Origin of the sequence: Sphingomonas sp. SORGH_AS_0438, assembly GCF_031453475.1 — a bacterium.
Classification (GTDB): Bacteria; Pseudomonadota; Alphaproteobacteria; order Sphingomonadales; family Sphingomonadaceae; genus Sphingomonas.
The window spans coordinates 3,455,160-3,567,238 of record NZ_JAVIZS010000001.1; the positions used below are offsets into that span (position 1 = coordinate 3,455,160).

Genomic DNA, 112,079 nt, shown 5'->3' on the forward strand with positions numbered 1-112,079 from the left:
GTCGACATCCCCGCCAGGGGGAGAGGGTCAGAAGCGGTAGCGTGCGCCCAGCGTGAAGCGGCGACCATAGTCGAACACGTCGAGCAGCTGGTTGGAGTAGCGGCCGTGGGTGCTCTGCTTGTTCTTGTTGAGGTTGAGCGCCTCGCCGAACACGCTGAAGTTCTTCGTCACGTCGTAGCTGCTGGTCAGGTCGACCTGGAAGCTCTGGTTGACGAAGGTCGGCTCCGCACCGAACGAACCGGTGTTCTGGTTCTGCCCGAACTGCGCCAGATACTCGTCGCGCCAGTTGAGCGCGGCGCGGATCTGGAAGCCGCTCTTGTCGTAGAAGCCGACGAAGTTCGCCGAATTGGCGAGGCCGGTGACCGCGAAGCCGGTCTGGCTGATGTTCTTGTCGTCATAGGGGCGGTTGGTGCCGACGAAGGTGGCATTGGCCTGGAAGCCGAAGCCGGTGTCGCCGAACACCTGCTGCCACGCCAGCTCGACGCCGCGCACCGTCGCGTCCGGTCCGTTGACCTGCTGCGACACCGCGAAGGAGGCGAGCTGGCCGGTGGTCGGGTCGACCACGCCGTTGATCGCCTGGCGGGATACGCCGCCGACGATGAAGTTGCTGACGTTCTTCAGGAAGAAATTGACCGCCACATAGGAGTTGCGGCGGTAGTACCATTCCGCGCCCAGGTCGAAATTGTCGGCCAGATAGGGCTTCAGCCCGGCATTGCCGCCGCTGGCGTTGAGCGCGCCGATGCGCTGGCCGTTGCCGACGTTCAGCACCGGGTTGAGCAGGTTGAGCGTCGGGCGGGTCAGGGTGCGCGACGCGTCGATGCGCAGGATCAGATTGTTGGTCAGCTCCAGCTTCGCATCCATGCTGGGCAGCAGGTAGGAATAGGAGTTGCGCGCGGTCTGCGGCTGCACCTGCGTATAGTTGGGGATGCTGAGCAGCGTCGGATCGGCGGTGCTCGTCACCAGCCCCAGCGGCAGGCGGCCTTGACCGGCCGAGACCAGGCTGGTCGTCTCGTTGCGGATGCCGGCATTGATCGTCAGCGGCAGGCCGCCGACCTCGGTCTTGAAATTGGCGCTGGCATAGAGCGACCAGGTCCGCTCGCGCACGCGCAGGATGCTGCCCGGATCGACCGCCTCGTCGAACGTGCCGGTGAAGCCGTTGACGTTGCCATAGTTGAAGCCCGGCACCCGCGTGGCCGAGGGATTGCCCTGGCTGGTCAGGAAGTTCTGGTACGCGATCGGATCGAACACGAAGACCGAGGGCGGCAGGCTGCCGTTGAAGCCGGGGATGAAGTTGTTGAGGCTGATCGAGCCCTGGTACAGGTTCGCCGGCAGCGGCGAGATGCCCGACGTGCCGCCCGACGGGCCGCCGTAACCGGCATAGGCCTGCCAGAAATTGTTGACGAAGGTGCTCTGGTTCCGGAAGTTGAACGTGTCCTGATAATATTGGCCGCCGGCCTTCAGCGTCAGGTCGTCCTGCTTCCAGGTGGCGTTGCCGCGGAACTGGACCAGCTCGTCGGTATTATGCTGCGTCTGGTTGACGGTGACGTGCGAGCCGATCAGCGACTGGTCCGCCCAGCGCGAACCATCGCCTGCGGGACCGAAATTGCTGATCGACGGGAACGCCTTGTTGCTGGCGCCGTCCACGGTGAAGCGCAGGACGTTGCCGAGGCGGTTGCCGTACCCGATATCGCCGTTGGCGCTGCCGATCACGTCGCCGGGGTTCAGCCAGCTCTTGGCATAGGCGACATCGCCTTCCAGCGTCAGATTCTCGGTCGCGTCGTACTTGACGTTGAGGCCGGTCTGGTTGGTCTGGAGGATTTGCTTGTTGAGCGCGGCGGTGAAGTCGGTCGGCGTGTTCGCCTGGGTGAAGTCGGTCGCCGTGCCGTTGGCGTCCAGCGTGACGTTGCGCAGGTCGCCCTGGTTGAACCAGACGCCGAACGCGTAATTGTTCTGCGTGATGTTCTGACGCGAAAAGTTGTTGTCGATCGTCAGCATCAGGTCATCGGACGGGTGATATTGCAGCGAGACGCGCGCATCGACGCGCTCGTCCTTCACCCGCTGCTGCTCGGCGCCGTATTGCTGCGGGAACCAGCCGGGCAGGTTCTGGCGGTTGGCGGGATTGGCATAGGCGGCCGATTGCGTGTTGGTGGTCGGCGTGCAGGTGCCGCTGCTGCCCGCGAGCTGGCAGGGGGCATAGTTGCCGCCTGGCCAACCCGACACATAGACGCGGTTGGTGTCGGTATCGCGGCGCGTATAGATCACGTCCGCCAGCACGCCGAAGGTTTCGTCGGCGTTGGTGGTGCTGATCAGCAACCCGCCGGTCGGCACGACGCGGCCGGCGCGATCCTGCACCGAGGCCGAGGCGGTCGCGGCGGCGCGGAAGCCGGGATGGTCGAACGGGTTGGGGAAGGCGATGTTGACCGTCGCGCCGATCGAGCTGGACGCCAGCGACACGTCCGGCGTCTTCAGCACGGACAGCTGCCCGATGAAGTCGACGCCGACGGTGCTGAAGTCGATCTGTCGATTGCCGGTGCCGGTGGCGATGCGCCGGCCGTCATAGAGGGTGGTGTTGAAGTCGCCGCCGAAGCCGCGCACCGTGATGCCGGTCGGCTCGCCGCGCGAACCCGACCGCTGGATCGACACGCCGGGCAGGCGCTGGAGCGAGGCGGCGACGTTCGAATCGGGGAACTTGCCGATATCCTCGGCGGAGATCACGTCGACCACGCCGGAGGATTCGCGCTTCAGGTCGAGGTTGCGCTGGAGCGAGCCGCGCAGGCCGACGACGACGATGTCGGGATCGCCCGCCTCGACCGAATTGCCCTGCGATACGTCCTGCGCGGTGGCGGCGTCCTGCGGGCTGCCGGCCTGGGCGGCGCTGGTCTCGTTGGCGGTGACGGGCACCGCCGGCTGCGGCGCGGCCGTGCCCGGCGCGACATTGTTCTGGAGGTCGGTCTGGGTTTGCGCCTGGGCCGGCATCGCCAGCGCGATCGCCAGCAGGCTGCTGGCCCCGGTCATCAGCCATGCGGCCCGTTTGCCGCCGCGCATCGTGGTCCTGTGGAATGAAGTCGCCATCACCCTCTCCCTACCTTGGTCATGCCCCGCCCGGTCTTGCACCGGTACGAGAGCGGTATCATCAGAGCGTTTTCGTTGACCCGAATCCCATCCGGCCGCGACCGGCTGGCGATTTTGGTATCGCTCCCATGAGTCGGCACTATAGTCCGACAAGTCCGAACGGCAAGGGCTTTGTTGTCGCGGCGAAATCGCCCATGCTGCGCAGCATCCGCACCAGCGGGACAGGGGAGAGGAGAGGGTGTCGATGGAACAATGGGAGCGGCTGGAGACGGAGCGCCATGCCGAACTGACCGTGGCGCGGACGCCGGAGGCGCAGCGGCATTTCGTCCAGCTGGTGCCGAGCGAATTCGCCGCGGCGGCGCTGCACTATCCGATCCTGTTCACCAAGCATCCGGAGACCGGCGCCTTCTTCGCCGGCGCGATCCTGGGGGTGAAGCCGGGCGAGAATCTGTGCACCGGCGCGGACGGGCTGCTGACCGGCTATCGCCCCGCCGACCTGGAGCGACACGGCTTCTTCCTGGTCGAGGGCGAGATCGTGATCCGCCGCGACGATCCGGTCTTCGCCGGTGCGGGCCAGCCGCTGTTCGACGCGGGGGGCGAGGCGACGCCCACCTTCCAGCGCATCCGCCGGGCGCTCGGCCAGTTGCAGGCCGGGCTGCCCGAGACGGAAGCGCTGGTCGCGCGGCTGCTGGCGCTGAAGCTGATCGAGCCGATCGACGTCACGCTCCATTTCGACGATGGCGAGCGGCTGGTGCTCGACGGACTCTACACGGTCAGCCTGGACGCGCTGCACGAGCTGCCGGATGCCGAGGTGCTCGCCCTGTTCCGCGACGGCACGCTGCATCTGGCCTATACCCAGGCGCAGTCGGTCGGCCATCTGCGCACGCTTGCCGCGCGCCGCAACGAGCGGCTGGCGTCCGGGTTCGGCGGATGAGCGCGCCGCTGCCCAGCCTGGATGCGGCCGATTTCCCGGATGCGGAGACGTTCCGCACGCAAGTGATGACGGCCGGGCGACCGGTGGTGTTGCGCGGCGCGGTGGCGGACTGGCCGATGGTCGCGGCGGGGCGCAGCGCGGCCGACCTGTCCGCTTTCCTGCAAAGCCGGGATGCCGGCCGCGCGGCGGAGATGTTCGTCGGCCAGGCCGCGATCGCCGGCCGCTATCATTATGGCGAGGGCGAGGGCGGGTTCAACTTCACGCGCGAGACGCTGCCCTACCGCGCCGCCATCGACCGCATCCTCGCCACCGCCGGGCAGCAAGGGCAGGCGACGCTCTATGTCGGGTCGCTGTCGATCGACCAGTATCTGCCGGGGCTGGTGGCGGACCACCGGCTGGCCCTGATGCCGGCCGGCGTGGCCCCGCGCATCTGGCTGGGCCATGCCGCCTCGGTCGCCTGCCATTACGACCTGTTCGACAATGTCGCCTGCGTGGTGGCCGGGCGGCGGCGCTTCACCCTCTATCCGCCCGATGCGATCGGCGACCTCTATGTCGGCCCGATCGACCATACGCTGGCCGGCCAGCCGATCAGCCTGGCGGACGGCAGCGCCCCCGGCGACCCGCTCTATCCCCGGTTCGACCGTGCGCGCGACCGGGCGATCACGGTCGAACTGGCGGCGGGCGACGCGCTCTATCTGCCCAAGCTCTGGTGGCACCGGGTGGAGGCGCTCGACCCCTATAACCTCCTGGTCAATTTCTGGTGGGACGGCTTCGCCAGTGGCCCCGACCAGCCCCAGGCGGCGATGCTGCTGGCGATGATCGCGCTCGCCGAGCGCCCGCCCGCCGAACGCGCGGCATGGCGCGCCTGGTTCGACCATTATGTCTTCCGCCCCGACGGCCATCCGCTGGCGCACCTTCCAACCGAGCGGCACGGGCTGCTGGGGCCGCTCAAGCCCGCCAATTACGGTCGCATCCGCGCCATGGTCATGCGGTTGCTCCGCGGTTGAGGGCGGCGGAAATTTGCCAGACAAATCCATGAAAACGACCAGACAGGAGAGGCACGCGATGCAAAGGGTCAACCGTTCCAGGCTATGGGCCGCGATGCTGCTGCTAGGGCTCGGCCTGTCGACGCCGGGCGCGGCCCAGGTCGGCACCAACGCGCCGCCGGTGGTCGCCGGTGCGAAGCCGGTGACGATCGAGCGGATCAAGGTCCATGCCCCCAGCATCGAGGGCAGCCTGGAAGGGGATTCGGCGGACCGCGACGTCGTCGTGATCCTGCCGCCCGGCTATGCCGCCGCGCGCCATCGCCGCTATCCCGTCGTCTATGCGCTGCACGGCTATTCGATCGGTGCGGAGCAATGGATGACCGAGATCCATGTCCCCCAGACGGTGGAGGGGGCCTTCGCGCAAGGCATCAAGCCGATGATCCTGGTGCTGCCCGATTCGAAGACGGTGCATAACGGGTCGATGTATTCCCGGTCGGTGACGACCGGCGATTTCGAGACGTTCATCGCCCGCGACCTGGTCCGCTATATCGATGACCATTACCGCACCGTGCCGACGCGCGAGAGCCGGGGCCTCGTCGGCCATTCGATGGGGGGATATGGCACGACGCGGATCGGGATGAAATATCCGGACGTGTTCGGCGCGATCTACATGCTCAGCCCCTGCTGCCTGTCCCCGCGCGAGACCTTCGCCGTCGATCAGGCGGTCGAGGCCAAGCTGCGGGCGCTGCGCTCGCCAGGGGAGGCGGCGACGCTCGGCTGGGGCGAGCGGGCGCAACTGGCCTCCGCCGCCGCCTGGTCGCCCAATCCCAAGCGCGCCGCCGCTCTTTCTCGACCTGCCGGTCAAGGACGGCAAGGTGCAGCCCGACGTGCTGGCGCGCTGGACCGCCAATGCGCCGCTGGCGATGATCGACCAATATGCCGGCAATCTGCGCCGCTATCGGGGCATCGGCCTGGATGTCGGCGACCAGGACGGGCTGAAGGACGATGCGGTGAAGCTGCACGAGGCGCTCGACCGCTATGGCATCGCGCATCGCTTCGCCATCTATCCGGGCACGCACACCAGCAACGTGGCGCTGCGCATCCAGAACCAGGTGCTGCCCTTCTTCAGCGAGACGCTGGTCTTTCCGGGAGAGAAATCGGGCAGATAGTGTGTCCGGCCCCGTGCTCCTGCGAAGGCAGGAGCCCAGGGGTAACGAGAACAACCCCTTATGGGATGCGTGACTCTGGGCTCCTGCCTTCGCAGGAGCGCGGCGGGGAGCTTTGCCAAGGCCCGATTCCCGCCGGGATGGATCAGGACTCGCTCTGCCCCTTTTCACCTTCCGCTATCGCCAGTCCAGCCGGCTGCGATCCCGGTTGTCGGCGGTCGCACCCGGACTGTCCGCCCGCCACAAGCCATCGTCGGTGGCTCGCAGATAGCGATGGGTGGCCAGCGACATCAGCATCGCCCCGCCGCTCAGCGATTCCATCCACTGGAAGCTCTGCGCCGGCCCGTCGGCGCGGGGGGCGAGGCGGGTGGCGCCGTCCGCCGCCACGGTCAGCGCCCTGTCCCCGCGCAGCAACGCCACCCGGCCCAGTCCCAGCCCGACGACGCGGAAGCCTTCCCCCGCGGCCGGCGCGCCGACCGGGCGGAGGCGGACCGTCCGGTCATAGGGGATGGCGGGGCGGCTTTCCGCCAGCGGCTCGGCGATGGTCACGTCCAGCATGTCCGCGACGCCGCCGGTCCGCCCGTCCCGGTTGAACGCGAACAGGCCGTAGCGGACGCCCTGGAAGGTCATCAGCTGATAGGCCATCGTCACCGGCGATCCCAGGTCGGTGAAGTGGCGACCGTCCGTCGACCAGCGATATTGCGCCTTTTCTGAGCGGAAATCGGCCGCGACCTGCAACCATAGATGCGTCGCGGCGATCGGCTGGCGCAGCGGTGCCGCCCGCTGTTCGTCGCGCAGCATCAGCGCCAGGCCGCTTGCGTCGCGCGCCAGTCCCGCCCAGGCATAGGGCCGGTTGAGCAGCGCCAGCCCCGCGACATCGCCCGGCTTCAGCCCCGCGCCGTCGATCTCGACCGTCGCCACCGATACCGGCCCGACCGCACGCTGGGTCAGCATGTTGCGGGCCTGCAGGATATCGCCGGCGGGCAGCGCGGTCAGGCGCAGCGCTCCGGGCCGGGCGGTCAGCGACCAGTGGCGGTCGTCGGGGACATGGTTCCACTGCCAGATCGGTTGCAGCACGGCGGCGTCGAACGAGTCGCTGCGGCGATAGGGCGCGACGATCGGCTGCACCGGCAGCCTGGGCTTCACCCAGGTGCGGGGCGTGCGGCCCAGATTGCCGGGCAGGCCGAACCAGGGCCAGCCATCCTTCCACGTCACCGGCGACAGGGCGGTCAGCCGGCCGACCGAATTGCCCTCGAACATCGACCAGCCCCACCATTCGCCGGCCGGGGTTTGGACGATGCCGCCCTGGTGCAGCGACAGGCCGCCGCGCGCGGCCGGGTTGGGCGGCGTCAGCCGGAAGGGGGGCGTCGTGCCGCCGACCCGGTAGCCTGCCGTCTCGCCGAAATCCTCGTCGCGGCTGATCGTGGGGTTCACCTCCCATGGACCGGTGATCCGGTCGGCGCGCGCGGCGGGCATCCGGAACGGGCCGGACCATTCGGCGCTGGTGATGTAATAGCGGCCATCGATCTTGTAGAGATGCGAGCCTTCGCCCATCCCCGCCCCCTTGGCGATGATGATCCGCTCGCTGCCCGGCACGATGTCGGTCAGGCGCGCGTCCAGCTCGGCCAGATGGATGTCCTGATAGCCCCAGATCACCCAGGCCTTGCCGTCGTCGTCGAACAGCACCGACAGGTCGTGGAAGCTGCGCTTCATCGCCGTGCGCGTCCACGGGCCCTTGGGCGAGCGCGCGGTGAACATCTGCGTCGTCTGGCCATTCACATTGCTGAAAATGTAGAAAATGCCGTCGCGATAGCGGAAGCTGGGCGCCCAGATGCCCTTGCCATAGACATTCTGCCCACCCTCCAGCCGATAGGCGGGGCCGAGGTCGAGCCGGTCCATCGCATAGCTTTCGAAGGTCCAGTTCACCAGGTCGCGCGAATGCAGCACCGGCAGGCCGGGCATGGCGTGCATCGTCGTGCCGGTCAGGTAGAAATCGTCGCCGACCCGGATCAGGTCGGGGTCGGAGAATTCGTCGAAGAACAGCGGGTTAGTGAAGGTGCCGTCGCCATTGTCGGCGGTCCAGCCGATCGGCGCGGGGTCGGTCCGCGCGGTCGCACCGGTCGCGAGGAGGACCAGCGCCAGGGTGGTCCCCACGGCCCGCAGGGCATGTCGCCGCATCATCGTTTCTCTCCCAAAATCAACGGCCTGACTTGTGCGTAGCGAGGTGGGTGGTGCTGGCTACCCGAATCGCGATCGTTGACAGACTTCGGTCTGACAAATACGCGGTAGCGATACCAAGAGCCAGATCATGGCCATTTGGACCCGCCTGGGAGAGAGACATGCCCCGTTCCGGACGCCGCCGCGCCCCCCTGATGCCGCTGGTCGCCGCGTTGCTGGCACAGGCCGCGCTGCCCGGCATGGCCGGGGCCGATCCGCTCGACCCCGGCGGCCGCTGGACCGCCAATGCCCGCGGACAGGCGCCGGTGCCGCCGATGGGCTGGAACAGCTGGAACGCGTTCAACAGCGATATCGACGAGGCCAAGATCCTGGGCTCGGCGCAGACCCTGGTGTCGAGCGGCCTGGCCAAGGCGGGCTATACGCGCGTCAACATCGACGACGGCTGGTGGCTGAAGCGGCGCACGCGCGACGGGCGGCTGGTGATTCGCACCCGCGCAATTCCCCTCCGCCAGGGTGGCGGGCGGGCAGGCCGACGACACCAGCTTCCGCCCGCTGACCGACCGGCTGCACGCCATGGGGCTGAAGGCGGGCATCTATTCGGACATGGGCCGCAACAGTTGCGGCCAGATCTACACCGCCGACTTCAAGAACCAGCCCGAAGGCAGCGTCGCCGAGCGCGAGATCGGTCTCTACGGCCATGTCGACCAGGACATCCGGCTGTTCTTCGAGGAATGGGGCTTCGACCTGATCAAGGTCGACGGGTGCGGCATCCGGGGCCTGCCCGCCGACAGTCCGCGCGTGCGGTCCGGCCTGTACCGCGCCTTCCCGTCGCTGATCGACATGCAGTCGATCGGGCGGACCGATGTCGCGGCGGTGCGCGCGCTCTACACCTCGGTCGCCGATGCGCTGGAGCGCGAGCGGCCGGGCGGCGATTACCTGTTGTCGCTGTGCCTGTGGGGATCGGCCGATGTGCGCGCCTGGGGCAAGGACCTGGGCAATATCTCGCGGACCAGCGACGACATCACGCCGCATTGGGGGCGGATGCTGACCAATTTCGACACGGCGGCGCGGCGCGAACTCTATGCGCATCCCGGTTCGTGGAACGACGCGGACATGCTGTTCGTCGGCCAAGGCGATTTCGACGAAGCCCATCCGACCGAGGCCAGGTCGCATTTCGCGCTCTGGGCGATGATCAATTCGCCGTTGGTGATCGGTTACGACCTGCGCAAGCTGACGCCCGGCCTGCGGGCGATCTTCGGCAACACCGACATCATCGCGCTCAACCAGGACCCGGCCGGCAACCAGGCGGTGATCGCCTATGACAGCGACGATGTGCAGTTCCTGGTCAAGACGCTGGCCGACGGGACCAAGGGCGTGGCCCTGTTCAACCGCAGCGCGGTGCCCGCCACGGTGACGCTGAACGCTGGCCAGCTCAAATTCCGGGACGATGCCGCGATCACGCTGACCGATCTCTGGACCCGGGCGACGACCCGCTTCACCGGCAAGCAGGATTTCACGCTCGCGCCGCACCAGACGCTGATCTTCCGTGCCAGCGGCGCGCGTCGCCTGGCGGACGGGCTGTTCCTGTCGGAGCAGCCGGGGCGGGTCAATCCGGCGGTCGACGGCGTGATCGCGCGTCGCCCCGACCCGACCATCCATCATTCGGTCACCGCCTGGTCGGGCACCCGGGGGGCGGGCGAACATGTGCAATATAGCGGCTGGGGCGGATCGCGCGCCGACCGCGCCGTCTTCGGCCAGGTGCTGCGCGTCGGCGGGACCGATTACGACACCGGCCTGGGCGTGCTGGCGGGGTCGCGGCTGGAAGTGCGCAACACCGGTTTCCGCCGCTTCGCCGCCGAGGTGGGGATGGACGATGCCGCCGCGCAGGCGCGGGGCACGCTGCGCTTCGAAATCTATGGCGACGGCAAGCTGCTCGCCAGCACCGATGGCGTGGCATTCGATCGGGCGGCGCGGCCGCTGACCGCGGACGTGGCGGGGGTGAGGATCATCGAACTGGTGACGCGCGCCACCGGCGGCTCGACCGACGACCCCGCGCCGGCGGTCTGGGCCAATGCCCGGCTGCTGCGCTAGACCATGACGGACCGGTTCGACTTGGCGGCTTGACGATCACAGGGTTCGGGGAACGAACCCCAACGACACGAACGGGAGAGTGGGCGGATGAAGACCGGAACGGGCGCGGCGCTGGCCGCGATGGCGCTGATGACGGCGGGCGCGGCGGTGGCGGGCGAACCGGCGCATTTCACCCGCTTCGCCTATGAGGGCCATGCCCGCGAACAGGTGCAGCCCCGGCCCGGCGACTATCGCAACCCGATCCTGTCCGGCTATTATCCCGATCCCTCGGTGACGCGGGTCGGCGAGGACTATTACCTGGTCAATTCGTCCTTCGCGCATTTCCCGGGCATCCCGGTCTGGCATTCGAAGGATCTGGTGAACTGGACGCAGATCGGCAACGCGATCGACCGGCCCGGCCAGCTCGACTTCGCCGGGCGCGGCGCGTCGGAGGCGGTGTTCGCGCCCGCCATCTCGTGGCACGACGGCACCTTCTACATCGTCAACACCTGCGTGCGGTGCAAAGGCAATTTCATCATCACCGCGCGCAACCCGGCCGGTCCCTGGTCGGACCCGATCTGGCTGCCGTTCGAGGGGATCGACCCGTCGATCTATTGGGAGGGCGACCGCGCCTATATCGTCAACAACCGCGCCCCCGCCGAGCCGCCCCGCTATGAGGGGCATCGCGCGATCTGGATCCAGGAATATGACTGGCGCAAGGGCGAGATGGTCGGCGAGAGCACGCAGCTGGTCAATGGCGGCGTCGACCTGCGCGCCAAGCCGGTGTGGATCGAGGGGCCGCACATCTTCCGGAAGGACGGCTATTACTATCTAACCGCGGCGGAGGGCGGCACCAGCGTCAACCACTCCCAGGTCGTGTTCCGCTCGAAGGAATTGCGCGGGCCCTATCAGCCCTTCGCCGGCAATCCGATCCTGACCCAGCGCGACCTGCCCGCCGACCGGCCGGACCCAATCACCTCCGCCGGCCATGCGCAACTGGTGCAGACGCCCAAGGGGGACTGGTGGGCGACCTTCCTGGCGGTGCGGCCCTATGAGGGCGATTACTATAATATCGGGCGCGAGACCTTCCTGCTGCCGGTGACCTGGCGCGACGGCTGGCCGATCATCCTGCCGCACAAGACCGCCATCCCCTATGCCGCCGCCCGGCCGAACCTGCCCCGGGGCAAGGCGGCGGTGCCGACCAGCGGCGACTTCGCCTATGTCGACGACTTCGCCGGCGACCGGCTCGACATGCGCTGGATCGGGCTGCGCATCCCGGCCAAGCCCTTCGCCCGCGTCGCGGGTGGCGAGCTGATCCTGTCGGGCGGTGCGAAGCTGGGCGACCAGTCGGGCGTGCCCGCCTTTGTCGGGCGGCGGCAGCAGCATGGCCGCGCGACCATGTCGACCACCGTACGCTTCACTCCGACCCAGGATGGCGAGCGGGCCGGACTGGCGGCGATGCAGAGCGACCGCAACTATGCGTTCTTCGGCATCACCCGGATCGCAGGCCGGCCGATGCTGGCGCTGGTGACGCGCGACATGACGGCCGATGGCGGCGAGGAACGGCAGGTCGCCACCGCGCCGCTGACCGGCACCGGCCCGGTGACGCTGACCATCCGCGCCGATGGCGGCACGCTGGCCTTCGACTATGCGGTGGGTGGCCGCACGGCCACGCTGGCCAAGGATGTCGACTCGCGTTTCCTCAGCACCAAGGCGGCGGGCGGCTTTGTCGGCACGGTGGTCGGCCCGTACGTCTGGACGCGCTGAGCGGTACGTCACGCCCCTGCCGGGGCAGGGGCGCGAGGCGGCAGGGGATGGGCTGTGTCGCTTGGCTCCCGAATTCGCAGGCGCACGGCCGAACCCCGTTTCGCGGCCTGGCGCGACCTATAATTGGTGCCCGGTCCGATCGCGCTTGGTCGCCAGATAGCGCGCATTGTGCGGGTTGGGCGGCAGCTTGTGCGGCACGCGTTCGGCGACGGTGATGCCCGCCGCCTCCAGCCCCGCGACCTTGGCGGGGTTGTTGGTCAGCAGCCGCACCGCCCGCTGTCCGAGCAGGTCGAGCATCCGCGCCGCCACGCCGAAATCGCGCGCATCGACCGCGAAGCCCAGCCGGGTGTTGGCGTCCACCGTGTCGAACCCCTGGTCCTGCAACTGATAGGCGCGCAGCTTGTTGACCAGGCCGATCCCGCGCCCCTCCTGCCGCAGATAGAGCAGCATGCCCCAGCCATGCGCCTGGATCGCGCGAATCGCGGCGTGGAGCTGTGGTCCGCAATCGCATTTCAGGCTGCCGAACACATCGCCGGTCAGGCATTCGCTGTGCAGGCGGATCAGGGGCGACCGGCCATCGGGCTGGCCGATCAGCAGCGCGACATGCTCGTCCCCCGAATCGGGCGAGCGGAAGGCGACGATCTCCGCATCCTCCCGCCCCCGCCACCGGCAGGCGCGCGCGGGTGGCGATTCGCAGCGGCGCGGCGCTCTGGTGCGCGGCGATGTCGTCGGCGGTGATCGCCAGCTCGACCGCCGCCTCCACCGGACCGACGAAGAAGGCGGGCAGCAGCCCCGCGATCCGCGCCAGCCGCAGCGCGGCGGCGGCGGCCTCGGGCCGATCCAGCGGGATGGCGCGGAACGGACCTTTCAGCGGCGTCGCCAGGTCGAGCTGCGGATCGGCCAGCGCCACCGCCGCCGCCCGGTCCAGCCAGGGGGCGGCATCGACCAGCACCGGCGCATCGGGATCGGCGGCCGCCAGCTGGTTGGCGAGCTTGAGCGTCGCCGCGCGGCCGGCGGAGATCAGCACCGGCCGCTCGGTGCCGAACGCGCGGACGCTCTCCGCATCCGCCGTCTCCACCGACAGCAGCGTCATGCCGTCCACCGCGATCGGCCAGCCCCGCCGGAGCGAATCGACCGCGCGCGCCGCCGCGCGGGGATCGCTCACCAGGCGAACTCGGTCATGATCGGGATATGGTCCGACGGTTTCAGCCAGCTTCGGCAATCCTCGAACACGGTGTGCGACACGGCCTGGCCCGCGACATCGGCGGTCGCCCATTGATGGTCGAGCCGGCGGCCGCGATCGGACGCCGCCCAATCCTTGGCGCGGTAGCTCCACCAGGTGTGCAGCCGGCCGGGCGCGGGGTGGAAGTGGCGGCCCAGATCGACCCATCGGCCCGCGTCCTGGAGCCGGTTCAGCGCCTCCACCTCGATCGGCGTATGGCTGACCACGCCGAGCAACTGCTTGTGGCTCCACACATCGCTTTCCAGCGGCGCGATGTTGAAGTCGCCGACCAGGATCGTCGGCCCGGTCAGCGTCTCGGACCAGCGGGTCATCCGCTCCAGAAAGTCGAGCTTCTGCCCGAATTTGGGGTTCACCTCGCGATCGGGCACGTCGCCGCCGGCCGGGATATAGACATTCTCCAGCCGCACCCCGTTGGGCAACGCGACGCCGATATGCCGCGCCTCCTGATTCGCCTGCCAGTCGAGTCGGTTGTCCTCGACGATCGGCACCTTGGACAGGATGGCGACGCCGTGATGCATCCGCTGGCCGTGGAGCAGGCGATGGTCATAGCCGAGCGCGGCGAATGCCTCGTGCGGGAAGTCCTGGTCGACGACCTTGGTCTCTTGCAGGCACAATATGTCGGGGGCCGCCTCGCGCAGGAAGCGTTCGACGATGTCGATGCGAAAGCGCACCGAATTGATGTTCCAGGAGGCGATCTTCACGCGGGCGTACCTACCGGCACCGGCGGCCCAAAACAAGAAAGGCCCTCGTTCCGGGGGCATGGAACGAGGGCCGACTCAGCGTTGGTCACGCAGGCGGGATGAGGGTAATCGTCCAGGCAACAGGGGGAAATCCCGGAGCGCCCCGCATCCGCAAGACCGTCTTTAGGACAGCGAACCTGTCGCCCGGATGAATGAAGGGTCCATAATGAAACCATTCACCGCAAAAGGATTATTGTTCCGATAAATCACCGGTTGGTCCGGCGCGGATCGTTCCAGCGAAACGCGTTGGCGGCGACCGGCGCGCCGTACCGCTGATTCGAAAGACGCACGGTGGTGCGGTTGTTCTGGCTGTCGAGCGCGACCCAGCCCTGGAGCGTCAGTCCCGCCGGGGCGGCCGGGTCGCGCGCGAAGACCATCGTGATCCGGCCATATTCGGGATGCTTGGGATCACGCGCCTCGACCGACAGGAGCCGGTCGTCGCCCGGCACCACGCGGGCGAATTGCGACAGGTCGCGGCTGGGATCGAGCAGCACGCCGAGCGGCGAGTTGCGGATCGGCCAGCGCTGCACCTGCCGCACCGAATAGTCGATGAAGGTCAGGGCGCCGCCCTCCGCCACGATCAGCAGCGGCACGCCCTTCTGATATTGGAAGCGGATATTGCCCGGCTGCTTCCAGATCAGCGTACCGGTCAGCACCTTGCCGGCGCGGTCGGTCTGGGTGAAGTCGGCGGTCATTGTGGTGACGCCGCGCAGATAGCGCTGCACCGAGGCCAGGTCGTTCGCCTGGGCGAGCACCGGGGCCGGCGCGACCGCGACCATCATGGCGGCGGCGACCGCGGCGGCGGGGGCGGACAGGGCGGAACGGATCATCGTCATCTCCTTGGCGAAGCGCCATCGCCCCACCGGCTTGAACGGGTCGTGAATCCATTGCGGAGATCGGAGGCGACCCGTGGTCCGCATTCGTCACGTCTTTCCACCCTGGCCTCGGCAGGACCTCTGCAAAAAATGGACGAGCCACGCCCCCCGTCCTCCACCCCGGCGGAGGCCGGGGTCCAGTCACGGATCGCTTCAATCGACTCGCAAGCGTCCCCTAACTGGATCCCGGCCTTCGCCGGGATGGTGCGGTGTCTTGGGTGATGTCGAGGTTTTTGCGAGGCCTTGCAAAGGGCGACTAGCGCAGGGTGCGGGGGCATGGGCGCGTAACGCCGCACCCCCGCATCGGTTCAGATCGCGTGGCCTTCGGCATCGCGCAGTACCTCGCGCCGGCCGACATGGTCGGGGCGGCCGACGATGCCGTCCTTCTCCATCCGCTCGATCAGCCGCGCCGCCGAGTTGTAGCCGATCCGCAACTGGCGCTGCAGCCAGGAGGTCGACGCCTTCTGCGACTCGCAGACCAACTGGATCGCGGCGCGATATTGCTGGTCCTCGGCCGAATCCTCGCCGGTCGGCGCGCCGTCCAGCGCGAAGCTCTCCGCCGGCTCCTCGGTGACCGAGGAGATATAGTCGGGCTGGCCCTGCGAGCGCCAATGGTCGGCGACCAGCCGCACCTCGTCGTCCGAGGTGAAGGGGCCGTGGACGCGCACGATGCCCTTGCCGCCGGGCATGTAGAGCATGTCGCCGCGTCCCAGCAGCTGCTCCGCGCCCTGTTCGCCCAGGATGGTGCGCGAATCGATCTTGCTGGTGACGTGGAAGGAAATGCGCGTCGGCAGGTTCGCCTTGATGACGCCGGTGATGACGTCGACCGAGGGACGCTGCGTCGCCATGATCAGGTGGATGCCGGCGGCGCGCGCCTTCTGCGCCAGCCGCTGGATCAGGAACTCGACCTCCTTGCCGGCGGTCATCATCAGGTCGGCCAGCTCGTCGACGATCACCACGATCTGCGGCAGCACGTCGAACTCCAGCTTCTCCTCCTCATAGACCGGCGCGCCGGTGTCGGGATGATAGCCGGTCTGGACGCGGCGGCCGAGCGGCTGGCCCTTGGCCTTGGCGGCGCGGACCTTCTCGTTGAAGCCCGCCAGGCTGCGCACGCCGACCGAGGACATCTGCCGGTAGCGGTCCTCCATCGTCTCCACCGCCCATTTCAGCGCGCGCACCGCCTTGGCCGGGTCGGTGACGACTGGCGACAATAGGTGCGGGATGTCGTCGTACATGCTGAGTTCCAGCATCTTCGGATCGATCATGATCATCCGGCACTGGCTGGGCGTCAGGCGGTAGAGCAGCGACAGGATCATGCAGTTCAGGCCCACCGACTTGCCCGAGCCGGTGGTGCCCGCGACCAGCAGGTGCGGCATCGGCGCGAGATCGGTGATGACCGGATCGCCGGCGATGTTCTTGCCCAGGATGATCGGCAGCTGCGCGCTCTGGTCCTCGAAGGTCTGGCTGCCGACCAGTTCGTGGAACGACACCGCCTCGCGCTTGGCGTTGGGCAGCTCGATGCCGATGACGTTGCGGCCGGGGATGACCGCGACGCGGGCGGAGATGGCGCTCATGTTGCGGGCGATATCGTCGGCCAGCGCGATGACGCGGCTGGCCTTGATGCCGGGGGCCGGCTCCAGTTCGTACATGGTCACGACCGGGCCGGGCCGCACCTCGATGATGTTGCCCTTCACATGGAAGTCGTCGAGCACCGTCTCCAGCAGCCGGGCATTGCGCTCCAGCGCCGCCTTGTCGATCGCGCCCGTATTGGACGGCGGGGCGGGGATCAGCAGGTCGAGCCCGGGGAGCGTGTAATCGTCGCGCTGCTCCGCGCCCTGCCGCCGCGCCGGGGCGACGACGGGCGCGACCTGGCGGTCGGCGATGACGGGGGCGGGGCGGGGCTCGGTCTCCTCCACGGCGGGCCGGGGCGCGCCCATCCGGCGCGACGGCGGGGCCTGGACCTCGTCCTCCTCGTCCGCATAGCCATCGTCGTCGCCGTCATCCGCATCGTCCAGCGCGGTATCGGTGCCACCGGCGATGCGCAGGCGCGGCCGGCGCAGCCGCCAGCGCCGCTCGCCCCGGTCCAGCTCCAGGCTGCGCGCCCAGATCACCACGCCGATCAGCGCCAGCACCACGCCGACGCCGCGCGCGCCCCAGAGTTCGACCGGCGGATTCTGCGTCAGCCCCAGCAGCGAATGCACCGCCCCCGCAACGCCCAGGCCGACCACCCCGCCCCAGCCGGCCGGCAGCGCCATCACCGCCGAATCGGAGACGAAGGCGAGCGCGCAGGCCATCAGCGCCGCCCCGATCGTCGCGCCGCGCAGCATCCGGCCCCATTGGCCGACCGGCCGGTCGCGCCACAGCCGCGATCCGATGATCGGCCCGACCGGCAGCAGCAGCGCCACCGCCGGCCCGAAGGCGGTCAGCAACAGGTCCGACACCCAGGCGCCCGGATAGCCCAGCAGGTTGATCGGCGCGCCGCCCGAGGCGGTGTTGATCGCCGGATCGCTGGCATGATAGCTCGCCAGCGCCAGCGCCAGCATCGTCGTCGCGGCGAAGACCGCCACCGCGGTGATCAGCGCGCCCGAGCGCACCGCGCCCGCCTTCACCGTCTCCCGCCACAAGACCGGCTGCGCTTGGCTCGCCATCCCAACTACCCCGAAATTTCGCGAAAATCTGCGGGCCGAGTCATCGGCTTTCGCGTTTGTGTCGTCAAGCCGGCCGCCCGTTGGCAGCGGCGGACGACAGGACTAGGACGGACGGATGGAAAACAGCGCGAACCAAGGCTCTTCCCCTGACCGGGCCCCCCGCGACGCGAGCAGCGACGTCATCATCCTGGGCGGCGGCCTGGTCGGTGCGACGCTGGCGCTGGCGCTCGATGCGCACGGCCTGACCGCGACGGTGATCGACCCGGCCGACCCGGCGGTGACACTGGCCCCCGGCTTCGACGGCCGCGCCTCCGCCATCGCCAGCGCCAGCGGGCGGATGCTCGACGCGATCGGCATCGGCGCGACGCTGGCGGGCCAGGGCTGCGCGATCCGCCACATCCGCGTCAGCGACGGGCTGAAGCCTGGCAAGCTCGACTTCATCCCCGATGCCGATGACGGCGCGCTCGGCACCATGTACGAGAACAAGCTGATCCGCCGCGCGCTGTTCGACGCGGCGACGGCGGCGGTCGGCATCGACCTTCGGATGAAGACGCGCGCCGTCTCCACCGAGCGGACGGCGGCGGGCGTCGTCGCGACGCTGGACGACGGCACGACGGTGCGCGCGCCCCTGTTGATCGCGGCGGAGGGGCGCAACTCGCCGACCCGCGCGGCTGCGGGCATCCGCATCGCGCAGTGGCGCTATGATCATAGCGCGATCGTCGGCGCGTTCCATCACGAGCGGAGCCACGAGGATGTGGCCTACGAGATCTTCTATCCGGCCGGCCCGTTCGCGCTGCTGCCGCTGCCCGACGACGCGATCGGCCATCGCTCGGCGATCGTCTGGTCGGTCGCGGCGGAGCATGGGCCGGGGCTGATGAAGCTCTCCGATCGCGGCTTCCTGGCGGAGGCGGAGGCGCGGATGGGCGGCTTCCTGGGCCGGCTGTCGGCACCGTCGCCGCGCGGGGCCTATCCGCTCGGCTTCCACCATGCGGCGACGATCGTCGCGGACCGGCTGGTGCTGGTCGGCGATGCGGCGCACGGCATCCATCCGATCGCCGGGCAGGGGCTCAATCTCGGCCTGCGCGACGTCGCGGCGCTGACCGAGGTGCTGGTCGAGGGCAAGCGGCTGGGCCTGGACCTGAGCGACGCGCAGCTGCTCGCCCGCTATGGCCGGTGGCGCGGGCTCGACACGCTGGCGGTGGCGGGCGCGACCGACATCCTGACCCGCCTGTTCGGCATCCGGGGCGAGACGGCGAGCGCGATCCGCCGCTTCGGCATCTCGGCGGTCGATTCGATCCGCCCGCTCAAGAACCGCTTCATGGCCGAGGCGCGCGGTGAGACGGGGCAATTGCCCAAGCTGTTGCAGGGGCTGACGGTCTGAGGGGTTCGGGAAACGGTATCGCGTAAGATCATGCGTCACCCCAGCGGCGTGGAGAGCACCGCAACATTCAGCAGACCCATCCCGGCGAAGGCCGGGATCCAGTTGGGGGACGGTGGTACATTCCTCGAATCGTCTCCCAACTGGACCCCGGCCTTCGCCGGGGTGGTGACGGAGTGGCATGTGGCGGTCATTTCTTCGCTACGGTCGGATAGCGACCCGGCGCCCGCCCATGCGGTCTTTCGACCGGAGCCTTACGCTTGCACGACCTGACCTTTCACGGTGGCCGGCTGGACGTGGCGGCGCAGCGTTACCCGGATGCGCCGCGCCCATGGATCGACCTGTCGACGGGCCTCAATCCCTTTGCCTGGGATGCGGCATCCGTGCCGATCGACTGGCGCGCCCTGCCAAGCGACGCGGCGCGGCGGGCGTTGGAGACCGCCGCCGCCACCGCCTTCGGCGCGGCGCATCTGCCGGTCGCGGCGGTGCCGGGCAGCGAGGCGGCGCTTCATGCGCTGGCCGGGCTCGACCTGCCGCGCCCCTACACGATCATCGGCCCCGGCTATCGCGGGCATGGCGCGGCGCTGCCCGGCGCGCGCATGGTCGCGGCCGATGCGCTGGAGGCGGCGGCGGCGGCCGGCGGCACGCTGCTGCTCGCCAATCCCAACAATCCCGATGGCCGCCGCCTGCCCCCCGAGCGGCTGCGGTCGGTCGCCACGCGGCTGGCGGCGAAGGGCGGGCTGCTGATCGTCGACGAGGCGTTCGCCGATGCCGTGCCGGGGACCAGCCTGCTGCCGTCCCTGCGCGCCGACGACCCGGTGCTGGTGCTGCGCTCCTTCGGCAAGTTCTACGGGCTGGCGGGGCTGCGGCTCGGCTTCGTGCTGGGGGCGGATCGCTATGTCGCGGCGCTGGCGGCCAGGATGGGAAGCTGGCCCGTCTCCGCCGCCGCGATCGCGATCGGCACCGCCGCCTATCGCGACCGCCACTGGCCGGCCATGACCGTCGCGCGACTGGAGGCGGCCGGCGCGCGGCTCGATGCGCTGTTGCGCCGCCACGATCTGGAGCCGATCGGCGACTGCCCCTTGTTCCGGCTGGTCGAGAGCGACCGGGCGCCCGCGCTGTTCGACCGGCTGGCGCGGGCCGGCATCCTCACTCGCCCCTTTGCCGAGGATGCGCGGCGGCTGCGCTTCGGCCTGCCGGGCGGGGCGGCGGCCTGGGATCGGCTGGCGGCGGTGCTGGCCGATGGCTGAACCGGTCGCGCTCGCCGCGCTGGTGGGGGAGGCGGCGCTCGGCTGGCCGGCCTGGCTCTATGCGCGGATCGGCCATCCGGTCGGCGGCTTCGCCCGGCTGATCCAGGGATGCGAGCGGCGCTGGAACCGGGCGGAACGATCCGAGGCGCGGCGGCGTGCGGGCGGGGTCGCGACCATCGCGCTGGTCGTCGCGACCGGTGCCGGCGGCGGCTGGATCGCGCAGACGCTGGCGTTGCACATGGTCGGCTGGATCGGCGTGGCGCTGCTCGCGGTGCCGGGGCTGGCGCAGCGCAGCCTGGACGATCATGTCCGCCCCGTCGCCGCCGCGCTGGAGGCGGGCGACCTGGCAGCGGCGCGCATCGCGGTGGGCCGGATCGTCGGGCGCGACGTCGCCGCGCTCGACGCGGCCGGCGTCGCCCGCGCCGCGATCGAGAGCCTGGCGGAAAGCTTTTGCGACGGCGTCGCCGCGCCGCTCTTCTGGCTGCTGCTCGGCGGGCTGCCGGGGCTGTGGGCCTATAAGGGCGTCAACACCGCCGACAGCCTGATCGGCCATTACGAGCCGCGCTGGCGGGCGTTCGGCTGGGCGGCGGCGCGGCTGGACGATGTCGCCAATTGGGTGCCGGCGCGGCTGGCGGGGGCGCTGATCGCTCTGTGCGGCGGCGGCGGCTGGCGGACGATGCGACGCGATGCCCGCCGCCACGCCTCGCCCAATGCCGGCTGGACCGAGGCGGCGATGGCGGGGGCGCTCGACCTGCGGCTCGCCGGCCCGGTCGCCTATGACGGCGTGGTGATGGACAAGCCGTGGATCGGCGCCGGCCGTGCCGAACTGACCGCGCGCGACGTGCGGCGGGCCCTGTGGCTCTATCGCCGCGCGTGCGTGGCCTTGTGGATCGTGGCAGGGGGGATCGCATGGCGGCTGTGATGATCCAGGGCACTGGCTCCGATGTCGGCAAGTCGGTGCTGGTCGCGGGCCTGTGCCGCGCGCTCGCCAATCGCGGCCTGCGGGTCCGCCCGTTCAAGCCGCAGAACATGTCGAACAACGCAGCCGTCACCGCGGATGGCGGCGAGATCGGCCGCGCCCAGGCGACGCAGGCGATGGCGGCGCGCGTCGCCCCCAGCGTCGACATGAACCCGGTGCTGCTCAAGCCCCAGGGCGACCGTACCTCGCAACTGGTGGTGCGCGGGCGGGTGCGCGGGATATTGGCGGCGGCACGCTGGCGCGAGGGGCGCGAGGGGCTGCTGGACGAGGTGCTCGCCAGCTATCGCCGGCTGGCGGCCGACAGCGACATCGTCATGGTCGAGGGGGCGGGATCGCCGGCCGAGATCAACCTGCGCGGCGGCGACATCGCCAATATGGGCTTTGCGCGCGCGGCCGGCGTGCCGGTGCTGCTGGTCGGCGATATCGACCGGGGCGGGGTGATCGCGTCGCTGGTCGGCACGCGCGCGGTGATCGACCCGGCGGACGCGGCGATGATCCACGGCTTCCTGGTCAACAAGTTCCGGGGCGACCCGGCGCTGTTCGCGGACGGCTATCGCGCGATCGCGGAGCGGACGGGCTGGCGCGGCTATGGCGTCGTGCCCTGGCTGGCGGAGGCGCACCGCCTGCCGAGCGAGGATGCGGTGGTGCTGCAACGGCCCGGCCCCATGGCCGGCGAGCGGGTGGTGATCGCCTGCCCGATCACCCGGCATATCGCCAATTTCGACGATCTCGATCCGCTGCGGCTGGAGCCGGGCGTGGAACTGGTGATGGTGCCGCCGGGGCGGCCGATCCCGCGCGACGCGGCGCTGATCGTGCTGCCGGGGTCGAAGGCGACGATCGCCGACCTCGCCTTCCTGCGCGAACAGGGTTGGGACATCGATATCCGCGCGCATCACCGCGCGGGTCGGCCGGTGCTGGGGCTCTGCGGCGGATACCAGATGCTGGGGCGGAGCGTCGCCGATCCGCTGGGGTTGGAGGGACCGCCGGGCACCGCATCGGGGCTGGGACTGCTGGCGGTCGATACGGTGCTGGGCGGCGACAAGCGGCTGGCGCAGGTCACGGGCACGGCGCTGGGCGCGGCGTTCACGGGCTATGAGATCCATCTCGGCCGCACCGAGGGGCCGGACGGCGCACGGCCGCTCACCCGAATGGCGGACGGCCGGGCGGAGGGGGCGGTCAGCGCCGACGGGCTGGTCAGCGGCAGCTATGTCCACGGCCTGTTCGGCCTGGCGGCGCAACGCGCGGCGTGGCTGGCGCGGCTGGGCGTGTCGGCGCAGGGGCCGGATCATCGCGCCGCGATCGATGCGGCGCTGGACGCGATCGCCGCGACGCTGGAGCGGCATGTCGATCTCGACGCGCTGGTCGCCCTGTCGCGGACCGCTACGCCGCGATGACCAGCGCGAGGAGCAGCAGCGTCTCGACCGTCTCGATCCCCGCGCCATGCGCGTCGCCGGTGACGCCGCCGATCCGCCGTTTCAGATAGAGCCCCCAGAGCGGGATCAGCAGCGGCGCGGCGAGCAGGCCCGGCCGCACCACCCCGAAGCCGAGCAGCACCAGCCCCCAGCCCACCAGATCGCGCCTGCGCACGCCGGCCGAAATGCCCGCGCCCAGCCCCGGCTTCAACGGCGGCAGCCAGCGCGCCCAGGCCAGCGGCCCGCATCGCGCCGCCACCGGCACCAGGATCAGCGCCGGCCATGCTGTAGGGCCCAGCGCATGGAGCAGCACCAGCTTGGCGAGCAGTTGCAGCTGGATCGCCACGGTGCCGAAGCTGCCGATATGCGGATCGGCCATCACCGCCAGCAATCGCGTCCGATCGCCATGCGCCGCGCCCAGCCCATCGGCCAGGTCGGCCAGCCCGTCGAGATGCAGCGCCCCGGTCAGGCCGGTCCACAGCACGAGCGCCGCGAGCGCGCCCAGCCACGGATCGACCCGCGCGCCCAGCACCGCGCCGCCCGCGACCGCCAGCCCGACCAGCAGCCCCGCGACCGGAAACCAGCGCACCGCCGCCGCCCGTGCCCCCGCATCCGCCGCGACGCGCGGCACCGGCAGTCGCGTGCAGAAGCCGATCGCCAGCCACAGGGGCGTCATCGATCGGGCCGCACAGGCAAGACGCCTGCCCGGTATCGCCTCCTGTCCCACCCCGGCGAAGGCCGGGGTCCAGTTGGGGGACGCTGGCAAGGGGTCACGATCGCTCCGTAACTGGACCCCGGCCTCCGCCGGGGTGGAGGGTCCATAGTGGCGAGGGCCTAATCAAAGGATCGGAGCCAGAGCTATCCCCATGCTGCATCCTCACGCCGCCAGCCCGACGATCCGCGCCATCGGCGGTGCATCCCGCGCCATGCCCGGCCACAGGTCGAGCGACAGTCGCGCCGCATAGGGCAGGTCGAACGCCCAGACCTGGTGCGCGTCGAGGCCGCATCCCACCGCCAGCGCCGCGCGCATCGTGCCGCCATGGGTGACGACCAGCGCCGCGTCCCCCGCCCGGGTCAGATCGGCCAGCGCCGCGCCTACCCGCTGGCACAAGGCGGACCAGCGCTCGCCGCCCGGCGGCGGGCAGGCGTCCGGATCGGCATGGAACCGATCCAGGGCTTCGCGGTCGCAAGCGCCGGGCAGGCGTCCGTCCCAGGCACCGAAATCCAGCTCGCGCCAGCGCGGATCGATCGCGACCGGACGCGCCCCGCCGATCGCGCGGGCGCAGTCGAGGGCGCGCACCAGGTCCGAACTGTACAGCGCGACGTCGCCGACCTCCAGCGCCGCCATCCGGCACGCCGCGATCCCCGCCGCCGTGACGCCCGCATCGGTGCGCCCCAGCAGCCGGCCGGGCTGGTCCGGCGCGCCGTGGCGAAGCAGATGCACGCGCACCGGCCCGCTCATTCGCTCGCGACGCCCGCCTCGGCGAAGGTCGCCATCTCGTTATGCGCGGCGAGCGCGGCGCGGACGATCCCCGCCGCCACCGCCGCGCCGCTGCCCTCGCCCAGCCGAAGGCCGAGCGCCAGCAGCGGCTCCAGCCCCAGATGGCGGAGCAGCCGCTGGTGCCCCGGCTCGGCGGAGACATGACCGGCCAGGCAATGGTCGACGATGCGCGGTTGCCAGCGGGCGAGCGGGGCGAGCGCGGCGCTCGCGATGAAGCCATCGAGCAGCACCGGCACGCGCGCATGGCGCGCCGCCAGCATCGCGCCGGCCATCGCCGCGATCTCGCGCCCGCCCAGCCGGCGCAAACCCTCGAACGCCGAGACGCAGTCGCCCCGGTGCAGGTCGAGCGCCCGGTCGATCAGCGCGCGCTTGGCGGCGAGGGCCTCGCCTACCACGCCGGTGCCCGGACCCGCCCAGTCGCCGGCATTGCCGCCGAAGCTGGCGGCGCAGAGCGCGGCGGCGGGGGTGGAATTGCCGATCCCCATCTCGCCCGGCAGGATCAGGTCCAGTCCCGCCTCCACCGAGGCGGCGCCCAGGTTGAGCGCATCGAGGCATTCGGCCTCGCTCATGGCGACCGTCTCCGCGATGTCGCCGGTCGGGCGGTCGAGGTCGATCGCGACGACGCGCAGCTCCAGCCCGGCGGCACGCGCCAGCGCGTTGATCGCGGCGCCGCCGGCGTCGAAATTGCCGACCATCTGTGCGGTGACTTCCGGCGGGAAGGCGCTGACGCCGCGCGCGGCGATGCCGTGATTGCCCGCGAAGATCGCGACCCGGCCACGGTCCAGCCGGGGCCGGTCATGGCCCTGCCACCCGGCCAGGAACAGCGCGATCTCCTCCAGCCGGCCGAGCGACCCGGCGGGCTTGGTGAGCTGCGCCTGCCGATCCCGCGCGGCGGCGACGGCCCGGTCGTCCGGTCCGGGCAGGTCGGCGAGCGCGGCGGCGAAGGCGGCCGGCGTGTCGAAGCGGATCATGCGACCAGCGCCCCGGCGGGCGGCGTGCGGGCGATGAAATGGCCCTTCACCCCCTCCGGCCAGTCGCGATAGGGCACCTGGCCCGCCGCGCTGTCGGCATAGCGGGCGGCATAGTCGAGGATCGCGCGCGCCGCCGCCTCGTCCGGGGTGAACCGACCCAGGATATAGCCGACCTTGCCCTCCGCCCGCAGATGCACGGTGCAGAACTCCGTACAGGCGAACAGGCAGGGCATGGCGTGGACGGCGACGCCGGCATAGGCGGGGTCCTCGGCCTGGAGCCGGGTCAGTTCCGCGGCCAGCATCGCGCCGCCGCGCCGGCCGGCGCCATCCTCGCGATCGTCCTTCGAGAAGCGGCAGGCGTTGCACGCGATGACGGCGGGGCCGTCGGCGACGGGCAGGATGTCCATCAGAATTCGATTCCTTGCTGCGCCTTGATACCGCCGCGGAACGGATGCTTCACCGCAGTCATCTCGGTGACCAGGTCGGCGGCCTCGATCAGGGCGGGGGGCGCGTTGCGGCCGGTGACGACGACATGTTTCATGGGGGCACGCGCGGTCAGCACCGCCAGCACCTCGTCCAGCGGCAGATAGTCGTAGCGCAGCACGATGTTCAGTTCGTCCGCGACCACCAGCGCGATGTCCGGATCGGCAATCAGCCGGACGACTTCGTCCCAGGCGGTGCGCGCGGTAGCGATGTCGCGGGCGCGGTCCTGCGTGTCCCAGGTGAAGCCCTCGCCCATCGGGCGGAAGCTGACCAGGTCGGGAAAGGCGTCGAAGATCGCGCGCTCGCCGGTCGCCATCGCGCCCTTGACGAACTGGACGATGCCGACCTTCATCCCATGGCCCATGGCGCGCACCGCCATGCCGAAGGCGGCGGTCGACTTGCCCTTGCCGGGGCCGGTATGGACGATCAGCAGGCCCTTCTCGCCGGTGCGGCTCTCCATCATGTCGCGGCGCGCGGCCTGGATGCGCTGCATCTTGGCCCGGTGCAGGTCGTTGCGGGCGGTGTCGTCGGTCATGCCGGTCGGGCCTGCAACAGCCGCTCGGCGCTGCGGCCGAACAAGTCCGCCATCGCCAGCCAGAACACCCCCTGCACCGCCAGCGAGGCGAGGCGGAAGCGCCAGAGCAGGCTGGCCGGGAAGCCGGCGGGGACCTCGTCGATATGCGGCAGCAGCCAGGCCGCCAGCGCGATCAGCAGCGCATAGAGCGCGCCGGCCGCCAGCAACCGGTCGGGCGCGGTCAGCCGCGCGGCGAGCCGCTGCCACAGGATCAGCGACCCGGCGGCGGCGACCAGCGACCAGGCGATCAGCGCGAAACAGGCGGCGGTGCGCAGCCGCACCGTCTCGTGCAGCCCGACCGCCGGCGGATTGGGCGGATAGACCAGGGCCGGCACCAGCCCGATCGCGACGAAGCCGGCGAGACCCAGCAGCAGCGCCAGCCCGCGCGGGCTGGCCCGGCCGACCCGGCCCTGCATCCCGGCGAACAGGATGGCGAACACGCCGCCCAGGGCCGCGCCATAGACCAGCATGGCGGTATAGAGGCCATAGGTCTTCTGGGTCGCGCGGCTGACCAGTTCGACCTCCTCGCCGCCCATATGATGGGCGGAGCGCGCGGCCTCGAAGGCGATGGCGGCGTCGATCGACGGTTCGGCGAACAGCAGCGCGACGGTGGCGGCGACGAACGCCCCGACCAGTCCGGCGAGCATACCCCGCCAGAGGAGAGATGGAGTCATCGAAGACCCTCCCGCTCGAATGTCAGATGGCCGGGGGGCGCCCGGCCGCAGGCGTCAGTGGCAGGGGAAGCCGAGCAGGTGCCGGCCGTCATGCACATATTCGTGCACCATCATCCCCTTGAACAGCGCGAACGCGCCCTGTTCGGTGCTGACGAAATAGAGCAGGACCACCGCCACCAGCGCGGCGAACACCGCCCAGGGGGCGATTTCGGCGAGCGGAATGGGGCGGGGGATGGGACGGGATGCCGGGATGGCGGCGGTGGTGCCGGTCATGGTCACGAAGCTCCTGCCGGGATGGCGCGCCCGGTTTGGGTGAAGGCGCCGGGCGGGGTCTGACTCGCGCCGGGCCCGGGCCCGACGATCACAGTGGCGCGACCGCGCCGGATTCCCACCGGCTTCCCGCCCGGCTCCGATGGCCCATGCTCTGCCGGCTTGCGGCGGGCGCGTCAACCGAGCAGAGGCGGGGGCATCATGTCGATCCGGCTCGTCCTGCTCTGCGCCGCCGCGACCGCCGCGCGCCGTTGCCCCGGCTTTCCCGATCCGGCCGATCCGCTGGATGCGGGCGGCATCGCCAAGGCGCGTGGGTTGCGGCTGGAGGGGCCCCGGCCCGAGCGGGTCGTGACGGCGCCCGATGGCGCGGCGCGGGAGACGGCGGCGCTGCTCGACCTGTCCGCCGAGGCGGTGGATGCGCTGGCGGATCGCGACCATGGCGCGTGGACGGGATGCGGCTTCGACGCGATCGATCCGGAGGCGCTGACCGGCTGGTTCGCCGCGCCCGCCGCCGCGCCGCCGGGGGGCGAGTCGATGGCGGCGGTGGCAGCGCGGGTCAGGCCATGGCTCGCCGGTCTGGAGGGGCGCGTGCTGGCGATCACCCATGCCGCGGTGATCCGCGCCGCGATCGCGGTGGCGCTCGATGTGCCGGTGGCGGCGACGCTGGCGATCGATGTCGCGCCGCTGACCAGCGTCGTCCTGTCGCGCCAGGGCCGCTGGCGCCTGCAAGCGTTGCGCCCGCGATAGTCGCGCGGCGCAACTTCGGGGCTCAGTCCGCCGTCCCCCGCCGCAGCAGATAGCTGTCCATGATCCAGCCATGTCGCGCGCGCAGCTCGGCGCGAAGGGACGGGATGGTGTCGCGCAAGCTGGCGAGCGGCCCGGCGGCGAGCGCTTCCTGCGCCATGCCCAGATAGGCCCCCCACCAGATCCGCACCCCCGCCGGATCGACGGTGCGGAACGCGGCGCCGGCATCGAGCATCACCGCGACCGTATCGACCCCCGCCGGCCATCCGTCCGCGATCAGCCGCCGGCCGGTCGTCACCAGCACCGGTGCGCCAAGGGTGTTGAGCGGGATCGCATGGGCGGCGGTCAGCGCCTGGAGCGCGGTGATGCCAGGCACGACGCGCACCGTCATCCGCATCGCCCCGGCGGTCAGCCGCGCCGCAATGCGCAGGCTGCTGTCGTAGAGCGACGGATCGCCCCAGACGAGCAGCGCCAGCCGCCCGCCGTCCGGCAGATGCTCGGCGATCGCGTGCGCCCAGGCGGCGGCGATCGCATCGTGCCAGTCGTCGACCGCCGCCAGATAGGGGCCGTCGCGGCCGCGCTCCGGCAGGTCGAAGGCGACGATGCGCGCACCGGTCGCCACCGACCCGCACAGCGCCCGGCGCAGGTCGAGCAGCTCGACCGTCTCGGCCCGCTTGGCGGGCAGCAGGATCAGGTCAGCATCGCGCATCGCCGCCTCGCCCGCGCGGGTCAGGTGGTCGGGATTGCCGGTGCCGATGCCGATCAGGCTGAGCGCGATCCGTGGCCCGTCCCCGCTCATGCCTCGGCCCGGATCAGGTGGAAGAAGCTGCCGGTCACCGCGCCGCGCCGCGATCCCGTCTCCGGCACCACCGCCCCTTCGGCATCGGTGACGATGGCGAGTGGCGCATCGGGTTGCGCCTGGATGGTACAATAATGGAATTCATGGCCGGTCAGCACGGTGTCCGCCGGGATCGCGCCGACCGGATGCGCCAGCACCGCGCTGCGATAGCCGAGATGCATCCGCCGCTGCTGGTGGCTGGTGACCAGGCCGAGCAACCCGGCCATGCGATGCGACACCCCGTGCGCGTCGACCAGCGCCTCGCCCAGCGCCATATAGCCCCCGCATTCGCCATGCACCGCGCCGCCGCGCGCGACATGGCGGTGCAGCCCGTCGCGGAACCGGTCGGCGGCGGCGAGACGGCCGGCATGAAGCTCGGGATAGCCGCCGGGCAGCCAGACCATCTCGGCATCCCCGTCCGGCGCTTCGTCGGCGAGCGGCGAGAAGGGCCGGATCTCCGCCCCCGCGCCATGCCAGTCGCGCACCAGATGCGGATAGGTGAAACTGAACGCCGCGTCGCGCGCCAGGGCGATGCGCTGCGCCGGGGGCGGGGCGGCGGTCGCCAGGCCGGTCGGGCGGACGGCGGTGACGGCGGCGGCCTCGCGCAGCGCGGCGAGGTCGACATGCATTCGGATCAGCGCCGCGCACGCATCGATATGCGCGTCCAGCGCCGGATGCTCGGTCGCCTGGACCAGCCCCAGATGGCGTTCGGGCAGGGTCAGGTCGGGCCGGCGCGGCAGGCTGCCGAACACGCGCAGGCCGGCCGCCTCCATGCCCCGGCGCACCAGCCGCTCGTGACGCGGGCTGGCGACGCGGTTCAGGATCACGCCCGCCACCGGCACGGCGGGGTCGAAGCCGGCGAAGCCGAAGGCGGTGGCGGCGGCGGATTGCGCCTGGCCCGACACGTCGATCACCAGCACCACCGGCCAGCCCATCCGCATGGTGATGTCGGCGCTGGCCCCATGCCCGGTCGCGCCGCGCGCGGCGACGCCGTCGAACAGGCCCATCGACCCCTCCGCCAGCGCCAGGGTCGCCTGGTCGTCGACATTGGCCAGCGTGTCGAGCAGCGCGCCCGGCATCGCCCAGCTGTCGAGATTATAGGATTCCCGGCCGCAGGCGATCCGGTGGAAGGCGGGGTCGATATAGTCGGGCCCGCATTTGAACGGCTGCACCGCGACGCCGTCGTCGCGCAGCGCCCGGAGCAGCCCGAGCATCACCGTCGTCTTGCCGGTGCCCGAGGCGGGGGCGGCGATCACCAGGCCGGGACAGGTCATGCCTGCGCCTCCACGCTGCGGAAGCGGCGGTCATAGCCGGCGTCATAGAGGCGGCTGGCGGCGAAGTCGGTCGTGTCCAGCACGCGCCCGACCAGGATCAGCGCGGTCCGCTCCGGCCCGTCCGCCGCCGCCTGTTCGATGGTGGCGAGCGTGGCGCAGACGATCCGCTCCTCCGGCCAGCTTGCCCGCCAGACGATCGCGACCGGGCAATCCGCGCCGTACAGCGGCTGCAGATCGGCGACGACGCCGGCCAGATTGTGGATCGACAGATGGATCGCCAGCGTCGCCCCCGTCGCGGCGAAGGCGGCCAGGGTTTCGGCCGGCGGCATGGCGCTGGCGCGGCCGGGGGTGCGGGTCAGCACCAGGGACTGCGCCACGCCGGGCAGGGTCAGCTCCGCCTCCAGCGCGGCGGCGGCGGCGGCGAAGGCGGGGACGCCGGGGGTGACCGTCACGGGGATGCCGAGTCCACGCAGCGCTCGCAATTGCTCGCCCATCGCCGACCAGATCGACAGGTCGCCCGAATGGAGCCGCGCCACGTCCAGCCCCGCTTCATGCGCGGCGACCATCTCGGCGATGATGGCGTCCAGCGACAAGGGCGCGGTGTTCACGATCCGCGCGCCCGGCGGGCAATGATCGAGCAGGGCGGCGGGCACCAGCGACCCGGCATAGAGGCAGACGGGCGAGGCGGCGATCCGGTCGCGGCCGCGCAAGGTGAGGAGGTCGGGCGCGCCGGGGCCGGCGCCGATGAAATGGACGGTCATGACTGGGTTCTCTGGGCGATGGCGCACGTGGCGGTGCGGTCGGTGGCGATGTGGCGGGGACGGAGCAGGCGCGCGCCCGGCCCGGCGCCGGCGAGCGCGGCGGCCTCGGCGACGCTGCCGGTGCCGCGCCGGGCGAGGCTGATCGCGGAGCGGGTCGGGGTGGCGCGGCCTTCCAGCATCTCGGGCGACAGCGCGAGCAGCGGCAGGCCGAGCGTCGCGGCCAGCGGCGCGAGCGCGGCGCAGCGATCCGCCGGCGCGGCGAGGGCATCGATCCGTCCACCGCCCCAGGCGCCGGCGAGCGCATCGGCATAGGCGGCGGCGGTCGCGGCGGCGCGGCCGCCAAAGCCGGCGACGATCACAGCACCGCGCTCCATTGCACCACCGGATAGCTGGCGCGCCAGCCGCGTCGCGATCCCAGCGGCCGCGCCTCGGCCAGCTCGATCCGCAGCAGCGTGCCGCCGCGCCGCTCGTGCCATTCGGCGAGCAGCATCTCCGACTCCAGCGTCACCGCATGGGCAACGATGCGGGTGCCGGCGGGCATCGCGGTCGCCAGCATCGCGAGCAGTGGCGCGGACAGGCCGCCGCCGACGAACACGGCATCGGGCGGCGGCCGGTCGAACAGGCAGTCGGGGGCGCTGCCGGTGACGATCGCCAGCCGGTCGACGCCCAGCCGCCGCGCATTGTCGGCGGCCCGCGCCGCCCGGACCGGATCGCGCTCGAAGCCGGTGGCGCGGTTGTGCGGGTGCGCCAGCAGCCATTCGATGCCGATCGCGCCCGAGCCGGCGCCGATGTCCCACAGATGCTCGCCCGGCCGGGGCGCGAGCGCGGACAGGGCCAGCGCGCGCATCGGCCGCTTGCTGATCTGCCCGTCATGCGCGAACCAGCCGTCGTCGATCCCGGCGACGCAGGCCAGGGTGTCGCCCGTGCCCGCCACCTCCAGCGCGACCGCGACCGGATGGCGGATATCGCCCGGCAGGGTGTCGGCGGCACCGAAGCGGCGGACGCGCTCGGCCGGGCCGCCCAGTGCCTCCAGCACATGGAGGGTGGAGGCGGCGAAGCCCCGCACGCGCAGATACTCGGCCAGCGCGCCGACCGCCGCCCCGTCGCGCAGCAGCAGGATCGCGCGGACGCCCCGTGCCAGCAGCGGTCGCAACCGGTCGAGCGGCGCGGCGTGCAGCCCCAGGCACTGGCAGCGCTCGATCGGCCAGCCCAGGCGCGCGGCGGCGAGCGCGAAGCTGGAGGGGGCGGGGTGCGCTGTCCATTCGCCCGGGGCCAGCCGCTCGGCGACCAGGCTGCCCGCGCCGAACCAGAAGGGGTCGCCCGAGGCGAGCATCACCACCCGCCGGCCCCGCTCGGCGAGCAGCGGATCGAGGGCGAAGGGCACCGGCCAGGCGATGCGCCGGGCCGCGATCCGGTCCGGCACCAGCGCGAGGTGGCGGGAGGCGCCGATCAGAATCTCCGCCTGTTCCAGCGCGATGCGGCTTGCGTCGCTCAGGCCCGCCGGTCCATCCTCGCCGATCCCGATGATCGTCAGCCACGGACCCGCTTCAACCATGCCGCATCTCCTGATCCTGGGCGGCACGACCGAGGCGAGCGCGCTGGCCACCGCCTGTGCCGCGCGCGGGCTGCCCGCGACGCTCAGCTATGCCGGGCGCACCGCCAATCCGGCCGCGCAAGCCGTGCCGGTACGCATCGGCGGGTTCGGCGGCGCGGCGGGGCTGGCCGAGTGGATGGCGGCGGCGGGCGTCACGCATCTGGTCGACGCCACCCATCCCTTCGCCGCGCAGATCAGCGCCCATGCGGTCGCCGCCGCCGCGCGCATCGGCGTGCCGCTGGTGGCGCTGACCCGCCCGCCCTGGCAGGCGGAGGCCGGCGACCGCTGGCGCCATGTGGCCGACATTCCGGGTGCGGTCGCGGCGCTCGCCGGGCCGGCGGAGCATGTCCTGCTCGCCCTGGGGCGGATGCATGTCGCAGCCTTCGCGACGCAGCCGCAGCATCATTATGTCCTCCGCTTCGTCGATCCCCCGGCCGAACGGCCGGTGCTGCCCGACCATCACCTGGTTGTCGATCGCGGACCCTTCACCGTGGCGGGCGACCGCGCGCTGATCGCGGCGCATGGCATCCAGCGGATCGTCTGCAAGAATGCCGGCGGCTCGGGCGCGCGGGCCAAGCTGGTCGCCGCGCGCGAACTGGGCGTGCCGGTGCTGATGATCGACCGCCCCGTGCTGCCTGAACGCGCGGCCGTGGACAGCGTGGCGGCGGTGTTCGACTGGCTGGCGGATCATGATGCGGATCGGGGCGTGTAGAGCCAGGGGGTGCCCGGTCGTTCGACGATCCGAGTCTGGCTGGAGCCGACGATCACCATCGTCCGCATGTCCGCCATGTCGCCGCTCGCCTGATCCAGCGGCACGATGCGCAATGCCTCGTCCGCCGTGGTCACGGCGCGGGCGAACAGCACCGGCCGATCGTCGCCACAGGTGGCGCGCAGGATGGCCAGGGCCCGGTCGAGACCGTCGGGCCGCGCCCTGGAGCGCGGGTTGTAGAAGGCGATGGCGAAATCCGCCGCCGCCGCCAGCGCCACCCGGCGCGCGACGAGCGACCAGGGTTTCAGATTGTCCGACAGGTTGATCGCGCAGAAATCATGGCCCAGCGGCGCGCCCGCCCGCGCCGCGGCGGCGAGCATCGCGGTGATGCCGGGCAGCACGCGGATGTCGAGCGCGCGCCAGGGGGCGGGGCCGGCCTCCACCGCCTCGAACACCGCCGCCGCCATGGCGAAGACGCCGGGATCGCCCGACGAGACGACGACCACGCGCCCGCCCGCCGCCGCCAGCGCCAGCGCCTGTTCGGCGCGCGCGCGCTCGACCCGGTTGTCGCTGGCATGGAGGGTCAGGCCGGGTCGCGGCGCGACGCGCGCGACATAGGGGATATAGCCGATCACGTCGGTCGCCTGCGCCAGCGCGTCCTGCACCTCGGGCGTGACCAGCGCCTCGCCGCCCGGTCCCAGGCCGGCGATGGCGAGCCGGCCGCTCATGGCCGCCGCCCCCGGCCATGGATCAGCAGGATCGCGAAATAGGGGGCGGTGTCGTCGGCCTCGGCCAGCGGGCGGACGCGCTCGCCCGGCATGGCGGCATATTCGACCAGCCAGGCCTCTCCGGTCCGCCCCGCCGCCGCGACCGCGCGGCGCAGCTTGGGCAGGTGGCGGCCGATCTTCATCACCACCAGCGCGTCGGTGTCGCGGATGCGGCGGGTCAGCTCCGCCTCGGCCAGCGTGGCGGTGGCGACGGTCAGCACGTCGTCACCCCAAGTGATCGGCTGACCGCTGGCGGTCCAGGCCCCCGACATGCCGGTGATCGCCGGCACCACCGCGACCGGCACCTGCGACCGCAGCCGGGCGTGGAGGTGCATGAACGATCCGTAGAAGAAGGGGTCGCCCTCGCAAAGCACCACCACATCCTCGCCGCCCTGCGCCAGCGCGGCGAGATGCGCGGTGCAGCGCGCGTAGAAGGACGACAGCCGGTCGTTGTAATCGGGATGGTCGACCGGAATCTCGGTCGTCACCGGATAGTCCATCGCATATTCGACCGCATCGGCGCGCAGCATGTCGCCGACGATGGTGCGGGCATGGCCGCGCCGCCCGCGTTTCCGGAAATAGGCGATGTGGCGGGTGCCGCGCACCAGCCGGTCGGCGCGGACGCTCATCAGGTCGGCGGCGCCGGGGCCCAGGCCCACGCCATGGATGGTGCCGCAGCTCATTCGGCGCGGCTCGCCAGCGCGTTGACGGCGGCGACGGTGATCGCGCTGCCGCCCAGCCGCCCCCGGACGATCGCGCACGGGACGGGTCGCTCGGCCCAGAGCGCGTCCTTCGACTCGACCGCGCCGACAAAGCCGACCGGACAGCCGATGATCGCGGCGGGGCGGGGGCAGCCGGGATCGGCGAGCATGTCGAGCAGGTGGAACAGCGCGGTCGGCGCATTGCCGATCGCCACCACCGCGCCGGCCAGATGCGGCCGCCACGCCTCCAGCGCCGCCGCCGACCGGGTATTGCGCATCGCCGCCGCCCGTTCGGCCACGCCGGGATCGTGGAGCGTGCAGATCACCGCATTGTCCGCGGGCAGGCGGGCGCGGGTGATCCCCTCGCTCACCATGCGCGCGTCGCACAGGATCGGCGCGCCCGCCGCCAGCGCCGCGCGCGCCGCCACCGCGAAGCCGGGCGAGAAATGGATATGGGCGGCCAGATCGACCAGCCCGGCGGCATGGATCATCCGCACCGCCACCGGCTCCTCTTCGGCCGAGAAGCGGGCGAGATCGGCCTCGGCGCGAATGATGGCGAAGGACCGGCGATAGATCGCCGCACCATCGGTTTCGTAGGAATGGGGCATCAACAGGCTCCGAAACGGGCGAGGAGTGTGGCGGCGTCCAGCCCCGCCTCGACGGGCGGATCGCCCGCGCGGGCGGCGAGCCCCAGGTCGAACCGGCCGTCGCGCCCGGTCAGCACGACCCGGGCGGGGCCACTCCGCGCGCAGCCCTTGGCGCAGCCGGAGACATGGAGTCCCGCGACATGGGGGGCGAGGCGGCGGGCGAGGTCGCGAGTCGCGACGCTCGCCTGCGGACAGGCGGGCGCGCCGACACAGGCATGGGCGGCGAGCAGCGGATCGGCGGGATCGAGGGCGAGGCCCGGCACCGGCACCGCCGCCGCGTCCTCGACCAGCAGCAGGCGCCACGGGGTCAGCCGCACGGCGGATGCGTCGGGTCGGTCGACCAGGGCGGTGAGCGCGTCCGCCGCGATCCGGCCGAAGGGCAGGCCGTACAGCGCCCCCAGCGGATGCGGCCCCGCCGCGAGCGGGCCGCCCTGCGCGGGCCTGGCATCGCCCTGCGCCCAGCCGGGCAGCGGCACCGGATGCCGCGCCATCCGCCCGCTGGCCTGGCCGCCGGTGTCGCGGAACCAGCGCGCCAGATCGATCGCCGCCGCCGCTTCCTCGCCCCTGGCGAGCGCCACGCCGGTCGCCTGCCCGCCGGCGCGCAGCATCGGGCCACCCTCCACCGACCGTTCGATGCGGATGTCGGCGGGCGTGTCGCTCAGCCGACCGGCGCGCCCGGCATCGACCGCGAAGCCGAACTTGGCGGGAAGCGCCGGCCAGTCGCCGCGCAATGCGAGCAACTCTGTGGCGATGCGATGCGTGTCGTCGCCCGCCTGCCAGTCGGGCGCGACCGTCAGTCCCGCCTGCGCATCGACCGCCGGATCGGGATCGACCAGGCCCAGCGCGACCAGGGTCTCGACCAGCGGTCGCCAGTTCGCCTCATCGACGCCGCGCAGTTGCAGATTGGCGCGTCGGGTCAGGTCGATCGCCCCCCGGCCGAAGCGCGCCGCCGCCGCCGCCAGCCCCAGCGCCTGCGCCGCCGACAGCCGGCCGAGCGCCGGCCGGACGCGGACCAGCAGCCCGTCGCCCGCCGCCATCGGCCGCCACGCGGCGGGGCACCAGCCCCGGACCCGCGCGGTCATGCCCGGTCCTCCAGCCAGGCGATGATGGCGTTGCGCCGTGTCGGCCACAGGCCGGACCGGTGGAGCGCGGCGAACCGGGCCTCCATCGCGCGCAATGCCTCCGGGTTCGCCTCCGCCAGGAAGGCGCGCACGTCGTCGCGGCCCAGCGTCGCGTCGTGATAGAGGTCGATCAGCGCAGGCGGCACGACCCGCGCCAGATGCGCGAAGCTGCCCAGATGGTCGAGCGTCGCCGCCAGTTCCGCCGCGCCGCGAAAGCCGTGGCGCATCATCCCCGCCACCCAGCGCGGATTGGCGGCGCGGGCGCGGACGGTGCGGGCGATCTCCTCCGCCAGCGGCCGGGCGCGGGGGCGTGTCGGATCGCGCGTGTCGAGATGCCAGAGCGCGGCCGACCCGCCGGTCAGGCGTTGCGCGGCGGCGAAGCCGGCCTGATGCGCGGCATGGTCGGCGGCGAGCAGCAGGTCGGTCTCGGGCAGGTCGTGGCAGTGGACGAAGCCATCGGCCGCCGCGACCCGCGCCGCCAGTCCGGGCGCATCGGCAACCCCGTCGCTGTCCGGCGCGTCGAAGGCGTAGCGCGAGGCGGCGAGCCACGCCTCGCCCGCGCGGGTGCGGCCCGCTTCGTCATAGTCGTCGACGGAATCGCCCATCGCCAGGCCGTAGCGGCCCGGGGCGGGGCCATAGACGCGGGGCGCCGGCGCGCCCCCGACGAACGGGTTCCAGTCCGCCGGCTCGTCACGGTCGCAGAGGGCGCGCACCGCCTGGCCGAACAGCGCGCACAGGCTGGGGAAGGTGTCGCGGAACAGGCCGGAGATGCGCAGCGTCACGTCGATGCGCGGCCGGTCCATCGCCATCAGTGGTCGCACCGCGATCCCGGTCACCCGGTCCGACCCGTCGTCCCAGACCGGCTCCACGCCGAGCAGATGGAGTGCCATCGCGAATTCCTCGCCCGCCGTGCGCATCGTCGCCGATCCCCACAGGTCGACGACCAGCGCGCGCGGATAGTCGCCCTGTTCCTGCAAATGGCGACGGACTAGTTCGTCGGCGAGCGTCACTCCCTGCGCATGGGCGGCGCGCGAGGGGATGGCGCGCGGATCGACGCTGTAGAGGTTGCGCCCGGTCGGCAGCACGTCGCGCCGGCCACGCCAGGGCGAGCCGGCCGGGCCCGGCTCGATCCGCCGGCCCGCCAGCGCGCGGAGCAGCCCGTCGCGCTCCGCCGCGGCACAGGCATCCCGGCCATAGACATGCAGGCCCTCGCCGAAGCGGCTGTCCTTCACGTCGCAGACGAACGCATCGATCCGCGCCATCGCCTCCGTCCGGCTGGCGGCGCGGGCGAGGCCGAGTTCGGCGGCGAGGCCCAGCGTCTCGGCCTCCTGCTCGATCGCACCCTGCAACCGGTCGCGCCGCGCCGGGTCGAGCCCGTCGGCGGTGGCATATTCGTCGAGCAGCGATTCGAGCCGGCCCAATCCCGCGCCTGCGCCCGTCCCCACCGTCTCCAGCCGGGGCGGCAGATGGCCGAGCGTCACCGCGCCGATCCGCCGCCGCGCCTGCGCCGCCTCGCCCGGATCGTTGACGATGAAGGGATAGAAGATCGGCAGGGGGCCGGTCAGCGCCTCCGGCCAGCAGGCGCCCGACAGCGCCACCGCCTTGCCCGGCAGCCATTCCAGCGTGCCGTGCGCGCCGACATGGACCAGCGCGTGGAGGCCCTGGGCGCGCAGCCACAGATAGAAGGCGACATAGGCGTGGCGGGGGGCCAGCGACAGGTCGTGATACTCGGCGGCGCGGTCGTCGGCGGTGCCGCGCTCGGGTTGCAGCGCGACCGATATGTGGCCCCGCCGGGTCGCGGCGAAATGGAAGGCGCCGTCGCGTACCGCCGGATCGGCGTCCGGCGCCCCCCAGCGCGCGGCCAGGTCGTCCCGAAGCGTTTGGGGCAGGGTCGCCAGCGCGGCGTGATAGTCCGCGAGCGGCCAGGCGATGACCTCGTCGGCCAGCGCCCGGTCGAGCGGTGCGCCAGGCCCAGTGGCATAGCCCGCGTCCGTCCAGTCGGCGAGCATCGCCTCGGCCGAGGCGATCGCGTCGAGGCCGACGGCGTGCGCCATCTGCCAGCTTTTGCCCGGATAGGTGGAAAGCACGATCGCCACCCGCCGCCCTTCCGCCGGGGTGGCGGCGAGGCGGTGCCAGCCGGCGACGCGGTCGGCGATGGCGGCGATCCGCTCGGGCTCGGGCTGGTGCGCGCGGGGGGCGAAGTGGAGCGCGGGGTCGCGCGCGCCGGCCTGTTTGAAGCTGGCGACGCCGGCGAAGATCCGCCCGTCGATCTCGGGCAGCACGACATGCATCGCCAGATCGGCCGGCGACAATCCGCGCGACGCGGTCGCCCAGGCGGCGCGGTCCGAGGTGGCGAGCGCGATCTGGAAGACGGGCGCTTCGCCGTCGAGCGGGCTGCCCATATCGTCGTCGCGCGCGGCGAAGGCGGTGGCGTTGACGATCGCCGCCGGAGCCAGCGCCGCCACCCAGCGCCGCAGCCAGCCGCGCGCCTCCGCGGCCTTGAGCGACGGCACGAACAGCGCCGCGACCGCGAAGCCGCGCGCCGTCAGCGCCCGTTCCAGCGCGGCGATGGGCGCGAGATCCTCGGCCAGCAGATAGGAGCGGTAGAAGGTGAGGAGGACCAGCGGCCGGGGGCTGGTCCATCGATGGGCCCAGAGGCTGGCGGCGGGGCAGGCCAGGCCGTGGCTCGCGCTCCACCCGCCGACCGGGGCGAGCGGCGCCGGCATCCCCGCGACCGGCGCGGCCAGCCCCGCCGCTTCCGCCAGCAGCGCCAGGGCCGCCCGCGCCGCCGCCGCGCCGCCCTGGTCGCACAGCGCCGCCAGCCGCGCGAGAATCGCCGGGGGCAGGGTGGATCGCTCGGTCAGCGCCGGGTCGGCCCGGCCGTCGCCGCTGACGATCGCCAGCGCGATGCCCCGGTTGCGGGCCAGCGCCTCGACCTGTTGCAGGCCATAGCTCCACCAGGCGGGGCCGCCGATCATCCGCACCAGGATCGCCTTCGCGCCCGACAGCGTCCGCTCGACATAGGTGTCGACCGACAGCGGATGCGCCAGATCGCCCAGATTGGCGAGGCGCAGCGCGGGCAGCGGCGTGCCGTCGCCGGCGGCGCCATGCCAGCCGGCGGCGAACGCGCCCAGGTCGCTGTCGGAAAAGGACAGCACGACCAGCGCCGCCGGGTCCTGCGCCAGGTCGCGCGGGGTGGCGGTCTCCTCCAGGCCGTGGCTCTCGCGGAAGACGAGGTGCATCGGGGCTCAGCCGGCCAGCGCGGCTCCGATCGCGGCGGGATCGATCCGGTCATGCTCGGCGATCACCACCAGCCGGGTGACGCGCGGCTCGCCGGGCCGCCAGGGGCGGTCATATTGGGTGCGCACGCGCGCGCCGACCGCCTGGACCAGCAGCCGCATGGGCTTGCCGCGCACGGCGGCATGCCCCTTCACCCGCAGGATGTCCTGGTCGCGCGCCATCGCCTCGATCCGGGCGACCAGATCGGCGGGATCGTCGATCTCACCGGCCTGATGGACCAGCGAATCGAAATCGTCATGCTCGTGATCGTCGGCGCCGTCGTGATGCGAGGGGCGGGCGGCGATATCGTCCTCGGCCGCCGCCTCCAGCCCCAGCACCACCGCCGGGTCGATCCGCCCGTCGACCAGCTCGACCACCGGCACCGGGCGCGGCGCGGTGGCGGCGATGGTCGCGCGCGCGGCGGCGATCCCCTCCGGCCCGGCCAGGTCGCCCTTGGTCAGCAGCACCAGGTCGGCACAGGCGAGCTGGTCCTCGAACAGCTCGGCGAGCGGCGTGTCATGGTCCAGCTCGGGATCGGCGGCGCGCTGCGCCTCCAGCCGGGCCAGGTCGGGGGCGAAGCGGCCCGCCGCCACCGCCTCCGCATCGGCCAGCGCGACGACGCCGTCGACGGTGATGCGCGAGCGGATCGCGGGCCAGTCGAACGCCTTGAGCAGCGGCTTGGGCAGCGCCAGGCCCGACGTCTCGATGACGATATGGTCGGGGCGGGGATCGAGCGCGAGCAGCTGCTCGACGGTCGGGATGAAGTCGTCGGCGACGGTGCAGCAGATGCAGCCATTGGCCAGCTCGACGATATTCTCCGCCGGGCAATCGGGGATGGCGCAGCCCTTCAGGATCTCGCCGTCGATGCCGAGCGTGCCGAACTCGTTGACCACCACCGCCAGCCGTCGCCCGGCGGAGCGGCGGATCAGCTCGCTGACCAGCGTGGTCTTGCCCGCGCCGAGGAAGCCGGTGACGATGGTGACGGGAATACGCGAAAGGTCGGTCATGGTGTCTCCGCGCGGGCGCCCTGGCAACGACACGGACGGGGCCTTGTGCGGCCGGCGCGTGGGACCGGGCGGGCGCTCGCTGGAGTCGCCCGTGCCACGCACCGATGCGGCCCCGGCCGCAAGGATTCGTCGCTCAGACGGAAACACCGTACCGCGGCCATCCCCTGGACCATGGTAAGAGCGACCATTGCGCCGGCAGGTCTCCTGGCTCGCGGGTCGTCGCTTGCGGCACGCCTTCCCGGCGGGGACGTCGCCGTCCGTCGCCAGTGGCCGCCCTCGCCCGAATGGGGCCAGGGACCTGTGCCGCTCGCTCGCCGCTTACAGTTGCAGGGACAGCCGCGGCTTGGAGGCGTCGCCGCCTCGCACCGCATTCCCATTCAAGCCCCTTGGCGGGGCACCGACGCGATCGATGGAACCGGATACCGGCCCCGCTGCCGCCTCTAGCCGAGGGACTGGCCGGTGCCAACCGCGGGGACAGACGAATGCGGCACGCGCTCCGTTCGGCCATGTCGCTGGAAGGGCGGGGCTTTACGGAAGAGGCACGAATCCGTCCCGGAGCAAGACCGAATTAGCGATGGACTTTACGCCTTGTTAAGATCATCGCTGCGGATCGACGCGGCGCTGGGGAGCGCGCGCGGGCGACTGGGGACTATTTGGACGTGCGCGCGGTGAAGACGGTGATCATGGCATGGCTGGCGATGCTGGGGCTGTGCGTCGCCATGGCCTGCCCGGCGGCGACGCTGTCCACTACGCCGCCGCGATCCGGCCATTCGCATGTCTTCACCGCCGATGCCCCGCCGGTCGAGTCGCGGGATGGCGGGGACGCGATCCGCATCGTCGTCGACGGCCATGTCGCGGTGGACGGCGTCACCGAGCGCGACGCCTTCGCCTATGCGCTGATGCATGACGATCTGGCCGCCGCCAATGCGACTCGCCCGCCGCGCAAGACCGGCATCGCCGCCGCGATCGCCGCCGTGCCCGAACCGGCCGGCTGGGCGCTGATGATCCTGGGCTTCGGCCTGCTGGGGCTGGTGCTGCGCCGCCAGGTGCGGCGTTCGAATGCGCGCTTCGACCGTGCGATCAAACAGGCCTATGCCGATATTGAGCGGTGAGGATCCAGTCGAAGTACGGTTTCGCGATTCTACCAGCGATCAAGCCCATCCCTCCCCGCCTGTTGATGACTCCGCTTCGTGAATGTGCCTTCATATTTAGGGAAGCGTATGACCGATAGCATCTTTGCCAAGCGAGCTTTTGTTGTGGATGGCCGCGAAGTGGAATGCCGCTTTTACAAGCCGCTGCAAGACAATGACTGTTTTTTCTGCAAAGTTGAAATCGACTGGCCGGAGGGTGTGAAGAGCAAGAGGGCCGGTGGCGTGGACGAAGTTCAAGCCTTGCTGCTCGGAATGAAGATGGCGCACGTAGATTTGCTGGCCGCTCGCAATGTCGATGGAAGAACGGTGGAGTGGCTCGATGATAAGAGTCTTGGGCTCCCCATATCCGATGTCATCCGAGATTGGGATCCGGACAACCATATTTAATCCCCCTCACCCCGGCCGGCGCTCCACCTCGACGATCTCGAACACATGGTCCGTCCAGCCGCGCTGGCGGGCGGCGTCGGCGAGGGCGGTGCGCTTGCTCTTCGCCTCCGCCAGCGACTTGGTATGGCCCCAGAACACCTCGGTCTTGCCGTTCGCCAGCGTCGCCACGATCCGCCAATAATGGGTGAAGGCGGTGGCGGTGGGGCCGATCGTCTTCACATAGCCATCGGGCAGCGTCGCGGTCAGGTAATAGCGTTTCGCCATCGCTGCCCCTCCCAGCCGTCCGTCAGTCCTTGCGCGCGACCTGGAAGCCGGCGAAGCTCTGGCTGACCGGCATCAGCTCCAGTCGGTTGATGTTGAGATGCGGCGGCAGCGTCGCCACCCACAGCATCGTCGCGGCGATGTCCTCCGCCGTCATCGGCGTGGCGCCGCGATAGAGCGCGTCGGAGGCGGCCTGGTCGCCGCCGGTGCGGACCGTGGTGAACTCGGTTTCGACCATCCCCGGCTCGATCGAGGTCACGCGCACGCCGGTGCCGTGCAGGTCGGAGCGCAGGCCCAGCGAGAATTGCTCCACGAACGCCTTGGTGCCGCCATAGACGTTGCCGCCCGGATAGGGATAGGTCGCCGCCACCGAGGACAGGTTGATGACCGCGCCCTGCCGCTCGACCAGGCCGGGCAGCAGCTTGTGGGTCAGCGTGACCAGCGCGGTGACGTTGGTGGCGATCATCGTATGCCAGGCGGCGAGGTCCGCCTTCTGCGCGGGCTGCGTGCCGAGCGCCAGTCCGGCATTGTTGATCAGCAGGTCGATCGCGCGGTCCTCCGGTGACAATTGGCCGAGCGCCGCGTCCATCGCCGCCTGGTCGGCGATGTCGAAGCAGAGCGTGTGGACCTTGTCCGCCCCCAATTCCCCGGCCAACGCCGCCAGCCGTTCGGCGCGTCGCCCGGTCGCGATCACGCGCCAGCCATCGGCTACGAACGCCCGCGCCGCCGCCGCGCCGATCCCCGCCGTCGCGCCGGTGATGAATGCCGTCCGTGCCATGTCGCGTCTCCTGCCGTATCGCGGGGGGTAAAGACCAACGGGCCGGAGAGTTCAACCACGGGGACGCGTGCTCCCGGTTTCCGCTGGCCCCGCAGCACGCTAAGGAAGCGGGCATGTTGCGCATCACCGAACTCAAGCTGCCGCTCAACCATGCCGAGGAGGCGCTGCCCGCGGCGATCCGCAACCGGCTGCGGATCACGCCGCGCGACCTGGTGCGCTACACGGTCGCGCGCCGGGCGCATGACGCGCGCGACAAGATGGACATCCAGCTGGTCTATTCGATCGACGTAACGGTGAAGAACGAGGCGGCGGTGCTGGCCCGCTTCCGCCGCGACCGGCACGTCAACCCGACGCCCGACACCGGCTATCGCTTCGTCGCGCGGGCTCCCGCGGACTATCGCGGGCCGCGCCCGATCGTGGTCGGGGCGGGGCCGTGCGGGCTGTTCGCGGGGCTGATCCTGGCGCAGATGGGGTTCCGCCCGATCATCGTCGAGCGCGGCAAGGTGGTGCGCGAGCGGACCAAGGACACCTGGGGCCTGTGGCGGCGCAGCGAGTTGAACCCCGAATCGAACGTCCAGTTCGGCGAGGGCGGCGCCGGCACCTTTTCCGACGGCAAATTGTGGAGCCAGATCAAGGACCCGCGCCATCTGGGCCGCAAGGTGCTGACCGAATTCGTCAAGGCCGGCGCGCCCGAGGAGATCCTGACCGAGGCGCATCCGCATATCGGCACCTTCCGCCTGGTGACGATGGTCGAGTCGATGCGCGCGACGGTCGAGGCGCTGGGCGGCGAATATCGCTTCGAGCACCGGGTCGATGACCTGGAGATCGAGACGGCGACGGACGGCACGCGGACCCTGCGGGCATTGGTGTTCCAGACCGGCGAGCGGCTGGCGGTGGAGGGGCCGGTGGTGCTGGCGCTGGGCCATAGCGCGCGCGACACCGCGCATATGCTGCACGATCGCGGCGTCGCGCTGGAGGCCAAGCCCTTTTCGATGGGGGTCCGGATCGAGCATCCGCAAAGCTGGATCGACGAGGCGCGCTTCGGCCCCTGCGCCGGCCATCCCGATCTGGGCGCGGCGGCCTATACGCTGTCGCACCACTGCAAGAACGAGCGCACCGTCTACAGCTTCTGCATGTGTCCGGGCGGCACGGTGGTGGCGGCGACCTCCGAGCCGGGGCGCGTCGCGACCAACGGCATGAGCCAATATTCGCGCAACGAGCGCAACGCCAATTCCGGCATCGTCGTCGGCATCGATCCGGCGCGCGACTATCCCGGCGGGCCGCTGGCCGGCATCGCGCTGCAACGCCATTGGGAGGAGAAGGCGTTCGCGGCGGGCGGCGGCGGCTATGTCGCGCCGGCGCAGCGGCTGGGCGATTTCCTGGCGGGACGGCCGTCGACCAAGCTGGGTAGCGTCATCCCCTCCTATCGGCCGGGGGTGAAGATGACCGACCTGTCCGAATGCCTGCCCGATTTCGTCATCGCCGCGATGCGCGAGGCGCTGGTCGCGTTCGGCCGGCAGATTCCCGGCTACGACCATCCCGACGCGGTGCTGACCGGGATCGAGACGCGCACCTCCTCGCCGATCCGCGTCACGCGGGGCGCGGATTTCCAGAGCATCAACACCACCGGCCTCTATCCGGCGGGCGAAGGGGCCGGCTATGCGGGCGGCATCCTGTCGGCGGCGGTCGACGGGATCAAGGTCGCCGAGGCGGTGGGGCGCGCCCTGGCCGGCATCGCCGTGCCGCAGGCGGAGGATCTGGCGGCCTGACCTATTCCAGCGCGCGTTCGACCAGCGCCGAGGCTTCCGCGGTCAGGCGCACGAAATAGCGGCGGCCGTCCTTGGGATCGGGAATCCGCTCGACCAGCCCGCGTTCCGCCAGCGTCGCGACCCAGCGCAGGCCGGTCGTGGTCGCCGCGCCGGACGACAGGCAGGCATTGCTGACCGTGACGGGCTTGTCCTCGTGCAGGGCGATGTACAGGTCGAGCAGCATGTCCCAGGCCGGTTCGCCGAACAGGTCGGCGCGGTCGCCGAACACCTGTTGCCGGCGGCGGCGGGCGGCGAAGGCGCGGCGCGCCCGGACCAGGCTCGGCGGTGGGCCAGGCGGCGCGGCGTCGGCGACCGCCGGTTCCGTCTCCGCCGCCGGCATGGCCGCGTCGATGTCGGCTGCCGGTGCCGCGGCGTCTCCGGCCATCGGGTCGTGACGCGGCCCAGGACTGTCGATGATGGCTGAGGACATCGCGTTACATCTTCTCGAACGCCCGGCGACGGGGCCGGGAAGGGGTATAAGGGGGGCGGCCGGGATCAGTCGCGAATGTGGCGGCGGACGTCGAACGCCACCCCCAGCATCAGGCTGAGCAGCACGGGGATCGCCCAGAAACTCTCGATCGCGCGGTACATGCGCGGCAGGAATGCCGGGGCGATCGCCACCGCCAGATGACTGGCCACCGCCGCCAGGTGGAAGCCGGTCATCCAAATCGGCCACCAGCGCCGACTGTCGAGCATCAGCGCGTACAGGCCGGCGAGCAGCAGCAGGTCGACACCCAGCCGGGCGATTTCCACCTGTTGCCAGCCATGGTCGATCCGGCTGGCGACGATCGTCAGCACGCTCGCCCCCAGGATCAGGAAGGCGGCCCGTCGCCCGTCGCGCCCGCCATAGAACAGGGCGATGCCGGTGCTGGCCAGGGCCAGCAGCCAGAACAGCAGGGCGACGAGCATCCGTCGGCGCTCCGTCGATCAGGCGGCCGTGGATCAGGCGGCCATCGGGCGATCGGCGCGGGGCGCCGGCTGGCCGGCGTCGAGCGCCATCTGCTCCCAGCCCTCGGGGCAGCCGAAGTTCATCGGCGCGATGTTGCTGCCCTGCTTGATCGCGTTCAGGTGACGGATCGCGGAGACGACCTGGCTGCGTCCCTCGACCACCGAGGCGATGCCGGTCGACAGCGAGTGCAGCACCTTCTGGCTGCGTGCGGCGGGCAGGCCCGACCCTTGCGTCGCCTCGATGAACGACATGCACATGCGCATCGAATCGAGCAGTGCGCCATCCAGGGCGGCGATGGTCTTCTGGGTGTCGGCGGCGACGACGGCGCCGGCATTGGGCTGGAAGGTCGGCATGATGATTCCCCCAAGGCGGCCCAGGCGGCCGCCGCGTGCAAGTGTCAGCGGAAGGTCTGGAGCAGTCCCGCCATCGCCAGGGCTAGTGCGATCACCACGGCGACGCCGAGGCCGGCCACCTGCATGGCCTTGATCGTCTTCTGGTCCCAGCTGAGGTCGTTCAGGCTCCCACCGACCGGGGGCAGGAAGCGCGGGCTGGCCGCCGATCCGCCATCGGTCGACCCCGTCTGTGCCGGGGCTTCCGGGGGGCTGCCAAGCGCCGGCAATGGGGGTTCCGATTTCTGGGATGGCGGATTTCCGCCATTTTCCCACGCGACGAACAGCCGGGCGGCCTCGCGCCGGTTCGACACGCCCAGCCGCGCCATTGCCTGTTTCAGATAGGTGTCGACCGTCTGCCAGCTCAGCCCGGTCTCCTGCGCGATCTCCTTGCTCGACATGCCACGCGCCACCAGCCGCAGGCAGACCGCCATGCTGGCGGTGATATCGCTGAACCGTTGCTCCACCCGTCTTCCGCTTCCCGGCTCATCCATCCGGATCATCGCCCGGACCTGGGCTCCTGATACAGGCGCTTGGCCGCCAGGGGTAGGGCCGGCGCGCATCCGCCGCAATCGATCGCGGCGGGGCGTCGCCGCATAGAGAAAGGGGGCGGACGGTTGCCCGTCCACCCCCCTGCAAGGCGATCGGAGACAGGCGCTTAGAAGCGGACCTGCGCACCGAAATAGAAGCGGCGGCCGATCGGGTCGTAGATGTCGGCGGCGGTCGTCGTGCCGGTGATGTTGCCGTAGAACACGGTATCCTCCAGCTTCGGCGGCTTGCGGTCGAACAGGTTGTTGACGCCGATGAACCAGTCCATGTGCTCGCCGGCGCGGGCCCGCAGCTGCACGTCGTGATAGACGCGCGAGCCGATCTCGTTGTGCGAGGCGATCTCCGGGTCGAGGTCGGCGGCGAACTCGGCGAACTCCTCGCGCACCGTGTCGACCATCGGGCTGAGATAGGTGACGGTCCAGTTCAGGCTGAACGGCCCCGCCGCATAGGTGGCGGTGGCGTTCACCTTGTCGCGGAACACGCCGCCAAACTCCAGATTGCCCACGCCGCTGGTGACCGGCGCCGACGGATCGGACTGCGACTTGTACGAGATGGTGTGCGTGTACAGGACGCTGAAGTCCAGGCGGTCGTCGTCCATCAGGCCGAGCGCGCGGCCATAGCGCAGGTTGACGTCGATGCCGCTGGTCTTGGTATCGGCGATGTTGATGTTCTGCGCGTTCACCGTGCGGATGAAGCCGGTGTTCGGGTTACGAATGACGTTGTTGCAGAACTGCGGCAGGCCGGTCAGCAGGCACTGCTGGATCGACGTGGCGCGCGGCACGATGCCGATCGCATTGTCCAGCTTGATGTTGAAGTAATCGACCGTCAGGCTGAGGCCACGCACCTGGTCGGGAGCGATCACCGCGCCGAAGGTCAGGGTCTTGCCCTTTTCCTCGGACAGGTTGCGGTTGCCGCCGTCGAAGCCGTTGATGCCCTGGATGTGTCGGCCAGCGTGTACTGGAAGGTGCCGCCATTGGCGACCGCCGCCGCTACCGCCGGGATCGCGCGGCAGGCCGCGGCATAGGTGCCGGACGAGGCCGCGGTGGTGCCGTCGCAGGGATCGGTAACGCTCGGGAAGGTCTCCGACGCCGAGGAGAACAGCTCGCTGATGTTCGGCGCGCGGTTCGCGATGGCGTAGTTGCCGCGGAAGCGCAGGCCGCGGAACGGCGAGTATTCACCACCCGCATTCCAGCTGAACACATGGCCGATGGTCGAGTAATCCGAGTAGCGCGCCGCGCCCTGGATGCTGAGCGATTCGACGAACGGCAGGCCCTTGAGCAGCGGCACGTCGACTTCGCCGAACAGCTCCTTGACGTTGAACGACCCGACCGTGTCGGGCGTCTGGTTGCCGGAGTTGAGGCCGGCATTGGTCAGCGCGTCCCAGTCCTCGCTGCTCTTCTCGCGGCGATATTCGCCACCGAACGCGACCTGCAGGTCGCCATAGGGCAGCGCGAACAGCGAGCCGTTGACGCTGGCATTGGCGACGAACTGCGTGTTCTTGATGTTGACCTGGCGCGGCAGTTCCGACCGGACATAGGCCGAGGCGGCCGGGCTGGCGGTGTCGTAGCCGAACAGGTTGATCGGCACGCAACCCGCCGCGCGCGCCGTCGCGTCGCGGCAGACGATCGAACCGGACGCATCGGTCACCGCGTCGAGCGCCTGGGCATAGCGCTGGATGTTGATGTCCTGGCTGCTCGTCACTTCCTTGAGCTGGCCATAGACCGCCGAGGCTTCGTAGCTCCACTTGGGCGCGATGTCGCCGCGCAGGCCGCCGGCCACGCGGAAGGTGTCGCGGTCGTTGCGGTTGCTGCGGCTGAACACCTCGTTCTGGCGGCGGCGGAATTCGATCGAGGTCACGTCGTTCGACGCGATCCCGTCGCTGTTGCGCGCGATGATCTGCTGGCGGATCGCCGCCGGGATGAACGGATTGTCGATCGAATAGCCGGCCGCGGCGAAGCCGCCGATGTCGTTATACGAGTCGAGCGCCAGCGCCTCGATCTGCGAGCTGGACTTGGTCTTGGCGTAGGTGCCCTCCAGGAACAGCGTCGCCGCCGGGCTGAACTCATATTGCGCCGAGCCTGCCGCCAGATACCGCTCGACCGGGGTCGAGATGCGGCGCACCGCATTGCGGTTGAAGCCGTAGCCGGTGGGGAAGCCGCTCACGACCGAATTGTCGGGGTTGAAGGTGAACAGGTTGCTCGCATAGCCGCCCGCATTGGTCGATGCGGCATTGCCATTGTAGAACTGGAACCGGCCCTGCGCCGGGTAGGAGCTGTAGGACTGGGGACCGCAACCGGCCGCCGAGCAATCCTCGGCCGAGATCGCGCGCTTGCGCGACAACAGGCCCAGATCCTTCGAATAGGTGCCGTTGACGATCACCGAGCCGCGATCGTCCGCGCCGAACTTGGTGCCGGCGGTGATGCTGGCGGTGTAGTTGGGATTGTCGCCCTTGTCGGTGATGCCGTACTGCGCACGGGCGACCACGCCCTGCAGGTCGGTCCGCAGCACATAGTTGACGACGCCCGCGATCGCGTCCGACCCGTAGATCGACGATGCGCCGCCGGTGACGACGTCGATCCGCTCGACGAAATCGGCCGGGATGTTGTTGACGTCGACGATCGAGGTGCCGGCGACGCCGGGCACGAAGCGGCGGCCGTTGACCAGCACCAGCGTGCGCGAATCCCCCAGGTTGCGCAGGTTGAGCGTCGCGACGCCGTTGCCCGTGGTCAGGAAGTTGCTGTTGGTGCGGCTGAGGCCGGGAATGCCGATCTGCGGCAGCTTCTGGAGCAGGTCCTGCGTGTTGACGATGCCCTGCGACTGGATCTGCTGCGCGTCGATCACCGCGACCGGCGAGGCGGACTCCAGATCGGGGCGGCGGATGCGCGAACCGGTGACGACGATCGCCTCGCTATTGCCGGCCTGCTCGGCCTGGTCCTGCGCAGCGGAGTCGGTGGCCTGGTCCTGCACCTGCGGGGTGGTGCCGGCGTCTTGTGCAAAGGCGGGAGCGGACAGGATGCCCGCCGCCAGAGCGGTCGCGCTGAGGAGCAGCTTACGAGACAATGCGGTTCCTTCGAGTGATAGGCGTGAAATATCCTTTCCTTTTCACTCGAGTACGGCACGGTATGGCAATCATATTGTCGTGTCCGGGTGGCATCATCGCCATTTTGGACCAATGCTGACGCAAATCCGCAACACATTGATGTCATTGGATGATATATACCGGCCATAGTTTGGCCGAAATGTGGCGACAATCCGGCCGTGACAGTTGGCGATTGATGCGGCGGCCATTCGCTGACAGGGCGGCGCGACCCCGAATTGAAAGCGCCGCTCGTGACCCCGTTCCTGTCCCGCATCCTGTCGGCCGCCTCCATCGGCGTGCTGGCCCTGCTCTCCCAACCGGCGGCGGCGCAGACGCAGGACGGGCAGATCTGGTTCCAGATCAACACGGCGGTGCCGGTGGCCAAGCGCACCCGCGTGACACTGGAGCAGATCGCGCGGGTCAGCGAACGGCAGGACGGGCTCTACCAGTCCGAATTCGGCGTGCTGCTGTCGCGCAAGCTGGTGCGCGGGCTGGAACTGGGCGTCGGCTATCGCAAGGTCGGGGCGCATAACGGCAGCAGCGGCACCAATGAGGACCGGTTGCGCCAGCAGCTGGTCGGCAGCTTCGGCCCCTTCGCGACCCGGTTCCGCATCGACGAGCGGTTCAGCACGGAGGCCGGCGGGGTCGGCATCCGCATCCGCCCGCTGATCCGCTACAATTACAAGCTGGGATCGCCCGGCCTGGCGCTGTTCGCCAGCCATGAGAGCTTCTATTTGCCCAATTCCACCCGCTGGGGCCAGCGCAGCGGCTATGAGCGGATGCGCAACATCGTCGGCGCGACGCTGCCGATCGGGACCGAGGCGTCGCTCGATATCGGCTATCTCAACCAGTATCGTCCGGGACGCGGCGGCCGACCGGGGCAGATGGATCATGCGCTGACCACGCAGCTGACCATCAACCTGCACGATCTGAGCTTCCCCTCGCTCCACGACTGACCGTGCCCGGCCGCCTCGCGGCACGGAAGGGACCGGGGGACAGGGGGCGGGCAGGGGCTTCCAACGCACGTTAAGGGCCAGTATCGCCTGCGGGACGGGCCATGGCGGATGACCCGGTGAAAGGGGCAGGCGGCCGGATGCTGCACGACATGGGTGCGAGGGTGGATGACGAAATGGCGCGCGGGGACGATCCGCGCGGGCCGCTTCGCTCGATCGTGATCGTCGGCGGCGGCCTCGCCGGCTGGATGGCGGCGGCGCAACTGGCGCGCCAGCTGGAAAGCGTGTCGATCACCATCGTCGAATCGCCCGAGGACCAAGCGGCCGGCATCGCCGAGGCGACGACGCCCACGATCCGCGCCTATCTGCGCGGGATCGGCGTCGCCGAGCAGGAGGTGATCGCCGCCTGCCAGGGCACCGCCCGGCTGGGCACCGAATTCGTCGACTGGCGCGGTCCCGGCCGACGCTTCTTCCACCCCTTCGGCCATTACGGGATGCGGTCGCGCGGCGTCGCCTTCCACCATTATTGGCGCAAGCTGCGCGCGGCCGGCCACGAGCTGCCGATCGCCGAGCTTTGCCTGGCAAGCGCGATGGCCCGCTATGACCGGTTCATGCTGCCGAGCGACCGGCCGGAACAGGACCTGCTGGCTTTCGACTGGGGGCTGCATCTGGATGCCGGCCTGTTCGCCCGCTTCCTGATGCGGCGGGCGATCGCGCAGGGCGTCGTCCATGTCGATGCCGGGATCAGCCATGTCCATGTCGAACACGGCCTGATCCGCGCGGTCGACACGGCGGGCGGCCGTACGATCACCGGCGACCTGTTCCTCGACTGCACCGGCCCGCGCTCACAACTGCTCGGCCGCGCATTGGAGACACCGTTCGAGGATTGGAGCAACCTGCTGCCCTGCGACCGGGTGGTGACGGTCCCCTGTGTCCGCACCGGGCCGCTCCATCCCTATACGCGCAGCACCGCCCGGCCCGCGGGGTGGCAATGGCGGATCCCGCTCCAGAACCGGATCGGCAACGGCCATGTCTATAGCAGCCGGCATCTGTCAGACGATGCGGCGGCGGCGGCGCTGACCGGCTGGCTGGAGGGCGAGGCGATGGCCGAGCCGCAACTGCTGCGCATGCGCGCCGGTCGCCGGACCCGCGCCTGGACGGGCAATTGCGTGGCGCTGGGCCAGGCGGCGGGCTTTCTGGAGCCGCTGGAATCGACCAGCCTCGCGCTGATCCAGAGCGGGATTGAGCGGCTGTTGGCGCTCCTCCCCGATCGGGGGTGCGCGCCTGCGCTGGCGGACGAGTATAACCGCGTCACCGCGCTGGAACATGAGCGGCTGCGTGACTTCCTGGTGCTGCATTATGCCGCCAATGCCCGGCACGGCGAAGCCTTTTGGGACGAGCGTCGCGACACCGCGCTGCCGCCGATGCTGGCGCACAAGCTGCGCCTGTTCCGCGCGCGCGGTCACCTGGTCCAATATGATGGCGAAACGTTCGGGGATTCGAGCTGGCTGTCCCTTTATGCCGGCTTGGGCGTCGAGGCGGCGGCGCATGATCCCATGGCCGACCATTTCTCCGTCGACGATGTGCAGGCGGCGATCACGCGGATGAAGGCGTCGATCGCCGACACGGTGGCCCTAGCCGAGCCGCACGAGGCGTTCCTGGCGCGGGCGGCGCGGGCCTGAACGGGGCGGCGTGCGAGGGGGGCTGGCGACGAAGGCCGCCCCGCCATCGCGGCCGCGCGCGATCGCGCCACTGGCGGCTGAGCGCCCGGGACGATCGAATATGCGTGCTGTGGGATAGTCCTGGATGCCCCGTGAGGATTCGAACCTCAATTGACGGAGTCAGAGTCCGTAGTCTTACCTTTAGACGACGGGGCAACCGGAGGCGGCCATCTAGGCGGTGGCGCCAAGCCTGTCAACAGTGCTTGTGAGCGGCCCCGCGCATCGCTAGGTTGCAGGGCAAGCACCGAGCGGTCGGCAATGGCCGTGACGGCAGAACACGAACACGAAAGTATCACGGCTCATGGGGAATTTCGCCCGACAGCCGTACCGGCAGGCGCATCCTGCCCGTCCGGCGCCGACCCGGCCGCCCCGCGGCCGCTGGGCGGATGCGCAGGCCTATGCCGCGCTCGATCTCGGCACCAATAATTGTCGCCTGTTGATCGCCCGGCCCCAGGGCGGCGGATTCGCGGTGGTCGACGCCTTTTCGCGAATCGTCCGGCTGGGCGAGGGGCTGGCCGCCAGCGGCCGGCTGAGCGACGCGGCGATCGATCGCACCATCGCCGCGCTCCGCGTCTGCGCCGACAAGCTGAAGCGCCGCAATGTCGTCCTCGCCCGCTCGGTCGCGACCGAGGCGTGCCGGCGCGCCATCAACGGCACCGACTTCATCGAGCGCGCCCATGCCGAAACCGGCATCCGGCTGGACATCATCACCGCCGAGGAGGAGGCGCGGCTGGCGGTGCTCGGCTGCCACGCGCTGATCGAGCCGGGCTCCGACCCGGCGCTGGTGTTCGACATCGGCGGCGGATCGACCGAACTGGTGCTGGTCGATACGCGCGGGGTCGTGCCTCGCGTGCTGGACTGGCATTCCATGCCCTGGGGCGTGGTGTCGCTGACCGAGAGCGCCGGGGGCAGCGACGATGCCGAGGGCCGCGCCGCCGCCTATGCGCGGATGCGGACGCTGGCGACCGAGGGGATGGCGCGATTCGCCGCGCGCCTGCCCCGGGTCGAGCGGCCGCGCCTGCTCGGCACCAGCGGCACGGTGACGACGCTGGGCAGCGTCCATCTGGGCCTCAGCCATTATGACCGCAACACCGTCGACGGGCTGATCGCACCGGCGGCGGCGATGCGGGAGATCAGCCGGTCGATCGCCGCCAAGTCGCTGGCGGAGCGCGCCCAGATCCCCTGTATCGGCAACGAGCGCGCCGATCTGGTCGTGGCGGGCTGCGCGATCCTCGAAACGATCCTCGACCTTTGGCCCGCCGAGCGGCTAGGCATCGCCGACCGGGGGATCCGCGAGGGCATCCTCCGCCGATTGATGGGGGAGACGACACCATGAGCCGCGGAGGAATGAGCGGGCGCCAGCGGGTGCGCACCGCGCGCGGGCGCACGGCGGCGTCGACGCGCTGGCTGGAGCGCCAGTTGAACGACCCCTATGTGCGCCGCGCCAAGGCGGAGGGCTATCGCAGCCGCGCCGCCTACAAGCTGCTGGAGCTGGACGAGCGGTTCGGCCTGTTGAAGGGCGTGAAGCGCGTCGTCGACCTGGGCATCGCGCCGGGCGGCTGGACGCAGGTGGTGCGCCGCCGGGCGCCGGGGGCACGGGTGGTCGGCATCGACCTGTTGCCGGTCGATCCGATCGACGAGGTGACGATCTTCCAGATGGACTTCATGGCCGACGAGGCGCCGGGCGCGTTGATCGACGCGCTGGGCGGCGCGCCCGACCTGGTGCTGTCGGACATGGCGGCGAACACGGTCGGCCATGCGCAGACCGACGCGCTGCGCACCATGGCGCTGGTCGAGACGGCGCATCTCTTCGCCTGCGACGTGCTGCGGCCGGGCGGCGCGTTCGTCGCCAAGGTGTTCGCGGGCGGGGCCGATTCGGCGCTGGTCGCGGAGATGAAGCGCAATTTCGCCACCGTGAAACATGCCAAGCCGCCCGCCAGCCGCAAGGGTTCGGTGGAGTGGTTCGTGATCGCGCAGGGGTTCAAGGGCCGCGCGGCGGAGAGCGAGGCGGAGGCGGAGCCGGAATCCTCGGAGGATTGAGGGGGCGGCGAGCCCGGGGCGTCGCGCGATCGGCTGGCTCGCCTCCCGCGCCACCCCGGCCGGGGCGAGAGCCCGATGATATGACCTTGACCTGTAAACGTCATTGCCAGCGCAGCGAAGCAATCCAGGGCGTCACGCGCGCGGCTGTGGATTGCTTCGCTGCGCTGGCAATGACGGCTGGGTCAGCTCGATGTCATCCTGCTCTAGACCTTCGCGAAGGTCGCTAGCGTGCGTCTGGACACCCTGGTCTACCGGAGTTTCGCAACGGCTCCCCCCTTCACCGCGTCGATGACGGGGAGGGGGTTCGAACGCGCCTTATGACGTGACGGTGCTGGTCACCGGTCCGTCCGCCGGCTGGGCATCGTCGTCCTGCGGCGCGACCATCGCCCTGGGCTGGGGCTGCGCGCCCTGGGCCTGGCCCAGGATCGCCGCCGTTTCCAGCACGTCGAGCGCCTGGTGGACGAGTAGGTAGCGATGCGCCGCCGCCATCCAACCGCTGGCGGCATCCGCCCCCGGCAGGCGGGCGATCTCGGCGCGCGCCGCCTCGACCCGGCCATCGGCGAGCAGTCCGCGCGCGCGCGCGATCCGGTCGGCCGGGCGGGTCGAGGGGGCATTTTCGGGCCGCAGCACGACCAGGCTGCCCAGTTCGCGGCGGATATCCTGCCACCAGCCGTCGCTGGCCGGCGCGGCGAGCGACGGGGCCAGCGAGTCCAGCCCCTGGCGCAGATCCTCGATCGTCACCGGCGTGCGCGCGGCCTGGATCACCACCGACACGGCGCGCGGCTGCGCTTGGCCGAAGCGGGTGCGGAGCTGTTCCTCCAGATAGCCGAGCGGGGCACCGCGATCGATCGCGCGGCGCGCGGCGAAGGCGACCATCAGCGCCTCGGCACGCGTCGCCTGCGCACCGGCGGCGGCGGCATCGGTGGAGACGGCGGCGGCACGGGCTTCCAGCGCCGAAAGCTGCGCGGCGAGCGCGGCCTCGCGCGTCACCAGCGTCGCCGGATCGATCGCGGGGGCGCCGGTGACGCCGACGGGCGGCGCGGGCTGGTAATGGCTGGCCAGCGCCTCGCCCCGTTCCGCGGCGGTGCTGGCCTTGCTGGCGAACAAACTGGTGGTGCGCGCCAGATAGGCGACGGCCGCGCCGCCGCCGACAAAGGCGATCACGACCAGCACGAGCGCCAGCCAAAGGCGCGATATCCGCGATCGCGGCGGATCGGTGGGCGCGTAGCTGCTCATCGCCTGCCTCTATCCCCGCAGCGGGCGATGCGGTCAATCGGCAAGCGCGATGGCCGCCGTCAGCAAGGCGTCCTCTTCCGGCACGGCGACCGCCGTGGAGCGATCCCAGCCGGGGCCGGCGGCGGCCAGGATGGCGGGGCTGAGCGCGGCGAGGCGGATGCGGGCGCGGTCCACGCCGCCCGCCGCCAGCGCCCGCGCCGCGCGGGCCGAATGGAGCAATGCGACGCTGCCCGACAATCCGGCCCAGTCCGCCGGCGTCACCGGCCGCGGGTCGGCGGCATAGACGGTGATCGCGGTCACGCCGGGCACCGCCATGCGCTCGCGCCCGGCCAGATGGAGCAGGCGGGTCTCGCCGCGATCCGCGGTCAGCGCCGCCACGCCGGCCGCACCGGTCCGCACCACACGCAGGCCCGCCGCGCGCGCCGCCGCCGCCGTCGTCGATCCCACCGCCCAGACCGGCAGGCGGGAAAGCGGCGTGGCGGCGATGTCCGCGTGGCGGACGGCATTGGCGCTGGTCAGCACCAGCGCGTCGAAACCGGCCGGGTCGGGCGGTGTCCAGGCGACGGGGACGATGGCGAAGAGCGGGCGGCGAATCACCGTCGCGCCCAATGCGGCGAGCCGATCGGCGGTGCGTCCATTACCCGGTTCCGGGCGGAGCACCGCGATCGGCCGGGTCACGCCGCGAACAGGCGGCGCACGGGATCGGGCGCGCGGGCGAGCAGATCGGCGGCCAGGCGTTCGCCCAGCGGCTCGCCGACCGCGCCCTCCACCGCCCCCTCGACCGAATGCACGCCATCCTCCGACAGCAGTTCGGCGCGCAGCGACAGCGTCTCGCCCGCCAGGCTCGCCAGTGCCGCGACCGGCGAATGGCAGTCGGCGCGGAGCGCGGCGAGCAGCGCGCGTTCGGCGGCGACGCAGACATGGGTCGGCGCGTCATCGATCGCGGCCAGCCGGACCAGCGCGGTGGAGTCCGCGCGCCGCACCTCGATGCCGACCGCTCCTTGCGCAGGCGCGGGGAGCATCAGGTCGGTCGGCACCGCCACGCCGACCTCGCCCCGGCCCAGGCGGTCGAGCCCGGCGGCGGCGAGCAGCGTCGCGTCGACCTCGCCCGCCGCCAGCTTGGCGAGCCGCGTCTCGACATTGCCGCGCAGCAGGACGACGTTCAGGTCCGGCCGGTGGCGCAGCATCTGCGCGCGGCGGCGCGGGCTGCTGGTGCCCAGCGTCGCATGGGGGGGCAGGTCGACCGGCGAAGTCGCGCCGATCAGCCGGTCGCGGACATCGGCGCGCGGCAGCATCGCGGCGATCGCGATCGCATCCGGGCGCACCGTCTCGACATCCTTCATCGAATGGACCGCCGCGTCGATCTCCTCGCCGAGGAGCGCGCGGTCGAGTTCCTTGGTCCACAGCGCCTTGCCGCCGATCTCGGCGAGCGCACGGTCCTGCACCCGGTCGCCGGTGGTGCGGATCACCACCAGCTCCACCTGGTCGCGCGACCAGCCATGCGCGGCGCACAGTGCATCACGCACCATGTTCGCCTGGGTGAGCGCCAGCGGCGAACCGCGCGTGCCGAGCCGGAACCGGATCATCCCGCCCGCCTAGCCGCTGACCCGACCGCTGGGCAAGAGGGGACGTTTCCCCTTCGCCACGAATGGTTCTACAGGGGGAGCCATGCTGATCCTTGGCCTAGAATCCTCCTGCGACGAGACGGCGGCGGCGCTGGTCACCGGCGACCGTCGCGTGCTGGCGCATCGCCTCGCCGGGCAGGAGGCGGCGCACGCCCCCTATGGCGGCGTCGTCCCCGAAATCGCCGCGCGCGCGCATGTCGAGGCGCTGGAACCGCTGATCGCGGCGGCGCTGGACGATGCCGGCGTGACCCTGGACCAGGTCGATGCGATCGCCGCCACCGCCGGGCCGGGCCTGATCGGCGGGGTGATGGTCGGGCTGGTGACCGGCAAGGCGCTGGCCCATGCCACGGGCAAGCCGCTGGTCGCGGTCAATCATCTGGAGGGGCATGCGCTCAGCCCGCGCCTGTCCGATCCCGCTCTGGCCTTTCCCTATCTGCTGCTGCTGGTGTCGGGCGGCCATTGCCAGTTGCTGCTGGTCGAGGGGGTCGGCCGCTATAAAAGGCTGGCGACGACGATCGACGATGCGGCGGGCGAGGCGTTCGACAAGACCGCCAAGCTCTTGAAGCTGGGCTTCCCCGGCGGCCCGGCGGTGGAGCGGGCGGCGGCCCTGGGCGATCCGAAGGCGGTGCCGCTGCCGCGTCCGCTGAAGGGCGCGGCCGAGCCGCATTTCTCCTTCGCCGGGCTGAAGAGCGCGGTGGCGCGCGCGGTCGGGCAGTATTCGGCGGAGGATCTGGCCGCGTCCTTCCAGGCGGCGGTGGTCGACTGCCTGATCGACCGCACCACGCGCGCGCTCCAGGCCGCGCCCGACGCCGGGACGCTGGTGGTGGCGGGCGGCGTCGCGGCGAACGGCGCGGTGCGCACGGCGCTGGAGGCGCTGGCGACGGCGCATGGCCGCCGCTTCGTCGCGCCGCCGCTCTGGCTGTGCACCGACAATGCGGCGATGATCGCCTGGGCGGGCGCGGAACGGTTCGCGGCCGGGATGACCGACCCGCTCGACCTGCCGGCGCGACCGCGCTGGCCGCTCGACCCGGCGGCGGAGGCGGTGCGTGGCGCGGGAGTGAAGGCATGAGGATCGGGGTGATCGGCGGCGGCGCCTGGGGCACCGCGCTGGCGCAGGTGGCGGCGCATGGCGGGCGCGAGGTGCTGCTCTGGGCGCGCGAGCCGGAGGTGGTGGACAGCGTCACCGCCGATCGGCGCAACCATCTGTTCCTGCCCGGCATCGACCTGTCCCCGACGATCCGCGCGACGGGGGTGCTCGCCGATCTGGCCGAGGTCGACGCGCTGCTGGTGGTCGCGCCGGCGCAGCATGTCGGCGCGGTGCTGGCCGAGACGCCGGTCGGTCGTCGCCCGCTGGTGCTGTGCGCCAAGGGGATCGAGGCGGGCAGCCGGCGGCTGGTCGGCGAGGTGGCGCGCGCCGTCCATCCGGACGCGCCGATCGCGGTGCTGTCCGGCCCGACCTTCGCGCATGAGGTCGCGCGCGGATTGCCGACGGCGGTGACCCTGGCCTGCGAGGACGAGGGGTTGCGCGCCGCCTTGTCGGAGCGGATCGCCGCGCCGCATTTCCGGCCCTATGGCTCCAGCGACGTGACCGGTGCGGAGATCGGCGGCGCGGTGAAGAACGTGCTGGCGATCGGCTGCGGCGTGGTCGAGGGCGCCGGGCTGGGCCAGAATGCCCGCGCCGCGCTGATCGCGCGTGGTTTCGCGGAGATGACCCGTTTCGGCCTGGCACGCGGCGCGCGGGCGGAGACGCTGGCGGGATTGTCGGGACTGGGCGACCTGGTGCTGACCTGTTCCTCGACCAGCAGCCGCAATTTCTCGCTGGGCGTCGGCCTGGGGCGTGGCGAGCCGGCCACGTCGCTGCTCGCCGACCGGCGGACGGTGGCGGAGGGGGCGTTCACCGCGCCGGTGCTGGCCCAGGCCGCGCGCGAGGCGGGGGTCGACATGCCGGTGACCGACGCGGTCTGTCGCCTGCTGGACGGCGCGGGCGCGACCGAGGTGATCGGCGCGCTCCTCGCCCGTCCGCTGCGCGACGAGGGGGTTTGAGAAGGGACGGGCCAAGCGCGCGAAGCGGTGACGCCAGAGGCCGGGCCGGTTTGCGTGTTCGCGCTTCTACAGCCCGATGACAGGACCATCGTCAGTGCGAGCGCAGCGAAGCAATCCATGGCGTCACGCGCGCGGCGGTGGATTGCTTGGCTGCGCTCGCAATGACGGTTGGGGTCAGGCCGATGTCATCCGGCCCTGAGAATTGAGGACCGCCTACCGCAGCGCCCGCGCCGACAGGCCTGCGCAGTCGGCGTCGGTGGCGGTGGGGCCGTTATGGCCGGTGATCTTGCGGCCGATCGCCTTCAGGATGTTGCCGGCCGAGCGGACCTCGGGCGGGACGGTCAGTTGCGGGTTCTGGATCGTGCCGCGCAGATAGGCCTGGCCCGGAATGCGGAGCAGCGCCGATCCCTTGGGCGCGCCGTGCAGCGTCAGCGCCAGCCGTTCGTCAGGGAAGTGGATCGTGCCGTCGCCCCGCAACTGGCTGACGGCGGTGTCGATCACCAGCGGGTCGGGGCGGGCGGTGCCGCCCTGCATCGTCAGCCGCGTGACCAGGCAGCGCAGCGCGCTATGGTCGTCGCTGCCCGCCAGCAGCGCGCGGCCGGCGTCGAAACCCAGAGCGGCGGCGTAGCGGGCCGGCAACTGGCCCTGGCGCACGGTGAAGCCGATCGTGCCGCTCGACCGGCCGACCGCCGCGCGGATCGTCTCGCCCGTGCCGGTCAGCCGCACCCGCGCCGCCAGCTTGCCGGTGAAGGCGCCGCCCGCCGCGAACGCACCGACATCGCCGCCTGCCAGATTCAGGTCGAGCGTCAGCGTCGGCGCGGGCTGGCCGCGCCGCTGGTCGACCACCGCGCGGCCGGTGATCCGTCCCTGCGCCAGGTCGAGCCGGAGCGGCGCCAGCGTCAGCAGCCGGTGGTCGAGCGTCAGCACGCCCGCCAGCCCCTCGACCGGGGGCGAGGAACTGCCGACGATCCGTCCGACCTTGAAGGCGAGCCGGCCATCGGTCGAATCGATCTTGCCGATGTCGATCCGGGTATTGGGCACCAGGCGCGGGCCGATCCGCGCCTCCAGCGCCGCCGCCTCCGCCCGCCCCTGTGCGGAGGTCAGGTCGTTGAAGTCGAACGCCTTGCTGGTGAAGGCGCCATCGATCTTCGACCGCCCGTCCACCTTGTCGACCGTGACATGGCCGGTCAGGTCGGACCGGCCGATCGTACCGGTCAGGCCGGTGACGACCCAGCGGTCCGGATCGTGGCGCACCCGCGCTTTCAGCGTGACGGGGCGGGTGTGGAACAGGCCGGCCTCGATCACCGTGTCGATCCGCTTCAGATCGTCGCCGCGCGCGGTCACGGCGATGTCCATGCGGGCGGGGTCGAGCGGCCGGTCCATCCGCCCGGTCGCGGTCATCGCCAGCCGATCGCCCTCGATCCGCGCGGTGAAGGGCCAGGGCTGGCCGCTGGTCGGTGCCGGGCCGGCCAGCGCCAGCCGCACCGGCGCGCCCGCGACCGTGCCGGTGCCCTGCGCGCGCAGGCCGGTCACCGGATCGGCGGTGAGGGTGAGGCGCGCCGTCCGGTCACGCTTGGCATCGGCATAGCGGATCACCGCATCGCGGACGGTCAGCGTGCCGAGATCGGTGCCGCTGTCCTGCTCGCCGCCCTTGGCCTCGGGCGCGTCGGGGGATTGCCAGTTGGTGCGGCCGGCCTTGTCGCGCGCGAAGGACAGCGCCACGCCGCTGGCGACGATATCCTGCGGGCGGACGCCGCCGCGCAGCATCGTCCAGATCGGCAGGCGGAATTGCAGGCGGTCGATCTTCACGAAATCGCCGGGACCGGCCCAGTCCGCCTGGGGGATGCGCAGGTCGCGGACGGCGATGAGCGGGCGGAAGCCGAAATAGTCGGTCCGCTCCACCGATCCGATCGTCACCGGCCGGCCGAACCGCCGGCTCGCCTCGCGCTCGACCAGCGGCCGCAGCCAGCCCCAGGGAAAGGCGGCGACCAGCAGCAACAGCAGAAGGAGGAGCCCGATCAGCGCCGCCGCGACGATCCGGCGACGACGCCCGGTATGATCCATATCAGGCTCGACGCGTAAGCCCTGCCGATCGTTCCGCTTGCGTCAGGAGTGCAGACTTAAAAATCCACCGCGATTCCCTTGAGTTCCCAGTCCCCATAGCGGACCGGATCGCGCCCCAGCGGATCGTCCTGGCGCTCGGGCGCGGGGCGCGGCTGCGGCACCGGCGGATTGGGGGAGAGATATTCGGGCGGTTTGACGTGGTCGGGACGCTGGCCCATGGCTGGCTCTCACATGTATCGGGCGGGATGTCGCCCATATAGGGTCGCGGTCCACCGGGCGCGAGGCCCGCTTATTCCAAGAACGGTTGCTTCACGATCATGCCGAAACCGCCCGCTTCCCCACGCCAGCCCGATCCGCTGGGCACCGCCACCCGCCGCGCGTCGCTGCGCCTGCTCGACGCGGTGCTGCGCCGGGGCGAGCCGCTCGAATCGGCGCTGGCCTATGCCACCCGCGCGCTGCCCGGCGGGCCGGACCGGGGCCTGGCCCATGCCATCGCGGCGGAGACGCTGCGCCGCCTGCCCGATCTCGACGCGCTGATCGACAGCGCGACGCGCCAGCGCCTGCCCGACGATGCCAAGGCGCGGTTCGCGCTGCGCATCGCGCTGGCGCAGGTGCTGGGGCTGGGCACGCCGCCGCATGCCGCGATCGCGACGGTGCTGCCGCTGGTCGATGGCGGCCCGCGCAAGCTGGTCCATGGCGTGTTTGGCACGCTGATGCGCCAGGGCGTGACCCTGCCGGAGGTCGCGCGCCTGCCCGATTCGGCGGCGGCGCGGTGGGAGATGCACTGGGGCATGGCGATGGTCGAGGCGGCGGAGGCCGCGATCGCCGCGCCGCCGCCGGTCGACCTGTCGCTGCGCGATCCCGCCGCGACGGCGGACTGGGCGGAGCGGCTGGACGGCGTCAGCCTCGCCCCCGGCCATGTCCGGCTGGGCCCGGATCACGCGCCGATCCCCGACCTGCCGGGCTTCAAGGAGGGGGCCTGGTGGGTGCAGGACATCGCCGCCTCGCTGCCCGCCAGGCTGATCGGCACGGGGGAGGGCACGCTGCTCGACCTGTGCGCCGCGCCCGGCGGCAAGACGCTGCAACTCGCTGCCGCCGGCTGGCGGGTCACGGCGGTCGACCAGTCGGAAAGTCGTCTGGCGCGACTTTCGGACAATCTCGACCGCACCGGCCTGTCCGCCGAGGTGGTGCGCGCCGACCTGCTCGACTGGACGCCGCCCGCGCCCGCCGACGTGGTGCTGCTCGACGCGCCGTGCAGCGCGACCGGCATCTTCCGCCGCCATCCCGACGTGCTCTACCGCGTCCGCCCCTCGGTCATCGCCGAGATGGCGGAGATGCAGGGCAAGCTGCTCGCCCGCGCCGCCGACTGGGTGAAGCCGGGCGGCACCCTGGTCTATGCCACCTGCTCGCTGGAGCCGGCGGAGGGGGAGCGGCAGCTGGCCGCGTTCCTCGAATCGCGCAGCGACTACGCGCTGGTCCCGCCCGCGCCGGCGGCGTTGCCGGAGGATGTGGCGGCCGATCCGCGCGGCTGGCTGCGCACCGGCCCGGCGATGCTGGCGGATCGGGGGCGGATGGACGGCTTCTTCATCGCGCAGCTGACGCGCACGCTTTCGTCGGGCTCCGGCGTTCGCTAACAGGGCCGCCATGTCGACCCGCGCCCCCCGTCCCGTCCGCATCGCCCCGTCCATCCTGTCCGCCGACTTCGCCCGGTTGGGCGAGGAGGTCCGCGCGATCGACGCGGCCGGCGCGGACTGGATCCATATCGACGTGATGGACGGCCATTTCGTGCCGAACATCAGCATGGGGCCGGCGATCGTGAAGGCGATCCGGCCGGTCACGACCAAGCCGTTCGACGTCCACCTGATGATCGCGCCGGTCGACCCCTATCTGGAGGCGTTCGCCGAGGCCGGGGCCGACTGCATCACCGTCCATCCGGAGGCGGGGCCGCACGTCCATCGCACGGTGCAGACGATCAAGGCGCTGGGCAAGCGCGCCGGCGTGGTGCTCTGCCCGGCGACGCCGGTCGACACGCTCGACTATCTGATCGACCTGGTCGACCTGGTGCTGGTGATGAGCGTCAATCCGGGGTTCGGCGGGCAGCATTTCATCGACAGCCAGCTCGGCAAGATCGCCGCGATCCGCGCGATGATCGACGCCACCGGCCGCGACATCGACCTGGAGGTGGATGGCGGCGTCGATCCGGTCCATGCGCCGCGCTGCATCGCCGCCGGGGCCGATGCGCTGGTCGCGGGCACCGCCGCCTTCCGGGGCGGGCCGAGCCAATATGCCGCCAATATCGCGGCGCTGCGCGCCGGGTGAAACGGCCCGCGTTCGACGCGATGCTCCGGCCGCGTTCCAGCGATGACGTGCCGATCGACGGGGTGGAGGAGGGCAAGCGCCTAGTCCGCGCCGCCGGGGGCGGCACCCCGTCGCTGGCGGAGCGGGTGGCGGAACGGTTGCGGTCCTTCACCTGGGCGGCGCCGCTCCACGGCCTGCGGCTGAACGGCCGCCAGCCAGTGCGGCTGGTGGCGGTGCCGATCGACCCGATTCCCGGCGACGTGGCGCGCGGCAAGGCGATGCTGGCCGGGCAGATCAATTATCTGGGCGAGGCGCGCGACCTGGCGCGGCTGGACCTCGCCAAGCCCGACTGGACGCCGGGGTTCGACCAGTATCTGCACGGCTTCGACTGGTTGCGCGACCTGGCGATGGCCGGTTCGCTGTCGCAGGGCGTGCCGGTGGCGGAGGCGCTGATGAGCCGCTGGCTGGCGCGCCATGCCGACAAGCCGGCCGATCCCGCCTGGTCGCCGGCGCTGTGGGGGCGGCGCATCCTGTTCTGGACGGCGCACGCGCCGCTGATCCTGTCGTCGACCGACGTGGTGTACCGGGCGCAGCTGCTCAACACCCTGGCGCGGGGGGCGCGGCATCTGGACCGCTGGGCCGACAAGGCGGTGGCGGGGACCGGCCGGATCGCGGCGTGGAGCGGCATCATCGCCGCCGGGCTGCTGATCCCCGGCGGCGAGCAACGCCGGGCCTTTGGCGAGCGGGGGCTGGCCCGCGCGCTGGCCAGCGGCACCTTCGGCGATGGCGGCGTGGTGTCGCGCGGCCCGGCCGACCTGCTGGAGGCGGTGATGCTGCTCGGCATGGTCCGCGCCTGTTACGAGGCGCGCGGGCTGGAGCCGCCCGAGCTGATGCGCGCCGCCCTGTCGCGGATGGTGCCGGCGCTGCTCGGCGTGATGCATGGCGACCGTACCCTGTCCTGCTGGCAGGGCGGCGGCCCCTCGACCGAGGCGCATGTCGCCGCGGTGATCGAGGCGAGCTGCATCCGCACCCGGCCGCTGCGCCAGTCGCGCGACTGGGGCTATCAGCGGCTGGCGGCGGCGGGGGCGGTGCTGATCGTCGACGCCGCCCCGCCGCCGATCGCGCGGCTGGCGGCGGGGGGCTGCGCCTCGACGCTGGCGTTCGAATTCTCCGACGGGCCGGACCGGCTGGTGGTCAATTGCGGCGGCGCGCGCGACCATGTCGTGCAACTGCCCGGCGGTCTGGCGGAGGGGCTGCGCACCACCGCCGCGCATTCGACGCTGACCTTGGCCGACAGCAACTCCACCGCCATCCTTTCCGACGGCACGCTGGGGCGCGGCGTCACCGAGGTCGAGCTGTCGCGCCAGGAATCCGAGGGGGCGAGCCGGATCGAGGCGAGCCATGACGGCTATGCCGCGCGCTGGGGCTTCCTCCATCGCCGCCAGTTGCTGCTGACCGGCGACGGGCGCGAGCTGCGCGGCGAGGACGCCTTGCTGCCGGCGGGCAAGCGCCGGCCCGGCGCCGACACCGCCTTCACGCTCCGCTTCCATCTGGGGCCGGGGGTGGAGGCGACGCCGGCGGCGGAGGGGCCGGCGGTGATGCTGCGCACCGCGAATGGCGCGATCTGGCAGTTCCGCTGCAAGGGCGGCACGCTGTCGATCGACGACAGCCTGTGGATCGACGGGCAGGGCCGGCCGGTCGGTATCCGCCAGCTCGTGATCGTCGGCCAGGCCACCGGCGGCGGCGCCCATGTCAGCTGGGTGATGAAGCGGGCGGCGTGATCCGGACCGGGGCGACGATCCCGGTATAAAATCGGATCGCGGGGGCTTGGGTGCGGCCGTTCCTAGCGTGTAAGGCCGCCGCAACCGTTCCTTTCCCCATCCCCCCGAGGATATTCCATGACCCCTGTCGCCGTTCCCGCCCCCGACATCGTCGCCGTCCGCCGCGCGCTGCTGTCGGTTTCCGACAAGACCGGCATCGTCGACTTCGCCCAGGCGCTGAGCCAGCATGGCGTCGAGCTGGTGTCGACCGGCGGCACCGCCAAGGCGCTGCGCGATGCGGGGCTGACCGTGATGGACGTGTCGGAGCTGACCGGCTTTCCGGAGATGATGGACGGCCGCGTCAAGACGCTGCACCCCAAGGTGCATGGCGGCCTGCTCGCGGTGCGCGACGATGCCGGCCATGCCGCCTCGATGCAGGATCACGGCATCGGCGCGATCGACCTGGTCGTCGTCAACCTCTACCCGTTCGAGGCGACGGTGCTGCGCGGCGCGGAGCGCGACGAGGTGATCGAGAATATCGATATCGGCGGCCCGGCGATGGTCCGCTCCGCCGCCAAGAACCATGGCTATGTCGCGATGGTCACCGACCCGACCGACTATCCGGTCGTGATCGCGGAGATCGCCGCCGGCGGCACGACGCATGCCACGCGCAAGCGGCTGGCCGCCCGCGCCTTCGCCGCCACCGCCGCCTATGACGCGGCGATCGCGCAATGGTTCGCCTTTGCCGACCAGGGCGAGCATTTCCCCCAGACGCTGCCCATGGCCTATACCCGCCATGCCGACGAACTGCGCTATGGCGAGAATCCGCACCAGTCGGCGGCGCTCTACATGCCGCGCGGGCCCCATGGTCGCGGCATCGCCCAGGCCGAGCAGTTGCAGGGCAAGGCGCTGTCCTACAACAATCTGAACGACGCGGACGCCGCGCTGGAGCTGGTCAGCGAGTTCCGCGACGGCCCGCCGACCGTGGTGATCGTCAAGCATGCCAACCCCTGCGGCGTCGCCACCGCCGACACGCTGCTGGAGGCGTACAAGGCCGCCTTCGCCTGCGACACGGTGTCGGCGTTCGGCGGCATCATCGCCTGCAACTGTCCGCTGGACGAAGAGACGGCGGAGGCGATCTCCGGCATCTTCACCGAGGTGGTGGTCGCGCCCGACGCCAGCGACGCGGCCAAGGCGGTGTTCGCGCGCAAGAAGAACCTGCGCCTGCTGCTGTCGGGCGAACTCCCCGATCCGGAGCGTCCGGGCCTGGCGCTGAAGTCGATCGCTGGCGGGCTGCTGCTCCAGTCGCGCGACGGCGGCCGGCTGACCGACGAGATGCTGAAGGTGGTGACCAAGCGCGCGCCGACCGCGCAGGAACTGGCGGATTGCCGCTTCGCCTGGACGGTCGCCAAGCACGTCAAGTCGAACGCGATCGTCTATGCCAAGGGAAATTCCACCGCGGGCATCGGCGCGGGCCAGATGAACCGGCTGGAGTCGGCGCGCATCGCCGCGTGGAAGGCCAAGGATGCCGCCGACAAGGCGGGCTGGGCGGAGCCGCGCACGATCGGCTCGGCGGTGGCGTCGGACGCCTTCTTCCCCTTTGCCGACGGACTGCTCGCGGCGGTCGAGGCAGGGGCGACGGCGGTGATCCAGCCGGGCGGCTCGATCCGCGACGAGGAAGTGATCGCGGCGGCCGATGCGGCCGGGCTGGCGATGGTCTTCACCGGGATGCGCCACTTCCGCCATTGATGGCCGGTCCCGTGCGCCTGCGTCCGCAGGAGCACGGGCCGTGGCGGCGGGACGTCCCGCCGCCACGTCACGATCAGCGCAGCTTCTCGCTGCCGTTGATCAGCGCGTCCTTCTGGCTCTCGCTCATCGCCTGCGCATTGACGTCGGCGGCGTCGATCGCGTCTTCCTGCCGTTCGCCGCTCTTGCGCACGGCCTTGGCCTGATCCTCCAGATTGTCGGCCTGCGCCTCCAGCGCGTCGGCGCGATTGTCGGCGGCCTGCTCGACCCGGTCGCCGAGCTTGTCGTCGCCCTTGCCACCGCAGGCCGACAGCGCCAGCGCTGCCGCGACGGGCAGCAGGAGTGCGATCTTCTTCATTCTATTCCATTTCCTGTTGGTTGATGCGGATCAGGCTACGCACCAGCCCCCCAGGTCGTTCCGTCAGCGTATCGGCGCACCGACATTGGGCAGGGTCGCATCGTCGCCCGACGGCACGCTGCCGAACAGCGTCCGGTCCGCCGGACCGAAGGCGTAGCGCCACAGGATGAACAGATAAAGGCCCGCGATCGCCGGCACGCCGAACAGCAGTTCCGCCCATTCCAGCCGGCGCGGCAACAGGGTGAAGGCGCCGCCGACCACCGTCGCCGCACCCGCCGCCCACAGGATCGGCCAGCGGAAGGGCGAGACGGGCGCGGACAGGATGCGGCGGAGCAGCCGCGCCTTGATCAGCGAGGTCAGCCCCACGCTGGTCATCAGCGCCACCGCCGGCCCTGCCGCCTGCCATGTCGCCGGCCAGTCGAGCGCGCGCATCAGGAAGATGAAGCCGAAGCTCAGCCCGATCTGCACGACCAGCATCACCACCGAGATCGCCAGGTTGCGATGCCGCGCGGTGTAGACCAGCGCCGACTCGCACACCGCGCCGGTCGAGGCGAACACCTCCGCGAACAAGAGGAAGGCGAGGGAGGCGGTGCCCGCGACGAATTGCGGGCCGACGATGCCCATCACCGCCTCGCCCGGGATCGATCCGGTCAGCGCCAGGCAACCCTGGGCGGCGATGATCCAGAAGGCGACCTGGCGCACCTGGCGCGCCACCGCTGCGCGATCGCCGATCGCCAACGCGCGGGTGATGACCGGACCCAGCACGGGGTCGAAACTGGTCTTCAGCTTCTGCGGCAGCGAGGCGACCTGCTGCGCCATGTAATAGATGCCGACGATGCCGGGGGTGAAAACCAGCCCCAGGATGAAGCGATCGACGTTGCGGCTGCCCCATTCCAGCGCGTCCGCCCCGGCCAGCGGCGCATTGGCGCGCGCCAGCCGGGCGAGCCGGCCGAGCTGCGGCCGCCAGCCATGCGGCAGGCCGTAGCTGCGCAGGAACGGCACGATCGAGGCGAGCAGCGCCGCCGACATCGACGCGACATAGGACAGGACCAGCCCGTCTCGCGTCGTGACGAAGGAGAAGATCCAGGCCGCGCCCGAGATCGTCCACGGCTCCACCACCGCGCGCGCCGTCACCGCCGCCTTGACGTTCAGCCGATAGGCCAGTGCGGCCAGGCTGACGTCGGACCAGGCGATGGCGATCACGATCAGCGGCAGCCAGCGGTCCAGCCCGACGATCGGCGAATTGGGATAGAGGAGCTGCGGAAAGGTCCATAGCACCGCGCTGGCGATCAGCGAGGCGACCAGCGCCAGCGCCATCGCGTCCCACACGACATGCACGTGCGGCCGGTCGGTCGCAGCCAGCGCCTGCGCCAGGCCGCGCTTCATGCCGAGCGTCGCGAGCAGCGCCGCCAGCTCCACCACGACCACCGCGATGGCGAAGCGCCCGACCAGGTCGGGGCCGTAGAGGCGGCCGGCGATGAACAGGAACGGGATGCGCGCCGCTAGCCGCAGGATGAAACCCGCGACATTGGTCCGCCCGCCCTTGGCGAGCGCGTCGATATCCTGAGGATCGGCCATCAGCGTCGGGCCGCGCTCAATGCGCCGCGCCCCAGGACAGGCCCGTGCCGATCTCGACGCCCAGCGGCACGCTGAGCGTCACCGCCGGCTCGGCCGCGCGCTCCATCACCTCGCGGATGACCGCGCCGGCCGCCGCCACGTCCGCCTCGGGCAGTTCGAACACCAGTTCGTCATGCACTTGGAGCAGCATCCGGACATGGCCCAGGCCCGCCGCCGCCAGCGCCGGCTCCATCCGCACCATCGCCCGCTTGATGATGTCGGCGCTGGTCCCCTGGATCGGCGCGTTGATCGCGGCGCGTTCCGCCCCCTGGCGCTCGCCCTGGTTCTTCGACTTGATGCGCGGGAAATGCGTCTTGCGGCCGAACAGCGTCTCGGTGAAGCCATGGTCGCGGACCTGGGTCAGCGTCTCCGCCATATAGCGGTTGATGCCGGGGAAGCGCTCGAAATAGCGGTCGATCATCGCCTGCGCCTCGTCCGCCGACACTTCCAGCCGTCCCGCCAGGCCCCAGCGGCTGATGCCGTAGAGGATGGCGAAGTTGATCGTCTTGGCGCGTGCGCGGGTGTCGCGATTGACCTCGCCGAACAATTCGGTCGCGGTCAGGCTGTGGATGTCGTCGCCATTGGCGAAGGCCGCCTTCAGCGCCGGCACATCGGCCATATGCGCGGCCAGCCGCAATTCGATCTGCGAATAGTCGGCGGCGAGCAGCACGTTGCCCGGCTCCGCCACGAACGCCTCGCGGATCTGGCGGCCGATCTCGGTGCGGATCGGGATGTTCTGGAGATTGGGTTCGGTCGAGGACAGGCGCCCGGTCTGCGCGCCGGTCAGGCTGTAGCTGGTATGGACGCGGCCGGTCTTCGGGTTGATCTGCGCCTGGAGCGCGTCGGTATAGGTGTTCTTCAGCTTGGTGAGCTGGCGCCAGTCGAGCACCTTGTGGACGATGGCGCTGCCCTCGCCCTTTTCCCGGGCCAGCCGCTCCAGCTCGGTCACGTCGGTCGAGTAAACGCCCGACTTGCCCTTGCGCCCGCCCTTCAGCCCCAGCCGCTCGAACAGCACGTCGCCCAGCTGCTTGGGGCTGCCGATGGTGAAGGGGCCGCCGGCCAGCGTGTGGATCTCCGTCTCCAGCCCGGCGATCTTGCCCGAGAACTCCTCCGACAAGGCGGCGAGGCGGGCGCGATCGACCTTGATGCCGTGCCGCTCCATCCGCGCGATCACCGGCACCAGCGGCCGGTCGACCATCTGGTAGACGCGGGTCGCGCCCTCCACCGGCAGCCGCGCCTTGAACCGGTTCCACAGCCGCAGCGTCACGTCCGCATCCTCGGCGGCGTAGCGGGTCGCGGTCTTCAGATCGACCTCGTGGAAGCCGAGCTGCTTCTTGCCGGTGCCGACCACCTCCTTGAAGGCGAGGCAGCTGTGCGACAGGTGCGTCGCGGCCAGTTCGTCCATGCCGTGCCCGTGCAGGCCCGCATCCAGGTCGAAGCTCATCACGATCGTGTCGTCATGCGGCGCCACGGCGATGCCGCGCTCGCCCAGCACGATCATGTCGAACTTCAGATTCTGCCCGATCTTGAGGACGGACTCGTTCTCGCACAGCGCCTTGATCCGCTCCAGCGCCGCGTCGACCGGGATCTGCACCGGCACCTCGGCCAGCAGGTCGCTGCCGCCATGGCCGAGCGGGACATAGCAGGCGCGGTTGGGGGCGAGCGCCAGGCTGACGCCGACCAGCGCCGCCTGGGTCGCGTCGGTCGAGCTGGTCTCGGTATCGATCGCGACATGGCCCTGGTGCACCGCCTCGGCGATCCACTGGTCGAGCGTGTCGAGATCCTGCACGGTGACATAGCCGTCCAGGTCGCAGGCCGGCTCGTCCGGGATCGGCGCATCGGTCGCCGGACCGGCGGCGGGCGCGGCCGGGGCGTCGGCGATCTGGCCCAGCTTGTTGATCAGCGAGCGGAAGCCGTGATGCTCCAGGAACGCGCGGAGCGGCGCATCCGGGATCGACGGATGCAGCGCCAGTTCCTCCAGCGGCGTCGGCAGCGGCGCGTTGCACTCCAGCGTCACCAGCCGCTTCGACAGCCGGGCATTGTCGGCATGGTCGATCAGATTGTCGCGCAGCTTGCCCTTCTTCATCTCGGGCGCGGCGGCGAGGACGGATTCGAGATCGCCATGCTCGACGATCAGCTTGGCGGCGGTCTTGGGTCCGATGCCGGGGACGCCGGGGACATTGTCGACGCTGTCGCCCATCAGCGCCAGCACGTCGCCCAGCTTCTTCGGGCCGACGCCGAACTTCTCCTCGACATACGCCTCGCCCAGCCGGCGGTTGTTCATCGTGTCCAGCATGTCGAGGCTGCCATCCTCGACCAGCTGCATCAGGTCCTTGTCGCCCGACACGATCGTCACCTGCCAGCCCTCGGCCAGCGCGGCGCGGGCGTAGCAGGCGATCAGGTCGTCCGCCTCCAGCCCCGCTTCCTCGATGCAGGGCAGCGAGAAGGCGCGGGTGGCGTCACGGATCATCGGGAATTGCGGGACCAGATCCTCGGGCGGCGGCGGCCGATGCGCCTTATACTGGTCGTAGAGTTCGTTGCGGAACGTCTTGGACGACTTGTCCAGCACGATGGCCATATGGGTCGGGCCGTCGGCGGCGTTCACCTCGTCGACCAGCTTCCACAACATGGTCGTATAGCCATAGACCGCGCCGACCGGCTCGCCATGCTTGTTGGTGAGCGGCGGCAGCCGGTGATAGGCGCGGAAGATATAGCCGGAGCCGTCGACGAGATAGAGATGAGGCATCGCGATCGGGCCTAGCAAACTCCGGCGCGGGCGGGGAGCGCCTTATTGCAAGCTATTGAGTCCGGCCGCATTTGACGGATGCGCCTGGACATATTGGGTGAGCGCGGCGGCGGCGGCCTGGATCAGCATCTGGCGTTCGCGGATCGGCCGGGTCGAATCGCCGATCATCACCGCCAGCGCATAACGCCGGCCGTCCGGCGCGGTGAGCAGCCCGACATCGTTGAAGCCGGCATTGCGCGCGCCGAGATCCTGACCGGTGCCGGTCTTGTGCGCGATCTTCCATCCCGGCGGCAAGGCGGCGCGCAGGCGGGCGCGGCCGGTCACCGAACTGGCCATGGTGTCGAGCAGGATGCGCGTCGAGGTCTCCGACAGGATCTCGCCGCGCGCCAGCCGGGCGAGCGCATCGGCGATGGCGAGTGGTGCGGCCCCGTCCGGCGGGTCGGCGACATAGCGGTCGAGCGCCGCCTTGCGCGCATCGGGCGACAGGCGCGACCGCGCGATCTGGAAGGCGTTGCCGATCGCATAGGCCGGCTGCCAGGTCAGCCCGGCGGTGCCCGCCTGCAACTGCCGCTCGCCGGGGCCGAAGCGGATCTCGCCCAGCCGCTTGGCCTGAATCATCCGCCGGACCGCCGACGGGCCGCCGACCAGGGTCAGCAGCCGGTCGTTGGCGGTATTGTCGCTCTGCGTCAGCGCGCGGGTCAGCAGCCCGCCGACCGTCGTCTTGTACCCGCCCGCCTTGACCAGAAAGGCGATCGGCTGGTGGAACAGCGTCAGGTCCTCGGGCCGCACGACGATCGGATCGTCCAGCCGCACCCGTCCCTGGTCGCGCTGGTCGAGCACGGTCATCGCCACCCACAGCTTCGACACGGATTGCTGGGGCAGGCGCTGGCGGGCGGTGTGCTCGACCGTCCAGCCATCGTCGACCGCGCGGATGGCGATGCCGAACCGGCCCTTGAAGCCGGCGGCGATCGAATCGATCCGGGCCTGCAATTCGCGCGGGCGATTGGCCGCGGCGCGGCGCGGCGTCGGCGGCGGCATCGGGATGGAGACGGACACCTGTTCCTCGCGCGACGGCGCACGGCTGCTGCCGCCCGGACGCGTGCCGGAACCGCAGGCGGCCACCGCGCCGCCGATCAGGGCCAACAGGGCCAATGCCCTTGGAAAAGTCATGCGCTTGAGAAGATCCACCACCGCCGTGCCTGATCATTATAGGCTGGCGGGCGGGGGAAAAGGGGCTTTTCCCGTCCTGCGACGAAACGGGACGGGGGCGCGGCGGGCGGAGGATCGACGCTGGAGCACGAGGCCGGGCGGTCTGCGCGGTTCAAAGGGGGCCGTCTCCGCCGACCTCACGGCACCAGGATCGTGTCCCTCGCCTCGGGCAGCATCTCGGGATAGTCGAGCGTATAGTGAAGGCCTCGGCTCTCCTTGCGATGGAGCGCCGAGCGGACGATCAGGTCGGCGCTCTGGAGCAGGTTGCGCAGCTCGATCAGGTCGGGCGTGACGCGGAAATGGCCGTAATAATCCGCCACTTCCTCGGTCATCAGGCGGATGCGGCTGGCGGCGCGCTGGAGCCGCTTGGTGGTGCGGACGATGCCGACATAATTCCACATGAAACGGCGGATCTCGGTCCAGTTCTGCTTGATCACGACCTCTTCGTCCGAATCGGTCACCCGGCTCTCGTCCCAGGCGCGGATCAGCGGCGGCGGGGGCAGATCGTCCCAGGCCTGCGCGATGTGCGCGGCGGCCGATTCGCCGTACACGAAACATTCGAGCAGCGAGTTGGACGCCAGCCGGTTGGCGCCGTGCAGCCCGGATTGCGTGCACTCGCCCGCCGCATAGAGGCCGGGCAGGTCGGTGCGCCCGTCGCGGTCCACGACGATGCCGCCACAGGTGTAATGCTGCGCCGGCACCACCGGGATCGGGGCGCGCGTCATGTCGATGCCCAGGCCCAGCAGCTTGTCATAGATGGTCGGGAAGTGGGAGCGGACGAAGTCGGCCGGCTGGTGGCTGATGTCGAGATGGACGTAATCCAGCCCCAGCCGCTTGATCTCATGGTCGATCGCGCGCGCCACGATGTCGCGCGGGGCCAGTTCGGCGCGCGCGTCGAAGCGGGGCATGAACCGCTCGCCCCCGCCGGGCACGCCCTGCGGTAGCAGCAGGTGCCCGCCCTCGCCGCGCACCGCCTCGGTGATGAGAAAGTTCTTCACGTCGAGATCGTAGAGGCAGGTCGGATGGAACTGCATGAACTCCATGTTCGACACGCGCGCGCCGGCCCGCCACGCCATGGCGATGCCGTCGCCGGTCGCGCCGCGCGGCGCGGTGGAGAAGAGATAGGTGCGCCCCGCGCCACCGGTCGCCAGGATGGTGGCGCGCGCGGTGTAGAGCGCGACCCGGCCGCTGCGCCGGTCGACCGCATAGACGCCCCAGACATGGCCCGCGCCCGAATAGCGCTCTTCGTGCCGGCTGGTCGCCAGGTCGATCGCGACCTGATCGGGCACCAGGGTGATGTTGGGATGCGCCTCGGCCGCGCGTTGCAGGGCCTCCTGCACCGCCCAGCCGGTGGCGTCGGCGACATGGACGATGCGGCGATGCGAATGGCCGCCCTCGCGCGTCAGGTGGAGCGCATCGCCCTCCATCGCGAAGGGGACGCCCAGTTTGCGCAGCCGCTCGATCGCGGCGGGCGCGCGCTCGACCACGAACTCGACCGTGGCGCGGTCGTTCAGGCCCGCGCCCGCGACCATCGTGTCCTCGATATGGCTGTCGAACGTGTCGCCCGGCTCCAGCACCGCTGCGATGCCGCCCTGCGCCCAGGCGGTCGAGCCCTCGTTCAGCGCGCCCTTGGCCAGCACCGTGACCCGGAACCGCTCGGCCAAGTTGAGCGCGGCGGTCAGCCCCGCCGCGCCGGAGCCGACGATCAGCACATCGGATCGGTGACCGCTCATGCGGAGGGACTTTCGGACGAGGGAGCGGGCGCGCGCGACGGGTTCATGCCGCCGCTCTGGCACAACAGGGCAGGGATGTGACAGGGGGAAGTGATGGCCAGGGAATGCGATGAATCGTCCGACCGACAGGGAACCGAAGCGGCGACTTCGCTTTCAACTGGAACTGTGAGTATCCTGTCCAAGGCTGATCGCCTGCGCGACCGCGCCGCGCGTCTGCGTTCCGAAGCTGTCAACTGCGTGTCGATCGCCGTGCGCGAGCGGGACCAGGACCATGCCGCCCGCCTGATCGACGAGGCGATCACGCTGACGCGGCGATCGAGCGAGTTGCTGGCGAAGAAATAGGGAGGGCGAAGCGCGCCTTACCCCTCGCCCCGCGTCAGGCTGAGGAACACGTCCTCCAGATCGGCTTCCTTGGTCGAGACGTCGACGATGCCGAGCCCGGCCGCCTGGATCGCGGCGAGCACCTCGCCGGCATTCACCTTGTCCTTGGCATAGGTGATCTCCAGCGTCCGCTCGCCCTTCAGCACGATCTTCTGGAAGCAAGGGTTCACCGGCGCCGCCGCGACGTCGCGGTCGACGGTGACCGCGACCACCTTCTCCTGCGCGCGGCCGACGAGCTGGCGGGTCGGCTCGTTGGTGATCAGGCGACCATGGTTGATGATCGCGATCCGGTCGCACAGCTGCTCGGCCTCTTCGAGATAATGGGTGGTCAGCACCACCGTCACCCCGCCGGCGTTGAGTTCGCGGACATAGTCCCACAATTGCTGGCGCAGCTGGATGTCGACGCCCGCGGTCGGTTCGTCCAGCACCAGCACCGGCGGCGCATGGACCATCGCCTTGGCGACCATCAGCCGGCGCTTCATGCCGCCCGACAGGGTGCGGGCATAGGCGTTCGCCTTGTCCGCCAGATGCACCGCCTGGAGCAGCTCCATCGACCGCCGCTCCGCCTTGGGCACGCCGTACAGGCCGGCCTGGATCTCCAGCGTCTCGATCGGCGTGAAAAAGGGATCGAACAGGATCTCCTGGTTGACGATGCCGATCGACGCCTTGGCGTTGCGCGGATGCTCGGCAATGTCGAAGCCCCAGATGGAGGCGGTGCCCTCCGTGCGATTCACCAGCCCCGCCAATATGTTGATCAGCGTCGACTTGCCCGCGCCATTGGGGCCGAGCAGGCCGAATATCTGGCCGCGGGGCACGTCGAACGTCACCCCGTCCAGCGCCCGCTTGCCGCCGGCATAGGTCTTGCCCAGGCCCTGGATCGAAATTGCCGCATCAGTCATGACGCTCGCGATAGGCCGGTGCTTGCCTGACCACAATGCTCCTTGCTATCGCGGGGTCATGCATCCGCCGCTCGAAATCACCCGTGTCAGCCAGCCCCGCGTCGCCTGTGACGGCGCCAGCGACATTCCCGGAGGCGCCGCGCTCGGCCATCCCCGCGTCTGGTTGCAGATCGACGAGGAAGGCTATGTCGATTGCGGCTATTGTGATCGCCGCTTCGTGTTGATCGGCGGCGCCGCCGACGGCAAGGACCAGGCGACGCTGGTCGATCATCCGGACGGCGCCAGCGCCTGATCCTTTTGCGCGTCCGCCGGCATCAGGCCGGCGGCAGCGCCCAGTCGATCGGCGGCTGATCGTGCGCGACCAGGAAGGCGTTCGCGCGCGAGAACGGCCGCGAGCCGAAGAAGCCGTTATGCGCCGCCAGCGGCGACGGATGGGCGGAGCGCAGGATGCAGTGGCGTCCGCCGCCCGCCGCCTCGACGAACCCGGCCTTGCGCTGCGCATAGGCGCCCCACAGGATGAACACGATCGGGCGCGGTTCGGCCGCGACGTGGCGGATGACCGCGTCGGTGAACTGTTCCCAGCCGCGCTTCTGGTGCGAGGCGGCCGCGCCCCGCCGCACGGTGAGTACCGAATTGAGCAGCAGCACGCCCTGCTGCGCCCAATGGTCGAGCGTGCCGTGATTCGCGCGCGGGATGCCCAGGTCGCTTTCCATCTCGCGGAAGATGTTGGCGAGGCTGGGCGGCGGCTTCACCCCCGCCGGCACCGAGAAGGACAGGCCGTGCGCCTGCCCGTCGCCATGATAGGGGTCCTGCCCCAGGATCACGACGCGCACCGTGTCGGGCGGCGTCAGGTCGAGCGCGCGGAACCAGTCGGCGGGCGCGGGGAAGACCGGCCCGGCGCGCCGCTCCTCCGCCAGGAACGCCTTCAACGTCGCCATATAGTCGCTGTCGAACTCCGGCCGCAGCGCGGCGAGCCAGTCGGGATGCAGGCGGATGTCGCTCATGGCCGGGGGATGGATAGGGCTGCGGCCAAGGTCAAGTCGGCGCTCCATGGACGTGGGCCGCGCCGCCCCTATATTGAGCCGCATGACCTATCAGGACCCGCGCGCCTTCCTTTACCGCGAACTCTCGCCCGAGACGGCGCAGCGCCTTACCAGTGATGCGCTCGGCCGTGCCGATGATGGCGAACTCTATCTGCAATATCGCAAGTCGGAGGCGTTCGGCTTCGACGACGGCCGGCTCAAGACCGCCTCCTACGACACCAATGCCGGCTTCGGCCTGCGCGCCGTGTCGGGCGAGACGACCGCCTTCGCCCATGCCAATGAGCTGACCGAGGCGGCGATCCGTCGCGCCGGGCAGACCATGGCGCTGATCGATCCCTCCGCTGCCGCCCGGTCCGCCGCGCCGGCCGGTACCAACCGGCATCTCTACACCGATGCCGATCCGCTCGACCTGGTGCCCTTCGCCGACAAGGTGAATCTGTGCCAGACGATCGACGCGGCGGCGCGGGCGCGCGATCCGCGCGTGGCGCAGGTGTCGGTGTCGCTGTCCGGCTCCTGGGGCGTGGTGGAGATCGTCCGCGCCGACGGCTTCGTCGCCACCGATGTGCGACCGCTGGTGCGGCTCAACATCCAGATCGTGGTCGAGCAGAATGGCCGGCGCGAGACGGGCAGCTTTGGCATCGGCGGCCGCTATCTCTACGACCGGCTGTTCGACGCGGCGACCTGGAACCGGGGCATCGACGAGGCGCTGGCCCAGGCGCTGGTCAATCTGGACGCGGTGGCCGCGCCGGCCGGCGAGATGACCGTGCTGCTCGGGCCGGGCTGGCCGGGCATCCTGCTGCACGAGGCGATCGGCCATGGGCTGGAGGGCGATTTCAACCGCAAGGGCACCTCCGCCTTTTCCGGCCGGCTCGGCGAGCGGGTCGCGGCGCCCGGCGTCACCGTGGTCGATGACGGGTCGCTGGCCGACCGGCGCGGCTCGCTGTCGATCGACGACGAGGGCACGCCGACGCGCGAGACGGTGCTGATCGAGGACGGCATCCTCAAGGGCTATATGCAGGACCGGCTCAATGCGCGGCTGATGGATATGGACGCCACCGGCAACGGTCGGCGCGAAAGCTTCGCCCATGCACCGATGCCGCGCATGACCAACACCTTCATGAAGGGCGGGCAGGACGATCCGGCCGAATTGCTGTCGCGGGTGAAGACCGGCATCTTCGCCAAGTCGTTCGGCGGCGGTCAGGTCGACATCGTGTCGGGCAAGTTCGTCTTCTCCTGCACCGAGGCCTACCGGATCGAGAATGGCCGGATCGGCGCGCCGATCAAGGGCGCGACGCTGATCGGCGACGGGCCGACCGTGCTGACCAAGGTGACCGGCATCGGCAACGACTTCGCGCTGGACGAGGGCATCGGCGTCTGCGGCAAGGGCGGTCAGGGCGTGCCGGCCGGCGTCGGCCAGCCGACCCTGCTGGTCGAGGGGCTGACGGTCGGCGGTACGGCGATGTGAGGGGAAAGGGGCGGGTCAGCAGCCGTTGATGAGATAATCGAACGCCCCCTTGATCGCGAGATCGTGGCTGGCGAGCGAGCCGATGGCGTCGCGCAATTCGCGGACCGACACGGCGGTGGCGAACTCCGTCATCATCATCAGTCGCTGACCCGCGACATCGAAGACGGGATTGAGCCGCGTCATCGCCGGCAAGCCGCCGCCCGGTGGCACCAGCGGCACGACAAGGCGGCTATTGTAGCCGTTGAGCAGGTCGGACTGGCAATCGAGCACATATTGGCCGTGATCCAGGCGGAACACGTCGAACTGCGCCATCAGAACATCCGGTAGCGTTCGAGCGGCAGGCCGTTTTCCTCGACCCATGCATTGTGTGCGGCAATCGCTTCCCGATTCTCCTCCGCCCACCGGCGCGCCCGTTCGGTCTTCCTGACCGACTCGGACAAGCCTTTGACGCACGCCGCATCGACATCGATGCCGAGCGCCCGCGCCTCGGCCAGCAGGCGTGCGGGCAGGGCCACCTCGGTGGATTCCACCGGATCGGCGGGCTCGGATCGATATGCGGTCGCCATGGTCCAAAGATATGGCGCGGCCGGTGGAGGGTCAATGATGCGGGGGCGGAACGATCCGCCCCGCGCCGCGCTTCAACCCGCATGGCCCTGATCGAACTCGGACGATATTCGCGCAATGAGGCGATGATCCTGGTCGGCCGGCTCGAATCCGAGGGGATCGCGGCGGTGGCCTTCGATGGCGGCGCGAGCATCGCCGATGGCAGCTATCTGCTGATCCCGGTGCGCGTGATGGTGGACGAGGACGACCTGTCCGCCGCCCGCGCCATCCTACCTGCCTGAAAAACAGGCAGCACCGCGAGTCGCTGCTTAATTAATCGTTGCAGCGCTGCGGCACGCGCCCGCCTCTGACGGTAATTGCCCCTGAATCCAATCGTTAACGAAACTGGCACGGCTGTTGCGATGCGGGACCAGCATCAACAGCCAACAAGGGGGCGGGATGAAACTGGTCATTGCGGTCATCAAGCCGTTCAAGCTCGACGAGGTGCGTGAAGCCCTGACGACGCTGGGCGTCGCGGGCATGACGGTCACCGAGGTCAAGGGGTTCGGCCGCCAGAAGGGGCAGACCGAAATCTATCGCGGCGCGGAATACAGCACCAACATGGTGCCCAAGATCAAGATCGAGGTGGTCTGCGCCGAAGCCATCGCCGACCGGGTGGTCGAGGCGGTGCAGCAGGCCGCCAACACCGGCGCGATCGGCGACGGCAAGATCTTCGTGCTCGATGTCGGCCAGGCGGTGCGCATCCGCACCGGCGAGACCGACGATGCGGCGCTCTGAGGCAAAGGGGGGTATAATGAAGCAAGCGATCAAGATCGCCGCCGGGGTCGGCCTGACGGCCGCACTCTGTGCCGCGCTGCCCGCCTGGGCACAGTCGGCGACGCTCCAGGCGCCGCCCGCCGCGCCCGCGGCGGTCGTCAACAAGGGCGATACCGCCTGGATGATGACCTCCACCGTGCTGGTGCTGATGATGATCCTGCCGGGCCTGGCGCTGTTCTATGGCGGCCTGACCCGGTCGAAGAACATGCTGTCGACCATGACCCAGATCGGCGCGGTCGCCTGTCTGGCGATGCTGGTCTGGGTGATGTGGGGCTATAGCATGGCCTTCGGTCCGGACGTGTCCAACACCTTCCTGTCGCAGTTCGTCGGCAGCCTGGACAAGGCGTTCCTGAAGGGCGTGACCTCCACCACCCAGGCGGCGACCTTCACCGCGGGCGTCGAGATCCCCGAATATGTCTTCGTCTGCTTCCAGATGACCTTCGCCGCGATCACGATCGCGCTGGTGCTGGGCTCTGTCGTGGAGCGGATGAAGTTCTCGGCGGTGATGGTGTTCGCGCTGGTCTGGCTGACGATCGTCTATTTCCCGATCGCGCACATGGTCTGGGCCTCGTCGGGCGTGTTCTTCAAGGCCGGGGCGCTCGACTTCGCGGGCGGCACCGTGGTGCACATCAACGCCGGCGTCTCGGCGCTGGTCGCCGCGATCATGCTCGGCAAGCGGCTGGGCTATCCGCGCGAGCCGATGCCGCCGCACTCGCTGACGCTGACCGGCGTCGGCACCGGCCTGCTCTGGGTGGGCTGGTTCGGGTTCAACGCCGGCTCGGCGCTGGAGGCCAACGGCACCGCCGGCCTGGCGATGATCAACACCTTCGTCGCCACCGCCGCGGGCGCGCTGGCCTGGATGCTGATCGAGCGTGCGCGCGGCCATAAGGGCTCGGCCCTGGGCTTCTGCTCGGGCATCATCGCCGGCCTGGTCGCCGTCACCCCGGCCGCAGGCAATAGCGGCCCGTTCGGCGCGATCGTGCTGGGCGCGCTCGCCTCGGTCGTCTGCTTCTTCGCCGTGTCGGTGATCAAGCCCAAGCTGGGCTATGACGACGCGCTCGACGCGTTCGGCGTCCACGGCGTCGGCGGCATGGTCGGCGCGATCGGCACCGCGATCGTCTACGCCCCCTCGCTCGGCGGGCCGGGTGCGGCGGACTATGGGATCGGCGCCAAGCTGCTCGTCCAGATCGAGGCGGTCGCCGTGACCATCGTCTGGGCTTCGATCGGCACCGTCATCGCCATCCTCATCGCCAAGGCCGTCACCGGTCTCCGGGTCAGCCAGGAGGTCGAATATGAAGGCCTCGACCTCGGCGAGCATGGCGAACGCGCCTATAATTGACTGTTCGGGTGCGGGGGACGGTCCCCCGCACCCCACCGATGTTCCTCCTGCGGACGACCCTCAGCCCGGTGCGGAAACGCACCGGGTTTTTTTTGCGGATGCTAGAGTCCGCGACGATGGAGCAGCGGGCGCAGGCGGATGCCCAGGCAGATGACCAGCGGCCAGAACAGCGTGTTGGCGATGTCGCCCAGCGTGTCGGTCCAGCGCCACGAGCCGTAATAGAGCCGGTCCATGATCTCGTTGAACGCCTCCGCCAAGACCACCACCGACAGCGGCACCAGGCTGCCGAGCGAGCGGCGGGTGACGACGCGCGCCAGCATCAGCACGGCGAGGCCGGCATGGATGTGCAGGATCGTGTCGGACAGACCGGTGCCGTCGCCGATCCAGTCGATGAATTGCTTGTAGAGCGCGCTGGGCGTCGTCACCATTGGGTCCCCTTGGGTGTCAGGCGGCGGATGTCGAGCGCATTGACCCGTGCCAGGCGCACCGCGCCGAGCCGGCGGTCGCCCGTCTCCACCAGGATGCCGTCGCGCGTGGCGCGGACGACGCGCCACGGCACCTCGCGCGCCAGCAGGCGGCGGCCGACGCGGCGCACGGCGGCGATCCGGCCATCGGCGGTCAGCGCTAGCGCGCCCAGCCCGTCCGCGCCGACCACGGCGGCGTTGACCGGAAAATCAGGCAGCATCTGCTCGACGGCGGCGACGGCCTCCTCTGGCCCGTCGATCCGGACCGGCGTCCGGCGACGCCACAGCCACAGGCCGACCGGCGCGATCACCAGCAGCGCCGCCGCCCCGCCGCCGCCGATCAGGACGGCGTCGGATGCGATCACTGCTCGGCCGAAAGCGACTCGAGCGTGGGGCGCAGCGCCGACAGGTCGTAGCCGGCCGATTCGGCCTGCGCGATCAGCAGCGTCGGGTTACGGCCCGCGCGCGCGGCGGCGAGCGCCCACAGGTTGCACGAGCGCGTACCCGACCGGCAATAGGCCAGCACCGGCCCGTCGGCGGCGGTCAGCGCCTGGACCATCGCGTCCAGTTCGGCATGGCCGATGCCGGCCGGCGTCACCGGAATCGCGGTATAGGCGAGGCCGGCGGCCTCCGCCGCCTCGCGGATCGAATCGCCCGTGGGCTGGCCCGGCTCCTCGCCGTCCGGCCGGTTGTTGACGATGGCGACGAAGCCCGCCTGCTTGATCACCGGCACATCGGCCGGGACGATCTGCGGGGCGACGGCGACGGACTCGTTAAGGGTGCGGATCTGGGCCATGTCCGGGCCTTACTGAAGCGGCGGGGGCGGGGGAAGATGGCATGGGGGTCGTAACGCATAACCTGCCTGTTCCCCGGCGAAAGCCGGGGACCAAGACGGAGAAAGGGGGGCGGCGTCGCGGGAGCCGTCACCCGCCGATCACGCCGCCCGGATCACCTCCAGAAAGGCGTCGCCATAGGCGTCGAGCTTGCGCGCGCCGATGCCGGACAGCAGCGCCAGTTCCGCCCGGCTGGCGGGCCGTTGCGCCGCTATGTCGCGCAGCACCGAATCGTGGAAGATGACGTAAGGCGGCACGCCCGCCGCCTGCGCCAGTTCGCGTCGCCGTGCGCGCAACGCCTCGAACAGGGGATTGTCGGCCGGGTTCGCCGCCACCGCGCCCGCCTTGCGGCCACGCCGCTCGCGCTTGGGCGGCACAACCACCGACAGCGTCGCCTCGCCCTTGAGCAGCGCCCGCGCGGCGGGGCCGAATTCCAGCCCGCCATGCGCATTGGTGCGCAGCGCGTCGCGCAGCATCAGCGCGCGCAGCACCGGCTTGATCAGCCCGACCTCGTCGCCGTCGACGATGTTCCAGATCGACAGAGTCTCATGCCCGTTCATCAGGCTGCGCTCGGTCGACTGGCCGCACAGCAGCTGTTCGATATAAGTCGCGCCGAACATCTGCCCGGTGCGGAACACGGCGGACAGGAACTTGCGCGCGGTCTGGGTCGCGTCGCGTGCGTCGGGCGAGCCCAGGCAATTGTCGCAATTGCCGCAATCCTCGACCGGATTCTCGCCGAAATGGCGGAGCAGCACATGGCGGCGGCATCCGCCCGTCTCGACCAGCGCCCCCAGGGCGCTCAGCCGCTGGCGCTCGCCGGGCTGGCGTTCGGGCTCGACCTCGCCGATCCGCTGGCGGGCGCGGGCGAAATCCTCCGCCCCCCAGAACATGTGCGCGACGGACGGATCGCCGTCGCGGCCGGCGCGGCCGGTTTCCTGATAATAGCCCTCGATCGACTTGGGCAGCCCGGCATGGGCGACGAAGCGCACGTCCGGCTTGTCGATGCCCATGCCGAACGCGACCGTGGCGCAGATCACCATATCCTCGCTGGCGACGAAATCGGCCTGGTTCTTCGAGCGGATCGCGGCGTCCAGCCCGGCATGATAGGCGCGGGTCGGGCGGCCGGTGCGGGCCAGCGCCTCGGCCAGCTTCTCGGTCGCGGCGCGGGTCTGGGCATAGACGATGCCGGGGCCGGGATTGGCGCGGATCACGTCGGCGAGCTGCTGGTTGAGGTTGCTGCGCGGCGAGATATGGTAGCGGATGTTCGGCCGGTCGAAGCCGGAGACGATCAGCCCCTCCTGGTCGATGCCGAGCTGTTGCAGGATGTCGGCGCGGGTATGCGCATCGGCGGTCGCGGTCAGCGCCAGGCGCGGCACGTCCGGGAAATGATCCATCAACGGCGCGAGCAGGCGATAGTCGGGGCGGAAATCATGGCCCCATTCGCTGACGCAATGCGCCTCGTCGATCGCGAACAGCGACAGCTTCGCTCGCCCCAGCAGGTCGCGGAAATGACCGGACGAAGCGCGTTCCGGCGCGACATAGAGCAGGTCGAGCGCGCCGTCGCGGAACCGGGCGATCGTCTCCTCGCGATTCTGGTCGACGCTGGTCAGCGTGGCGGCCCGGATGCCGACTGCCTCGGCCGCGCGGAGCTGGTCATGCATCAGTGCGATCAGCGGCGAAACGACGACGCAGCAGCCGTCCATCATCACTGCGGGCAATTGATAGCAGAGCGACTTGCCGGCGCCGGTCGGCATCACCGCCAGCGTCCGCCGCTGGTCGAGCACGCGGCCGACCACCTCGGCCTGGACGCCGCGAAAAGCGGGAAAGCCGAAGACGCGCTGAAGGGTGGGCAGGGTTTCGGGGGGCATTGCCCGGCGATGTAGGCGCGCCAGGGGGCAGGGTCGAGGGGGGAGGCCGAAGAAGCGGGTGGTTCGCGCAGGAAGCGCGGAGGATGCGGGGCGGGAGCGCCGGGGGAGGAACCCCTCCGCCTTCCCCGCGCCTCTGCGCGAAATCCGATCCGGTCCACATGCCGGCCTTGATCGTTGCGCCAGCGACATGACACGCTGACGCTGCGGCACCTACGCCGCGGGAGGGCAGGCAGCATGGCGGCATGGCGTTGGATCGCAGCAAGCGGATTGCTCTTGGTCGGGGCGGCGTTGCCCGCAAAGGATGCGCCCCGTGAACGGCTGGTGCCGCCGGACGGGCTGGTCGCGGCGCGGGTGGGGGATACGGCGATGACCGTGCGGATCGATCCTGCGATGATCGCGATGCCGATGCTCGATGCGGCTCATGCCGCGCTTGCGGGATTGAAGGCGGGACCGTTCCCCATGGGGTTCGCGGTGGGACCGCATATGTTCAAGGGGCAGACAGCGGTGGGTTCGCTCATGCTGCCCGGCGCCGCACCGTTCAAGCGACGGATCGGCTGGTCGACCGCGCCCCACACCGAAGGGATCGCCGGGTCGCTGGGGCCGGGCGGGGTGCCCGAGCCGCTGGTCCGCTTCGCCCTGCGGCCGCCGGTCGCGGGGGAGCGGTCGGTGACGCTGCCGATGATGAAGTCGGGCGGCCTGTTCGGCGAATGGGGCGCGAGCGATGCGATGATCCTGGTCGATGGCCGGCCGATGCGGCTGCGCTTCGATCCCTTTCATCCGCGTACGCTGGCGACGGCGGGGGCGGCGGTCCGGCTGGCGGCGGCGCAGGGCGGCACGCTGTCCGGCGCGGCGGTGCCGGTCGAGATCGCCTTCGGCATCCCGCGTCCGGTCCGCATGCTGACGCTGGCGCGGCCATTGGCGATCGGGCCGCTCATGCTGGCGACGCTGGGCGCGCGGACCAGTGATTATGGCCGCACCTCGGCCATCGCCGAGGCGGAGCCCGATCCGGACGAGGTGGTGGTGGTGGCACGCGGCAAGAAGGCCGATCCGTCGCGCGACCGGCTGACCCTGGGGGCGGACATGCTGGCGCGCTGTTCGTCGATCCTGTTCGACAAGCCGGCGCGGCGGATCACGCTGCGCTGCGCCTGACGCAACCGGGGCATGGAATGGGTCTGGGCAGCACGGACCCGGATCGGGCAGAGCGCGTTCGATGACGATGCAACAGCTCCGCGACAATCGCGCCGAACAGGAATTCACCCTCGAGGTCGACGGCCAGACCGCCGTCGCCGCCTATCAGCGCGAGGGCGGGGTGATCGTCTTCACCCATACGCTGGTACCGCCCGAGATCGAGGGGCGCGGCGTCGGCAGCAAGCTGATCCGGGGGGCGCTGGACAGCGCGCGTGACCAGGGGCTGCGGGTGGTGCCGCAATGCCCGTTCGTGAAGGCGTTCATCGATCGCCATCCGGCCTATCGCGACCTGTTGGGGTGAGGGGGCAGGACGCCCCCGACCCCGACCAGGGTGAAGGGGGCGGCGTTCAGCCGCCCAGCGTCTTCTTCAGGCCGGCCAGCGCGCTGAACGGGCCGGTCACCGTGGCCGCCTCGTCCTCGCCGACCACGCCGGCGCGCTTCAGCGCCTCGGCCGCGCCGGGACCGCGCGGGAAGGGATCGAGCGCCAGCGCCATCGTCTCCGCCGCCGCCTCGCCCAGGTCGATCGCGCTGCCCTCGATCTCGACGGTGTCGAGCGCATCGGCGGACAGTTCCACTTCTTCCTCGCCCGCCACAGGCTCGACGAAGCGCAGGGCGAGCGGCTCGTCGATCGCGATGGTCAGCGGATCGCTGGTGATCGAGCAGGACTGGACGACCTGGCCCGTCACCCGGCCGGTCGCCAGGATGCCGCTGGCGTCGCGGCGGATCGTCAGCGTGGCGGCGAGCGAATCGACCGCGACGATGCCGAACCGGGCGGCGAGCTTGCGGCGCTCCTCCGCCTCCGCCGAAATCGTGATGCTGCGCTCGCCCTCGCCGATCGTGTCGAGGCGTTCGGGGCGGGAGAATTCGGGGGTCATGGCAGATATCCGGTCAGAAGCTGGTCGATGGGCAGGGAAGTGAGATCGGCGCGCAGCTGGCGCAAGCGGTCGGCGACATGGGCGAGCGCCGCCGGATCGGGCGGGGTGCCGCGATAGAGGTTGCGGACCAGCGCCTGCTCGAACCCGCCATCCGCCAGCCCGTCGCGATAGGCGCCGAGGCGGCCGCCCAGCGCCGCCATCATCCGGCCGATCTGCTTGCCGACGACGATGTCGCCGATGCCGAGCTGGCGGAGTTGCGCGTCCATGTCGTCGACGAAGCGTTCGGTCAGCCGTGCGGCGGGCTCGGCCCCGGCGGGGTCGTCCTCCAGCCGCAGCAGCACCATCGCCAGCACGGCCGCGATCATGTCGAACCGGCCATCGACCGTGTCGGGCACCGCGCCCGAAAGATACCAATGCTCCTGGCGGGCGTGCAGCACCACCGCATTATAGAGCGGCAGGGCGGCATCCGCCTGTCTGCCGCCGCCGAACAGCTTGCCCAGCCAGCCCAATCGCGCGTCCTCCCGCTTCACGCGGCTTGTGCACCGCGACGCCCTCGCATATCGAGGCGATCGGCGACCGATGCAATCGGCCGTCGTCGTTCAGCGTCCCGTGCCCGCCCGGAGTTATCGTCCATGCGCCATCCCCTCGCCTCTCTCGCGCTGGTCGCGGGTGTCGGCCTCCTCGCAGCGGGATGCGCGCCGCTCCGCTCGCATCAGGGCTATGTGGTCGACAGCGACCTGGTCAACTCGGTGCAGCCGGGCGTCGACAATCGCGCCTCGGTCCAGGCGACCCTGGGCAAGCCGACGCTGACCACCGCCTTCGGCCAGGGCGACTGGTATTATATCGCGCGCGACAGCCGCAACTATGGCTATCAGGTGCCCAAGGTCCGCGACCAGATCACGGTGCAGATCAGCTTCGACCAGGCCGGCAATGTCAGCGCGATCCGCCGCGGCGGCGTCGCCCAGGTCGCCTCGGTCAGCCCCTATGGCAAGACGACGCCGACCCTGGGCCGCCAGCGTGGCTTCTTCCAGGACCTGTTCGGCAATATCGGCACGGTCGGCGCGGCGGGGGCCGGTGGCCCTGCGGGCGGCGGCGGCGGTGGCGCGGGTCGTACCCGGCCCTGATCCACGCCGGGTTGGTACCAAGCGAAGAGCAAGCGATTCTCTTCCCCCGCATGGCGGGGTGGCGTTTCGTCGCTCCTAATGCCCAATGGCATGATTTCGACTGGGGATCGTCACTGCGAGCGCCGTGGGGCAATCCACCCGCCGCGCATGACGCCCTGGATTGCTTCGCACCGCTCGCAACGACGGCTTGGGTCGACCCGATGTCGTCGGGCTCCCGGATCGGCCGCGTCTCACCACGGATGACCCGCATCGCTATGTCGCTGGCTGGCTGACCCCTGCGCCTTTGGCGGGCGCCTGATCGTCCCTCAATGGCTTAACCCCTGGGAGGGGTGCCTGAGGGGCGATGGTGGACGTCGTCCTGGACGACGTCGGAAGAAATGGTGCTGCCGGTGAGGATTGAACTCACGACCTCAGCCTTACCAAGGATGCGCTCTACCACTGAGCTACGGCAGCACTCGACCCGTTCGGGTGAGGCGCGCCTAAAGCGGTTCTGGCGACCATTGTCAACCCATTCCGCTCGGCGGTAAGCGAGAAACATGACGAAGGACGATCGGGCGGCGCGATTGGCGGCGCAATTGCGGACCAACCTGAAACGCCGGAAGGCCCAGGCACGCGAAGCCCAGGGGGCCGCCGACGCGGGGCCGGCGGACGACCGGGAGGGCGGGACGGAGGCCGACGGTCAGCGTCGGACCAGCGACCCCGCCGCATAGGTGGCGACGCCTGCGGCCTGCCAGGCCGCGAACGATGCGCCGCATCCGATTGCGAGAACGGCTGTCACCTGAATCAGCCGACGGGCGAGCATTTTCCCAAAAGCCATGCCTTCACCTCTCCATCGAGTTGTGGGCCGATGATCTCCGTCACCTTGGCGTGATAGGCATTGAGCCATGAAAGCTCGGTGGGCGTCAATAGGGCCGGATCGATCAGATCGCGCTCGATCGGTGCAAAGGTCAGCGTCTCGAATCCCAGCATGATCCGGTCGGGATCGCCGCCCGCGATCGCGCGCCGCTCGATCCGGATCAGGTTCTCGATGCGGATGCCGTATTCGCCCGCCTTATAATAGCCGGGCTCGTTGGACAGCAGCATCCCCTCGCGCAGCGGCTCCAGCGCCTGGCCGCCGGGATAGTTGGGCGCGGCGATCCGCTGCGGCCCCTCATGCACCGCCAGATAGGCGCCGATGCCGTGGCCGGTGCCATGCGCGAAGTCGAGCCCCGCCTCCCAGAGCGGGCGGCGGGCGAAGGCGTCGATCTGGCCGCCCATCGTGCCGTCGGGGAAGATGGCGGTGGCGATGGCGATATGGCCCTTCAGCACGCGGGTGAAGCGGTCGCGCATCTCCGCCGTGGGCGCGCCGATCGGCATGACCCGGGTCACGTCGGTGGTGCCATCGGCATATTGCCCGCCCGAATCGATCAGGAAGAGCTGGCCCGGTTCGATCCGCGCGTTCGACTCCTCGGTGACGTGGTAATGCGGGATCGCGCCATGCGGGCCGGTCGCGGAGATGGTCGAGAAGCTGGTGTCGAGCAGCAGCCCCGTCTCCTGGCGGAAGGCGAGCAGGCGCGCGGCGGCGGAGAGTTCGGTCTGCGATCCGTCCTGCGCCGCGGTCGCGACCCAGTGGAGGAAGCGGGTCAGCGCGGCGCCGTCGCGGGCCGAGGCGGCACGGTGGCCGGCGACCTCGACCGGGTTCTTGATCGCCTTGGCCAGGATCACGGGGTCGCGGGCGGGCATCACCCGCGCGCCGCCCGCCTCCAGCGCGTCGAAGATCGCCGCCACCGCGCCATTGGGGTCGGCGACCACCGTCCGGCCCGCAAAGCCGCCCAGCGCCGCCGCGAAGCCGTCGCGCGGGTGGAGGCGCACCGAATTGCCCAGATGCTGGCGCACCGCCTCGGTCAGCTTCTCCGGCGCGACGAACAGGTCGGTCGCGCCATCGGCATGGACGATCGCATAGGACAAGGCGACCGGCGTATGGTCGACATCGCCGCCCCGGATGTTGAGCGTCCAGGCGATCGAGTCGAGCGCCGCCAGCACCACGGCATCCGCGCCGCGCGCCGCCAGCCAGTCGCCGATCTCGGCGCGCTTGGCGGCGGAACCGACCCCGGCGTGGCGCTCGTCCTGCACCGCCAGCCGGGCGGGGGAGGGGGCGGGCTGGTCGTGCCAGATCGCGTCGATCGGATTGCTCTCGACCGGCACCAGCACCGTGCCCGTGCCGGCGAGCGCGGCCTCGACCTCCCTCACCCAGGCGCGGGTATGCAGCCAGGGGTCGTAGCCGATCCGCCCGCCGGCCGGCGCCTGTTCCGCCAGCCAGGCCGCGACCGAGGTGGCGGGGACGCCGACATAGGCCCAATCGTCCGCCGACACCTGTTCGCGCACCTGGATGGTGTAGCGGCCGTCGGTGAAGATCGCGGCCTGGTCCGCCAGCACCACCGCGCTGCCCGCCGAGCCCTCGAACCCGGTCAGCCAGGCGAGGCGCTGCGCATAGGCGCCGACATATTCGCTCATATGCTCGTCGGTCAGCGGCACGGCGAAGCCGTCCAGCCCCCGGCGCTGGAGTTCGTCGCGCAGGGCGGAGAGACGGGCGGAATGGATGGACATGGATTTGGCTCGCGTCGGTCGAAGGGGGTGGGTTCGGCCGGCGGGTCTGCCAGTTTTCGCGAGGCAGGGACAGGGGCGCGGCGCGTCAGGCGGGGTCCTGCGGGTGGTGCGGCACCAGGATCAGCACATTGTCCTCGACCCGCCAGGATTTGAGCCGCGACAGGAAGTTCATGCCGACGACGTTGACATCGCCAAAGGCGGGGGAGACCACCACCGGCAGGTCGCGCGCGACGATATTGCCCAGTCGCATCTCGTCGACCGTCGCCGATTGCGCACGGATCGTGCCATTGGCGGTGGTCAGCAGCACCGGCACGATGCCGTCGCCCACCGCCAGGTCGGCGGCGGCGGCGGTGCGCGCCGACAGCGCGGTGACGGTCGCGCCGCTGTCGACCAGCATCCGCTGCTCGATCCCGCCAATCTTGGCGCGGATCCAGAAATGGCCGTCGGGGCTCATGCGGATGCGGGTCTCGCCACCCTCGACGCGCTGATCCTCCAGGTGCAGGAATTGGAGCGCGCGGGCGACATAGGGATCGAAGGTCTGGCGCTGTCCGACCGCGACGACCATCAGGATCAGGATCGCCACCCAGCTCGCCAGCGAGATCAGGGTACGCAGGCCGGGGATGCGGCGCGCCACCAGCAGCACGACGATCGCGGCGAAGGCGATGGCATAGAAATGCGGATGCGTGCCCGGCAGGGGGATCATGCGCCACTCTATAGCCCGAGGCGGCTGTATGGCGGATGAAGGATTTACAGCAACTTGGGAGTAAATGTTCCCGGCTGTTCCGGGTCTTTCGGCGCGACGAACCATCGCCGCGCCGAAAGGGACAGGATCATCAGAAGCGCGTGGTCGCGCCGATGACGATCTGCCGCCCGAGCAGGTCGTAGCGGAACAGGGTGTTGTTCCGCAGCAGGCCGAGCACGTTGCGCGAATCCGGCATCAGCGGCGGATCGCGATCGAACATGTTGTTCACCGCGATCCGGAGCGTGAACCGCTTCGCCACGTCGAAGCTGGTCGCCAGGTCGATGTAATCATAGGCCGGGATGCCGGTGTAGAATTTCCGGATCTGCGGCGTGTTCTGCGGAATGCCGGTGCTGGCGGGGGCGTTGAAGCCGATCGTCATCGCCGAGATGTGCCGCCAATTGACCGAGATGCTGGCGAACTTGTCCGGCGAAACCCAGGTCGTGCGCAGCCCGTGCGACCAGCGCGGCATGCTCTCGCCGCAACCGCCGCCATAATAGCCGACGCAGTTCGTGGCCGGCGCTTCCGGTGAGCCCTGTCCGCCGACGCTGGTGGTCAACGTGCCGTTGAACGACATGTCGAGCGCACCCGCGCCGCCTAGCCCCAGATTATACTGGCCCTGGAAATCCCAGCCATGCGCGTTGGACTTGTAGGTGTTGGTGGTGCCGCGCGCGAAGTAACCGGTCGTCGGATTGCCGGTCGGCTGGCTGTTCAGCGTAAACGTACCCGGATTGCGCACGATGCCGCGGCAGTAATATTGCAGCCCCGTGGTCAGGCAGCCATTGAGGAAATCGCTGACCTGGAAGAAGTTGATCGAGTCGTTCAGGTTGATGAGGAAGCGGTCGACCGACACGGTCAGCCCCTTCACCATGCGCGGACGCAGGATGACGCCGAACGTCTTGGTATAGGCGGTTTCCGGCTTCAGGTTGAAACCGCCGTTGCGGACCGTGCAGCCGGTGTTGAGCGAGGCGCAGTCGAGCGTTGCGCTGCCGTACAGATTGTCGGGCAGGCCGGTGCGGCGGCACTGTTCCAGCGAGGCGGTCGGTGCGACGCGGGCATTCGGATTGGACGAATTGGGATCGCGGGTCGAAGCGCACGGATCGTTCGGGCCGCTGGTCGTATAGTTGATGTTGCTTGCCTGATCGGCCTCGATCACGGTCGGGGCGCGCTGTGCCTTGTTGAACGAGGCGCGCAGCGTGATGTCGGTAACCGGCGCCCAGATGCCCTCGGCCTTCCACGTGCTGAAGGTGCCGTTCAGGCGGTTGTACTTCGACACGCGATAACCGCCATTGACCTGCAACAGCTCGGCGAAACGCCGGTGTTCGACCAGCGGCGCCTGCACTTCGACGTTGCTCTCGACGACATTCTGCGTGAAGCGCGAATCGGTGCCGCCCGCCAGTTGACGGAACAGCGCATTCGCGCTGCCCTTGTACAGCTCGGCCCGGAATTCGCTGGCGAAGGCGACCGCGACCCCCTGTTCGGCAAAGGGTGAGGTGATGCCGTACTTGCCCAGGTCACCGTTCAGCACCGCCAGCGCCTGCCACATCTGCGAGGTGCTGTTCTGTGTCGCGCCGCCATTGGTGAACAGGTACGTGTTCAGCGCCGCGTTGCTGTTGTACGGGCGGAAGGCGTTGAACGGCACGCAAGCGCGATCGCTGCCGCTGACCACCGACGCGCAGGTCGGGGTGCCGTTGACGTTGACGACGTTGAGCGAGCGGTTGACGCGATCGAAATCGGGCTGCGACGGGAAGATCGTCTCGCCCTTCATCAGCGAATAGACGCCCGCGATGTCATAGTGCCAGGCATCGTCCAGGACGCGGCCACGCAAGCCCCCGGCAATACGCGCACCGCGATTCTCGTAACTGGTGCGCACCAGCGGTAACGCGTCGAACCGATAGCGGACGTCGAGCGGCGCCAGCCCCGTGGTCCGCGTGCCGCACAAGGCGGTGCGCTGCGACACCGACAGGAACGGATTGTCGCAATTGGTCTGGAATGGCGTGCTGCCATAGGCGCTGTACGAATAGACGCGATTGGGCAAGGTGTTGGACGAACGGTCGCGATAGAACATCGCGGTGGAATAGAGTTCGATGTCGTCGCTGATCCGCGCGTTCACGAACGCGCCGGTGTTGAGGCGGTTGAACGCGCGCTGGAACGGGATCTCGTCGAACGGATTGGTGGAGGTGTTCGGACCAGAATTGTAGGGGACGAACGTTCCCGATCCGTCGGGATTGTTGACCAGGGTGTTGCCGACGCCGATCCCGCCGGGCACGATCGTGCCGACCTGGGTATAGGTGCTGCGCGTGCAGTTGAGCGCGCCGGTCGCCAGCGTCTGCGACACCTCGCAGGCGGAGAGCGAGCGATCGCCCAGATTCACCTGATCCGAATGGCGATAATTGACGTAACTCATGATGTTGAGCGCGCCGTCGAAGAACGACTTACCCGCGGTCAGGGAGATGTTGGCACGCGCGCCGTCATTGGTCTGGCCCAATGGCGTCGGGAAATAGGCGCGGTTCGCCGCTGCGGTGACCGCGTTGGCGCGATTGTCGTGGTTGAAGAAGCTATAGTTGCCGCTGAGCGCGATGCCGTTGAAGTCCTTCTTCAGGACGAAGTTGACGACGCCGGCGACCGCGTCCGAACCATAGACCGACGAAGCGCCGCCGGACAGCACGTCGATGCGTTCCACCAGATCATTGGGGATCATGCTGACGTCCATGCCGTTCTGGATGCCCAGCCGCAGTCCGTCGACCAGCGTCAGCGTCCGCTCGAAGCCCAGGCTGCGCAGCTTGATGCGCTGGCGCCCGTCGGAATCGGCGTAGTTCTGCTCGGCATTGGCCTGTACCTGCGGCAGGCGGTTCAGCACCTCCTCGATGGTGGTGGCGCCCTGGGCGATGATTTCGGCGGCGGTGGTGGTGGTGATCGGCGCGGCGGAACTGTTGTTGGGGCGGGTGATGCGCGTGCCGGTCACGATGATCTCGTCGTCGCTGTCGCGCGTCGCGTCGTCATTGCTGGCCGCCGCCAGCTTGGCCGAGGCGACGGGATCGCCGATCGCGCTGGTCGGATTCTGCGTCTGCGCCATGGCCGGCGCGGCGACCAGCGCGGCCGTGGCGCAGCTTGTGCCTAGCAAGGCCTTCAAAAACTTCATAATTCCCCCTTTTGCACCAAAATATCGGCCAATCTCATCCTTGTCGGATGACGATCTGTCCGTGCATTCAAGCGCAGGCTGCAGGGGTTGAACCGTTTTCGACTATCTCACCCCCGGACTCGTAATTGAGAACCAGTCCTCCGCAGGAAAGCACATTGCCGATACCAATATGGTACAAGCCAAGTTTCAGGGATGCAATCCATGTTGGAATGGTAACTGATTTCGCGACGGGATTTCGAAGAAGATCGAAGATTATCTATGTTTTGCAAAGTCTTGGCTGGATATGGTCGTGCGGTGGCGGCAGGCGCGTAACGCGGGATCGGACCCGCTTTTCTTGCACGATATGGAAGGGCGCGCGACGATGCGCGCGCCGGGCTATTCGCCCGGATGCACCGCCATCAGCGCGGCGACCTGGCGTCGGAAGGCGCGCAGATCCTCGCCCGACAGGCGCGCGACTTGGGTGAAGCTCAGGCTGCGCGGATTGATCGACTGGCCGTTGCGCCACATCTCCCAGTGCAGATGCGGGCCGGTCGACAGGCCGGTGGAGCCGATATAGCCGATCACCTGGCCCTGGCGGACCTGCATCCCCGGCCGCACCGCGATGCGGCTCATATGGCCATAGCCGCTGGCGAGGCCGCCGGCATGGCCGAGCTTGACGAAATTGCCATAGCCGGCGTTGCGTCCGGCGCTGGCGACCCGGCCGTCGAGCACCGCGTAGATGGGCGCGCCATAGGGGGCGGCGATGTCCAGCCCCTTGTGCATGCGGAGGAAGCCGAGCAGCGGATGCATCCGCATCCCGAACGGGCTGGTGACGCGACCCGCGACCGGCATCCCCATGAAGCCGCGCCGTTCCGCCTGGCCGGCGGCGTCGAACCAGCCGGCCTCCTGCTCGCCGGGCGCGGTCCAGTGGACCAGCCGCACCGCGCGCCGGCCCTGGTCGATCCCGGCATAGAGAAGGTCGCCCAGCCGCGTCTCGCCGGTGGCGGCGCGTTCGCGCGCGATGACCAGGTCGAACCGGTCGGCGCTGCCAAGGTCGCGGCCGACCGACAAACGCGTGGCGAGCGCCTTGATATAGGCCTCCACCGCCTTGGCCGGCGCGCCGGCGGCGCGCGCCGAGCGATAGAGGCTGGCGCCGACCAGCCCCTGCAGGCGCAGCGGGGTGCGGTCGACGGCGATCACCTGCCGCTCCGCGATCAGCGTGTCGCCCGCCCGGCGCACCGTCATCGCCAGGTCGAAGCGGGCGCGCAGCGACAGACGGTCGAGCGGGCGCGCGACGGTCCGCGTCGGGCGGCGGCCGAGCGTCAGCGCGATCCGCGTGCCCGAGGGGATGGCGTCGAGCGGCGTCGCCGCCGCCACCAGCCGCGCCGCCGCCTCCGCATCGCGGCGGCCGACCCCGGCGCGGGTCAGCGCGCGCTGGAAGCTGTCGCCCTCGCCCAGGGTCACGCCCAGGTCGATGCTGGGCCGCTCCGGCGCTTCGGCGAGCGGGCGGACGAGATCGTTGGCGGCCATGTGCCGGCCGGTGTCGCCGCCCAGCGCCAGCGGGGCGATAGCCTGGGCGCGCGCCTGTTCGGCGGGCTGGCCGGCGAGCGGCACCGGGCTTTCCCCGACCAGCGGCCGGTCGAAGCCCGGCGACAAGGCCCAGGTCGCGGCGCAGAGCGCGGTGCAGGTGGCGAGACCGCGCCACCAGTCGCGGCTGCCGATGCGCGCGCCGAGATCGGGCGTCCAGTCGATGGCGGCGGCGCGGGGCCGCAGGGCCAGGATGCGCGCCGCGGCCGCGCCGCCACCGGCCAGCTCCAACTCTCTGTCGGCCTTCAGATACACGCCGGTCCGCTTTCGGTATCGCCGCCGAGCCCCCGGCGCGCTGTCGGCCCCGACTGTGGCGGCAATCCCCTAAAGTCAAATGAACCAGCCGGTTCGCTGCGACGAGGCGTGGCGGCGGCGGGATGTTCGCCGGATGCGCTCTCCGGCCCCGATTGGCATTGCGCCCGCGCCTGGAACACCCGATGTATTGTCGATGACCAGCCGCGTCTCCGGCAACGTGACCGCCGTTCTCGGGCCCACCAACACGGGCAAGACCCATCTCGCGATCGAGCGGATGTGCGCGCATAGCAGCGGCATCATCGGCTTTCCGCTGCGCCTGCTGGCGCGCGAGGTCTATGACCGGGTGGTCGCGATCAAGGGCGCGGACCAGGTCGCGCTGGTGACCGGCGAGGAGAAGATCGTCCCGCCCAATGCGCGCTGGTTCCTCTGCACCGCCGAATCGATGCCGGGGCACGAGGCCGCCTTCGTCGCGCTGGACGAGGCGCAACTGGGGGCCGATCCGGAGCGCGGCCATATCTTCACCGACCGGCTGATGCACATGCGCGGGCGCGAGGAGACGATGATCCTGGGGTCGGAGACGCTGCGCCCGATGGTCAAGGCGCTGGTCCCCAAGGCGGAGATCGTCGGCCGCCCGCGCTTCTCGACGCTGAGCTATGCCGGGGCGAAGAAGATCAGCCGCCTGCCCAAGCGATCGGCGATCGTCGCGTTCAGCGCCGAGGAAGTCTATGCGGTCGCCGAGATGCTGCGGCGGCTGCGCGGCGGCGCGGCGGTGGTGATGGGCGCGCTGTCGCCGCGCACCCGCAACGCGCAGGTCGCGATGTTCCAGGCGGGCGAGGTCGATTATCTGGTCGCCACCGATGCGATCGGCATGGGGCTGAACATGGATGTCAGCCATGTCGCCTTCGCCTCGCTCAACAAGTTCGACGGGCGGCGGCAGCGGCGGCTGACGGTGGCGGAGATGGCGCAGATCGCCGGCCGCGCCGGGCGGCACCAGCGCGACGGCACGTTCGGCGCGGTGAGCGAGGAGGGGCCGGGCGCGTTCCTACCCGAGGAAGTGCTGGCGATCGAGGAGCATCGCTTCCCCAATATCGAGGGGCTCTATTGGCGCGAGGGCGATCCCGACCTGTCGAGCATCGAAGCGCTGGTCGCCGACCTGGAACGCCGCCCGCCGACCGACCTGCCGCTGCGCGCCGCGCCGCAATCGGTCGACCTAGCGGTGCTGAAGCGCCTGTCGGAGGAAGCCTGGGTGCGCGACCGGTCGCGCGGCGTCGCGGGCGTGCGGCGGCTCTGGGCGGCGTGCCAGATCCCCGATTTCCGCAAGCTGGGCCTCGATCCCCATGCGCGTTTCGTCGAGCGGGTGTTCCGGCATCTGAGCGAGGGGCGCGGCCATGTCCCGCACCAATGGTTCGCCGACGAGATCGCGCGGCTGGACACGGTCGCCGGCGATGTCGAGACGCTGGCCGGGCGGCTGTCGGCGATCCGCAGTTGGGCCTATATCGCGCAGCGCCCCGACTGGCTGGCCGATCCGCAGCATTGGGCCGGTCGCGCCCGGGAGATCGAGGAGCGGCTGTCCGACGGCCTTCATGCCAGCCTGACCCAGCGTTTCGTCGACAAGCGCACCACCGCCCTCATCCGCCGCATCGGCGCGGATGCCGGCGTGCTGCCGGTGACGATCGGCGCGGAGGGCGAGGTGCTGGTCGAGGATCACCCGATCGGCCGGCTCGATGGCTTCCGCTTCTCGGTCGAGCCGGGTGCGCGAGCCAGCGACAAGCGGCTGTTGCTGGCGGCGGCGGAGAAGCGGCTGGGCAGCGAGCGGGCGCGGCGCGCGACGGCCCTGGTCGCGGCGGTGGATGCGGATTTCCAGCTGGAGGAGGGTGACGGCATCGTCATCGCCTGGCAGGGCGAGGGCGGTTGGCACCGGATCGCGCGGCTGGAGCCGGGGGCGACCCTGGCGCGGCCGCGCATCCGGCTGGACCGCGACCTCGACTGCCTCGACAAGGCGATGCGCGAGGGGGTGGCGGCGCGGCTGGAGCGCTGGCTCGCCACGCAGGTCGCGCGCCGCGCGCCGGTGCTGACGATGCTGGGCGAGGCGATGCGTGATCCCGCCGCCACCTCCACCTTCCGCGCGGTGACGGCGGCGGTGGAGGCGGCGGGTGGCCTGACCCCCCGCTGGCCGCTGCGGCTGTCGCTCGACCAGTTGACGCCGGAGGAACGGCGGCGGCTGCGCAAGATCGGCATCACGGTCGGCGCGCTCGACCTGTTCGATCCCCGGCTGTTGAAGCCGGCGGCGGCGAGCCTGCGGCGGACCCTGCTCGCGGTGCGCGGCCCCGCGTCGCCGGTGCCGCCGGAGGGCGCGACGGTGCTGCCGCGCGGCGTCGGCGGCGCGACGCTGGACAGCGGCTTCCGGCCCCTGGGCGCGCAGGCGGTGCGGATCGACCTGGTCGAACGGATCGCCCGCGCCGCGCACGACGCGCGCCAGGGGCGCAAGCCGTTCGCGCCCGATCCGGCGCTCGCCACCTCGATGGGGCTGGAGCCGGCGACGCTGGCGCGGCTGATGGCGGAACTCGGCTTCCAGGGACTGAAGGGCGAGACGGGCCACTGGGTGTGGCGCGGCCGTCCGTCGGCCCGGCCCCCGGGCAAGCCCGTCGCGAGCGATCCGGGCAATGCCTTTGCCGGCCTGTCGGTGCTGTTCGGCCATGGATAACAAGGGCGTCGGGGGTGCGATGCGGGTCGACCGCTTCCTGTGGTGGGCGCGACTCGCCAAGACGCGCAGCGCGGCGCAGGCGATGGCGGAGACGGGGCGGATGCGGATCGACGGCCGTACCATCGACCGCGCGCATTGTCCGGTCAGGCCGGGCAACATCCTGACCTTCGCCGCCTATGGCCAGGTGCGGGTGGTGCGGATCGAGACGTTGCCGGGCCGGCGCGGTCCACCGGCGGAAGCGCGCGAGAGTTATACCGAGTTAACCCCGGGCGGCTCGCCGGGCCCGCGCGAAGCTGCTAACGTGTCGCAGCAAGACGAGCTTGATTGACGCGGACCCGCCTCGCGTCCTAGCAGCCGCCGCTTGAAACCAGGTCCGGCGTGACAGGCCGGCCGCAGGACGGACCCGGAGTGTTTCCCAATGACCTACGTCGTCACCGACGCGTGCATCCGCTGCAAGTATATGGACTGTGTCGAAGTCTGTCCGGTGGATTGCTTCTATGAGGGCGAGAACATGCTCGTCATCAATCCGTCGGAATGCATCGACTGCGGCGTGTGCGAGCCGGAATGCCCGGCCGAGGCGATCCTGCCCGATACCGAGAATGGGCTGGAGAAGTGGCTGGAGCTGAACGCCACCTTCTCCACGCAATGGCCCAACGTCACGCGCAAGCTGGACCAGACGCCGCCCGATGCCGATGCGATGAAGGGCGTGGCCGACAAGTACGACCAGTTCTTCTCGCCCGAGCCCGGCGCGGGCGACTGATCGGCGCGTTCGCGCGACCTTCGCAACACTCCATCGGACCATCCCGGCCTCCGTCCGGGTGGGGAGATGGAGCGTGGAGCAGGCAGGAATGACGCTCAGTCGCCGGACGATGCTGGGGGGCATGGGCGCGGCGTTCGCCGCCGCCCGCTCGGTGCGCCTTTTCGCGGCCGAGCCGACCGCCTATCCCGCCCCGACGCGCGAGGCGATGCTGCGGGTGCCGGGCGGGCGCGTCTATGTGCGTGTCAACGGCGACCTGCGCGGACCGCGCCCGCCGCTGGTGATCGTGCATGGCGGCCCCGGCGGTACGCATGGCAGCTATCTGCCCGCGCTAGCGCTCGCGGGCGAGCGCGCGGTCATCTTCTACGACCAGCTCGACAGTGGCCGGTCGGACTGGCCGCAGGACCCCGCCAACTGGACGGTGACTCGCTTCGTCGACGAGCTGGAGGCGGTGCGGACCGGGCTGGGCGTGCCGCGCTGGCATGTCTGCGGCCATAGCTGGGGCGGCACGATCGCGCTGGAATATGGCGCGCGGCACATGCGCGGGACGGCGGACCCGCTCGCCGCCCTGGTGCTGGCGAGCCCGCTGATCTCGACGCGCAGCTGGATCGCCGATGCGGACGCGCTCCGTGCCACCCTGCCGCAGGCGACGCGCGGCGTGCTGGCTGCCTGCGAGACGCCCACGCCGCCGGCTGCTGCGATCTGCGATGCCGCCACGGAGCAATTCTATGCGCGGTTCAACCGCCGGGGGCGCCCGTCGCCGGCCATGACCGCCTATCAGCGCACGCAGGCCGGACGCGGCTTCGACGCGCGCCTCTATGAGGCGATGTGGGGGAAGAGCGAGTTCTCCGCGACCGGCCGTTTGCGCGACTATGACGGCGAGCCGCTGCTCGGCCGACTGGACGGCGCCCGCACCCTGTTCCTGGTCGGGCAATATGACGAGGCGCGGCCCGCCACCGCCGCACTGTTCGCGGACCGGGTGACGGGTGCGGACTATGGCGTGGTGCCCGGCGCGGCGCATTCGCTGTTCACCGATCGCCCAGCGGAGACGGTGGCGATGCTGCGCGGCTTCCTGGCGCGCCACGATCCGCCGGCCGGGCGCTGAGCCTATCGTATCCGAACCGGACGAGAGGCTGGCATTTTTCGTGCTGTTGTGTTAAAGGAGCCACTGACGGGCGCTTTCTGCCGCCCGCCTGTCCGCACTCAAGTTCAGGGCTGTCCGCCGACCCTATGGCCGGAAGCCCGATTCGATGAAAGGCCCTATATGGCTGCCAAGGCGCTGTTCTTCGACGTCGGCGATTATGTTGTCTATCCCAAGCACGGCGTGGGCCGGGTAATCGAGCTGCAGAAACAGGAAATCGCGGGCACCAGCCTCGAACTCTATGTGCTGCGCTTCGAAAAGGAGCGGATGACGCTCCGCGTGCCGACCAACAAGGCGGAAAGCGTCGGCATGCGCAAATTGTCTTCGGACAAGACGATGCGCGAGGCGATGGAGACGCTGAAGGGCAAGCCCAAGGTGAAGCGCACCATGTGGTCGCGCCGCGCCCAGGAATATGAGGCGAAGATCAACTCGGGCGACCTGGCCTCGATCGCCGAGGTGGTGCGTGACCTGTTCCGCGCCGACGACCAGCCCGAGCAGAGCTATTCCGAGCGCCAGATCTTCGAAGCCGCCGCCAGCCGGCTGGCGCGCGAGCTGGCCGCGATGGAGCAGGTCGACGAGCCCAAGGCGCTGGAGAAGATCCTCGACATCCTGCGCGCCGCCGCCGCGATCTACAACAAGGAAAAGCCGGCGGCCTGATCGGGCGGCCGGGTTTTCCCGGTGAATGCAAGGGGGCGGTCCGGTGACGGGCCGCCCCTTTTTCGTGGGGTTGCCATGGGCACCGGCCGGGTTTGGCGGTGGCAGTGTCCTGTTCGACCCCGGCGGTCGCAGGAAGGCAAGTCGAGCAAGAACAAGGCTTTATGGAGGCGGCGGCCTTGGGCTTCTGCCTGCGCAGGAGCACGATAGTGATGTCCGCTAAGGCCTCCCACGCCGCATAAGACTGTTGCAACGTGAACCCGGCGTGTATTATCTAGGCAATACACATAGGGGAGACCGTTCGATGATTCGCCGTCACCATGCCGCCATCGCCCTTGCCATCCTGGCCATGCCCGTCGCGGCCTGCTCGATGAACTGGAGCGACAAGCAGGACAAGGAGGAGGCAGGCATCGCCGGCGTCGGCAGCGGCGACAGCCGGACCTATCCGGTCGAGGGTTTCACCACCATCGCGCTGGCCGCGGCGGGCGATGTCGATGTCCGCGTCGGTCCGGCCTATTCGGTCACCGCGACGGGTTCGCCCGAGGCGCTCGACAAGCTGAAGGTCACGCGCGACGGCGATACGCTGAAACTGTCGCGGCAGCGCGGCGTCACCTGGGGCAAGAGCGGCAAGGTGCATTTCACCGTCACCATGCCGCGCATCCGGGGCGCGGATATCGGCGGCTCCGGTACGATCACGGTCGACCGGGTCGAGGGGGAGCGGTTCGAGGGCAATATCGGCGGCTCCGGCACGCTCGACATTCGCGGGCTGAACGTGCGCAAGGTCGAGTTCGCGATCGGCGGCTCGGGCGATGTCGCGGCGGCGGGCACGGCGGGTGAGCTGGAGGTGTCGATCGGCGGCTCGGGCAAGGTGCGGGCGCAGCCGCTGCGCAGCGAATCGGCCGACATCACCATCGCCGGGTCCGGCAATATCGCCGCCACCGTGACCCGCCATGCGGATGTGACGATCCTGGGCGCGGGCGATGTCACCATCCAGGGCGGCGCGCAGTGCAAGGTGACGAAGATGGGGGCGGGCAACGTCCGCTGCGGCTGACGGCCCCCGGCGCGGCGGTCCTGGGGGCCGCCGCGCCATGATTGCATTGCCTTTTTAGGGCAGGAGGCCTGCCGGGATCAGGGGGCCAGTCGACCGTCGGTGATCGCCGCCGCCTCGAACGGGAAGAGGATGTCCGGATCGGGACGCTTGGCGGTGCGGGCGATGCCCGGATCGGCGAAATGATTCAGCACATGCTTCATGATCGCCTTGCGCGCGACAGGCTTGTCGTCGGCGCGGACGCAGAACCAGGGGGCGAGCGGCGTGTGGGTGCGCAGCAACATGGTGTCGCGCGCCGCGGAATAGTCGGCCCAGCGATCCTGCGCCACCGCATCCATGTCGGACACCTTCAGGCTCTTCAGCGGATTGGTCCGCCGCGACTTCAGCCGTTTGTGCTGCTCCTCCTTGGTGATGTCGAGCCAGACCTTGAGCAGGCCGATGCCGCTCTCGACCAGCATCCGCTCGAAATCGGGCGCGTCGCGCAGGAACTCGGCCTGTTCGTCTCGGGTGGAGAAGTCCATCACCACCTCGACCCCGGCGCGATTGTACCAGGAGCGGTTGAAGATCACCAACTCGCCCGCGGCGGGAAGATGTTGGACATATCGCTGGAAATACCATTGCGACCGTTCGCGTTCGGTCGGCTTGGGCAGCGCGACGACGCGGGTGGCGCGGGACGACAGATGTTCGGTCAGCCGCTTGATCGTACCATCCTTGCCCGCCCCGTCGCGCCCCTCCAGCACCAGGATCATGCGCTTGCCCGACTCGATCGCCGCTTTCTGCATCTCAACCAGCCCGAGTTGCAGCCGTTCGAAATGGGTAAGGGATTCCGTTGTATTCACCAGCGTCGCTCCATGGGTTGCGGCCAATCGTTTCTGGGGTGGAAACCCTCGGGGCCTGGAAAAGTTTACAACCGGTTTTGCGACATCATGATTCTGGGCGATCGAACCGGATCAGCTTTGATCTAAATCTCAAAAATGTTCATTTCGGATGTTGACGGCCAGTACAGGAGCGTTAGGGCTGGCGGCGAAGAGGAGCGACCATGGTAGACGATACGACCGACAATAATGCCGTAGAGCTGGCGACCGAGCTGACTATTGCGTGGCTGGGAAATCCCAATACGCGCACGTCGGCCGAAGACGTGCCGGCTTTCCTGGGCAAGATGCATGACACCGTGTCGGCGTTACTCGGCAATGGCAGTGTCGCCCCCGCCGCCGAACCGCAGGGTGAATATGTCCCCGCGGTCAGCGCGCGAAAGTCACTGGCGTCCAAGGATCACATCATCTCGATGATCGATGGCAAGCCCTACAAGACCTTGCGTCGTCATCTGGCCACCAATGGCCTGACCCCGCAGGAATATCGCGAGCGTTACGGCCTGAAGCCCGATTACCCGATGGTGGCCGAGAATTATTCGGAAAGCCGTCGCGCCATGGCGAAGAAGATCGGCCTGGGTCGCAAGCCCGGCGCGCGCAAGTCCGCCGAAGCATCCACCCCGGCGAAGCGTGGTCGCAAGCCGGCGGATGCCGTATCCGAATAACAATCGCGGCTCCGCAATTGTTGATCCGAAAGGGGGGTGGCGTGGCCGCCCCCCTTTTTTGTCGCGTCCGCCAGACTGCCCAGGTCTGCGAATCGCCTCTCATGGCAATGGTGAGGCGATGACGCACTGTCGGGCCAGAATGTCCTCACACAAATAAAATCGCGGCCCGCATTTGATGCTCGTCGAGTCGTCTCTACCGGCCCGCGTAAAACGCGGACCCGCAACGATTGTTGCGGGAAAATGGTTCCAAAGCTTAAAGCCGTGGTTAACAACTAGTAAAAACCGATCAACTTCCACGACTTGCCGATGCTTTGCCACGCCTTGGCTAAGCGACTGTAAACCAAACTTTTCTGGTTGGTTCCGTTAATCGACCCGCAACCCTTTTCACTTACTTCGACCTTCATAGAGTGGTCGGGGAACTTAACGGCATGATCAGTTACTTGCGCGATGGCGCGGCCGTGGTGCTGCGCCGGAACAATCGTCGCGCCCATCTGGCGCTTACGGCCCTGTCGGGTGCGGTGCTGCTGTCGGCCTGTGGCGGTGGCGGCGGCAGCGGGGATGTCGGTACGGCATCGTCCGGCGTGACCGTCGTTCCGGTCGCCACGCCGACGCCCAGCCCAACGCCGGCTCCCACGCCGACACCGACGCCGGCTCCAACGCCGACGCCGACACCGGCCCCCACACCGACGCCGACGCCGGCCCCCACGCCGACGCCAACGCCGGCCCCCACGCCGACGCCAACGCCCAGTCCGACCCCCACACCCACGCCAGCCAGTTCGCCATCGCGCGCCGGCTTCGGTCTGGGGGTGAACGTTTCATCGGTCGATTACTTCTCGAACGAATATACGTTCATGAACCTGCTGACCGGCCATACCTGGGTCGACACCGCCACAGGCTGGCAGGCCGTGCCGGAGAGCGAAATCGACTCGCTCGGCATGATCAAGCAGATGGCGGCGGGCAAAAGCTATGCCCGGGTCATGACCCCGCCGTCGCAGGTGTTCAACGGCCAGGTGGTCGGCGTTCGCTGCACCTGGACCGGTACCGGTGACGTCAATATCGGCGGATACCGGAAGAACCTGGTGCGCGGCGACCATGTCCTGACGTTCGATTGGACGGCCGCGCCCGCGCCGGAAGGTAATAGTCGCAACTGGATGAGCCTGTCGAATGTCAGTGCGACCGATCCGGTCCGCAATCTCGACTGCCGGGAGCAGGGCGCACCGCGGGACCAGATCTTCTCCACGCAGCTTATCGAGAGCTTGAAGCCGTTTTCCGTGATACGCTTCCTTGACTGGTCGCCGGCCAATCAGAATCCGGCCTCGGTGACCTGGGCGAACCGATCATTGCCGAACGGCATCAACCAGGCGGATCGTCCGCGCGGCGTCGCGCTGGAATATATGGTGGCGCTGGCCAATCAGGTGGGTTCCGATCCCTGGTTCACCATTCCGTGGAATGCGGACGAAGACTATGTCACGCGCATGGCGCAGCTGGTCCATGACTCGCTGGATTCCGGCCGACGTGTCTATGTCGAGCTGGGCAACGAGAATTGGAACTATGCCTTCCCGCTGGCGCACCAAATCCAGGCGGAGGGACTTGCCGCCGGTCTCGATACCAACGCCTTCGCCGCGAACCTGAAGCGTTACTCGCAGAAGACGGTTTGGGCGATGAAGATCTGGGCGAAGGTCTTCGCCGATCGGCCGGGCCAGCTGGTCCGCGTCGCCTCTGCGCAAAGCGCCAACCCCTGGGTGGGTCAGCAGGTCCTGGCCGCGCCAGAACTCGCCGCCAATGTCGATGCACTCGCCATCGCGCCCTATTTCAACCTCGCCAAGGACAGTGATTCCACCGGTTCGCTCAGCGACCGGCTGGCCTCGCTCAAGGCGGGCCTGGACATCACGTTGCGCGCCATCGCGGACAATAAGGTGACCGCGCAGAAATATGGCAAGCGGCTGATCACTTATGAAGGCGGCCAGCATGTCGTCGACATGACCACCGGGGGCGGTACGCGCGTGCAGGAGGTCAACCGGTCCGCCACCATGTACGACTTGTACAAGAGCTATATCGAGGGTTGGAAGGCGCGGTCGGACGACCTGATGGTGCTGTACAGCGCCACGGGTCCGGCCGGCGGCGGCGGGGCCTGGGGCATGCGGGAATATGCCGGACAGCCCGTCGACCAGACGCCGAAGCGGCGAGCCGCCCTCGAATTCGGTCGATAGGTGGAACCCCCGTCTATTTCTTGGCATGCCAAGCGGTTACAGCAGCTTCAAAATCCGTAAAAAAGAAATTGATCGCACCATATCGTTAAGTCATCGGTATCTCTGATCTTTAATCCGGTGTGGATCAGTAAGCTATATTTAGGAAAACAGCAGGATCGCGAAGGATAGAGCCCTTCGCGATCGACGCCAAAGCTTTAACTGGAGTAGTCCATGACTGGTACTTCTATTGCTAAGATGATTGCCGCTGTGAAGGCCGTCGCGACTACGCCATCCACGGCGCTGGTGGCCGGCGCGACGGCGGTGGCCGCCGTGGGTTCGGTGGGTGTCGTGACCGGCAAGGGGTCGGTCGACTCGTCCACCCCGACGATCTTCGTGCTCAAGGGCGTGCCCAAGCCGACCCCGACCCCGACACCGGCCCCCACGCCGGCCCCATCGCCGTCCGCCAAGGGGTTCGGCCTGGGTATCAACGTCGCCCCCGTGGACTATTATTCCAACGAATACACCTTCATGAACCTGGTTTCCGGTCATGGCTGGGTCGATACCAACAATGGCTGGCAGTCCCTGCCGAATGGCCAGCTCGACACCTACGGAATGCCCAAGCAGGTTCCGACGAACAAGAGCTATGCCTATGTGATGACGCCGCCGTCGCAGGTGTTCAACGGCCAGAGCGTCGCTATCCGCTGCACTTGGGCGGGCTCGGGCGACGTGAATATCGGCGGGTCGCGCAAGAACCTGGTCCGCGGCGATCATGTCCTGACCTTCGACTGGCCGGCCGGTCCGCCGCCCGAGGGCAATACGCGCAACTGGATCAACGTGTCGGGCGTGCCGGCGAACGATCCCGTGCGCGATCTCGACTGCCGGGAGAAGAATGCGCCGCGCGACCAGATGTTCGCCTCGCAGCTGATCGACAGCCTGAAGCCCTATAGCGTGTTGCGCTTCCTGGACTGGTCGGCGACCAATACCAATCCGGCCAAGATCACCTGGGCGGAGCGGACGCTGCCGACCGGCGTCAACCAGGGTGATCATGCGCGGGGCGTGGCGCTGGAGAATATGGTCCTGCTCGCCAATACGGTGGGGGCCGATCCCTGGTTCACCATCCCGTGGAATGCGGACGAGGATTATGTGACCCGCATGGCCAAGCTGGTGCATGACAATCTGGCGTCGAACCGGCGGGCCTATGTCGAGATCGGCAACGAGAACTGGAACTATGCTTTCCCGCTGGCGCACCAGATCCAGTCCGAAGGTCTGGCGGCCGGTCTCGACACCAACGGGTTCATCGCCAATCTGAAGCGCTATTCGCAGAAGACGGTCTGGGCGATGAAGATCTGGGCGAAGGTGTTCGCCGACCGGCCGGGGCAGTTGGTGCGCGTGATCGGTTCGCAGAGCGCCAATCCCTGGGTCGGCCAGCAGGTGCTGGCCGCGCCGGAAGTGGCGTCGAATGTCGATGCGATCGCGATCGCGCCCTATTTCAACTATGCCGGCGACGTGACGGGGCGCAGCCTGGTCGAGCGGCAGGCGTCGCTGCGCGCCGGCCTGGCCCAGACGATGAAGGATATCACGGGGAACCAGGATACCGCCAAGCAATATGGCAAGCGCCTGATCACCTATGAAGGCGGCCAGCATGTCGTCGACTTCACCAATGGCGGTGCGGCGCGGGTGCAGGACATCAACCGGTCGGCGGTGATGTACGATCTGTACAAGAGCTATATTGCGACTTGGAAGAGCCAGGTGAACGACGTGATGACCTTGTACAGCGCCACCGGCATGGCCGGGGCGGGCGGCGCCTGGGGTATCCGCGAATATGCGGGCCAGCCGGTCGATCAGACGCCCAAGCGCAAGGCGGCGCTGGAATTCGGCAAGTAAAGACCGGGCGGATCACTTCGAAGGGGTGGTCTGGCAGGAAAAGGGCGGTGGGCGCGACGCGGCGTCCACCGCCCTTTTTCGTTGCGCGGGTGGTGGCGGCCCGCTTTGCCGGCACGACGGGTTCCGCCGGCGCTCAATCCAGCCAGATCGCGCCATGCGGCAGGTCGAGCACCAGGCGACGGTCGGCGAAGGCGTCCCAGCCGATCGATACGGCGCCATCGGCGTCGCGGCGGCCGGGCAGGGGCGTGCCGCCGATGGTCACCGACAGGGTGGCGGGCGGCGGCGGCTGGTCGTGCGGGGCGGTGTCGAAGCGGACGGTGACCGCTTGACCGTCGAGCTGGCCCGGCATCGTCAGCGCATCGTCCCGCAGCGTCACCGGGATGCGGGTGGCATGGTCGGCAAGGCTTGCGGCATCGCGCGCGGCGAGGCTGCGAACCTGGCCCGCCTTCAGGTCGAGGCGGATAGTGACCGTGCCCAGCACGTCGCGGCCGAGATCGAGCAGCGCGCCGTCCGGCAGCAGGGGGAGGAAGCGCGCGCGGCGGAGATCGGCATAGGGACGCACGAAGCGGATATGGAGCGGGCGGGGCAGCGTCGTCACGCCGGTGTCCGACACTTGGGGCATGCCGGGCAAGCGCCGGGCGAGCGGCCGGGCGATGCCGGTGACCGGCGCGGCGGGGTCGAGGAAGACGCGCGCGTCGATCGTCCGCGCCACCGCGACCGCGTGCAGGCCCGAGGGGGCGAGCACCAGCCGGTCGCTGGGCGGGGCGTGGAAGCCGGTCATGGGCGGGTCTCCGTCGCGGATGCGGGAATGGGGCCGCCGACCGCCTGGAACAGCGCGACCGTGTCGGCGAGCCGCGCCGCCTCCGCCTGGATGCGGGCGGACGAGGCCTGGGCGGCGGCGGCGCTGGCGTTCAGCAGTGCCAGCGTGCCGACGCCGCCGAGTTGGAGCTGGCGGCGCGTGAAGCCCAGCGACTGGTCGGCGGCGTCGCGCGCGCGGGTCGCGGCGTCGAGCGCGGTGGCGTCGCTGCGCAGGCCGGCGAGCGCGTCATCGACATCGACGAACGCCTGGAGCGCCGCGCCGCGATACTCGGCCTTGGCGATGTCGAGCGCGGCCTCGGCGGCGCGTTGCTGGTGGCGGAGTGCGCCGGCGTGGAAGATCGGCGCGGTGAGGCCGCCGATCAGCGCGTAGAATGGATTGCCGGTCGCGAACATCCGCTCGAACCGCTGGGCCGAGCCGCCGGCATTGCCCGACAGGGTGAGGCTGGGCAGCCGCGCGGCGATGGCGGTGCCGAGATCGGCGGCGGCGCCCTCCATCTGCGCGACGGCGGCGCGCACGTCCGGTCGCGCGGCGACCAGATCGGCGGGCAGCGCGACCGGCAATTCGGTCGGCAGGCGCAGTTCGGACAGGTTCGGCAGGTCGAGCGTCGCGGCGCCGGGGGCGGTGCCGGTCAGCGTCGCGACCAGCGCGCGCTGGTGCTGCGCCTGGCGCTGGAGCGGCGGCAGCACCGCCTCCGCCGTGGCGAGCGCGCTGGCCTGCGCCGCCACGTCCGCCGCGCCGATCTCGCCCAGCGCCTGGCGACGGCGGAGAAGGTCGAGGATTTCGCGGTTGGAACGGATCGCGCTGGCGGCGGCGTCGATCTGCGCCTGGAGCGCGGCCTGTTCGATCACCGCCAGGGCCAGATTGGCGACGACGCTGGTCCGGGCCGCGTCGAGCCGGGCGGCGGCGACCGAGGCGGCGGCGGCGGCGGAGCGGATGCGGCTGCGCTGCCCGCCGAACAGGTCGAGCGGATAGGTGACCGACAATTGGCTGGTGTGCAGCGTGTAGAGCGTGTCGGCCACATTGGCGAGCGGCGAGGACAGTGCATTGGACACCCGCGCCCGCTCCGCCTGATAGCCGGCATCGACCTGCGGCCCGGCATTGCCGCGCGCGACGCCGCGCAGTTCGCGGGCCTGGCGCAAGGTCGCCTCCGCCGCCGCCAGGTCGGTATTGGCGGCCAGCGCGCGGGCGACGAGCGCGTCGAGCCGGGGGCTGCCGAAGCGCGTCCACCAGTCGGCGGGCGCGGGGCGGCCGGGTTCGATCCGCTGCGTCGAGCCCGCGCTGGCCGTCAGCGTGGCGGCGGCGACCGGCGGCGACAGGGGCAGGTCGACCCGGGGATGCTGCGGTCCGACCGAACAGGCTGACAGGGCGGCGGTGCCGAGCAGCAGGGCGAGGGTGCGAGGCGAACAGGTCATGCCGGCTGCTCCCCGGATTGGGTGGGATGATGGGGCAGCGCGTGGCCGTGCGGCCCGCGCTCCTCGGGCGAGACATGGCGCGAGAAGCGGTCGATCAGCACCGGCATGACCAGCAGGATCAGCACGGGGGCGAGCGCCATGCCGCCGACCACGACCAGCGCCAAGGGCTTTTGCACCTGGCTGCCGATGCCGGTCGAGACGGCGGCGGGCAGCAGGCCGATCGCGGCGGCGGCGCAGGTCATCACCACCGGGCGGAGCGCCGTGTCGACGGTGGTGGCGAGCGCCTCCGCCCGTGCCATGCCGCCGTCCAGCGCCTGGTTGAAGGTCGTCACCATCAGGATGCCGTCCATCACCGCGATGCCGAACAGCGCGACGAAGCCGATCGCGGCGGAGATGCTGAACGGGGTGCCGGTCAGCGCCAGCGCCAGCACGCCGCCGACGATCGCCATCGGGATGACGCTGAACGCCATCAGTGTGTCGGTGACCGAGGAGAAATTGGCGTAGAGCAGGATCAAAATCAGCCCCAGGCTGATCGGCACGACCACCTCCAGCCGGTCGACCGCGCTGGTCAGGTTGCCCAGCTCGCCGGCCCATTCCAGGTGATAGCCGGCGGGCAGCGGCACGGCCTGGGCGACGCGCGCCTGCGCCTCGCCCACCGCGCCGCCCAGGTCGCGGTCGCGGACGCTGAACTTGATCGGGATGTAGCGTTCCTGATGCTCGCGATAGACGAAGGACGCGCCGGAGGTGAGGCGGACCTTGGCGACTTCGGACAGCGGCACCTGGACGATGCCGTTGCCGTTGGCGGCGGGCGCGCCGATGGTGATGCGGCGGATCGATTCCAGGCTGTCGCGCTCATTGGGGCGGAGGCGCACGACGATCGGGAAGTGGCGGTCGGTGCCGGTCTCGTACAGGTCGCCGGGGCTTTGCCCGCCGATCGCGGCGGCGACCGTGGTGTTGATGTCGTCGGGCGTCAGGCCGTAGCGCGCGGCGGCGGCGCGATCGACGTCGATCCGCACGGTCGGCTGGCCGAGCGAGTCGGACACGCCGAGATCGGTGATGCCGCGCACCTTGGCCATCTCCGCCTGGATGCGGGCGGACAGTTTCTCCAGCGTGGCGAGGTCGGGGCCGAAGACCTTGACCGAATTGGCGCCCTTCACGCCCGAGGAGGCTTCCTCGACATTGTCCTGGATATATTGCGAGAATTCGAACTCGACGCCGGGATAGCGGGCCTGGAGCTTCGCCTGGAGCTCGCGGGTCAGCGTGTCCTTGGTCACGCCGCTCGGCCATTCGTTGGCGGGTTTGAGCGGCGTGTAGAATTCGGCGTTGAAGAAGCCGGTGGCGTCGGTGCCGTCATCGGGCCGGCCATGCGTGGAGATGACGCGCTGCACCTCCGGATAGCTGGCGATGATGCGGCGGATGCCGTTCACCGTCGGCTGCCCGGCCTCCAGCGAGACCGAGGCGGGGAGCGAGGCGCGGATGTAGAGATTGCCCTCCTCCAGATGCGGCAGGAACTCGACGCCCAGGCCGTGGACCGCGACCAGGGCGGCGACCATCAGCAGCGCGGTGCCGCCCAGGGTCAGCATCCGGTTGCCGAGCGCGAAGGCGGCGGCGGGGCGGTAAATCCCCCGCAGCTTGCGGACGATCCAGGTCTCCACCTCGTCCAGATTGTCGGGCAG

At 70.3% G+C, this 112,079-nt stretch carries 101 protein-coding genes, 2 tRNA genes, 4 pseudogenes and 2 riboswitches (1 of these 109 only partly in view); of the genes and pseudogenes, 45 read left to right on the plus strand and 62 right to left on the minus strand.

Annotation, left to right across the window (positions count from 1 at the left end; all coding sequences use genetic code 11):
- Window positions 1–27: 27 nt before the first annotated feature.
- A complete protein-coding gene (locus QE452_RS16280) occupies window positions 28–3,072 on the minus strand; it encodes a TonB-dependent receptor (RefSeq protein ID WP_309659241.1) in 3,045 nt (1,014 codons plus the stop codon).
- A gap of 244 nt (window positions 3,073–3,316) precedes the next feature.
- Between QE452_RS16280 and QE452_RS16285 the strand changes: the two genes are divergently transcribed.
- The 4 genes and pseudogenes from QE452_RS16285 to QE452_RS16300 all read left to right on the plus strand — a co-directional run bounded on the left by QE452_RS16285 (window position 3,317) and on the right by QE452_RS16300 (window position 6,161).
- On the plus strand, window positions 3,317–4,006 hold the full coding sequence (locus QE452_RS16285; RefSeq protein WP_309659414.1) for a SapC family protein: 690 nt from the start codon (window positions 3,317–3,319) through the stop codon (window positions 4,004–4,006).
- Complete coding sequence (locus tag QE452_RS16290) at window positions 4,003–5,013, plus strand: cupin-like domain-containing protein (protein WP_309659240.1); 1,011 nt, start codon at window positions 4,003–4,005, stop codon at window positions 5,011–5,013. Before QE452_RS16285 ends, QE452_RS16290 begins: the two co-directional genes overlap by 4 nt.
- A 94-nt stretch (window positions 5,014–5,107) precedes the next feature.
- Window positions 5,108–5,848 (plus strand): annotated as a pseudogene (locus QE452_RS19125) (alpha/beta hydrolase); the annotation flags it as partial.
- Between the two features lie 19 nt (window positions 5,849–5,867).
- A complete protein-coding gene (locus QE452_RS16300; RefSeq protein WP_309730389.1) occupies window positions 5,868–6,161 on the plus strand; it encodes a hypothetical protein in 294 nt (97 codons plus the stop codon).
- A 174-nt stretch (window positions 6,162–6,335) separates the two neighbouring features.
- Here the strand turns inward: QE452_RS16300 and QE452_RS16305 are convergent, their stop codons facing one another.
- A complete protein-coding gene (locus QE452_RS16305; RefSeq protein WP_309659238.1) occupies window positions 6,336–8,339 on the minus strand; it encodes a glycoside hydrolase 43 family protein in 2,004 nt (667 codons plus the stop codon).
- 311 nt (window positions 8,340–8,650) lie between these two features.
- On the opposite strand from QE452_RS16305, the pseudogene QE452_RS16310 reads away from it, so the two are divergent.
- The 3 genes and pseudogenes from QE452_RS16310 to QE452_RS16320 all read left to right on the plus strand — a co-directional run.
- A pseudogene (locus tag QE452_RS16310) lies at window positions 8,651–8,779 on the plus strand (glycoside hydrolase family 27 protein); the annotation flags it as partial.
- 70 nt (window positions 8,780–8,849) lie between these two features.
- Window positions 8,850–10,427 carry an NPCBM/NEW2 domain-containing protein gene (locus QE452_RS16315; protein WP_309730392.1) on the plus strand — a complete coding sequence of 526 codons (1,578 nt, stop codon included), beginning with the start codon at window positions 8,850–8,852 and terminating at the stop codon, window positions 10,425–10,427.
- A gap of 87 nt (window positions 10,428–10,514) precedes the next feature.
- Window positions 10,515–12,173 carry a glycoside hydrolase family 43 protein gene (locus tag QE452_RS16320; protein WP_309659237.1) on the plus strand — a complete coding sequence of 553 codons (1,659 nt, stop codon included), beginning with the start codon at window positions 10,515–10,517 and terminating at the stop codon, window positions 12,171–12,173.
- 117 nt (window positions 12,174–12,290) lie between these two features.
- On the opposite strand, the pseudogene ribA reads toward QE452_RS16320, so the two are convergent.
- The 4 genes and pseudogenes from ribA to QE452_RS16340 all read right to left on the minus strand — a co-directional run bounded on the left by ribA (window position 12,291) and on the right by QE452_RS16340 (window position 17,679).
- Window positions 12,291–13,338, minus strand: a pseudogene (gene ribA / locus QE452_RS16325) (GTP cyclohydrolase II).
- Entirely contained in the window at window positions 13,335–14,117 is a 783-nt protein-coding gene (locus QE452_RS16330; protein WP_309659235.1) for an exodeoxyribonuclease III, read from the minus strand. Before QE452_RS16330 ends, ribA begins: the two are co-directional and overlap by 4 nt.
- A 245-nt stretch (window positions 14,118–14,362) precedes the next feature.
- Window positions 14,363–14,986, minus strand: a complete 624-nt coding sequence (locus tag QE452_RS16335) for an outer membrane lipoprotein carrier protein LolA (RefSeq protein ID WP_309659234.1) — start codon at window positions 14,984–14,986, stop codon at window positions 14,363–14,365.
- Between the two features lie 353 nt (window positions 14,987–15,339).
- Window positions 15,340–17,679, minus strand: coding sequence for a DNA translocase FtsK 4TM domain-containing protein (locus QE452_RS16340; RefSeq protein WP_309659233.1), 2,340 nt, complete (start codon window positions 17,677–17,679; stop codon window positions 15,340–15,342).
- 115 nt (window positions 17,680–17,794) lie between these two features.
- On the opposite strand from QE452_RS16340, the gene QE452_RS16345 reads away from it, so the two are divergent.
- The 4 genes from QE452_RS16345 (at window position 17,795) to QE452_RS16360 (ending at window position 22,680) form a co-directional block, all read left to right on the plus strand.
- Window positions 17,795–19,060: a UbiH/UbiF/VisC/COQ6 family ubiquinone biosynthesis hydroxylase gene (locus tag QE452_RS16345; protein ID WP_309659232.1), complete on the plus strand. Its 1,266-nt coding sequence runs from the start codon at window positions 17,795–17,797 to the stop codon at window positions 19,058–19,060.
- Window positions 19,061–19,317: 257 nt separating this feature from the next.
- Complete coding sequence (locus tag QE452_RS16350; RefSeq protein ID WP_309659231.1) at window positions 19,318–20,307, plus strand: aminotransferase class I/II-fold pyridoxal phosphate-dependent enzyme; 990 nt, start codon at window positions 19,318–19,320, stop codon at window positions 20,305–20,307.
- Window positions 20,300–21,229 (plus strand): adenosylcobinamide-phosphate synthase CbiB, encoded by a 930-nt coding sequence (cbiB, locus tag QE452_RS16355; RefSeq protein ID WP_309659230.1) that lies wholly within the window; start codon window positions 20,300–20,302, stop codon window positions 21,227–21,229. Before QE452_RS16350 ends, cbiB begins: the two co-directional genes overlap by 8 nt.
- Window positions 21,217–22,680 carry a cobyric acid synthase gene (locus QE452_RS16360; RefSeq protein WP_309659229.1) on the plus strand — a complete coding sequence of 488 codons (1,464 nt, stop codon included), beginning with the start codon at window positions 21,217–21,219 and terminating at the stop codon, window positions 22,678–22,680. Before cbiB ends, QE452_RS16360 begins: the two co-directional genes overlap by 13 nt.
- On the opposite strand, the gene cobS is transcribed toward QE452_RS16360, so the two are convergent.
- The 7 genes from cobS to QE452_RS16395 form a co-directional block, all read right to left on the minus strand.
- Entirely contained in the window at window positions 22,667–23,374 is a 708-nt protein-coding gene (gene cobS, locus QE452_RS16365) for an adenosylcobinamide-GDP ribazoletransferase (protein ID WP_309659228.1), read from the minus strand. The genes QE452_RS16360 and cobS overlap by 14 nt on opposite strands.
- Window positions 23,375–23,575: 201 nt before the next feature.
- Window positions 23,576–24,160, minus strand: a complete 585-nt coding sequence (locus tag QE452_RS16370) for a histidine phosphatase family protein (RefSeq protein ID WP_309659227.1) — start codon at window positions 24,158–24,160, stop codon at window positions 23,576–23,578.
- Window positions 24,157–25,170: a nicotinate-nucleotide--dimethylbenzimidazole phosphoribosyltransferase gene (gene cobT / locus QE452_RS16375; RefSeq protein ID WP_309659226.1), complete on the minus strand. Its 1,014-nt coding sequence runs from the start codon at window positions 25,168–25,170 to the stop codon at window positions 24,157–24,159. Before cobT ends, QE452_RS16370 begins: the two co-directional genes overlap by 4 nt.
- Window positions 25,167–25,577: a DUF1636 domain-containing protein gene (locus QE452_RS16380; RefSeq protein WP_309659225.1), complete on the minus strand. Its 411-nt coding sequence runs from the start codon at window positions 25,575–25,577 to the stop codon at window positions 25,167–25,169. The genes cobT and QE452_RS16380 overlap by 4 nt, the downstream gene beginning before the upstream one ends.
- Window positions 25,577–26,188 (minus strand): cob(I)yrinic acid a,c-diamide adenosyltransferase, encoded by a 612-nt coding sequence (gene cobO, locus QE452_RS16385; protein WP_309659224.1) that lies wholly within the window; start codon window positions 26,186–26,188, stop codon window positions 25,577–25,579. Before cobO ends, QE452_RS16380 begins: the two co-directional genes overlap by 1 nt.
- The gene (locus QE452_RS16390) at window positions 26,185–26,901 is read right to left on the minus strand and encodes a CbtA family protein (RefSeq protein WP_309659223.1); all 717 of its coding nucleotides are present in this window, start codon (window positions 26,899–26,901) and stop codon (window positions 26,185–26,187) included. The genes cobO and QE452_RS16390 overlap by 4 nt, the downstream gene beginning before the upstream one ends.
- Before the next feature lie 54 nt (window positions 26,902–26,955).
- Entirely contained in the window at window positions 26,956–27,174 is a 219-nt protein-coding gene (locus tag QE452_RS16395) for a CbtB-domain containing protein (protein WP_309659222.1), read from the minus strand.
- Window positions 27,175–27,230: 56 nt separating this feature from the next.
- Window positions 27,231–27,302, minus strand: a riboswitch (cobalamin riboswitch).
- A 70-nt stretch (window positions 27,303–27,372) separates the two neighbouring features.
- On the opposite strand from QE452_RS16395, the gene QE452_RS16400 reads away from it, so the two are divergent.
- On the plus strand, window positions 27,373–27,918 hold the full coding sequence (locus QE452_RS16400; protein WP_309659221.1) for a histidine phosphatase family protein: 546 nt from the start codon (window positions 27,373–27,375) through the stop codon (window positions 27,916–27,918).
- Between the two features lie 22 nt (window positions 27,919–27,940).
- Here the strand turns inward: QE452_RS16400 and cobF are convergent, their stop codons facing one another.
- From cobF to cbiE, 5 genes are read right to left on the minus strand one after another with little or no spacing between them, the layout of a single operon-like run.
- The gene (gene cobF, locus QE452_RS16405; protein ID WP_309659220.1) at window positions 27,941–28,714 is read right to left on the minus strand and encodes a precorrin-6A synthase (deacetylating); all 774 of its coding nucleotides are present in this window, start codon (window positions 28,712–28,714) and stop codon (window positions 27,941–27,943) included.
- On the minus strand, window positions 28,711–30,027 hold the full coding sequence (locus tag QE452_RS16410; protein ID WP_309659219.1) for a cobyrinate a,c-diamide synthase: 1,317 nt from the start codon (window positions 30,025–30,027) through the stop codon (window positions 28,711–28,713). Before QE452_RS16410 ends, cobF begins: the two co-directional genes overlap by 4 nt.
- Complete coding sequence (gene cobM, locus QE452_RS16415) at window positions 30,024–30,788, minus strand: precorrin-4 C(11)-methyltransferase (RefSeq protein WP_309659218.1); 765 nt, start codon at window positions 30,786–30,788, stop codon at window positions 30,024–30,026. The genes QE452_RS16410 and cobM overlap by 4 nt, the downstream gene beginning before the upstream one ends.
- On the minus strand, window positions 30,785–31,147 hold the full coding sequence (locus QE452_RS16420) for a cobalamin biosynthesis protein (RefSeq protein WP_309730396.1): 363 nt from the start codon (window positions 31,145–31,147) through the stop codon (window positions 30,785–30,787). Before QE452_RS16420 ends, cobM begins: the two co-directional genes overlap by 4 nt.
- Entirely contained in the window at window positions 31,144–32,343 is a 1,200-nt protein-coding gene (gene cbiE / locus QE452_RS16425) for a precorrin-6y C5,15-methyltransferase (decarboxylating) subunit CbiE (RefSeq protein WP_309659216.1), read from the minus strand. The genes QE452_RS16420 and cbiE overlap by 4 nt, the downstream gene beginning before the upstream one ends.
- Here cbiE and QE452_RS16430 point away from each other — a divergent pair.
- Window positions 32,342–33,094 (plus strand): cobalt-precorrin-6A reductase, encoded by a 753-nt coding sequence (locus QE452_RS16430; protein ID WP_309659215.1) that lies wholly within the window; start codon window positions 32,342–32,344, stop codon window positions 33,092–33,094. The two genes, cbiE and QE452_RS16430, sit on opposite strands and share 2 nt — an antisense overlap.
- Here QE452_RS16430 and cobJ read toward each other — a convergent pair.
- The 6 genes from cobJ to cobW are packed head-to-tail and all read right to left on the minus strand — an operon-like array spanning window position 33,070 to window position 40,613.
- A complete protein-coding gene (gene cobJ / locus QE452_RS16435; protein ID WP_309659214.1) occupies window positions 33,070–33,819 on the minus strand; it encodes a precorrin-3B C(17)-methyltransferase in 750 nt (249 codons plus the stop codon). The two genes, QE452_RS16430 and cobJ, sit on opposite strands and share 25 nt — an antisense overlap.
- Window positions 33,816–34,541, minus strand: coding sequence for a precorrin-2 C(20)-methyltransferase (gene cobI / locus QE452_RS16440; RefSeq protein ID WP_309659213.1), 726 nt, complete (start codon window positions 34,539–34,541; stop codon window positions 33,816–33,818). The genes cobJ and cobI overlap by 4 nt, the downstream gene beginning before the upstream one ends.
- Window positions 34,538–35,167, minus strand: a complete 630-nt coding sequence (locus tag QE452_RS16445; protein WP_309659212.1) for a precorrin-8X methylmutase — start codon at window positions 35,165–35,167, stop codon at window positions 34,538–34,540. Before QE452_RS16445 ends, cobI begins: the two co-directional genes overlap by 4 nt.
- Window positions 35,167–36,288 carry a cobalamin biosynthesis protein CobG gene (locus tag QE452_RS16450; protein WP_309659211.1) on the minus strand — a complete coding sequence of 374 codons (1,122 nt, stop codon included), beginning with the start codon at window positions 36,286–36,288 and terminating at the stop codon, window positions 35,167–35,169. Before QE452_RS16450 ends, QE452_RS16445 begins: the two co-directional genes overlap by 1 nt.
- Complete coding sequence (cobN, locus tag QE452_RS16455) at window positions 36,285–39,569, minus strand: cobaltochelatase subunit CobN (protein WP_309659210.1); 3,285 nt, start codon at window positions 39,567–39,569, stop codon at window positions 36,285–36,287. Before cobN ends, QE452_RS16450 begins: the two co-directional genes overlap by 4 nt.
- Window positions 39,570–39,575: 6 nt before the next feature.
- On the minus strand, window positions 39,576–40,613 hold the full coding sequence (gene cobW / locus QE452_RS16460) for a cobalamin biosynthesis protein CobW (protein ID WP_309659209.1): 1,038 nt from the start codon (window positions 40,611–40,613) through the stop codon (window positions 39,576–39,578).
- Window positions 40,614–40,789: 176 nt separating this feature from the next.
- Window positions 40,790–41,030, minus strand: a riboswitch (cobalamin riboswitch).
- 548 nt (window positions 41,031–41,578) lie between these two features.
- Between cobW and QE452_RS19130 the strand changes: the two are divergent.
- Both QE452_RS19130 and QE452_RS16470 read left to right on the plus strand, forming a co-directional pair.
- Window positions 41,579–41,725, plus strand: a pseudogene (locus QE452_RS19130) (PEPxxWA-CTERM sorting domain-containing protein); the annotation flags it as partial.
- A gap of 108 nt (window positions 41,726–41,833) precedes the next feature.
- Window positions 41,834–42,151 carry a DUF6968 family protein gene (locus tag QE452_RS16470; protein WP_309659207.1) on the plus strand — a complete coding sequence of 106 codons (318 nt, stop codon included), beginning with the start codon at window positions 41,834–41,836 and terminating at the stop codon, window positions 42,149–42,151.
- Window positions 42,152–42,157: 6 nt separating this feature from the next.
- On the opposite strand, the gene QE452_RS16475 is transcribed toward QE452_RS16470, so the two are convergent.
- Together QE452_RS16475 and QE452_RS16480 are read right to left on the minus strand one after the other, a co-directional pair.
- Window positions 42,158–42,415, minus strand: a complete 258-nt coding sequence (locus tag QE452_RS16475) for a hypothetical protein (protein ID WP_309659206.1) — start codon at window positions 42,413–42,415, stop codon at window positions 42,158–42,160.
- 22 nt (window positions 42,416–42,437) lie between these two features.
- The gene (locus QE452_RS16480; RefSeq protein ID WP_309659205.1) at window positions 42,438–43,190 is read right to left on the minus strand and encodes an SDR family NAD(P)-dependent oxidoreductase; all 753 of its coding nucleotides are present in this window, start codon (window positions 43,188–43,190) and stop codon (window positions 42,438–42,440) included.
- Window positions 43,191–43,303: 113 nt separating this feature from the next.
- Between QE452_RS16480 and QE452_RS16485 the strand changes: the two genes are divergently transcribed.
- A complete protein-coding gene (locus QE452_RS16485) occupies window positions 43,304–44,959 on the plus strand; it encodes an NAD(P)/FAD-dependent oxidoreductase (RefSeq protein WP_309659204.1) in 1,656 nt (551 codons plus the stop codon).
- A gap of 1 nt (window position 44,960) precedes the next feature.
- Here the strand turns inward: QE452_RS16485 and QE452_RS16490 are convergent, their stop codons facing one another.
- The 6 genes from QE452_RS16490 to QE452_RS16515 form a co-directional block, all read right to left on the minus strand.
- Complete coding sequence (locus QE452_RS16490) at window positions 44,961–45,383, minus strand: winged helix DNA-binding protein (protein WP_309659203.1); 423 nt, start codon at window positions 45,381–45,383, stop codon at window positions 44,961–44,963.
- A 110-nt stretch (window positions 45,384–45,493) separates the two neighbouring features.
- A complete protein-coding gene (locus QE452_RS16495) occupies window positions 45,494–45,907 on the minus strand; it encodes a hypothetical protein (RefSeq protein ID WP_125994483.1) in 414 nt (137 codons plus the stop codon).
- A 33-nt stretch (window positions 45,908–45,940) separates the two neighbouring features.
- Window positions 45,941–46,300 carry a hypothetical protein gene (locus tag QE452_RS16500; protein ID WP_309659202.1) on the minus strand — a complete coding sequence of 120 codons (360 nt, stop codon included), beginning with the start codon at window positions 46,298–46,300 and terminating at the stop codon, window positions 45,941–45,943.
- Window positions 46,301–46,344: 44 nt separating this feature from the next.
- Complete coding sequence (locus tag QE452_RS16505; protein ID WP_309659201.1) at window positions 46,345–46,803, minus strand: helix-turn-helix transcriptional regulator; 459 nt, start codon at window positions 46,801–46,803, stop codon at window positions 46,345–46,347.
- 191 nt (window positions 46,804–46,994) lie between these two features.
- The gene (locus QE452_RS16510) at window positions 46,995–47,825 is read right to left on the minus strand and encodes a TonB-dependent receptor domain-containing protein (RefSeq protein ID WP_309730560.1); all 831 of its coding nucleotides are present in this window, start codon (window positions 47,823–47,825) and stop codon (window positions 46,995–46,997) included.
- Window positions 47,759–49,945 carry a TonB-dependent receptor domain-containing protein gene (locus QE452_RS16515; RefSeq protein ID WP_309730399.1) on the minus strand — a complete coding sequence of 729 codons (2,187 nt, stop codon included), beginning with the start codon at window positions 49,943–49,945 and terminating at the stop codon, window positions 47,759–47,761. Before QE452_RS16515 ends, QE452_RS16510 begins: the two co-directional genes overlap by 67 nt.
- Before the next feature lie 255 nt (window positions 49,946–50,200).
- Here QE452_RS16515 and QE452_RS16520 point away from each other — a divergent pair, with 255 nt between their 5' ends.
- Both QE452_RS16520 and QE452_RS16525 read left to right on the plus strand, forming a co-directional pair.
- A complete protein-coding gene (locus QE452_RS16520; protein WP_309730403.1) occupies window positions 50,201–50,920 on the plus strand; it encodes a DUF2490 domain-containing protein in 720 nt (239 codons plus the stop codon).
- Between the two features lie 101 nt (window positions 50,921–51,021).
- Complete coding sequence (locus QE452_RS16525) at window positions 51,022–52,599, plus strand: tryptophan 7-halogenase (protein WP_309730406.1); 1,578 nt, start codon at window positions 51,022–51,024, stop codon at window positions 52,597–52,599.
- Between the two features lie 121 nt (window positions 52,600–52,720).
- Here QE452_RS16525 and QE452_RS16530 read toward each other — a convergent pair.
- Window positions 52,721–52,794 (minus strand) — tRNA-Gln (locus tag QE452_RS16530).
- A gap of 145 nt (window positions 52,795–52,939) precedes the next feature.
- On the opposite strand from QE452_RS16530, the gene QE452_RS16535 reads away from it, so the two are divergent.
- Together QE452_RS16535 and QE452_RS16540 are read left to right on the plus strand one after the other, a co-directional pair.
- Window positions 52,940–53,974 carry a Ppx/GppA phosphatase family protein gene (locus QE452_RS16535; protein ID WP_309659197.1) on the plus strand — a complete coding sequence of 345 codons (1,035 nt, stop codon included), beginning with the start codon at window positions 52,940–52,942 and terminating at the stop codon, window positions 53,972–53,974.
- Window positions 53,971–54,678 (plus strand): RlmE family RNA methyltransferase, encoded by a 708-nt coding sequence (locus tag QE452_RS16540; RefSeq protein WP_309659196.1) that lies wholly within the window; start codon window positions 53,971–53,973, stop codon window positions 54,676–54,678. The genes QE452_RS16535 and QE452_RS16540 overlap by 4 nt, the downstream gene beginning before the upstream one ends.
- Window positions 54,679–54,993: 315 nt before the next feature.
- Here QE452_RS16540 and QE452_RS16545 read toward each other — a convergent pair whose 3' ends face one another.
- From QE452_RS16545 to hemC, 3 genes are read right to left on the minus strand one after another with little or no spacing between them, the layout of a single operon-like run.
- Entirely contained in the window at window positions 54,994–55,914 is a 921-nt protein-coding gene (locus QE452_RS16545; protein ID WP_309659195.1) for a hypothetical protein, read from the minus strand.
- A gap of 33 nt (window positions 55,915–55,947) precedes the next feature.
- A complete protein-coding gene (locus QE452_RS16550; protein ID WP_309659194.1) occupies window positions 55,948–56,592 on the minus strand; it encodes a uroporphyrinogen-III synthase in 645 nt (214 codons plus the stop codon).
- Entirely contained in the window at window positions 56,589–57,500 is a 912-nt protein-coding gene (gene hemC, locus QE452_RS16555) for a hydroxymethylbilane synthase (protein ID WP_309659193.1), read from the minus strand. Before hemC ends, QE452_RS16550 begins: the two co-directional genes overlap by 4 nt.
- 82 nt (window positions 57,501–57,582) lie before the next feature.
- Between hemC and tsaD the strand changes: the two genes are divergently transcribed.
- The gene (gene tsaD, locus QE452_RS16560; protein ID WP_309659192.1) at window positions 57,583–58,608 is read left to right on the plus strand and encodes a tRNA (adenosine(37)-N6)-threonylcarbamoyltransferase complex transferase subunit TsaD; all 1,026 of its coding nucleotides are present in this window, start codon (window positions 57,583–57,585) and stop codon (window positions 58,606–58,608) included.
- Entirely contained in the window at window positions 58,605–59,582 is a 978-nt protein-coding gene (locus QE452_RS16565) for an NAD(P)H-dependent glycerol-3-phosphate dehydrogenase (RefSeq protein WP_309659191.1), read from the plus strand. Before tsaD ends, QE452_RS16565 begins: the two co-directional genes overlap by 4 nt.
- Before the next feature lie 213 nt (window positions 59,583–59,795).
- On the opposite strand, the gene QE452_RS16570 is transcribed toward QE452_RS16565, so the two are convergent.
- On the minus strand, window positions 59,796–61,646 hold the full coding sequence (locus QE452_RS16570; protein ID WP_309659190.1) for an AsmA family protein: 1,851 nt from the start codon (window positions 61,644–61,646) through the stop codon (window positions 59,796–59,798).
- Window positions 61,647–61,702: 56 nt separating this feature from the next.
- Entirely contained in the window at window positions 61,703–61,864 is a 162-nt protein-coding gene (locus QE452_RS16575) for a DUF1674 domain-containing protein (RefSeq protein WP_309659189.1), read from the minus strand.
- A gap of 99 nt (window positions 61,865–61,963) precedes the next feature.
- Here QE452_RS16575 and QE452_RS16580 point away from each other — a divergent pair, with 99 nt between their 5' ends.
- The 4 genes from QE452_RS16580 (at window position 61,964) to purH (ending at window position 67,453) form a co-directional block, all read left to right on the plus strand.
- Window positions 61,964–63,280, plus strand: a complete 1,317-nt coding sequence (locus tag QE452_RS16580; RefSeq protein WP_309659188.1) for an RsmB/NOP family class I SAM-dependent RNA methyltransferase — start codon at window positions 61,964–61,966, stop codon at window positions 63,278–63,280.
- 10 nt (window positions 63,281–63,290) lie between these two features.
- Entirely contained in the window at window positions 63,291–63,965 is a 675-nt protein-coding gene (gene rpe, locus QE452_RS16585) for a ribulose-phosphate 3-epimerase (RefSeq protein ID WP_309659187.1), read from the plus strand.
- 20 nt (window positions 63,966–63,985) lie between these two features.
- Window positions 63,986–65,725, plus strand: a complete 1,740-nt coding sequence (locus QE452_RS16590) for a heparinase II/III family protein (RefSeq protein WP_309659412.1) — start codon at window positions 63,986–63,988, stop codon at window positions 65,723–65,725.
- Window positions 65,726–65,842: 117 nt separating this feature from the next.
- Entirely contained in the window at window positions 65,843–67,453 is a 1,611-nt protein-coding gene (gene purH, locus QE452_RS16595) for a bifunctional phosphoribosylaminoimidazolecarboxamide formyltransferase/IMP cyclohydrolase (protein ID WP_309659186.1), read from the plus strand.
- A 73-nt stretch (window positions 67,454–67,526) separates the two neighbouring features.
- Here the strand turns inward: purH and QE452_RS16600 are convergent, their stop codons facing one another.
- The 5 genes from QE452_RS16600 to nadB all read right to left on the minus strand — a co-directional run bounded on the left by QE452_RS16600 (window position 67,527) and on the right by nadB (window position 75,113).
- Window positions 67,527–67,808: a hypothetical protein gene (locus QE452_RS16600; RefSeq protein WP_125994500.1), complete on the minus strand. Its 282-nt coding sequence runs from the start codon at window positions 67,806–67,808 to the stop codon at window positions 67,527–67,529.
- 63 nt (window positions 67,809–67,871) lie between these two features.
- The gene (locus QE452_RS16605; protein WP_309659185.1) at window positions 67,872–69,386 is read right to left on the minus strand and encodes a lipopolysaccharide biosynthesis protein; all 1,515 of its coding nucleotides are present in this window, start codon (window positions 69,384–69,386) and stop codon (window positions 67,872–67,874) included.
- Between the two features lie 16 nt (window positions 69,387–69,402).
- The gene (gene polA, locus QE452_RS16610; protein ID WP_309659184.1) at window positions 69,403–72,171 is read right to left on the minus strand and encodes a DNA polymerase I; all 2,769 of its coding nucleotides are present in this window, start codon (window positions 72,169–72,171) and stop codon (window positions 69,403–69,405) included.
- A 42-nt stretch (window positions 72,172–72,213) separates the two neighbouring features.
- Complete coding sequence (gene bla / locus QE452_RS16615; RefSeq protein WP_309659183.1) at window positions 72,214–73,341, minus strand: class A beta-lactamase; 1,128 nt, start codon at window positions 73,339–73,341, stop codon at window positions 72,214–72,216.
- Between the two features lie 176 nt (window positions 73,342–73,517).
- Window positions 73,518–75,113 (minus strand): L-aspartate oxidase, encoded by a 1,596-nt coding sequence (gene nadB, locus QE452_RS16620; protein WP_309659182.1) that lies wholly within the window; start codon window positions 75,111–75,113, stop codon window positions 73,518–73,520.
- A 93-nt stretch (window positions 75,114–75,206) separates the two neighbouring features.
- Between nadB and QE452_RS16625 the strand changes: the two genes are divergently transcribed.
- Window positions 75,207–75,455 carry a hypothetical protein gene (locus QE452_RS16625; protein ID WP_309659181.1) on the plus strand — a complete coding sequence of 83 codons (249 nt, stop codon included), beginning with the start codon at window positions 75,207–75,209 and terminating at the stop codon, window positions 75,453–75,455.
- Between the two features lie 17 nt (window positions 75,456–75,472).
- On the opposite strand, the gene QE452_RS16630 is transcribed toward QE452_RS16625, so the two are convergent.
- The gene (locus tag QE452_RS16630) at window positions 75,473–76,393 is read right to left on the minus strand and encodes an ABC transporter ATP-binding protein (RefSeq protein WP_125994505.1); all 921 of its coding nucleotides are present in this window, start codon (window positions 76,391–76,393) and stop codon (window positions 75,473–75,475) included.
- Window positions 76,394–76,451: 58 nt separating this feature from the next.
- On the opposite strand from QE452_RS16630, the gene QE452_RS16635 reads away from it, so the two are divergent.
- A complete protein-coding gene (locus tag QE452_RS16635) occupies window positions 76,452–76,685 on the plus strand; it encodes a zinc-finger domain-containing protein (protein WP_125994506.1) in 234 nt (77 codons plus the stop codon).
- Window positions 76,686–76,707: 22 nt separating this feature from the next.
- Here the strand turns inward: QE452_RS16635 and ung are convergent, their stop codons facing one another.
- The gene (gene ung / locus QE452_RS16640) at window positions 76,708–77,397 is read right to left on the minus strand and encodes a uracil-DNA glycosylase (protein WP_309659180.1); all 690 of its coding nucleotides are present in this window, start codon (window positions 77,395–77,397) and stop codon (window positions 76,708–76,710) included.
- A 46-nt stretch (window positions 77,398–77,443) separates the two neighbouring features.
- Between ung and tldD the strand changes: the two genes are divergently transcribed.
- Window positions 77,444–78,901: a metalloprotease TldD gene (gene tldD / locus QE452_RS16645; RefSeq protein WP_405052778.1), complete on the plus strand. Its 1,458-nt coding sequence runs from the start codon at window positions 77,444–77,446 to the stop codon at window positions 78,899–78,901.
- Window positions 78,902–78,916: 15 nt separating this feature from the next.
- Here tldD and QE452_RS16650 read toward each other — a convergent pair whose 3' ends face one another.
- The gene (locus QE452_RS16650; protein ID WP_309659179.1) at window positions 78,917–79,213 is read right to left on the minus strand and encodes a CcdB family protein; all 297 of its coding nucleotides are present in this window, start codon (window positions 79,211–79,213) and stop codon (window positions 78,917–78,919) included.
- Entirely contained in the window at window positions 79,213–79,467 is a 255-nt protein-coding gene (locus QE452_RS16655) for a type II toxin-antitoxin system CcdA family antitoxin (RefSeq protein WP_309659178.1), read from the minus strand. Before QE452_RS16655 ends, QE452_RS16650 begins: the two co-directional genes overlap by 1 nt.
- 81 nt (window positions 79,468–79,548) lie before the next feature.
- Here QE452_RS16655 and QE452_RS16660 point away from each other — a divergent pair, with 81 nt between their 5' ends.
- The 3 genes from QE452_RS16660 (at window position 79,549) to QE452_RS16670 (ending at window position 81,620) form a co-directional block, all read left to right on the plus strand.
- Window positions 79,549–79,746 carry a DUF2007 domain-containing protein gene (locus tag QE452_RS16660; protein WP_125994511.1) on the plus strand — a complete coding sequence of 66 codons (198 nt, stop codon included), beginning with the start codon at window positions 79,549–79,551 and terminating at the stop codon, window positions 79,744–79,746.
- A 157-nt stretch (window positions 79,747–79,903) separates the two neighbouring features.
- Window positions 79,904–80,242 (plus strand): P-II family nitrogen regulator, encoded by a 339-nt coding sequence (locus QE452_RS16665; protein WP_125994512.1) that lies wholly within the window; start codon window positions 79,904–79,906, stop codon window positions 80,240–80,242.
- Window positions 80,243–80,258: 16 nt separating this feature from the next.
- A complete protein-coding gene (locus tag QE452_RS16670) occupies window positions 80,259–81,620 on the plus strand; it encodes an ammonium transporter (protein ID WP_309659177.1) in 1,362 nt (453 codons plus the stop codon).
- 101 nt (window positions 81,621–81,721) lie between these two features.
- On the opposite strand, the gene QE452_RS16675 is transcribed toward QE452_RS16670, so the two are convergent.
- From QE452_RS16675 to recQ, 4 genes are all read right to left on the minus strand, one after another.
- Window positions 81,722–82,045, minus strand: a complete 324-nt coding sequence (locus tag QE452_RS16675) for a hypothetical protein (RefSeq protein WP_309659176.1) — start codon at window positions 82,043–82,045, stop codon at window positions 81,722–81,724.
- The gene (locus tag QE452_RS16680) at window positions 82,042–82,449 is read right to left on the minus strand and encodes a hypothetical protein (RefSeq protein WP_309659175.1); all 408 of its coding nucleotides are present in this window, start codon (window positions 82,447–82,449) and stop codon (window positions 82,042–82,044) included. Before QE452_RS16680 ends, QE452_RS16675 begins: the two co-directional genes overlap by 4 nt.
- Window positions 82,446–82,880, minus strand: a complete 435-nt coding sequence (locus QE452_RS16685; protein WP_309659174.1) for a TIGR01244 family sulfur transferase — start codon at window positions 82,878–82,880, stop codon at window positions 82,446–82,448. Before QE452_RS16685 ends, QE452_RS16680 begins: the two co-directional genes overlap by 4 nt.
- Before the next feature lie 138 nt (window positions 82,881–83,018).
- Window positions 83,019–84,785 (minus strand): DNA helicase RecQ, encoded by a 1,767-nt coding sequence (gene recQ / locus QE452_RS16690; protein WP_309659173.1) that lies wholly within the window; start codon window positions 84,783–84,785, stop codon window positions 83,019–83,021.
- 234 nt (window positions 84,786–85,019) lie between these two features.
- Between recQ and QE452_RS16695 the strand changes: the two genes are divergently transcribed.
- A complete protein-coding gene (locus QE452_RS16695) occupies window positions 85,020–85,934 on the plus strand; it encodes a hypothetical protein (RefSeq protein ID WP_309659172.1) in 915 nt (304 codons plus the stop codon).
- A gap of 61 nt (window positions 85,935–85,995) precedes the next feature.
- Window positions 85,996–86,274, plus strand: a complete 279-nt coding sequence (locus tag QE452_RS16700; RefSeq protein WP_309659171.1) for a GNAT family N-acetyltransferase — start codon at window positions 85,996–85,998, stop codon at window positions 86,272–86,274.
- 46 nt (window positions 86,275–86,320) lie between these two features.
- Here QE452_RS16700 and QE452_RS16705 read toward each other — a convergent pair whose 3' ends face one another.
- Together QE452_RS16705 and QE452_RS16710 are read right to left on the minus strand one after the other, a co-directional pair.
- On the minus strand, window positions 86,321–86,848 hold the full coding sequence (locus QE452_RS16705; protein WP_125996209.1) for a DUF177 domain-containing protein: 528 nt from the start codon (window positions 86,846–86,848) through the stop codon (window positions 86,321–86,323).
- Window positions 86,845–87,378 carry a ubiquinol-cytochrome C chaperone family protein gene (locus tag QE452_RS16710; protein WP_405052779.1) on the minus strand — a complete coding sequence of 178 codons (534 nt, stop codon included), beginning with the start codon at window positions 87,376–87,378 and terminating at the stop codon, window positions 86,845–86,847. The genes QE452_RS16705 and QE452_RS16710 overlap by 4 nt, the downstream gene beginning before the upstream one ends.
- A gap of 102 nt (window positions 87,379–87,480) precedes the next feature.
- Between QE452_RS16710 and QE452_RS16715 the strand changes: the two genes are divergently transcribed.
- The gene (locus QE452_RS16715; protein ID WP_309659170.1) at window positions 87,481–87,972 is read left to right on the plus strand and encodes an outer membrane protein assembly factor BamE; all 492 of its coding nucleotides are present in this window, start codon (window positions 87,481–87,483) and stop codon (window positions 87,970–87,972) included.
- A 378-nt stretch (window positions 87,973–88,350) separates the two neighbouring features.
- Here QE452_RS16715 and QE452_RS16720 read toward each other — a convergent pair.
- A tRNA-Thr gene (locus QE452_RS16720) sits at window positions 88,351–88,425 on the minus strand.
- An 83-nt stretch (window positions 88,426–88,508) separates the two neighbouring features.
- Here QE452_RS16720 and QE452_RS16725 point away from each other — a divergent pair.
- Window positions 88,509–88,682, plus strand: a complete 174-nt coding sequence (locus QE452_RS16725) for a hypothetical protein (protein WP_309659169.1) — start codon at window positions 88,509–88,511, stop codon at window positions 88,680–88,682.
- Window positions 88,683–88,755: 73 nt separating this feature from the next.
- Here QE452_RS16725 and QE452_RS16730 read toward each other — a convergent pair whose 3' ends face one another.
- The 4 genes from QE452_RS16730 to QE452_RS16745 all read right to left on the minus strand — a co-directional run bounded on the left by QE452_RS16730 (window position 88,756) and on the right by QE452_RS16745 (window position 96,260).
- Complete coding sequence (locus QE452_RS16730; RefSeq protein WP_309659168.1) at window positions 88,756–90,558, minus strand: aminopeptidase P family protein; 1,803 nt, start codon at window positions 90,556–90,558, stop codon at window positions 88,756–88,758.
- An 85-nt stretch (window positions 90,559–90,643) separates the two neighbouring features.
- Window positions 90,644–91,261, minus strand: a complete 618-nt coding sequence (locus tag QE452_RS16735; protein WP_309659167.1) for a TIGR02281 family clan AA aspartic protease — start codon at window positions 91,259–91,261, stop codon at window positions 90,644–90,646.
- 130 nt (window positions 91,262–91,391) lie between these two features.
- A complete protein-coding gene (locus QE452_RS16740; RefSeq protein ID WP_309659166.1) occupies window positions 91,392–94,439 on the minus strand; it encodes a TonB-dependent receptor domain-containing protein in 3,048 nt (1,015 codons plus the stop codon).
- A 375-nt stretch (window positions 94,440–94,814) separates the two neighbouring features.
- A complete protein-coding gene (locus QE452_RS16745; protein WP_309659165.1) occupies window positions 94,815–96,260 on the minus strand; it encodes a M23 family metallopeptidase in 1,446 nt (481 codons plus the stop codon).
- Window positions 96,261–96,453: 193 nt separating this feature from the next.
- On the opposite strand from QE452_RS16745, the gene QE452_RS16750 reads away from it, so the two are divergent.
- The 6 genes from QE452_RS16750 to QE452_RS16775 all read left to right on the plus strand — a co-directional run bounded on the left by QE452_RS16750 (window position 96,454) and on the right by QE452_RS16775 (window position 102,567).
- Window positions 96,454–98,964 carry a helicase-related protein gene (locus tag QE452_RS16750; RefSeq protein WP_309659164.1) on the plus strand — a complete coding sequence of 837 codons (2,511 nt, stop codon included), beginning with the start codon at window positions 96,454–96,456 and terminating at the stop codon, window positions 98,962–98,964.
- Window positions 98,957–99,292 (plus strand): S4 domain-containing protein, encoded by a 336-nt coding sequence (locus QE452_RS16755; protein WP_309659163.1) that lies wholly within the window; start codon window positions 98,957–98,959, stop codon window positions 99,290–99,292. Before QE452_RS16750 ends, QE452_RS16755 begins: the two co-directional genes overlap by 8 nt.
- 90 nt (window positions 99,293–99,382) lie before the next feature.
- Window positions 99,383–99,724, plus strand: coding sequence for a ferredoxin FdxA (fdxA, locus tag QE452_RS16760; RefSeq protein ID WP_309659162.1), 342 nt, complete (start codon window positions 99,383–99,385; stop codon window positions 99,722–99,724).
- A gap of 88 nt (window positions 99,725–99,812) precedes the next feature.
- Window positions 99,813–100,826: a proline iminopeptidase-family hydrolase gene (locus tag QE452_RS16765; protein ID WP_309659161.1), complete on the plus strand. Its 1,014-nt coding sequence runs from the start codon at window positions 99,813–99,815 to the stop codon at window positions 100,824–100,826.
- Between the two features lie 159 nt (window positions 100,827–100,985).
- Window positions 100,986–101,519 (plus strand): CarD family transcriptional regulator, encoded by a 534-nt coding sequence (locus QE452_RS16770; RefSeq protein WP_125996202.1) that lies wholly within the window; start codon window positions 100,986–100,988, stop codon window positions 101,517–101,519.
- Window positions 101,520–101,820: 301 nt separating this feature from the next.
- Window positions 101,821–102,567, plus strand: coding sequence for a head GIN domain-containing protein (locus tag QE452_RS16775; RefSeq protein WP_309659160.1), 747 nt, complete (start codon window positions 101,821–101,823; stop codon window positions 102,565–102,567).
- 77 nt (window positions 102,568–102,644) lie between these two features.
- Here QE452_RS16775 and ppk2 read toward each other — a convergent pair whose 3' ends face one another.
- Entirely contained in the window at window positions 102,645–103,403 is a 759-nt protein-coding gene (gene ppk2, locus QE452_RS16780) for a polyphosphate kinase 2 (protein ID WP_309659159.1), read from the minus strand.
- 200 nt (window positions 103,404–103,603) lie between these two features.
- Here ppk2 and QE452_RS16785 point away from each other — a divergent pair, with 200 nt between their 5' ends.
- The 3 genes from QE452_RS16785 (at window position 103,604) to QE452_RS16795 (ending at window position 108,171) form a co-directional block, all read left to right on the plus strand.
- Window positions 103,604–104,098: a MucR family transcriptional regulator gene (locus QE452_RS16785; RefSeq protein ID WP_309659158.1), complete on the plus strand. Its 495-nt coding sequence runs from the start codon at window positions 103,604–103,606 to the stop codon at window positions 104,096–104,098.
- Between the two features lie 428 nt (window positions 104,099–104,526).
- Entirely contained in the window at window positions 104,527–106,308 is a 1,782-nt protein-coding gene (locus tag QE452_RS16790) for a hypothetical protein (protein ID WP_309659157.1), read from the plus strand.
- A 246-nt stretch (window positions 106,309–106,554) separates the two neighbouring features.
- Window positions 106,555–108,171 carry a hypothetical protein gene (locus QE452_RS16795; RefSeq protein WP_309659156.1) on the plus strand — a complete coding sequence of 539 codons (1,617 nt, stop codon included), beginning with the start codon at window positions 106,555–106,557 and terminating at the stop codon, window positions 108,169–108,171.
- Between the two features lie 133 nt (window positions 108,172–108,304).
- On the opposite strand, the gene QE452_RS16800 is transcribed toward QE452_RS16795, so the two are convergent.
- The 3 genes in view from QE452_RS16800 to QE452_RS16810 are tightly spaced (each overlapping or abutting the next) and all read right to left on the minus strand, a layout consistent with a single transcriptional unit that may run on beyond the window.
- Window positions 108,305–108,952, minus strand: a complete 648-nt coding sequence (locus QE452_RS16800; protein ID WP_309659155.1) for a hypothetical protein — start codon at window positions 108,950–108,952, stop codon at window positions 108,305–108,307.
- Window positions 108,949–110,403 (minus strand): efflux transporter outer membrane subunit, encoded by a 1,455-nt coding sequence (locus QE452_RS16805; RefSeq protein WP_309659154.1) that lies wholly within the window; start codon window positions 110,401–110,403, stop codon window positions 108,949–108,951. The genes QE452_RS16800 and QE452_RS16805 overlap by 4 nt, the downstream gene beginning before the upstream one ends.
- Window positions 110,400–112,079 carry the 3' portion of a CusA/CzcA family heavy metal efflux RND transporter gene (locus QE452_RS16810; protein WP_309659153.1) on the minus strand. 1,503 nt of this gene lie beyond the right edge of the window, so only the last 1,680 of its 3,183 coding nucleotides appear in the window; its start codon lies off the right edge, out of view; the stop codon is at window positions 110,400–110,402. Before QE452_RS16810 ends, QE452_RS16805 begins: the two co-directional genes overlap by 4 nt.

What these genes read in the sequence shown, in the direction of transcription:
- QE452_RS16790 (WP_309659157.1), top strand. Translation starts at nt 104,527, where the DNA reads ATGATCAGTTACTTGCGCGATGGCGCGGCCGTGGTGCTGCGCCGGAAC.
- QE452_RS16480 (WP_309659205.1), bottom strand. Translation starts at nt 43,190, where the DNA reads ATGGCACGGACGGCATTCATCACCGGCGCGACGGCGGGGATCGGCGCG.
- fdxA (WP_309659162.1), top strand. Translation starts at nt 99,383, where the DNA reads ATGACCTACGTCGTCACCGACGCGTGCATCCGCTGCAAGTATATGGAC.
- QE452_RS16660 (WP_125994511.1), top strand. Translation starts at nt 79,549, where the DNA reads ATGGCCCTGATCGAACTCGGACGATATTCGCGCAATGAGGCGATGATC.
- QE452_RS16565 (WP_309659191.1), top strand. Translation starts at nt 58,605, where the DNA reads ATGAGGATCGGGGTGATCGGCGGCGGCGCCTGGGGCACCGCGCTGGCG.
- tldD (WP_405052778.1), top strand. Translation starts at nt 77,444, where the DNA reads ATGGACGTGGGCCGCGCCGCCCCTATATTGAGCCGCATGACCTATCAG.
- QE452_RS16735 (WP_309659167.1), bottom strand. Translation starts at nt 91,261, where the DNA reads ATGATCCCCCTGCCGGGCACGCATCCGCATTTCTATGCCATCGCCTTC.
- QE452_RS16695 (WP_309659172.1), top strand. Translation starts at nt 85,020, where the DNA reads ATGGCGGCATGGCGTTGGATCGCAGCAAGCGGATTGCTCTTGGTCGGG.
- QE452_RS16635 (WP_125994506.1), top strand. Translation starts at nt 76,452, where the DNA reads ATGCATCCGCCGCTCGAAATCACCCGTGTCAGCCAGCCCCGCGTCGCC.
- cobJ (WP_309659214.1), bottom strand. Translation starts at nt 33,819, where the DNA reads ATGAGCGGCCGGCTCGCCATCGCCGGCCTGGGACCGGGCGGCGAGGCG.
- cobW (WP_309659209.1), bottom strand. Translation starts at nt 40,613, where the DNA reads ATGACCGACCTTTCGCGTATTCCCGTCACCATCGTCACCGGCTTCCTC.
- QE452_RS16525 (WP_309730406.1), top strand. Translation starts at nt 51,022, where the DNA reads ATGGCGGATGACCCGGTGAAAGGGGCAGGCGGCCGGATGCTGCACGAC.
- QE452_RS16280 (WP_309659241.1), bottom strand. Translation starts at nt 3,072, where the DNA reads ATGGCGACTTCATTCCACAGGACCACGATGCGCGGCGGCAAACGGGCC.
- QE452_RS16575 (WP_309659189.1), bottom strand. Translation starts at nt 61,864, where the DNA reads ATGGGCCAGCGTCCCGACCACGTCAAACCGCCCGAATATCTCTCCCCC.
- QE452_RS16765 (WP_309659161.1), top strand. Translation starts at nt 99,813, where the DNA reads ATGACGCTCAGTCGCCGGACGATGCTGGGGGGCATGGGCGCGGCGTTC.
- QE452_RS16665 (WP_125994512.1), top strand. Translation starts at nt 79,904, where the DNA reads ATGAAACTGGTCATTGCGGTCATCAAGCCGTTCAAGCTCGACGAGGTG.
- QE452_RS16380 (WP_309659225.1), bottom strand. Translation starts at nt 25,577, where the DNA reads ATGGACATCCTGCCCGTCGCCGACGGCCCCGCCGTCATCGCGTGCAAC.
- QE452_RS16630 (WP_125994505.1), bottom strand. Translation starts at nt 76,393, where the DNA reads ATGACTGATGCGGCAATTTCGATCCAGGGCCTGGGCAAGACCTATGCC.
- QE452_RS16805 (WP_309659154.1), bottom strand. Translation starts at nt 110,403, where the DNA reads ATGACCTGTTCGCCTCGCACCCTCGCCCTGCTGCTCGGCACCGCCGCC.
- QE452_RS16410 (WP_309659219.1), bottom strand. Translation starts at nt 30,027, where the DNA reads ATGACCTGTCCCGGCCTGGTGATCGCCGCCCCCGCCTCGGGCACCGGC.
- cobT (WP_309659226.1), bottom strand. Translation starts at nt 25,170, where the DNA reads ATGATCCGCTTCGACACGCCGGCCGCCTTCGCCGCCGCGCTCGCCGAC.
- QE452_RS16700 (WP_309659171.1), top strand. Translation starts at nt 85,996, where the DNA reads ATGACGATGCAACAGCTCCGCGACAATCGCGCCGAACAGGAATTCACC.
- QE452_RS16345 (WP_309659232.1), top strand. Translation starts at nt 17,795, where the DNA reads ATGGAAAACAGCGCGAACCAAGGCTCTTCCCCTGACCGGGCCCCCCGC.
- cobO (WP_309659224.1), bottom strand. Translation starts at nt 26,188, where the DNA reads ATGACCGACGACACCGCCCGCAACGACCTGCACCGGGCCAAGATGCAG.
- QE452_RS16370 (WP_309659227.1), bottom strand. Translation starts at nt 24,160, where the DNA reads ATGAGCGGGCCGGTGCGCGTGCATCTGCTTCGCCACGGCGCGCCGGAC.
- ung (WP_309659180.1), bottom strand. Translation starts at nt 77,397, where the DNA reads ATGAGCGACATCCGCCTGCATCCCGACTGGCTCGCCGCGCTGCGGCCG.
- QE452_RS16320 (WP_309659237.1), top strand. Translation starts at nt 10,515, where the DNA reads ATGAAGACCGGAACGGGCGCGGCGCTGGCCGCGATGGCGCTGATGACG.
- nadB (WP_309659182.1), bottom strand. Translation starts at nt 75,113, where the DNA reads ATGAGCGGTCACCGATCCGATGTGCTGATCGTCGGCTCCGGCGCGGCG.
- cobM (WP_309659218.1), bottom strand. Translation starts at nt 30,788, where the DNA reads ATGACCGTCCATTTCATCGGCGCCGGCCCCGGCGCGCCCGACCTCCTC.
- QE452_RS16770 (WP_125996202.1), top strand. Translation starts at nt 100,986, where the DNA reads ATGGCTGCCAAGGCGCTGTTCTTCGACGTCGGCGATTATGTTGTCTAT.
- cobI (WP_309659213.1), bottom strand. Translation starts at nt 34,541, where the DNA reads ATGAGCTGCGGCACCATCCATGGCGTGGGCCTGGGCCCCGGCGCCGCC.
- QE452_RS16750 (WP_309659164.1), top strand. Translation starts at nt 96,454, where the DNA reads ATGACCAGCCGCGTCTCCGGCAACGTGACCGCCGTTCTCGGGCCCACC.
- bla (WP_309659183.1), bottom strand. Translation starts at nt 73,341, where the DNA reads ATGACTTTTCCAAGGGCATTGGCCCTGTTGGCCCTGATCGGCGGCGCG.
- QE452_RS16490 (WP_309659203.1), bottom strand. Translation starts at nt 45,383, where the DNA reads ATGGCCGGAGACGCCGCGGCACCGGCAGCCGACATCGACGCGGCCATG.
- QE452_RS16625 (WP_309659181.1), top strand. Translation starts at nt 75,207, where the DNA reads ATGGCCAGGGAATGCGATGAATCGTCCGACCGACAGGGAACCGAAGCG.
- cobF (WP_309659220.1), bottom strand. Translation starts at nt 28,714, where the DNA reads ATGAGCGGGGACGGGCCACGGATCGCGCTCAGCCTGATCGGCATCGGC.
- QE452_RS16485 (WP_309659204.1), top strand. Translation starts at nt 43,304, where the DNA reads ATGTTGCGCATCACCGAACTCAAGCTGCCGCTCAACCATGCCGAGGAG.
- QE452_RS16335 (WP_309659234.1), bottom strand. Translation starts at nt 14,986, where the DNA reads ATGATCCGTTCCGCCCTGTCCGCCCCCGCCGCCGCGGTCGCCGCCGCC.
- cobS (WP_309659228.1), bottom strand. Translation starts at nt 23,374, where the DNA reads ATGACGCCCCTGTGGCTGGCGATCGGCTTCTGCACGCGACTGCCGGTG.
- QE452_RS16430 (WP_309659215.1), top strand. Translation starts at nt 32,342, where the DNA reads ATGCCGCATCTCCTGATCCTGGGCGGCACGACCGAGGCGAGCGCGCTG.
- QE452_RS16785 (WP_309659158.1), top strand. Translation starts at nt 103,604, where the DNA reads ATGGTAGACGATACGACCGACAATAATGCCGTAGAGCTGGCGACCGAG.
- cobN (WP_309659210.1), bottom strand. Translation starts at nt 39,569, where the DNA reads ATGCACCTCGTCTTCCGCGAGAGCCACGGCCTGGAGGAGACCGCCACC.
- cbiB (WP_309659230.1), top strand. Translation starts at nt 20,300, where the DNA reads ATGGCTGAACCGGTCGCGCTCGCCGCGCTGGTGGGGGAGGCGGCGCTC.
- QE452_RS16535 (WP_309659197.1), top strand. Translation starts at nt 52,940, where the DNA reads ATGGGGAATTTCGCCCGACAGCCGTACCGGCAGGCGCATCCTGCCCGT.
- QE452_RS16470 (WP_309659207.1), top strand. Translation starts at nt 41,834, where the DNA reads ATGACCGATAGCATCTTTGCCAAGCGAGCTTTTGTTGTGGATGGCCGC.
- QE452_RS16390 (WP_309659223.1), bottom strand. Translation starts at nt 26,901, where the DNA reads ATGACTCCATCTCTCCTCTGGCGGGGTATGCTCGCCGGACTGGTCGGG.
- QE452_RS16730 (WP_309659168.1), bottom strand. Translation starts at nt 90,558, where the DNA reads ATGTCCATCCATTCCGCCCGTCTCTCCGCCCTGCGCGACGAACTCCAG.
- QE452_RS16540 (WP_309659196.1), top strand. Translation starts at nt 53,971, where the DNA reads ATGAGCCGCGGAGGAATGAGCGGGCGCCAGCGGGTGCGCACCGCGCGC.
- cbiE (WP_309659216.1), bottom strand. Translation starts at nt 32,343, where the DNA reads ATGGTTGAAGCGGGTCCGTGGCTGACGATCATCGGGATCGGCGAGGAT.
- QE452_RS16290 (WP_309659240.1), top strand. Translation starts at nt 4,003, where the DNA reads ATGAGCGCGCCGCTGCCCAGCCTGGATGCGGCCGATTTCCCGGATGCG.
- QE452_RS16725 (WP_309659169.1), top strand. Translation starts at nt 88,509, where the DNA reads ATGACGAAGGACGATCGGGCGGCGCGATTGGCGGCGCAATTGCGGACC.
- QE452_RS16570 (WP_309659190.1), bottom strand. Translation starts at nt 61,646, where the DNA reads ATGGATCATACCGGGCGTCGTCGCCGGATCGTCGCGGCGGCGCTGATC.
- QE452_RS16475 (WP_309659206.1), bottom strand. Translation starts at nt 42,415, where the DNA reads ATGGCGAAACGCTATTACCTGACCGCGACGCTGCCCGATGGCTATGTG.
- QE452_RS16655 (WP_309659178.1), bottom strand. Translation starts at nt 79,467, where the DNA reads ATGGCGACCGCATATCGATCCGAGCCCGCCGATCCGGTGGAATCCACC.
- QE452_RS16400 (WP_309659221.1), top strand. Translation starts at nt 27,373, where the DNA reads ATGTCGATCCGGCTCGTCCTGCTCTGCGCCGCCGCGACCGCCGCGCGC.
- QE452_RS16580 (WP_309659188.1), top strand. Translation starts at nt 61,964, where the DNA reads ATGCCGAAACCGCCCGCTTCCCCACGCCAGCCCGATCCGCTGGGCACC.
- QE452_RS16715 (WP_309659170.1), top strand. Translation starts at nt 87,481, where the DNA reads ATGCGCCATCCCCTCGCCTCTCTCGCGCTGGTCGCGGGTGTCGGCCTC.
- QE452_RS16600 (WP_125994500.1), bottom strand. Translation starts at nt 67,808, where the DNA reads ATGAAGAAGATCGCACTCCTGCTGCCCGTCGCGGCAGCGCTGGCGCTG.
- QE452_RS16450 (WP_309659211.1), bottom strand. Translation starts at nt 36,288, where the DNA reads ATGACCGCGCGGGTCCGGGGCTGGTGCCCCGCCGCGTGGCGGCCGATG.
- QE452_RS16685 (WP_309659174.1), bottom strand. Translation starts at nt 82,880, where the DNA reads ATGGCCCAGATCCGCACCCTTAACGAGTCCGTCGCCGTCGCCCCGCAG.
- purH (WP_309659186.1), top strand. Translation starts at nt 65,843, where the DNA reads ATGACCCCTGTCGCCGTTCCCGCCCCCGACATCGTCGCCGTCCGCCGC.
- QE452_RS16305 (WP_309659238.1), bottom strand. Translation starts at nt 8,339, where the DNA reads ATGATGCGGCGACATGCCCTGCGGGCCGTGGGGACCACCCTGGCGCTG.
- QE452_RS16360 (WP_309659229.1), top strand. Translation starts at nt 21,217, where the DNA reads ATGGCGGCTGTGATGATCCAGGGCACTGGCTCCGATGTCGGCAAGTCG.
- QE452_RS16340 (WP_309659233.1), bottom strand. Translation starts at nt 17,679, where the DNA reads ATGGCGAGCCAAGCGCAGCCGGTCTTGTGGCGGGAGACGGTGAAGGCG.
- polA (WP_309659184.1), bottom strand. Translation starts at nt 72,171, where the DNA reads ATGCCTCATCTCTATCTCGTCGACGGCTCCGGCTATATCTTCCGCGCC.
- QE452_RS16590 (WP_309659412.1), top strand. Translation starts at nt 63,986, where the DNA reads ATGCTCCGGCCGCGTTCCAGCGATGACGTGCCGATCGACGGGGTGGAG.
- QE452_RS16545 (WP_309659195.1), bottom strand. Translation starts at nt 55,914, where the DNA reads ATGAGCAGCTACGCGCCCACCGATCCGCCGCGATCGCGGATATCGCGC.
- rpe (WP_309659187.1), top strand. Translation starts at nt 63,291, where the DNA reads ATGTCGACCCGCGCCCCCCGTCCCGTCCGCATCGCCCCGTCCATCCTG.
- tsaD (WP_309659192.1), top strand. Translation starts at nt 57,583, where the DNA reads ATGCTGATCCTTGGCCTAGAATCCTCCTGCGACGAGACGGCGGCGGCG.
- hemC (WP_309659193.1), bottom strand. Translation starts at nt 57,500, where the DNA reads ATGATCCGGTTCCGGCTCGGCACGCGCGGTTCGCCGCTGGCGCTCACC.
- QE452_RS16755 (WP_309659163.1), top strand. Translation starts at nt 98,957, where the DNA reads ATGGATAACAAGGGCGTCGGGGGTGCGATGCGGGTCGACCGCTTCCTG.
- QE452_RS16740 (WP_309659166.1), bottom strand. Translation starts at nt 94,439, where the DNA reads ATGAAGTTTTTGAAGGCCTTGCTAGGCACAAGCTGCGCCACGGCCGCG.
- QE452_RS16705 (WP_125996209.1), bottom strand. Translation starts at nt 86,848, where the DNA reads ATGACCCCCGAATTCTCCCGCCCCGAACGCCTCGACACGATCGGCGAG.
- QE452_RS16775 (WP_309659160.1), top strand. Translation starts at nt 101,821, where the DNA reads ATGATTCGCCGTCACCATGCCGCCATCGCCCTTGCCATCCTGGCCATG.
- recQ (WP_309659173.1), bottom strand. Translation starts at nt 84,785, where the DNA reads ATGCCCCCCGAAACCCTGCCCACCCTTCAGCGCGTCTTCGGCTTTCCC.
- QE452_RS16495 (WP_125994483.1), bottom strand. Translation starts at nt 45,907, where the DNA reads ATGCTCGTCGCCCTGCTGTTCTGGCTGCTGGCCCTGGCCAGCACCGGC.
- QE452_RS16445 (WP_309659212.1), bottom strand. Translation starts at nt 35,167, where the DNA reads ATGCCCCATTCCTACGAAACCGATGGTGCGGCGATCTATCGCCGGTCC.
- QE452_RS16605 (WP_309659185.1), bottom strand. Translation starts at nt 69,386, where the DNA reads ATGGCCGATCCTCAGGATATCGACGCGCTCGCCAAGGGCGGGCGGACC.
- QE452_RS16500 (WP_309659202.1), bottom strand. Translation starts at nt 46,300, where the DNA reads ATGCCGACCTTCCAGCCCAATGCCGGCGCCGTCGTCGCCGCCGACACC.
- QE452_RS16800 (WP_309659155.1), bottom strand. Translation starts at nt 108,952, where the DNA reads ATGACCGGCTTCCACGCCCCGCCCAGCGACCGGCTGGTGCTCGCCCCC.
- QE452_RS16650 (WP_309659179.1), bottom strand. Translation starts at nt 79,213, where the DNA reads ATGGCGCAGTTCGACGTGTTCCGCCTGGATCACGGCCAATATGTGCTC.
- QE452_RS16395 (WP_309659222.1), bottom strand. Translation starts at nt 27,174, where the DNA reads ATGACCGGCACCACCGCCGCCATCCCGGCATCCCGTCCCATCCCCCGC.
- QE452_RS16285 (WP_309659414.1), top strand. Translation starts at nt 3,317, where the DNA reads ATGGAACAATGGGAGCGGCTGGAGACGGAGCGCCATGCCGAACTGACC.
- QE452_RS16670 (WP_309659177.1), top strand. Translation starts at nt 80,259, where the DNA reads ATGAAGCAAGCGATCAAGATCGCCGCCGGGGTCGGCCTGACGGCCGCA.